General features: G+C 37.6%; 75 protein-coding genes, 1 tRNA gene and 1 pseudogene. 36 read left to right on the forward strand and 41 right to left on the reverse strand.

What is annotated here, in order from left to right:
• On the forward strand, window positions 1-165 hold a 165-nt coding region (locus tag AAV97_RS20840), incomplete at its 5' end, for an ATP-binding protein (protein ID WP_265597204.1).
• A 656-nt stretch (window positions 166-821) separates the two neighbouring features.
• Here the strand turns inward: AAV97_RS20840 and AAV97_RS07345 are convergent.
• From AAV97_RS07345 to rplU, 7 genes are all read right to left on the reverse strand, one after another.
• A complete protein-coding gene (locus tag AAV97_RS07345) occupies window positions 822-1,301 on the reverse strand; it encodes a tRNA (cytidine(34)-2'-O)-methyltransferase (protein ID WP_046760232.1) in 480 nt (159 codons plus the stop codon).
• A gap of 82 nt (window positions 1,302-1,383) precedes the next feature.
• A complete protein-coding gene (gene cysG / locus AAV97_RS07350; protein WP_046760233.1) occupies window positions 1,384-2,757 on the reverse strand; it encodes a siroheme synthase CysG in 1,374 nt (457 codons plus the stop codon).
• 81 nt (window positions 2,758-2,838) lie between these two features.
• The gene (gene serS / locus AAV97_RS07355; protein WP_004828219.1) at window positions 2,839-4,110 is read right to left on the reverse strand and encodes a serine--tRNA ligase; all 1,272 of its coding nucleotides are present in this window, start codon (window positions 4,108-4,110) and stop codon (window positions 2,839-2,841) included.
• Between the two features lie 109 nt (window positions 4,111-4,219).
• On the reverse strand, window positions 4,220-5,047 hold the full coding sequence (locus tag AAV97_RS07360; RefSeq protein ID WP_081409726.1) for an RsiV family protein: 828 nt from the start codon (window positions 5,045-5,047) through the stop codon (window positions 4,220-4,222).
• Window positions 5,048-5,291: 244 nt separating this feature from the next.
• Window positions 5,292-5,987 (reverse strand): outer membrane lipoprotein chaperone LolA, encoded by a 696-nt coding sequence (gene lolA, locus AAV97_RS07365; protein ID WP_004828215.1) that lies wholly within the window; start codon window positions 5,985-5,987, stop codon window positions 5,292-5,294.
• A 230-nt stretch (window positions 5,988-6,217) separates the two neighbouring features.
• Window positions 6,218-6,472, reverse strand: coding sequence for a 50S ribosomal protein L27 (gene rpmA / locus AAV97_RS07370; protein WP_004828213.1), 255 nt, complete (start codon window positions 6,470-6,472; stop codon window positions 6,218-6,220).
• A 19-nt stretch (window positions 6,473-6,491) separates the two neighbouring features.
• A complete protein-coding gene (gene rplU / locus AAV97_RS07375; RefSeq protein WP_004828211.1) occupies window positions 6,492-6,803 on the reverse strand; it encodes a 50S ribosomal protein L21 in 312 nt (103 codons plus the stop codon).
• 419 nt (window positions 6,804-7,222) lie between these two features.
• On the opposite strand from rplU, the gene sdsA reads away from it, so the two are divergent.
• The 9 genes from sdsA to AAV97_RS07420 all read left to right on the forward strand — a co-directional run bounded on the left by sdsA (window position 7,223) and on the right by AAV97_RS07420 (window position 19,090).
• Window positions 7,223-8,206: an All-trans-nonaprenyl-diphosphate synthase gene (gene sdsA, locus AAV97_RS07380; protein ID WP_004828209.1), complete on the forward strand. Its 984-nt coding sequence runs from the start codon at window positions 7,223-7,225 to the stop codon at window positions 8,204-8,206.
• A 15-nt stretch (window positions 8,207-8,221) separates the two neighbouring features.
• Window positions 8,222-10,276, forward strand: a complete 2,055-nt coding sequence (locus tag AAV97_RS07385) for a site-specific recombinase (RefSeq protein ID WP_026040307.1) — start codon at window positions 8,222-8,224, stop codon at window positions 10,274-10,276.
• Window positions 10,277-10,434: 158 nt separating this feature from the next.
• The gene (locus AAV97_RS07390) at window positions 10,435-11,073 is read left to right on the forward strand and encodes a phosphatase PAP2 family protein (protein ID WP_009585614.1); all 639 of its coding nucleotides are present in this window, start codon (window positions 10,435-10,437) and stop codon (window positions 11,071-11,073) included.
• Window positions 11,073-12,338 (forward strand): efflux RND transporter periplasmic adaptor subunit, encoded by a 1,266-nt coding sequence (locus AAV97_RS07395; RefSeq protein WP_046760235.1) that lies wholly within the window; start codon window positions 11,073-11,075, stop codon window positions 12,336-12,338. Before AAV97_RS07390 ends, AAV97_RS07395 begins: the two co-directional genes overlap by 1 nt.
• Window positions 12,339-12,350: 12 nt before the next feature.
• Complete coding sequence (adeJ, locus tag AAV97_RS07400; RefSeq protein ID WP_009585584.1) at window positions 12,351-15,530, forward strand: multidrug efflux RND transporter permease subunit AdeJ; 3,180 nt, start codon at window positions 12,351-12,353, stop codon at window positions 15,528-15,530.
• Window positions 15,530-16,984 (forward strand): multidrug efflux RND transporter AdeIJK outer membrane channel subunit AdeK, encoded by a 1,455-nt coding sequence (gene adeK, locus AAV97_RS07405; protein WP_004828201.1) that lies wholly within the window; start codon window positions 15,530-15,532, stop codon window positions 16,982-16,984. Before adeJ ends, adeK begins: the two co-directional genes overlap by 1 nt.
• 111 nt (window positions 16,985-17,095) lie before the next feature.
• On the forward strand, window positions 17,096-17,446 hold the full coding sequence (locus AAV97_RS07410) for a YbjQ family protein (RefSeq protein WP_004828198.1): 351 nt from the start codon (window positions 17,096-17,098) through the stop codon (window positions 17,444-17,446).
• Between the two features lie 9 nt (window positions 17,447-17,455).
• Window positions 17,456-17,884 carry a YbjQ family protein gene (locus AAV97_RS07415; protein WP_042089342.1) on the forward strand — a complete coding sequence of 143 codons (429 nt, stop codon included), beginning with the start codon at window positions 17,456-17,458 and terminating at the stop codon, window positions 17,882-17,884.
• Between the two features lie 174 nt (window positions 17,885-18,058).
• Entirely contained in the window at window positions 18,059-19,090 is a 1,032-nt protein-coding gene (locus AAV97_RS07420) for an agmatine deiminase family protein (RefSeq protein ID WP_042089413.1), read from the forward strand.
• A gap of 45 nt (window positions 19,091-19,135) precedes the next feature.
• On the opposite strand, the gene AAV97_RS07425 is transcribed toward AAV97_RS07420, so the two are convergent.
• The 3 genes from AAV97_RS07425 to AAV97_RS07435 form a co-directional block, all read right to left on the reverse strand.
• Window positions 19,136-19,900, reverse strand: a complete 765-nt coding sequence (locus AAV97_RS07425) for a hypothetical protein (protein ID WP_042089343.1) — start codon at window positions 19,898-19,900, stop codon at window positions 19,136-19,138.
• Window positions 19,901-19,986: 86 nt separating this feature from the next.
• Window positions 19,987-20,784 carry an SDR family NAD(P)-dependent oxidoreductase gene (locus tag AAV97_RS07430; protein ID WP_046760236.1) on the reverse strand — a complete coding sequence of 266 codons (798 nt, stop codon included), beginning with the start codon at window positions 20,782-20,784 and terminating at the stop codon, window positions 19,987-19,989.
• Window positions 20,785-20,863: 79 nt separating this feature from the next.
• A complete protein-coding gene (locus tag AAV97_RS07435; RefSeq protein ID WP_004828190.1) occupies window positions 20,864-21,559 on the reverse strand; it encodes a hypothetical protein in 696 nt (231 codons plus the stop codon).
• Between the two features lie 336 nt (window positions 21,560-21,895).
• Between AAV97_RS07435 and AAV97_RS07440 the strand changes: the two genes are divergently transcribed.
• Window positions 21,896-24,790, forward strand: coding sequence for a valine--tRNA ligase (locus AAV97_RS07440; RefSeq protein ID WP_046760237.1), 2,895 nt, complete (start codon window positions 21,896-21,898; stop codon window positions 24,788-24,790).
• Window positions 24,791-24,861: 71 nt separating this feature from the next.
• Complete coding sequence (locus tag AAV97_RS21190; RefSeq protein WP_171249357.1) at window positions 24,862-25,260, forward strand: SMI1/KNR4 family protein; 399 nt, start codon at window positions 24,862-24,864, stop codon at window positions 25,258-25,260.
• Window positions 25,261-25,358: 98 nt separating this feature from the next.
• Here AAV97_RS21190 and AAV97_RS07445 read toward each other — a convergent pair whose 3' ends face one another.
• Window positions 25,359-26,201, reverse strand: a complete 843-nt coding sequence (locus AAV97_RS07445; RefSeq protein ID WP_046760249.1) for an SDR family NAD(P)-dependent oxidoreductase — start codon at window positions 26,199-26,201, stop codon at window positions 25,359-25,361.
• 149 nt (window positions 26,202-26,350) lie between these two features.
• Here AAV97_RS07445 and AAV97_RS07450 point away from each other — a divergent pair, with 149 nt between their 5' ends.
• Window positions 26,351-26,974, forward strand: coding sequence for a hypothetical protein (locus AAV97_RS07450; protein ID WP_046760238.1), 624 nt, complete (start codon window positions 26,351-26,353; stop codon window positions 26,972-26,974).
• Between the two features lie 2 nt (window positions 26,975-26,976).
• On the opposite strand, the gene AAV97_RS07455 is transcribed toward AAV97_RS07450, so the two are convergent.
• Window positions 26,977-27,588, reverse strand: a complete 612-nt coding sequence (locus AAV97_RS07455) for a hypothetical protein (protein WP_046760250.1) — start codon at window positions 27,586-27,588, stop codon at window positions 26,977-26,979.
• Window positions 27,589-27,822: 234 nt separating this feature from the next.
• Between AAV97_RS07455 and AAV97_RS07460 the strand changes: the two genes are divergently transcribed.
• The 3 genes from AAV97_RS07460 (at window position 27,823) to AAV97_RS07470 (ending at window position 30,807) form a co-directional block, all read left to right on the forward strand.
• Complete coding sequence (locus tag AAV97_RS07460; protein WP_009585587.1) at window positions 27,823-28,308, forward strand: hypothetical protein; 486 nt, start codon at window positions 27,823-27,825, stop codon at window positions 28,306-28,308.
• A gap of 312 nt (window positions 28,309-28,620) precedes the next feature.
• Window positions 28,621-29,808 (forward strand): ammonium transporter, encoded by a 1,188-nt coding sequence (locus tag AAV97_RS07465; protein ID WP_005030789.1) that lies wholly within the window; start codon window positions 28,621-28,623, stop codon window positions 29,806-29,808.
• 315 nt (window positions 29,809-30,123) lie between these two features.
• Window positions 30,124-30,807, forward strand: a complete 684-nt coding sequence (locus AAV97_RS07470) for a phosphatase PAP2 family protein (RefSeq protein ID WP_005030790.1) — start codon at window positions 30,124-30,126, stop codon at window positions 30,805-30,807.
• A 181-nt stretch (window positions 30,808-30,988) separates the two neighbouring features.
• On the opposite strand, the gene AAV97_RS21540 is transcribed toward AAV97_RS07470, so the two are convergent.
• Window positions 30,989-31,123: a hypothetical protein gene (locus tag AAV97_RS21540; RefSeq protein WP_265597203.1), complete on the reverse strand. Its 135-nt coding sequence runs from the start codon at window positions 31,121-31,123 to the stop codon at window positions 30,989-30,991.
• A 269-nt stretch (window positions 31,124-31,392) separates the two neighbouring features.
• Between AAV97_RS21540 and AAV97_RS07475 the strand changes: the two genes are divergently transcribed.
• Window positions 31,393-32,190: a serine/threonine protein kinase gene (locus tag AAV97_RS07475; protein ID WP_034708197.1), complete on the forward strand. Its 798-nt coding sequence runs from the start codon at window positions 31,393-31,395 to the stop codon at window positions 32,188-32,190.
• 33 nt (window positions 32,191-32,223) lie between these two features.
• On the opposite strand, the gene AAV97_RS07480 is transcribed toward AAV97_RS07475, so the two are convergent.
• The 4 genes from AAV97_RS07480 to AAV97_RS07495 form a co-directional block, all read right to left on the reverse strand.
• Window positions 32,224-33,561, reverse strand: coding sequence for an ATP-binding protein (locus AAV97_RS07480; protein ID WP_046760239.1), 1,338 nt, complete (start codon window positions 33,559-33,561; stop codon window positions 32,224-32,226).
• Window position 33,562: 1 nt separating this feature from the next.
• Window positions 33,563-34,255: a DNA-binding response regulator PmrA gene (locus tag AAV97_RS07485; protein WP_009585623.1), complete on the reverse strand. Its 693-nt coding sequence runs from the start codon at window positions 34,253-34,255 to the stop codon at window positions 33,563-33,565.
• Between the two features lie 17 nt (window positions 34,256-34,272).
• Window positions 34,273-35,934, reverse strand: a complete 1,662-nt coding sequence (locus tag AAV97_RS07490) for a phosphoethanolamine transferase (protein ID WP_009585616.1) — start codon at window positions 35,932-35,934, stop codon at window positions 34,273-34,275.
• 465 nt (window positions 35,935-36,399) lie between these two features.
• Entirely contained in the window at window positions 36,400-37,650 is a 1,251-nt protein-coding gene (locus AAV97_RS07495; protein ID WP_009585644.1) for an MFS transporter, read from the reverse strand.
• A 186-nt stretch (window positions 37,651-37,836) separates the two neighbouring features.
• On the opposite strand from AAV97_RS07495, the gene AAV97_RS07500 reads away from it, so the two are divergent.
• The 5 genes from AAV97_RS07500 to putP all read left to right on the forward strand — a co-directional run bounded on the left by AAV97_RS07500 (window position 37,837) and on the right by putP (window position 42,598).
• Window positions 37,837-38,463: a 1-acyl-sn-glycerol-3-phosphate acyltransferase gene (locus tag AAV97_RS07500; RefSeq protein ID WP_042089355.1), complete on the forward strand. Its 627-nt coding sequence runs from the start codon at window positions 37,837-37,839 to the stop codon at window positions 38,461-38,463.
• 59 nt (window positions 38,464-38,522) lie between these two features.
• On the forward strand, window positions 38,523-39,440 hold the full coding sequence (locus tag AAV97_RS07505) for a patatin-like phospholipase family protein (RefSeq protein ID WP_046760251.1): 918 nt from the start codon (window positions 38,523-38,525) through the stop codon (window positions 39,438-39,440).
• 136 nt (window positions 39,441-39,576) lie between these two features.
• A complete protein-coding gene (locus tag AAV97_RS07510) occupies window positions 39,577-40,041 on the forward strand; it encodes an NfeD family protein (RefSeq protein WP_004828157.1) in 465 nt (154 codons plus the stop codon).
• Between the two features lie 23 nt (window positions 40,042-40,064).
• Window positions 40,065-40,919, forward strand: a complete 855-nt coding sequence (locus AAV97_RS07515) for an SPFH domain-containing protein (protein ID WP_004828156.1) — start codon at window positions 40,065-40,067, stop codon at window positions 40,917-40,919.
• Between the two features lie 182 nt (window positions 40,920-41,101).
• Window positions 41,102-42,598, forward strand: a complete 1,497-nt coding sequence (putP, locus tag AAV97_RS07520) for a sodium/proline symporter PutP (protein WP_046760240.1) — start codon at window positions 41,102-41,104, stop codon at window positions 42,596-42,598.
• Window positions 42,599-42,698: 100 nt separating this feature from the next.
• Here putP and AAV97_RS07525 read toward each other — a convergent pair whose 3' ends face one another.
• The 3 genes from AAV97_RS07525 to prpF form a co-directional block, all read right to left on the reverse strand.
• Window positions 42,699-43,610, reverse strand: a complete 912-nt coding sequence (locus tag AAV97_RS07525; protein ID WP_046760252.1) for a polyprenyl synthetase family protein — start codon at window positions 43,608-43,610, stop codon at window positions 42,699-42,701.
• A gap of 154 nt (window positions 43,611-43,764) precedes the next feature.
• On the reverse strand, window positions 43,765-44,727 hold the full coding sequence (locus AAV97_RS07530; protein ID WP_004828151.1) for a diguanylate cyclase domain-containing protein: 963 nt from the start codon (window positions 44,725-44,727) through the stop codon (window positions 43,765-43,767).
• Window positions 44,728-44,983: 256 nt separating this feature from the next.
• A complete protein-coding gene (prpF, locus tag AAV97_RS07535) occupies window positions 44,984-46,171 on the reverse strand; it encodes a 2-methylaconitate cis-trans isomerase PrpF (protein WP_046760241.1) in 1,188 nt (395 codons plus the stop codon).
• Between the two features lie 319 nt (window positions 46,172-46,490).
• Here prpF and AAV97_RS07540 point away from each other — a divergent pair, with 319 nt between their 5' ends.
• Together AAV97_RS07540 and AAV97_RS07545 are read left to right on the forward strand one after the other, a co-directional pair.
• Window positions 46,491-47,861 (forward strand): amino acid permease, encoded by a 1,371-nt coding sequence (locus tag AAV97_RS07540; RefSeq protein ID WP_046760242.1) that lies wholly within the window; start codon window positions 46,491-46,493, stop codon window positions 47,859-47,861.
• Window positions 47,862-47,933: 72 nt separating this feature from the next.
• A tRNA-Arg gene (locus AAV97_RS07545) sits at window positions 47,934-48,009 on the forward strand.
• A gap of 56 nt (window positions 48,010-48,065) precedes the next feature.
• Here the strand turns inward: AAV97_RS07545 and AAV97_RS21380 are convergent.
• A pseudogene (locus tag AAV97_RS21380) lies at window positions 48,066-48,257 on the reverse strand (IS3 family transposase); the annotation flags it as partial.
• Window positions 48,258-48,417: 160 nt separating this feature from the next.
• Between AAV97_RS21380 and AAV97_RS07550 the strand changes: the two are divergent.
• Entirely contained in the window at window positions 48,418-49,536 is a 1,119-nt protein-coding gene (locus AAV97_RS07550; protein ID WP_046760243.1) for a Fic family protein, read from the forward strand.
• A 532-nt stretch (window positions 49,537-50,068) separates the two neighbouring features.
• Window positions 50,069-51,424 carry an OmpP1/FadL family transporter gene (locus tag AAV97_RS07555; protein ID WP_004828141.1) on the forward strand — a complete coding sequence of 452 codons (1,356 nt, stop codon included), beginning with the start codon at window positions 50,069-50,071 and terminating at the stop codon, window positions 51,422-51,424.
• A 68-nt stretch (window positions 51,425-51,492) separates the two neighbouring features.
• Here AAV97_RS07555 and AAV97_RS07560 read toward each other — a convergent pair whose 3' ends face one another.
• Entirely contained in the window at window positions 51,493-52,107 is a 615-nt protein-coding gene (locus AAV97_RS07560; RefSeq protein WP_004828139.1) for a carbonic anhydrase, read from the reverse strand.
• Between the two features lie 323 nt (window positions 52,108-52,430).
• On the opposite strand from AAV97_RS07560, the gene AAV97_RS07565 reads away from it, so the two are divergent.
• Together AAV97_RS07565 and AAV97_RS07570 are read left to right on the forward strand one after the other, a co-directional pair.
• Window positions 52,431-53,480, forward strand: a complete 1,050-nt coding sequence (locus AAV97_RS07565) for an alpha/beta fold hydrolase (protein WP_009585807.1) — start codon at window positions 52,431-52,433, stop codon at window positions 53,478-53,480.
• Entirely contained in the window at window positions 53,477-54,487 is a 1,011-nt protein-coding gene (locus tag AAV97_RS07570; RefSeq protein ID WP_046760244.1) for a hypothetical protein, read from the forward strand. Before AAV97_RS07565 ends, AAV97_RS07570 begins: the two co-directional genes overlap by 4 nt.
• A 32-nt stretch (window positions 54,488-54,519) precedes the next feature.
• Here AAV97_RS07570 and AAV97_RS07575 read toward each other — a convergent pair whose 3' ends face one another.
• Entirely contained in the window at window positions 54,520-56,553 is a 2,034-nt protein-coding gene (locus AAV97_RS07575) for a ligand-gated channel protein (RefSeq protein WP_046760245.1), read from the reverse strand.
• Window positions 56,554-56,834: 281 nt separating this feature from the next.
• Entirely contained in the window at window positions 56,835-57,473 is a 639-nt protein-coding gene (nfuA, locus tag AAV97_RS07580) for a Fe-S biogenesis protein NfuA (RefSeq protein WP_004828129.1), read from the reverse strand.
• A 422-nt stretch (window positions 57,474-57,895) separates the two neighbouring features.
• On the opposite strand from nfuA, the gene AAV97_RS07585 reads away from it, so the two are divergent.
• The 5 genes from AAV97_RS07585 to AAV97_RS07605 all read left to right on the forward strand — a co-directional run bounded on the left by AAV97_RS07585 (window position 57,896) and on the right by AAV97_RS07605 (window position 62,493).
• Window positions 57,896-59,446, forward strand: a complete 1,551-nt coding sequence (locus tag AAV97_RS07585; protein WP_009585858.1) for a hypothetical protein — start codon at window positions 57,896-57,898, stop codon at window positions 59,444-59,446.
• 274 nt (window positions 59,447-59,720) lie between these two features.
• Window positions 59,721-60,509 carry a crotonase/enoyl-CoA hydratase family protein gene (locus AAV97_RS07590; protein ID WP_046760246.1) on the forward strand — a complete coding sequence of 263 codons (789 nt, stop codon included), beginning with the start codon at window positions 59,721-59,723 and terminating at the stop codon, window positions 60,507-60,509.
• Window positions 60,510-60,556: 47 nt separating this feature from the next.
• Window positions 60,557-61,474 carry an alpha/beta fold hydrolase gene (locus AAV97_RS07595; protein ID WP_046760253.1) on the forward strand — a complete coding sequence of 306 codons (918 nt, stop codon included), beginning with the start codon at window positions 60,557-60,559 and terminating at the stop codon, window positions 61,472-61,474.
• 40 nt (window positions 61,475-61,514) lie between these two features.
• Window positions 61,515-62,069 (forward strand): TetR/AcrR family transcriptional regulator, encoded by a 555-nt coding sequence (locus AAV97_RS07600; protein WP_009585844.1) that lies wholly within the window; start codon window positions 61,515-61,517, stop codon window positions 62,067-62,069.
• A gap of 49 nt (window positions 62,070-62,118) precedes the next feature.
• Window positions 62,119-62,493 carry a lysozyme inhibitor LprI family protein gene (locus AAV97_RS07605; protein ID WP_010591010.1) on the forward strand — a complete coding sequence of 125 codons (375 nt, stop codon included), beginning with the start codon at window positions 62,119-62,121 and terminating at the stop codon, window positions 62,491-62,493.
• Here AAV97_RS07605 and AAV97_RS07610 read toward each other — a convergent pair.
• The 12 genes from AAV97_RS07610 to AAV97_RS07665 form a co-directional block, all read right to left on the reverse strand.
• The gene (locus tag AAV97_RS07610; protein ID WP_009585806.1) at window positions 62,487-63,068 is read right to left on the reverse strand and encodes a hypothetical protein; all 582 of its coding nucleotides are present in this window, start codon (window positions 63,066-63,068) and stop codon (window positions 62,487-62,489) included. The genes AAV97_RS07605 and AAV97_RS07610 overlap by 7 nt on opposite strands.
• A 160-nt stretch (window positions 63,069-63,228) precedes the next feature.
• Window positions 63,229-63,864, reverse strand: coding sequence for a hypothetical protein (locus AAV97_RS07615; protein ID WP_009585834.1), 636 nt, complete (start codon window positions 63,862-63,864; stop codon window positions 63,229-63,231).
• 136 nt (window positions 63,865-64,000) lie between these two features.
• Window positions 64,001-64,918, reverse strand: a complete 918-nt coding sequence (locus tag AAV97_RS07620) for an HARLDQ motif MBL-fold protein (protein ID WP_009585815.1) — start codon at window positions 64,916-64,918, stop codon at window positions 64,001-64,003.
• A gap of 123 nt (window positions 64,919-65,041) precedes the next feature.
• Window positions 65,042-66,184, reverse strand: coding sequence for an acyltransferase family protein (locus tag AAV97_RS07625; protein WP_009585830.1), 1,143 nt, complete (start codon window positions 66,182-66,184; stop codon window positions 65,042-65,044).
• A gap of 58 nt (window positions 66,185-66,242) precedes the next feature.
• A complete protein-coding gene (pgaD, locus tag AAV97_RS07630; protein WP_004828110.1) occupies window positions 66,243-66,656 on the reverse strand; it encodes a poly-beta-1,6-N-acetyl-D-glucosamine biosynthesis protein PgaD in 414 nt (137 codons plus the stop codon).
• Between the two features lie 45 nt (window positions 66,657-66,701).
• Window positions 66,702-67,967 carry a poly-beta-1,6-N-acetyl-D-glucosamine synthase gene (gene pgaC / locus AAV97_RS07635; RefSeq protein ID WP_004828107.1) on the reverse strand — a complete coding sequence of 422 codons (1,266 nt, stop codon included), beginning with the start codon at window positions 67,965-67,967 and terminating at the stop codon, window positions 66,702-66,704.
• Between the two features lie 8 nt (window positions 67,968-67,975).
• Window positions 67,976-70,009, reverse strand: coding sequence for a poly-beta-1,6-N-acetyl-D-glucosamine N-deacetylase PgaB (pgaB, locus tag AAV97_RS07640; RefSeq protein ID WP_004828105.1), 2,034 nt, complete (start codon window positions 70,007-70,009; stop codon window positions 67,976-67,978).
• Window positions 70,010-70,489: 480 nt separating this feature from the next.
• Window positions 70,490-70,828 (reverse strand): FKBP-type peptidyl-prolyl cis-trans isomerase, encoded by a 339-nt coding sequence (locus AAV97_RS07645; RefSeq protein ID WP_004828104.1) that lies wholly within the window; start codon window positions 70,826-70,828, stop codon window positions 70,490-70,492.
• 27 nt (window positions 70,829-70,855) lie between these two features.
• Complete coding sequence (locus AAV97_RS07650) at window positions 70,856-72,094, reverse strand: DUF2252 domain-containing protein (RefSeq protein ID WP_046760247.1); 1,239 nt, start codon at window positions 72,092-72,094, stop codon at window positions 70,856-70,858.
• A gap of 100 nt (window positions 72,095-72,194) precedes the next feature.
• On the reverse strand, window positions 72,195-72,818 hold the full coding sequence (locus AAV97_RS07655; RefSeq protein ID WP_004828100.1) for an MgtC/SapB family protein: 624 nt from the start codon (window positions 72,816-72,818) through the stop codon (window positions 72,195-72,197).
• A 110-nt stretch (window positions 72,819-72,928) separates the two neighbouring features.
• Window positions 72,929-73,459: a YaeQ family protein gene (locus tag AAV97_RS07660; protein WP_009585855.1), complete on the reverse strand. Its 531-nt coding sequence runs from the start codon at window positions 73,457-73,459 to the stop codon at window positions 72,929-72,931.
• Window positions 73,460-73,514: 55 nt separating this feature from the next.
• Window positions 73,515-74,528, reverse strand: a complete 1,014-nt coding sequence (locus AAV97_RS07665) for a CobW family GTP-binding protein (protein ID WP_009585824.1) — start codon at window positions 74,526-74,528, stop codon at window positions 73,515-73,517.
• A gap of 446 nt (window positions 74,529-74,974) precedes the next feature.
• Here AAV97_RS07665 and AAV97_RS07670 point away from each other — a divergent pair, with 446 nt between their 5' ends.
• Entirely contained in the window at window positions 74,975-75,202 is a 228-nt protein-coding gene (locus AAV97_RS07670) for a hypothetical protein (RefSeq protein WP_005030824.1), read from the forward strand.
• Window positions 75,203-75,480: 278 nt separating this feature from the next.
• Here the strand turns inward: AAV97_RS07670 and AAV97_RS07675 are convergent, their stop codons facing one another.
• Window positions 75,481-76,119: a PoNe immunity protein domain-containing protein gene (locus AAV97_RS07675; RefSeq protein WP_227510893.1), complete on the reverse strand. Its 639-nt coding sequence runs from the start codon at window positions 76,117-76,119 to the stop codon at window positions 75,481-75,483.
• A gap of 456 nt (window positions 76,120-76,575) precedes the next feature.
• Here AAV97_RS07675 and AAV97_RS07680 point away from each other — a divergent pair, with 456 nt between their 5' ends.
• Window positions 76,576-76,917, forward strand: a complete 342-nt coding sequence (locus tag AAV97_RS07680) for a hypothetical protein (RefSeq protein ID WP_004828092.1) — start codon at window positions 76,576-76,578, stop codon at window positions 76,915-76,917.
• 103 nt (window positions 76,918-77,020) lie between these two features.
• Here the strand turns inward: AAV97_RS07680 and AAV97_RS07685 are convergent, their stop codons facing one another.
• Together AAV97_RS07685 and AAV97_RS07690 are read right to left on the reverse strand one after the other, a co-directional pair.
• The gene (locus AAV97_RS07685; protein WP_004828090.1) at window positions 77,021-77,542 is read right to left on the reverse strand and encodes an acyl-CoA thioesterase; all 522 of its coding nucleotides are present in this window, start codon (window positions 77,540-77,542) and stop codon (window positions 77,021-77,023) included.
• A gap of 387 nt (window positions 77,543-77,929) precedes the next feature.
• Window positions 77,930-78,916 carry a patatin-like phospholipase family protein gene (locus tag AAV97_RS07690; RefSeq protein ID WP_005030827.1) on the reverse strand — a complete coding sequence of 329 codons (987 nt, stop codon included), beginning with the start codon at window positions 78,914-78,916 and terminating at the stop codon, window positions 77,930-77,932.
• Between the two features lie 141 nt (window positions 78,917-79,057).
• Here AAV97_RS07690 and chrA point away from each other — a divergent pair, with 141 nt between their 5' ends.
• The gene (gene chrA / locus AAV97_RS07695) at window positions 79,058-80,266 is read left to right on the forward strand and encodes a chromate efflux transporter (protein ID WP_046760248.1); all 1,209 of its coding nucleotides are present in this window, start codon (window positions 79,058-79,060) and stop codon (window positions 80,264-80,266) included.
• Window positions 80,267-80,314: 48 nt separating this feature from the next.
• Here the strand turns inward: chrA and gltS are convergent, their stop codons facing one another.
• The gene (gene gltS, locus AAV97_RS07700; protein WP_004828084.1) at window positions 80,315-81,550 is read right to left on the reverse strand and encodes a sodium/glutamate symporter; all 1,236 of its coding nucleotides are present in this window, start codon (window positions 81,548-81,550) and stop codon (window positions 80,315-80,317) included.
• Window positions 81,551-82,069: 519 nt separating this feature from the next.
• Window positions 82,070-83,314 (reverse strand): DcaP family trimeric outer membrane transporter, encoded by a 1,245-nt coding sequence (locus AAV97_RS07705; RefSeq protein ID WP_042089380.1) that lies wholly within the window; start codon window positions 83,312-83,314, stop codon window positions 82,070-82,072.
• Between the last annotated feature and the right edge of the window lie 662 nt (window positions 83,315-83,976).

The raw sequence follows: 83,976 nt of genomic DNA on the forward strand, positions 1-83,976 counted from the left end.
GATCCATTTTTTAGATTAGAACAGTCGAGAAATAAAGAGTTTGGTGGAACTGGTTTAGGGCTGGCTGTGGTACACGCGATTGTGATTGCTCATCAGGGCACGATTAGATATCAAAATAAAGATTCGAATAGTGTTTTTACCATCCAAATTGAGCGCCATGAATAAGCGACGCTGAGCAAAAGTATTGCTAGAAATTGATTGATTTCTGGCAAGGATAAATTAACCTGAGTTAGATAAAAATCCTTGATGAAAGATGATACAGTCAAACCGCCTGACTATTCATACAAGTGATTTGGATGATTCATTTATTTTGTACTTTGTGAATCATAGATGGTCTTGCGATCGTGAGGCGACATGGATGTCGCCATGTTGAGCGGGGGTATGAGGATGTACCCCTCGCTCAACGAAAGATTTTTGTCACTTTTCATCTCTGAAAAGTGAGACATCGCCTACGCAAAACAATTTAAACTTTAGAAGTAAAGCGTGGCAGTGCAAGCTTTAGATCATCAAACAATCTATTGATCGCTTTCATTTTATTGATCAAGAGAAATGAAACGCTATTGATGGTTGCGCTTGCGGAGCTCCGCTCCTCATCCTAAAATTTGATGAAAACGCAGCAAGCCCCCATAAAGATTTATTATTTTTCAATGAGTTGAAGATTTAAATACATCAAGCTCAGGTTAAATATTCGAATTAGGGACTAAAAAGGCAAATCCCAATCGGATGAAATCGTTTATTCAAGTCAGATTTCCTTGATCTGACCAAAAAAGCAATCATAAATGAATATGAATAAAAACCCATCGGCTCGATGGGTAAAATATTTATTTCAGCTCTTTAAAATCTTGCTGACGCCATGCTTCATAAAGAATCACCGCAGTTGCATTAGATAAATTTAAACTGCGTGAATTCGGTGCCATAGGTAAACGAATCCAATGTTGCTGAGGAAACATCAATCTGACATCTTCAGGTAAACCACGTGTTTCTGGTCCCATTAGCAAAGCAACAGGACGATTTAAATCCGAGGTATGTGGTGTCTCAGTGCCTTTGGTCGTCAAAGGATAAATCGCATCAAGGTCAATCCCTTGATCCTTTAAATGTACCAAACATTCTGCAAAGTTTTCCCAAACTTTCATATGTGCCCATTCATGATAATCCAAACCAGCACGACGCAACTTCTTATCATCTAGCTCAAAACCCAAAGGTTTGACAAGATGTAATTGTGCACCAGTATTAGCACATAAACGAATGATATTCCCTGTATTTGCAGGAATTTCAGGTTCGTATAAAACAACATGAATCACGGGAGATCTCTACTTTTCAAAATCCAACCTAAATACTTAAAAAAGAGAATAACTCTTTCATCAACAAAAGATTAGAAAGATTTTATTGCCACTGTAACTGTTCACGCAAACTCACCACCTCACCAATAATGGTTAAGGTAGGTGCTTGTATATGATTTTCTTCAACTTTTGATGCAATGTCGGCCAAAGTTCCAACCACGACTTTTTGATCAGGTGTCGTACCTTTAGAAATTAAAGCCACTGGCATATTTGGACGTTGACCATGTGCAATCAAATTTTCACAAATTTTTTCCAATCCAACCAAGCCCATATATAAAACCAGTGTTTGATTTTCATAGACCAACTCACGCCATGGTAACTCAGGTGAACCTTCTTTGAGATGCCCTGTCAAAAACCGCACACTCTGTGCATAATCTCGGTGTGTCAGTGGAATTCCTGCATAAGCAGAACACCCCGATGCTGCTGTTACACCAGGTACGACCTGAAAGGCTATATTTGCAGCGAAAAGCTCTTGGATTTCTTCACCACCACGCCCAAAAATAAATGGATCACCACCTTTCAAACGGCATACACGCTTACCTTCAGCAGCATATTTGACCAGCAAAGCGTTGATTCCATCTTGAGGTACTGAATGATTTGATCGTGCTTTACCGACATATATCTTTTCAGCATCACGGCGACATAACTCTAATATGGGCGGTGAAACCAAGCGGTCGTAAATAATCACATCTGCTTGCTGCATGAGTCTCAATGCTTTTAATGTTAAAAGCTCAGGATCACCTGGTCCTGCTCCGACCAAATACACTTCACCTTTTGGCTTTTGCCATTTACCCAAGGCTTGCTCAATCAGGCGATCTGCCTCGATCAAGTTGTCATTAAACACCTGCTCTTTTAAAGGGCTGGCATATAAGTCTTCCCAAAAAATACGACGCTCATCTGGATTGATGATCTGTTCTTTCACTGCTTTACGCCATTTTCCAGAAAAATCAGCAAGCTTCCCCATCCCATGTGGAATAGCAGCTTCAAGTTGAGTGCGAATTTGTCTGGAAAGAACCGGAGAAGCACCATTAGTCGCAATTGAAATAACCAACGGTGAACGATCAATAATGGCAGGCACCATAAAACGACAATGCGGAGGATCATCTACACTATTGACCAATATATTGAGATCTTCACAACGCTCAAAAACAGCTTGGTTTACAGCTTTATCATTGGTTGCCGCAATCACCAAGCGATAATGACTTAGGCTGAGTTGTAGATTAAATTTTTCTGGATGATATTGCCCATGCGTAGAATGTACGAGCGCTAAAAGCTCTGCTTCTATGTCAGGGGCAATCACATAAATAACTGCACCCGATTTAGCCAATAATACCGCTTTGCGGTAGGCAATATGCCCACCACCAACAATCAGACAAGGTTGCCCTTGCAATTTTAATGAAATTGGGAAAATTTCCACAGTGTTCCTCAAAAGTTCAAATCTGATTGTACTAAGCAATATTTATGCACATAACTCACACATTGATCAGCAAATCATTGCTTAATCGATGAATGTTGCACCAGCCATGTACGGACGTAATACTTCTGGTACTTCGATAGAGCCATCCGCACGTTGATAATTTTCCATCACCGCCAACAAGGTACGCCCCACAGCCAAACCAGAACCATTCAAGGTATGCACCAGTTCAGTTTTCTTTTGGTCTGCACGATAACGAGCCATCATACGACGTGCTTGGAAGTCCCACATATTTGAACAAGAAGAGATCTCACGGTAAGTGTTTTGACTTGGTACCCAAACTTCTAAGTCATAAGTTTTACATGCGCCAAAGCCCATATCTCCGCCACATAAAACGATTTTACGATACGGTAAGCCCAATGCTTGTAAAATGCCTTCGGCATGTCCAGTCAACGCTTCCAAAGCATCCATTGAGTCTTCAGGCTTAACGATTTGAACCATTTCAACTTTGTCAAATTGGTGCTGACGAATCAAACCACGAGTATCACGACCATATGAACCTGCTTCACTGCGGAAACATGGTGTATGTGCTGCATACTTCAGAGGTAAACGATCAGCATCAATAATTTCATTACGAACAAAGTTGGTTACAGGAACCTCAGCCGTCGGAATCAAATAGTATTCTTTCTCACCTTGTAATTTGAATAAGTCTTCTTCAAATTTAGGTAATTGCCCTGTTCCACGCAATGAATCAGCATTAACAAGATAAGGGACATAAGCTTCGGTATAACCATTTTTAAGCGTATGAGTATCCAACATGAATTGGGTTAACGCACGTTGTAAACGCGCCAAAGGACCTTTGAGCACACTAAAACGTGTACCAGTCAGTTTTGTCGCAGTTTCAAACTCTAAGCCGCCCATCATTTCGCCAAGATCAGTATGATCTTTAATCTCGAAATCAAATTGACGTGGCGTTCCCCATTTCAGGATTTCGACATTATCACTTTCATCTTTACCTTCTGGTACAGACTCATGTGGTAAATTTGGAATAGACATCAATTTTGCTTCAAGCTCAGCCTGAAGTTCATTTAATTCTACTTCAGCTGCTTTGATTTCATCACCAATCGCACCCATACGTGCCATGATTTCAGAAGCATCCCCGCCGGATTTTTTGATTTGACCAACTTGTTTCGCACCCGAATTACGTTCCGCTTGTAAGTTTTCAGTTCTAGACTGAATTTCTTTACGGCGGGCTTCTAGTGATGCCCATTCTTCAACATTCAGTTGCACACCACGTTTTGCCAAGGCTAAATTAACTGCCTCGATATTATTTCGGATTAATTTTGGGTCGATCATAGTCAATCTAAAGTTAAGAAAAAAACTGGCTATAGTGTAAGCTCTTCACTGCAAAAAATACAGTGACAGAGCGTGTTAGCATTGTGAATTGTATGATTTGACAACATATTTATGATGTTGCTGGTTTATCTGTCTCTGCTTCAACCTGAGGTAAACTTGGTAAGTATTCGGGTTTAATCAAATCTTTCGCCGTTTGATATGGTAGTTTTAACTCTGGCATGCCTTCTGCATAAGAGGTTAATTCATACAATGGATAAACAAAGACAATTCCATTTACACCGTAATAATAATTATCGCTCAATTGCAACTTATCACGCGTAATATCCTTTTGAATCAACCAATTAGAGTTAGCATCATAAAGTTGCTCTGCAACTTTGGCTTCGACATTCGGTTTTAAAATATCGGTAAGCGCCAAGCGCTTTTGTGTGCTTAAATCAAAGGTCACATATTCATTATGATACATTCCATGCGCAGCTCCTGCTGCATAGGTATAGGTTTGAATCACAAAAGTGGCTAAATTATTTTGTTGAGAGATAAAACGCACATAAATTGAATTTTGATTGAGCCCTTTTGGAGATGTCTGCGCTTCGCTTTCGGCTGAAGCATGACCTTGGTCTTTCTCAAACGCGCCAGGTACATCTTTTTTAATTCGATTTAGAAAATAATCTTCAATCCAAGGTACATTGCTTTTTACGCTCTGCAAATCGTATTGAGTACAGCCCTCTTCATCACAGAACTGCTTTTTAATACCATCAACACGTTGAACTTTTGCTTGGATCAATGGAATTTGCGTCGATTTTGCAGTACTTGTCCCAGTTTGTTCTGCCTGAGGAGCAGGCTTTTCTTGACAACCTGTAGCGATCAGTAAGACTGAAAATAGTGCTGATACAACCAATCCTGTTTTTAAATTCACTTGCATTACCATGTCATAAAGCATAATTAGAGATTTCTTTTATCATAAAACTAGAAATTTCAAATTAATATTCATAATTGTTAATGACCAACATTTTACTCGAAAAATCGCTTTATTTTTTTGATCTCAATCCAACATAGATAAAGCTCATATATTTCTAAGGTCTCACTTTACAAGGGGCATCACAGCTTATTTATTTTGACTTTGTTCACGCATGAATAAATAAAAAAGCAACCCAAAGGTTGCTTCTTGTTGCAAAAAAAATTGCTTATTGATCAATAATATCTGTCCCCTTAGGAGGCACAAAATTAAAAGTTGAAGCAGGAATTGCAGCATTTACATTGACATTGTTAAAACGTACAGTAGTGGTTTGCCCCAATGAATCTTGCAAGATCATCAGTGTCGGTGCATTTTTAGCCCCAAAACTTATCGTTAAGCTTTGGAAAGCCCCATCTTTTTGCTTAGGATAAAGCGTGTAATAGGTTTTACCTGCATCTGGCTGAGTGATTCGATACGCTTTTTGAATCTGCTGGGTATTTCCACTTAATAACAATGCAGGCGTATTTGCCACTTGCTCATCTAAGCTCTGTCTAACGGCTTGTTGTAGATCAGGATCATAAATCCATACAGTACGTCCAGCAGTCACGATCGTCTGTTTTGCAGGCGTTGTCGTTTCCCAATAGAACTTTCCTGGGCGCTCGACTTTCATCGTCCCTTTAAAGGTCTGGTTCATATGCTGGGCGGTTAAGCCTTTTTTCTGTACAGCTTTACCCGCTTGTGTTGCTTTGGTGGTTTGTTCAAAATTAGCAGTAAAGCTTTTTACGCCACTGAGCTGTTTGACAAGGTTTGCTGTCGCTTGTTGCTCCGACGCAGCAGTCGCTGCAAAAACTGTTGTGCTCATGACTGGCGCAAGCAGAGCTGCACCTACGGCTACTGCACCCATCGTTTTACGAAGCATATTCATATGTTCACCTTTACTATGTCTGCATATCAAACTGCATGCAGGATGTTATTTAGATGACCTATCTTAAACTAAATCATGTCAGTAATAATTGAGAAAATAAGAAGTTTTGTATTGTTATTAGTGCAATATGTAGAAAACTATTCATCATGATGAAGAATAAATTTAATTTTAAGCAACAATTGAACATAAAAAAGCCCGCAATTAAGCGGGCTTTTTTGAACCATTAAAGCTTACACTTCAACAGATACATAGCGACGGCCAAATTGACCTTTCACTTCAAATTTGATTACGCCGTCAGCAGTAGCAAATAAAGTATGGTCACGACCCATACCTACGTTTGCACCAGCGTGGAATTCTGTACCACGTTGACGAACGATAATGTTACCAGCAGTCACAGCTTGACCACCGTACATTTTAACACCTAACATTTTAGGGTTCGAATCACGACCGTTTTTAGTCGAACCACCGGCTTTTTTAGTTGCCATGTCTCTATACTCCTAGTGATTAACCTGCGATCGCAGTAATTTTCAACTCGGTAAACCATTGACGGTGACCTTGTTGCTTACGGTAGTGCTTACGACGACGCATTTTAATAATACGGATTTTGTCATGACGACCGTGACCAACCACTTCTGCAGTTACTTTTGCGCCAGCTACAACTGGAGCACCGATTTGAATGCTTTCGCCATTCACAACCATTAATACATCATCAAATGTAATCGTTGCGCCTGTTTCAGCTTTCAACAATTCAACTTTAAGGGTTTCACCCTCAACAACACGGTGCTGTTTACCACCGCTTTGGATTACTGCGTACATAACGTACTCCAACTTGCCCGTGTCGTCGTGCCGATAAAGGAATATATCGATCTTAAAACGAACGCCACTGGGGGTTATACAAGGGCAAAGATTTTAAGTGATAATGAATTAAACAACAAGTCATTTTCATGAAATATTAACATTGCCTACAAATTAATCGCAATAATCACTTTTTTTTAAGGTTTAGCCCTTGAATATGTGAATTTTTTTATTAAATTGAAATAGATTTTTAAAACAAATCCGCTACTATGTAGCTCAAAACAACAACGTGCAGAATATTTAATGTTTTATGCTTTTTTGGACAATTAAAGAACAAATCATTAAGATTCAGGCACGATGTCTGCTTCCAAAAGCAACATTCAGACATATTCATTGTTACACTAACGACTTATAACGCATTTGCATGAGGCTCCCACCCGATGACCATCGACTTTAAGCAAGATATTCTCGCTCCTGTTGCAACAGACTTTGCTGCGATGGACAAGTTTATTAATGAAGGGATTACCTCAAAAGTTGCTTTGGTGATGGCGGTCAGTAAGCATGTGGTTGAAGCTGGCGGAAAACGTATGCGCCCCATTATGTGTTTACTTGCAGCAAAAGCTTGCGGTGCAACAGACACGCAAATGGAGCCCTACCGTAAACTGGCTGCCATTATTGAAATGTTGCACACGGCAACATTGGTTCACGATGATGTCGTTGATGAGTCAGGTTTGCGTCGTGGTCGTCCAACTGCAAACGCAACATGGAATAACCAAACAGCAGTTTTAGTAGGTGACTTCCTGATTTCACGTGCATTTGACTTGCTGGTTGATCTGGACAATATGGTGTTGTTAAAAGATTTTTCGACAGGAACCTGTGAAATTGCTGAAGGTGAAGTTTTACAACTTCAGGCACAACATCAACCTGAAACCACAGAACAAACATATTTAGATATTATTCACGGTAAAACTTCACGTTTATTTGAATTAGCAACAGAAGGCGCTGCTATTCTTGCTGGTCAACCTCAATATCGTGAGCCACTCCGTCTTTTTGCTGGACATTTTGGCAATGCCTTCCAAATCATCGATGATATTTTAGACTATACCTCTGACGCTGAAACATTAGGTAAAAATATTGGTGATGATTTGATGGAAGGAAAACCAACTTTACCTTTAATCTCTGCTTTAGCGAATACACAAGGCGAAGAACACGAAATTATTCGTAAGAGTATTGCAACTGGCGGGACAGCAGATTTAGAACGTGTGATTCAAATCGTTCAAACTTCTGGTGCTTTAGATTATTGTAGTCGCCGTGCAAATGAAGAAACACAAGCTGCGATCCAAGCACTGAGTCATTTACCTGAATCTAAATACCGTCAAGCATTGTATAACTTGGCGCAACTTGCCTTACATCGCATTCAATAGAATTTAACAAGGCCTATGCATATACATTTTAATGATCTTTTTCTCCTTATGCAGGAACAACTTGATGATCCCAAAGTTGTTCCAAATCCTGATATTTTAATCGAGCTAGTCAAACGGATCAGACCCAATGACACACGTAACCTAGAAGAAATTGAAAATAAATTCAATTCATTAATTCAATCTCTACTCATTACGCCTAATGCATCTTCAGCATTTCAAGGTTACTTACTCAAGCTAGTCAATCATTACAAACAAGCCGGGCTATATGCCGACAGTGGCATATTATCCTTAGATGGTTTCTGGAATCAGCTTGGGCAACGTATTGGTGCTCACTTTCTTCCTTTATTACCTGATGAAACAGAACTAAAAGATTTAGTCGGTAAGGTTTTTTATCAACGCAGTGATAAATATTGGCTTGAAAATATTGATTCAGCGCATTGGAAACAGTTATTTCAACTTCTCAATCAAGGGCATCGTTATAGCAATGATAAACTTGGTATTAAACGCGATATAATTAAAGCGATTACCGTACTCTCCTACCGTATTAGTGGTATTGGTTTATATCCAGAGTTTATCAATGCTTATCCTGAATTACAGGAATATGAATCTCCATTTTTAGTCCAAAACCGTGAAATCGTTGAATTTATAGAAGCTTATAAAAAACAACACCGCGATCAGGATCAATATGCTGTCACTGTTCCACCAGATGCAGATCAAGCCTTGGTGATGATTGAACAGTGTCGTGATGTGGTGTTCAAAGTTCGTCGAGCAATTAAGCGAATTGGTGTCAGTCTAAGTTTGACCTATTTATTGTCACTGCTTGAACAATGTTTGGATCGTATAGAACTATTATTGAATCTTTTGGTAGAAGATGATCAGATTCGTTATGCATTGTGTGGAGAACTACTGACTGACTTGGTTGATGCGCATTATAGTGAAACGAGTGTTCGTGATTTACTCAAAACCAATAGTGAATTGATTGCTCTACAAGTTACAGAAAATGCCAGCAAAACAGGCGAACATTACGTAAGTACTGATAAAAAAGGCTTCTTGGGTATGTATCAAGCAGCAGCAGGTGCTGGTGTGATCATTGCCACAATGGCAACCCTTAAAATCCTCTCTGCACGTTTAGTACTCGCGCCTTTTATGCATGCTTTTCTGTATAGCATGAATTATTCACTGGGTTTTATTCTAATTCATGTTTTACACTTTACGGTTGCCACCAAACAACCAGCAATGACTGCTGCAGCACTTGCCTCGACAGTACAGCATCAAAAAGGATCAAAAACGGCACAAATCGCAGAACTTGCAGGTCTGATTATTAATATTATTCGCACTCAGTTTATTGCGATTTTAGGCAATATTTCGATTGCAATACCAACAGCTGCACTCATCACCTATTTATGGCAATTGGCAATGGATGAACCTTTGCTCACACATGCCAAAGCCACGACTTTACTGCATAGCTTGAATCCGTTTACCTCCCTTGCCATTCCACATGCAGCAATTGCCGGTGTTTGTTTATTTTTATCGGGATTAATTGCTGGATATTTCGACAATATGTCGGTTTATCGCAAGGTCGGACCACGCCTGAAAGCTCACACCAAATGGAAGAAATTTTTAGGACAGGAACGACTCAATAAATTTGCGGATTATGTTGAACGCAATTTGGGTGCACTGGCAGGTAATTTCCTCTTTGGTATCATGCTTGGAAGCATGGGAACCATTGGTTTTATCTTGGGTTTACCTTTAGATATTCGCCATATTGCTTTTGCATCTGCAAACTTTATTCAAGGTTTAATGACGATTAATGGCTCTCCAGATATCGGTTTGATTATCGTTTCTTTTCTGGGTGTTTTATGTATCGGTTTAACCAACTTATTTGTAAGTTTTACTTTAACGATTATCGTTGCACTCCGAGCAAGGCAAGTGCGCTTTTCCCAATGGAAACCTTTGGCAAAACTTATATTTACCCATTTTTCAACGCGCCCAATTGATTTTTTCTGGCCACCAAAACAACCGTTACAGCTTGAAGACGAAGCAACACCACAAAACAAACTAAATCACTAAACTTTTTGTTATTTTTTGTGCAAAATGTCAAATATTTTACAAAAAGAAATTAGTATAAATTACCTAATTTTACTCACTTGAAAAAAAGTGTACTGGCGAGTACACTTCAGTGCATTAAATAAACTTAACGTACATGTTTTTATACTCTAGGTCATTTTATGCCTTATGTATTGCTCCTTATTGGCTGTATAAGTTTACTTATTGGGAGTATTGGTTTAACCATAAACCAAGTACAACTATTTGATTTATCAAGTGTTGTATGGATGAGTTCACACCGTTTAGATTTTTTAAATGGTATTGCGCTTAGCCTATCCTATCTAGGCGGCTTACCGTCAATGATCGTGATTGCAGGGCTATGTAATGTATATTTCATACGCCTAAAACAGTATGCAAACATACTGATGATCAGTATTGGGTTACTTGGTGCTTCAGCGATTGGTTGGATAATTAAATATCTAGTCAATCGCCCACGACCTGATGAAATCTACCAGATGGTGCAAACCTATGGTGCTTCATTTCCCAGTGCTCACAGTATTTATGCTGCTATTGTATGTTGTTCGATTATGTTTATATTTCAAAAGCATCACCACGTTAAATGGATTGGCTTGGCGGGCTTTTTATGGTTTCTAAGCATGGGGGTCTCTAGAATTTATCTGGGAGCACATTTCCCAACTGATGTACTCACTGGATGGGGTATAGGTTTCATATGGGCTGCTATTTTATGGTTCATATTGACACCAGAAACGTTAAGTCAGAACAAATTATTTTTAGATAAGAATCTAAACGAGGTGGAATAATGATGTCGGCAAAGCTTTGGGCTCCTGCCCTTACTGCTTGTGCTCTCGCAACAAGTATTGCACTTGTAGGTTGCAGCAAAGATCCTAAATCAGCACAAGAAGCTGGTGGTGCTGCCCAAAAAATGCCGCCGACTGAAGTTGGTGTCATTGTTGCTCAACCACAAAGCGTTGAACAAACTGTAGAACTTTCTGGTCGTACTTCAGCATATCAAATATCTGAAGTTCGTCCGCAAACAAATGGTGTGATTTTAAAACGTTTGTTTACGGAAGGTAGTTTTGTTCGTGAAGGTCAACCTCTTTACGAGATTGATTCGAGAGTTAACCGTGCAAACTTAGACAATGCAAAAGCAGCTTTAGTACGTCAGCAAGCGAATTTAAATTCATTACAAGTGAAAGCAAATCGTTATCGCCAACTTGTTGGCATTAACGCCGTGTCTAAACAAGAATATGATGACTTACTTGCTCAAATAAAACTTGCAGAAGCAGATATTGCTGCTTCAAATGCGACTGTTAAAAATGCACAAATTGACCTAGGCTATTCAACTGTTCGTTCGCCTATTTCTGGTCAATCAGGTCGTTCATCTGTTACTGCTGGTGCTTTAGTCACAGCCAATCAGGCAAATGCTTTAGTGACAATTCAACAACTTGATCCAATTTACGTAGACATCAGCCAATCAAGTGCTGAGTTGTTACGTCTACGTCAACAGTTGAGTCAAGGTAGCATTGATCGCAGTAACAACACAAAAGTACGCTTAAAACTTGAAGATGGTAGTTACTACCCTGTCGAAGGAAATCTGGCATTTTCTGACGCAAGTGTAAACCCAGAAACAGGTTCGGTGACCCTACGTGCTGTGTTCTCAAATCCAAATCACTTGTTATTGCCAGGTATGTTTGCCAACGCGCAAATCGTACAGGGTGTGATTCCAAATGCTTACTTGGTTCCGCAAGCTGCGATTACACGTACGCCAACAGGTCAAGCCATTGCAATGATTGTCAATGCAAAAGGTGCTGTTGAAAGTCGTCCAATCACAACTGCAGGTGTTCATGGCAAAGATTGGATCGTCACTCAAGGTTTAAATACAGGTGATAAAGTCATTGTTGATGGTATCGCGAAAGTTAAACCTGAACAGGAAGTGGTTGCTAAACCTTATCAACCAAAAGCTGAAGCTCAACCTGGACAAGCTGCGCCTAAACCAGCAACAGCTGCTCAACCTGCGGCTCAGCAAGAAAAAAACAGTGAACAAAAATCTACTTCACATGCTTAAGGGGTAGACTGAATGGCTCAATTCTTTATTCATCGTCCGATTTTTGCATGGGTAATTGCATTAGTCATTATGTTAGCGGGTGTACTCACGCTGACAAAAATGCCCATTGCACAATATCCGACGATTGCACCACCGACTGTCACCATTTCTGCGACATATCCAGGTGCATCTGCTGAAACTGTTGAGAATACAGTTACACAGATTATCGAACAACAAATGAATGGCTTGGATGGCTTACGTTACATCTCATCTAACAGTGCGGGTAACGGTCAGGCGTCAATCCAATTAAACTTTGAACAAGGTGTCGATCCAGATATCGCCCAAGTTCAAGTACAAAACAAATTACAGTCAGCAACTGCGCTTTTGCCTGAAGATGTACAACGTCAAGGTGTGAAAGTGACCAAGTCTGGCGCAAGTTTCTTACAGGTACTTGCATTCTATTCTACACAAGACAGCCTTTCTGCAAATGACATTAAGGACTATGTAAACTCAAACATTTCAGAACCATTAAGCCGTGTGGCGGGTGTGGGTGAAGTGCAAGTGTTTGGTGGTTCATATGCGATGCGTATTTGGCTTGATCCTGCAAAATTAACAAGTTTAGGGCTTACACCGAGTGATGTTGCAGCAGCAATTCGTGCACAAAACTCACAGGTTGCTGTAGGTCAATTAGGTGGCGCGCCATCTGTTGATGGGCAAGTGCTGAACGCAACGGTTAATGCGCAAAGCATGTTGACCACACCTGAACAGTTTAAAAACATCTTCTTGAAAAATACCAGTGATGGTGCTCAAGTACGTTTAGGTGATGTTGCTCGTGTTGAATTAGGTGCGGACAACTATCAGTTTGACTCGAAGTACAATGGTAAACCTGCTGGCGGTGTTGCAATTAAACTTGCGACGGGTGCCAATGCATTAGATACAGCGAAAGCAGTTGAAGCACGTTTGGTTGATTTACGTAAGAACTACCCTGCTGGCATGAAAGATGAATTGGCATTTGATACAACGCCGTTTATTCAACTGTCGATTGAAAGTGTGGTTCATACCTTAATCGAAGCGGTTATTCTTGTATTCTTTGTCATGTTCTTGTTCTTACAGAACTGGCGCGCAACGATTATTCCAACAATGGCTGTTCCAGTGGTTGTGTTGGGTACCTTTGCTATCATCAATCTATTTGGATTCTCAATCAATACACTGACCATGTTTGCGATGGTTCTGGCGATTGGTCTCTTGGTGGATGATGCCATCGTTGTGGTCGAAAACGTTGAACGGGTCATGCAGGAAGATCATCTAGATCCAGTCACTGCCACAGAACTTTCAATGAAACAGATTTCTGGTGCATTGGTAGGTATTACCTCAGTATTGACTGCTGTATTCGTTCCAATGGCATTCTTTGGGGGTACAACAGGTGTAATTTATCGACAATTCTCGATCACGCTCGTGACTGCGATGGTGCTTTCATTAATTGTTGCTTTAACATTTACGCCTGCACTGTGTGCGACTATTTTGAAACAGCATGATCCAAACAAAGAACAAAGCAATAACATCTTTGCACGTTTCTTCCGTTGGTTTAACAATGCTTTTGATCGTACTGCGGAAAAATACCAAAATGGTGTAAACCGCATGACTCACCATAAAATATTCTCAGGAATTATTTATGCTGTTGTCGTTGGTGTATTGGTCACTGTATTTATCAAAATGCCGTCTTCATTCTTACCTGAAGAAGATCAGGGTATTGTAATGACCTTGGTACAATTACCACCAAATGCAACCTTGGATCGTACTGGTAAAACCATTGATACCATGACCAACTATTTCTTAAATAAAGAAAAAGATTCGGTTAAATCTGTATTTAGTGTGGCTGGTTTCTCCTTCACTGGGGTCGGTCAAAATGCGGGGCTTGCTTTCATTCGTTTGAAAGATTGGGAAGAACGTACAACACCTGAACAACAGATTGGTGCAGTCATTCAACGTGGTATGGCACTCAACATGATCATCAAAGATGCATCATATGTTATGCCACTGCAATTGCCTGCAATGCCTGAATTAGGTGTAACTGCTGGTTTTAACTTGCAGTTAAAAGATCCAGGTGGTCAAGGTCATGACAAACTGATTGCTGCTCGTAATGCGATCTTGGGCATGGCGTCACAAGACAAACGTCTTGTCGGTGTACGACCAAATGGTCAAGAAGATACGCCTCAGTATCAAATCACAATCGACCAAGCGCAAGCAGGTGCGATGGGTGTAAGCATTGCTGATATCAACTCAACCATGAGCATGGCTTGGGGTGGTTCTTATATCAATGACTTCGTTGACCGTGGTCGTGTGAAGAAAGTTTATGTCCAAGGTGATGCGAATGCTCGTATGATGCCTGAGGACTTAAACAAATGGTATGTGCGTAATAGCAAAGGTGAAATGGTTCCATTCTCTGCTTTTGCAACAGGCAAATGGACTTATGGTTCACCTCGTCTAGAACGTTACAATGGTGTTGCCTCAGTCAACATTCAAGGTACGCCAGCCCCTGGTGTCAGCTCTGGTGATGCGATGGCAGCAATGGAAGAAATCATTGCCAAATTACCATCTATGGGCTTGTCAGGTTATGACTATGAATGGACAGGTTTATCATTAGAAGAACGTGAGTCTGGCGCTCAAGCACCATTCTTGTATGCGCTTTCATTATTGATTGTATTCTTGTGTCTTGCAGCACTCTATGAAAGCTGGTCGATTCCATTCTCAGTATTACTTGTGGTTCCATTAGGTGTATTGGGTGCGGTGTTATTGACATATTTCGGTATGATCATTAAAGGGGATCCAAATCTTTCCAATAACATTTACTTCCAAGTGGCACTCATTGCAGTCATCGGTTTGTCTGCGAAGAATGCGATTTTGATTGTAGAATTTGCGAAAGAGTTGCAAGAAAAAGGCGAAGAGCTATTTGAAGCTACATTGCATGCTGCAAAAATGCGTTTACGTCCAATCATTATGACAACTTTGGCGTTTGGTTTCGGTGTACTCCCTCTTGCTCTGTCAACAGGTGCAGGCGCTGGTAGCCAACACTCAGTCGGATATGGTGTATTGGGTGGTGTGATTAGTTCAACACTTTTAGGTATCTTCTTTATTCCTGTATTCTTCGTATGGATTCGTAGTATCTTTAAGTACAAACCTAAAAATCAAAATATTCAGGAGCATAAATCGTGATGCAAAACGTATGGTCTATTTCAGGTCGTAGCATTGCGGTATCTGCACTTGCGCTTGCTTTGACAGCTTGTCAAAGCATGCGTGGCCCAGAACCGGTAGCTCAAGCGAACATACCTACGAGTTATATTGATAATGGCACGGGTACGTCCATTGCTTCACAAGGCTATAAAGAGTTTTTTGCAGATCAACGCTTGCTTCAAGTGCTTGATCTTGCTTTAGCCAACAACCGTGATTTACGTACAGCAACATTGAATATTCAACGTGCACAACAAGCTTATCAAATCACTGAAAACAATCAGTTACCTACGATTGGTGCAAGTGGCGGTGTTTTACGTCAAGACCAAGGCATGGGTGCTCAGACACGTTATAACGTTGGTCTAGGTGTAACTTCTTATGAGTTGGACTTTTGGGGTCGTGTAAAAAGTTTAAAAGACAATGCACTAGATACTTATCTATCGACTGCAAGTGCACGTGATGCAACGCAAATCAGCTTAATAGGTCAAGTTGCACAGGCTTGGTTAAATTATTCTTTTGCGACAGCACAACTTAAACTGGCTGACCAAACACTCAAAGCTCAACTCGATTCTTATAACCTCAACAAAAAACGTTTTGATGTGGGTATTGACAGTGAAGTTCCTGTTCGTCAGGCACAGATCTCCGTTGAAACTGCTCGAAATGATGTTGCAAACTATAAGACTCAAATTGCTCAAGCTCAAAACCTGTTGAACCTGCTTGTGGGACAAACAGTTCCTGATAATTTGCTGCCTAAACAACGTGTAACACGTATTACCACAAATTCAGCATTTGCTGCTGGCTTGCCAAGTGACTTGTTGAACAACCGTCCTGATGTTAAAGCAGCAGAATATAAACTTTCAGCTGCGGGTGCGAATATTGGTGCTGCTAAAGCACGTTTATTCCCAACCATTAGCTTGACGGGTTCTGCGGGTTATGCGTCGACAGATTTAAGTGATTTGTTTAAATCTGGCTCATTCGTATGGTCTTTAGGTCCTAGCCTTGATATTCCACTATGGGATTGGGGTACTCGTAAAGCGAACATTAAAATTTCAGAAACAGATCAACAAATTGCGTTGTCTGATTATGAAAAATCTGTTCAATCTGCTTTCCGTGAAGTGAATGATGCTTTAGCGACACGTCAAAATATTGGTGATCGTCTATCTGCACAGAAACGTTTGGTTGATGCGACCAATACGACCTATAAACTTTCAAATGCCCGTTTCCGTGCAGGTATTGACAGTTTCTTATCGGTATTAGATGCGCAACGTACTTCATATTCTGCTGAACAAGGTTTGTTACTTTTAGAACAAGCCAATTTAAACAATCAAATTGAAGTGTATAAAACCTTAGGTGGTGGTCTGAAAGCCAATACTTCAGATCAAATTGCACAGCCTGCTTCTTCGTCTGAATTGAAATATCATCCAAACGATAAAAAGTAAGTAAAATCAAATTGATCATAAAAGCTCACTTCGGTGGGCTTTTTTTATTGCATTTTGGAGCAGAATTTTCTATGTTGGAAACAAATCATCATTATTGAATATTGAAAAACAATGAAATTAAGCAATTTGGAAACTGTTCCTGCCCACAATATTAAGCAACAACTTGATGTGGTTTACGGAAGTACTGTTCGAAGCAAGCATGTCGGTCGTGATTTGATGGCTGGTTTAAAGAATATTGTGGGCGGTGAACTGAAAGGCTATACCGAATTATTAGAAGAATCGCGCCAAGAAGCCATGAATCGAATGATTGAAAAAGCACAAGCTTTGGGTGCCAATGCTATTGTGGGGATTCGTTTTTCCACCTCAAATATTGCACAAGGCGCATCAGAACTTTTTGTTTATGGTACAGCAGTAATTGTTGAGCCAAAGCAAACACAACTTCCCGACCCATTTTCAAATTAGGCAACGTAAATGGATGGTTTAATTTTTAAAATCGGATTAACACTGGTTCTGTTTTTTATTGGATGGGGCTTCGGGCGATTCATTGAACAAAGGCATCTAAAGGAATTGGCGGAAAAAGAACAACGCCTTGCACATATTCGTATTGATACCAATAAGTTTCAGACTTCTGAACGTCAAGGGCAATTGATCAGTAGTAATGTGGTCATTTCTCATGATTACTTTAAATACATCATTGCACAAATTCAGAATTTTTTTGGCGGACGTTTAACCACTTATGAAACTGTAGTTGATCGTGCACGGCGCGAAGCAATTGTACGTTTAAAACAAGAAGCTGAGAAAGTAGGATCAACCCATATTATGGGCTTACGTTTAAGTACAACCGAACTCGGCATGCAAGGCGGCATGGTTGAAGTGTTTGCTTATGGTACGGCAACCTAATAATTGTATGTGTTTAAACATCGATCATTCGTTTTGTTCTGTACAAAAATGAATGATCTTGATTTACTTCAGCTAGCCAGATCACGGATAATCTCAGGATTGATTCAACTGTTATATCCTAGATTTGGTTGTAAAAAACTACAACTTTTTAATGATGCACATCGGCTTGGCTTAATGAAAAATTTAACACTGCAACTTAGCATAGGATTGATCACCATGCTTCCATTGAGCATAAAAGCAGAATTAATTGTACTTGCCTCACCACAAAGCCATGATAAATATTATTCAAAAGTCATCGATGACATTTTTGATTTTCATGTCGATTATGCGAAAAAAATTATTCAACATGGTGATAATGTTGTAATTTTAACCGATCAAAAGCTTTATCCAGATTATGTCAAAGCTTTGGGAAAACAGCATGTTGCTATAGCGCCAATGCAAGATATTTGGATGCGTGATTTTAGTAGTGCTAATCCCAATCAACCTATTCTTTTTCGTTATACAGCAGCAGGACAAGGTGGAGGCAAAAAAGCTCAAGCCATTTCCGATGATGTTCAAGCAGACTTTAAAGCATATAGTCAAAAAGCAGGACTGCAATTTATCCAAACTCCATTACTGAACGATGGTGGTAATTGGGTTGAAGATGGTTATGGGAATGTGGTGATCAGCACTAAATTTTTATCTGATAATCATTTATCTGAAACTGCTGCACGGCAAAAACTAATTCAACTGACGAGTGCAAAACATATTGCATTTATTGAAGCAGATGAACAAGGTGGCTTAGAACATGCAGATGGAGTAGTCAGCTTTATCGAAAAAGAAACAGTTGTCATCAACTCATATCCAGAAGATCTTGACTATTCGAAACAACTCAAAGCAGATTTGCAACGAGGTATTCCCAACATCAAGATTCATGAGATTGTGACGCCTTATGATGGCAGCCAAATTTATGATGAAAAATTTGGTTCCGCTTGTGGCTTATATACCAATATGCTGGTAACTCCTGAACGGATTTATTTTCCACAATTTGGGATCAAACAGGATGCTGTTGCACTGCAACAGATTCGCCGACTGACCAAACGAACCGTTATTCCTGTTCAATCCGCTCAAGTCTGCAAAATGGGTGGTGGTGTTCGGTGTATGTCATGGCAGTTGAGAGGGAAAAATGCGGAATTGATGTCTAAATTTTTAATCAAAGCACCTTAACGCTTAACCAAGACTACAGACCATAAACCAAGATCTACCTTGTTGTTAATATTGATATTCATCTTTATAACTTTGAGGAATTTGATATTGATTGCCATCAAATTTTAATGTGAAACGTTGCTGTTTGAATTGATGATTCACCTCTTGGCATTCCTCAGCGACTATTTGCATCTGATAACGTTTAATTTTGCTATTGACCAGAATATCGGTATATTTTTTGGTTTGATTTTTCTGCATCACTAGCGTAGAAGTACGCTCTTCTGCATCCGCATTACAATCCATATCTGTTTCTGCACGATCTCGGGTGACAATCAAACTGTCCAAAATTTGCTTTTTATTTTTCAGATCATATAAATTTAAAAGTTGCATGGAAAATGGATTGGGCTGTGAATGCCCTGAATAATTCAATCTCAATCCCAATGCACGATTTGATTCAGTGACTTTATAATTTGCTGTATCCAACTCAATTGAATCCAAACTAATTGCATCAGAAACCATAGGTTCAGTAACACGATAATGATCTATAACCTTTAAGTTTTCAGGCTTAAACTTGATTAAATCCAAATAATATTCACCTTCTTCTGGACGATCTTTAACAGAAATCCACTGAGCATAAGCCATGATCATCGATGAATCATCAACAGGGTCAGATTTACAGTGAATCAATGACTGTTCAGCCTTCGTAATTTTGGCTTGTTTCAAGACCTTGTTGACCACTTGATGATCATCACACAGACCAGCATAAGCAGCGCCACTTAAAACAAAAGATAAGCCACTTATTTTAAATATAATTTTTATAATTTTTTGCATGCGTATCTCATATAACATAAGTGTATGGACAGATATTTATAGATAGATCAATTGCTACTAGATGTATTTAAATAAAGTAGCTTCAATTACTTCACTTTCATCTTGCGGATCATCTTATACAAAGTTGTAGGAGACAAACGTGATACCCACACCCCCAACTTTTCTTTAGCTCCACCGACTACAATATACTCTTGACCATTTAAAAGCGCTGAAACAGTTTGCTTTGCAAAATCATCAGCTTCCAAGCCATTTTCAATTGCTTCATCTTGATGTGCTTGTGGCTTACCTGCCCCATTTAAAGCATTAAATGAAACGTTGGTTTTCACAAAACCAGGGAAAATCACCGAAACTTTTACCCCATCCTGCGCCACTTCAGCCCGTAGACTGTTTGCCCACATATGAATAGCCGCCTTTGCCGCTGAGTATGTTGCACGATATTGTGTTCCTAACAGCCCAGCAACACTTGAGACATAAGCAATTCGTCCTGATTTTTGAGCAATAAATGTAGGTAATACCAATTTAGTCAAAAAAACTTGTGAAAAATAATCAATTTCCATGATTGCACGTTCGGTCTGCATACTGGTTTCTGTAATCAATGCTCTTTGACTTAAACCGGCATTATTGATCAACAAATCTATACGCCCTTTTTGATCAAGGACCTGTTCATAAGCATGACGAACTTGTGCTTCATCAGTAATATCCATTGCTACGGAAAGATGATGATCAGGGTGAAGCAAACTTACACGAACTTTTTCCAGCTCTTCAAAACGTCTAGCACTTAAGATCACCTGCGCACCCTGCAATGCACATTCCGCAGCTAAAGCTTTACCAATACCTGATGATGCACCCGTAATCCAAACCACCTTTCCATCTAAACTTTCCATGTAACTATGCTCTTGAATAGGACAAATAAATATTAGACCACGAGGCAGGTCAAATCAATCAGGCATCTTTATTTAGACTTTAAGCCTCAACCAAAAACTTACTAAAATGTTTCGCATAATGTTGAGCTTTTTCAGGGTGACTTGGATTATATTCCTCACCCACTTTTTCTAAGCGCTTATACCCTGTACTGGTGATCATATTGATTACTCCATTTAAGGTCTTATCAACGACAAAATTAAATTTTAACAATGTCTTAGGATCACGGATAAACTCAGATACGCCCAGATCAATAATTTTAACTAAATTTTTTAAGGTTGCTGGTAAAGCATGCGTGTCACCAGCAATCACTTTTTGGATGTTACTGCTCGCTTCTTCTCCAAGATGGCGATCTAATTGGTAATACATTACCACCTCGCTTGCATCTGAATCCTCAAATTTTTTAAGAATATGATTTGCTACTGGTTTTAAACGATCATTACTAAAAAAGGAAATCGACCAAGGCATATATTTTTTAAAAGCCCCTTCGATTTGAGAAAAAATTTGTTCAGCCTCTTTCAGCTTTTTTTGACCAGTTGCATCTAATGTGGGGTTATTACGCTGTTCTTCGAGTAAAGCTCCAAAAACTTGATCTAATACTTGGCAAGACATATCCGTAAACACATTGCCCAATTGTTTTGCCAAATCCCGCTTTTCCCCATTATTTAAATTTTGAGTAATACTTTTCAACTCTTGATAAGTGTGTTGTTTGATTAATAAATCAATTTTATATTGCATTGCACTACACCCTGTTGTTGTTTTATCCGACTAGATTTGATCTTAACAAAACCATATAAATGTTGCATTGTCTTTAAATACTCTCACCGACATCGCAACTCAATAAAATAATGTCAATAAATCAATAACCTAAAAAAACTATTTGTAAATATGACCAAGTTAAAAACTTTTATTTTCCAACATTTGTCATATTTTTTAGCAAAAAATTCAATCAAAACTAAGATTATTCATATTTAATTTATTCAACGTAAATACTCCACAACAGGATTCAACATTCCTGAAGAATATTTGCTACAATGAATGCAATTTTTTACTTACTTTTGATCTGTTTTTACTATGACTGATTCAGCGCAAAACATTGCTACGACCTACGATCCTACCGAGATCGAGAAAAAATGGTACAAGACTTGGGAAGAGAAAGGTTATTTCCAACCTTCTCGTAAAGGCGACTCATTCTGCATCATGATTCCGCCACCGAACGTCACAGGTAGCTTGCACATGGGTCATGGTTTTAACAATGCCATCATGGATGCTTTGACACGTTATAACCGTATGTCTGGTAAAAATACCCTTTGGCAACCAGGTACCGACCATGCAGGTATTGCGACGCAGATGGTGGTTGAACGTCAATTGGCTGCCCAAGACATCAGCCGTCATGACCTTGGTCGTGAGAAATTCATTGATAAAATCTGGGAATGGAAAGAACAATCTGGCGGAACAATTACCCGTCAAATTCGCCGTCTTGGTTCATCTGTAGACTGGTCACGTGAACGCTTTACCATGGATGATGGTCTTTCAAATGCAGTTAAAGAAGTATTTGTAAAACTGCATGAGCAAGGCTTGATTTATCGTGGAAAACGCCTTGTTAACTGGGATCCAAAACTACAAACTGCGCTTTCTGATTTAGAAGTTGAATCTGATAAGGAAGAACAAGGTTCATTGTGGCACTTCAAATATTTCTTTGAAGATCAATCACTACGAACTCACGATGGTAAAAATTACATCGTCGTTGCAACAACACGTCCAGAAACTTTACTTGGTGATACTGCCGTTGCTGTTGCACCAGATGATGAACGTTATGCGCATCTTGTCGGTAAAAATATTATTTTACCTATCACAGGTCGTGCGGTTGCGATTGTTAAAGATGAATATGTGGACAAAGAATTCGGTACAGGCTGTGTAAAAATCACCCCTGCACACGACTTCAATGACTATGAAGTGGGTAAACGCTGTGAACTCGCAATCATCAATATTTTCAACAAAAATGCCGAAATTTTGGCTGAGTTTGAATATATTGCCAAAGCAGGTGAAGCGATTTCTAAAACGATTCCTGCACCAGCAGACTATGTTGGTTTAGAACGTTTTGCTGCGCGTAAAAAGTTAGTTGAGCAAGCTGAAGCGGAAGGTTGGTTAGAACAAATTCAGCCTTATACATTGAAGCCACCTCGTGGTGATCGTTCTGGCGTAATCATTGAACCTCTCTTAACTGACCAATGGTATGTAAAAATTGCACCTTTGGCTGAACCTGCAATCCAAGCAGTAAAAGATGGTGAAATCAAATTCGTTCCAGAGCAATACAGCAACATGTATATGGCTTGGATGAACAACATTCAAGACTGGTGTATTTCACGTCAACTCTGGTGGGGTCACCGTATTCCTGCTTGGTACGATGCTGAAGGCAACATCTATGTTGGTCGTTCTGAAGAAGAAGTTCGTACGAAAAACAATATTGCGGCTGATGTTGAATTAAACCAAGATGAAGATGTACTCGACACATGGTTCTCTTCAGGTCTTTGGACATTCTCAACATTGGGCTGGACCGGCGATGAAGCGAAAGATAAAGAAAACTATTTCTTAAATACGTTCCATCCTACAGATGTTTTGGTCACAGGTTTTGACATCATTTTCTTCTGGGTTGCCCGAATGATCATGATGACCATGCACTTCATGAAAAATGAAGATGGTACACCACAAGTTCCATTTAAAACTGTGTATGTTCACGGTTTGGTGCGTGATGGTGAAGGTCAAAAAATGTCTAAATCTAAGGGGAACGTACTTGATCCTTTAGATTTGATTGATGGTGTAGATCTTGAAACCTTAGTACAAAAACGTACAACAGGTTTAATGAATCCTAAACAAGCTGCCAAGATCGAAAAATCAACTCGTAAAGAATTCCCAGAAGGTATCCAAGCTTACGGTACAGATGCGGTTCGTTTCACATTCTGTGCACTTGCCAATACGGGTCGTGACATCAAGTTCGATATGAAACGTGTTGAGGGCTACCGTAACTTTGCCAACAAAATCTGGAACGCAACACGTTTCGTGATGATGAACTGTGAACAACAGCCGATTGGTCAGGAAGTCCGTCAAGATCTTTGGGAACTTCCTGAACAGTGGATTGTCAGCCGTTTACAAAAAGCAGAAGCTGCTGTTCAACAAGCGTTTGCGACCTATCGTTTAGATTTGGCTGCACAAGCGATTTATGAGTTCATCTGGAATGAATACTGTGACTGGTATGTAGAACTGACTAAGCCTGTACTCAATGATGAAAATGTATCGACTGAGCGTAAAGCTGAAGTTCGCCGTGTTCTTCTTTCAGTGATGGAAGCATCTTTGCGTCTTGCGCATCCAATCATGCCATTCTTGACTGAAGAAATCTGGCAAACACTTGCAGCAATGATTGGTCTCCAAGGCGAAACCATCATGTTGGCACAATATCCTGTACCAAATCCTGAACGTATCAACGAACAGGCTGAAGCAGATATGCTTGGATTACAAGGTTTGATTGGTGCGGTACGTAATATCCGTGGTGAGATGGGCTTAGGTAATGCCCGTTTATTGCCAGTATTGCTACAAAACACAACAGATGCCGAAAAAGCGCAGATTGCACGTATTGAACCATTGTTTAAAGCATTGGCTAAAGTTGAAAGTATTACTTTCCTAACAGATGCTGAACAACCGCCATTGTCATCGTCTTCTGTTGTGGGTCGTATATCTGTATTTGTTCCAATGAAAGGCTTGATTGATCCTAAAGCTGAACTTGGGCGTTTGCAAAAAGACTTAGATAAAGTGCAAAAGCAACATGATCAGATTGCATCTAAACTTGCCAATGAAGGTTTTGTGGCGAAAGCGCCTGCTGCGGTGGTTCAAGGTGAAAAAGCCAAGCTTACTGAGTTTGCTGATCAGTTGGTGAAAATCAAAGCCAATATGGAACAGATTGCGGCGCTTTAATTTAAGCTTGTAATTTTGTCTTAGAAGAAGGAAGCTTAATTAAGCTTCCTTCTTTTTTGAGTAGAATAATCATGGTTATTGAAAAATTAAAACAACATTTCATCAATCAAAATTTACGTATCAATCAGCCAACGACACTGTTAGAAATAATAAAATTCGAACAAAAATACGAGGTTAAACTTCCACAAATTTTTAAAGAATATTTTATTTTATTCAATGGTACAGGTGAAGCCAATTTTGGTGATGAGGGCTATTCGTTCTTTTCTTTAACTGAATTTAAACCGACAAAAGACTTAAAAGGTCTAGAAAACTTTCCTCATGCGAATTGTTTTGTATTTTCAGAATTCTTACTCTGGATAACTGCATATGCCGTCAAACTAGATGAATATGGTAATGAATTAGGCATTTATGAAATCTGTAACACGCACAATAAGGTTTGTAATCATGAGGATAATTTCATTGCTCATTAAATAATTATTCTATACACAATGGAGATCCCTCTCCTTTTAGGAGAGGGTGGAAGTATGCTCTTTCAATATCATTCCAAGAATGTATCACAGCAAAGTCACTACTCTTTCAGTTGATCCAAAGCTGTCCCCTGTACAGGATTTCTTTTCCAATAATAAGGTTGAAAAAAACGAAGCAACAAACGCCACGGTGTCATCCAGACGATACGCGCATTGCGCTTATTATTTTGGCTTATACGTTTTGCCAAATAACCACACACTTGCTCAGGTGGGTCGATCACAAACATAAATAGCCATTTCATTTTGTGCCAGTTTTTAACTTCACCTTGTTGCCAAGAAGAAATCAACAAATCTGTTGCCACCATTCCAGGGCTTAAGGTACCAATCAAAATATTGCTTTGTTTGGCTTCTTTATTTAATGCATGATTTAGATAGGCAACTGCCCGCTTACTGGTTGCATAAGGCGTCATTCCTGCGCTCCATTCGCCACGGCTGCCCCAACCTTCCATATTAAAAATTTGCCCAAAACCTTGTTGAGCCATACCTTTTAACGCCACTTGTGAACCCAGCATCGTACCAAGTATATTGGTTTTAATCACATTTTCTATGTCAGTATAAGTAATGTCTATAAAGGTTCTTGCCGCATTACACGTACCAGCATTATTGATCCAGACATTGACCTGACCAAATTTTAAAATTGTTTCATCCCATAATTTTTGGAGATCTTCATACTGAGCCACATCACAACAGACGCCACAAATTCGCTGAGCTGAATAACGTACCCCTAAATCAGCAACTACTTGATTGAGTTGAGTACTATTCCGTGCTGAAATCATGACTGACCAACCCAGCTTTAAAAAAGCTTCCGCTAAGCCTAAACCAATTCCACGAGTTCCACCGGTAATCACAACAGATACAATTTGATCAGAATTTGAAACAATCAAAATATTCTCCACTGACCTGTTCAACCAAGCTAAGTAAATGTGAATTAACAACCATACAATCTAAGCTCAATTTAGGACATTTGACCTCACAAAAGCAATTTTTAAGATAGAATCTGAGGTATCGAAAATAAATAAATTACTTAAATCACATGAATCATCATTTTTTTCTTGGAACTTTAATCATTTTTCTTGTTGGGTGTCATGAAAAGCCTGCCACGTCAATAGAAGATAAAGCAACTGACTTAACGGCAGTGCAAAAAAATCTACAGCAAGTTAAACCTGCTGTTACTCCAGCTCAAACATTACCGACCAAATCAGCAACAGAGCAACTGGTCAATAATCCTACACCACTGTCACAAGGCTATCACATAGATACGACTTATTTAAAACACCCCTTATTGGTTGACCTTAATGGAGATGGCAAACGAGATGCCTTTCGTGTATTGAAAAATCCAAATCAAAAAGGCATGAAATATCTTTTTGAATTTCGGATCTCCGACAGCGACAAGGTTTATTACTATAAAAGTGAAGAAGAAGGTGAAGATCTTGATATTTTTGGACGCTTTGAAGTTGCGCCAAAAACAGGTATCTATATTGATGAAAAATATCGCTTCGGTGAAAACGGAGACATCATCGCTGATGAGCAAATTGATCCTAAACACTATCTAAAATTTAAAGGAGATGGTGTTCAGGTGAATGTGATTGAAGAAACTTGTGGCGCATCTGTTTTCTTCTTAGACAACAATAGAATCAAACGAATTTATCTGTGTTAATCCTATTCTTCATCGGCAAAAATCGCATTTGCACTAATTACTTTAGAAATTTTAAGTTTATTTTGTTCTTGCAAAATATAGATTTTTTGTTTGATTGAATCACTGGTGAAGCTTCCATTCAGGTTTAATACAATAGGGGCTTCACTCAATGAACCTTTGCCACGATACTCTTGATTGATATTATTGGTCGTAGCTTGATTCACAATCACAAAATAACCTGTAATACCTTGTGCTTGACCACATGCCAAGCTCTGTGGTGCCCAATCACCAAATTGAATAACAGAGTTAAAATGATAACCTTTATGTTCTAAGAAGTTTTTCTGTTGTGGCGTGGTGATTGGGAAGTTCAAAACTTTCTGTTGTCCTTTCCAGTTGATCAGCAATTGACTGGATGAACAAGAGTCCCGTATCTGCCCCGCACTTCCTGATTCTGCTCCATCTATTGAATCATCACATTGTGAAATGACTTGAAATGTGGCATCACCACAGTTCAGTACTTTAGAACGATAAGTTTTATATTGGGTAGTTTGAGCAAAAAGTGAATGAGATAAAAAGCTGAGTACAAAGCAACAGGTTACGGTTTTAAAATAATAACTGCAAAAATGAGAAATCATGCTTTTTATATTGATCATTAACATTCTTTAATTCTATATCAAATATTTACTTACAACTCTGAAAAATATCACTAAACCCTCCTAAGCACATGAAATTATTAATGATAAAAATTAAACTGAGTGTTGAAATTATTTTCAGCCTATATTAATCCTGTCATTACACAACAAAAGCTTGATTAAAATACATATTTTAAAAATAATGATAACCAAATCACAAAACAATTAGGTAAAACGATGAAAGATATCATAATTTTTATTTCAAGCATGCTGTCCATATTGTTGGCTCAAATGAGTCACGCCACACTTCCCAAAATACCTGAAGAGATCCAAATAGAGATTTTTAAAAGTGCAAAATTTAAAAAAACCAATCTAGGTTGGGAAAGCCGTTGTAGTTTAGGCAATATTTCATATTATGGTGATTTGAATAAAGATGGTCGCCCTGATGCAATTGTGGTAGATGGTGGTATTGGATGCTATGCCGACACAGGGATTGGATTTTATATTGTCACTCAACAAACTGATCGGAAATGGGTTCGAATTTTTAATAGTCGCGGTCAACCTGAATTTCTTTCAACTTTAGGCAGACATGGTTGGCCAGATATTGCCATCAATGATGGATCAAAATGTTTTAACGTGTATAAATGGAACGGACAAAAATTTGAAAAGGATCGTTTGGAATACAAAAACAAAGCATGTTCAAGCCCTACAGTGCAAAAGTAAGACTTTTTTTGAATTTCATTGATACAACTGATCGGATTGTTTTTAAGTGCGAATTTTATTTTTAACACTCAACATTCAACCATAAAAATTAACTTAATAAATATCAATGTCTTAAAAATTAAGCTATGTTTTGTTATTGCATCAACTTAGTGCAATAATTCCAATTTAGTGCAGGCTTTTGCTTTATATCGAGTCTTAATAATATTTTGAATTTTTTGATCTATTTTTTCATACAGTCAGATACTTCACGAATAGATTTGCTTGGTTATACTTGAACCAATTTGTGACATATAGCACCAAAAAGAATCGTATATGCAAAACGTTGATCTTCTCTTTCTTTTGCTTGGCGCAGTGCTTGTACTCGCTATGCATGCAGGATTTGCTTTTTTAGAATTGGGAACAGTTCGTCATAAAAATCAAGTCAACGCACTCAGTAAAATCATTACTGACTTTTCAATCTCAGCAATCGCCTATTTTTTTATTGGCTATTATATTGCTTATGGGCAGCATTTTTTCCATACAGGCACCACGCTATCCGCTGAACACGGCTACAATTTGATGCGTTGTTTTTTCTTGCTAACCTTTGCTGCTGCTATTCCTGCAATTGTTTCAGGTGGTATTGCAGAGCGTGCAAAAATGCGCTCTCAAGCCATTGCTACGCTTTTTATTGTCGCTTTGGTTTATCCCTTCTTTGAAGGCATTGCTTGGAATGGCAACCTTGGATTGCAAAAATGGTTAGCAGATACATTTGGTGCAGGATTTCATGATTTTGCTGGTTCAGTGGTTGTTCATGCTATGGGTGGATGGATTGCATTGGCAGCAGTTTTACTCCTCGGTGCACGCAATGGGCGTTATAAAAAAGATGGACGTGTCAGTGCACACCCACCATCTTCAATTCCCTTCCTGGCATTAGGTTCTTGGATCTTAATTGTTGGTTGGTTTGGCTTTAACGTGATGAGTGCTCAACGTGTTGATGCCATTTCAGGTTTAGTTGCGATTAATTCACTGATGGCGATGGTCGGCGGTACACTTTCTGCAAATTTCTTTGGCAAAGAAGATCCTGGCTTTTTACATAATGGTCCATTGGCTGGCTTAGTTGCAATCTGTGCTGGTTCAGATGTCGTTCATCCAATTGGTGCGCTGCTCATTGGTATCTGTGCAGGTTTTATTTTTGTCAAATTGTTCACTTATACACAAAACAAACTTAAAGTTGATGATGTTTTAGGGGTATGGCCTTTGCATGGGGTATGCGGTGCTTTTGGTGGCATTGCTGTTGGGCTATTCGGACAACAATGGTTGGGAGGAATCGGAGGCGTATCCATGATCTCACAAATCATTGGTACACTGCTTGCCATTTTGCTTGCGCTTGCAGGTGGATTTGCTGTCTATGGTATACTCAAAGTCACTATGGGTATTCGCCTATCACAAGAAGATGAATTTCGTGGAGCAGATTTATCCATACATAAAATTTCAGCAAACTCTGAGGATGCGATGTTTTAATATTTAACATTTTATTCTATTTTTCTTTTTTAGCGGCTTTCGCAGCCGCTTTTTTATATTTTATTTAAATGACAATAAATTAATCTCCATGCCCATTATTTATCATCAATATTTCATTATGATGGATTGCTATTTTAAGAGACTTTTTACTGGAATAATAAGTAGAATGATAATCACTTAAAGCTGAATCATTTTTATTATGAACAGACATCAAACTCGTCAGTTCTTTTAATGAGTTGGTTAATTAAGTCTGATTTAAGTTTATTTTTTTCTAATAGCAAACGATTAAAATGATTCAACTGAGTGATCCTTTTCATGCCTTTTTTAGAGTCGCATAAATTCTTTTTAAAAAACAGTTTATTATTGGGAATACTATTTTTAATATTATTATTCATGTTCCCGGTTGGTGGTGCAATTGATATGCAGTTGATCCACCCTTGGATAGATTCTGCTGGAAATTTTCCATTAAAAAATAACTGGTTTTTAGTAGAAATCAATCATAAATTGATTAAACATTTGGTCATTGGTTTTTTTGTCATTATCCTACTCTCATGGATTGCTTCTTTTAAGTTTGATCAACTCAAAGCCTTTAAATGGCAACTTGGTTATTTATTTTGGGTCAGTGTTTTATCTACTGTTTTGATTGGATTATTAAAATCACACTCAGCACATGCATGTCCATGGTCGATGACCGAATCTACTGCATTTGGTTATGTTTGGGATTTTTCTGCAACCCAAGGTCATTGTTTTCCAGGTGGTCATGCAAGTACAGGTTTTTCACTGCTCACAGGATTTTTTGTTTTTAGAAAATCGAATCCTAAAATCGCCTATTTTTTCTTATGTTTAGGGCTTGTTCTTGGCTTTATTACAGGTTGGGGACAAATGATGCGTGGAGCACATTTCCTTAGCCATAATCTTTGGACAGGTTGGATTATTTATACGTTTAATTTATTGGTCTATCGTATTTTCTATAATAAATTTAGAACCGCAATCCAATAACAACTTTTCGTTATAGGGTCAAGGTCGCAGGATGACTCTTTGGCTGTTCTAAATCATCATAAATTTTAATATTTATACATTATAGTCAATCTGTTAAAACGCATTGAGTAAAATATAATTTTTCTTAATCAATAAAATCAATGTGATAAAAATATTATTGAAAGATTTTAAACTTTCATTTTCACACTTTACAGCTAAAGTTTAAATAAATTTGCGCAGGTGATGCTTCACTTTTCTCAACCATTTTTTGTTCAACGGCATTCTTGCGCTGCAAACAAAACAGTGCTTTGCTTTGTTCACGCTCCTTATTCAACATAGCAACATCCATATCACCATTATAGAAAGACCGTCTATAACTCAACAATATAAAATAGAGACTCACTAAGGTTTCTAGTAATTTGTATAAAAACCATAAAGTTCATTGGATACGATCATTTTTAATTAATGGAAGAGATCAAATGAATAATTCAAAAGGCTGAAATTTTACAAAATTTAAATATTAAATTATTAAACTAATCTTAATTTTTACAATTTAATATATTTTGATTATACTCAAAACAATTTAGTAATGTTATGCGTGTAAATATGAGTAATTTTTCTAAATTTCTCCGTAATACCCTTAAAGCTCAAGACTCAAATATCCAACCTTATCAATTGGATAACAGCAAAGTGTGGCTTAAAAAAGCTTCAGAACGACACTCTGCATGGATTTATATGCCATTAAAATGGGTTGCACGCATTCTTAATATTGAAGCTTTAACTCCAATTCCTAACTATGGTGGGAGTAAGTCAATTTATTGTGAAGTTCATCGTCTCACTGAATTACAGTCATTAGGTATTCCCACACCTCAGATTTTAGCGAATTGCTCTCAAGGTCTATTGATTGAAGACGCTGGTGATCAGGTCATGCAACTTGACCAAGCATTGATTAGAATGGAGGGGAATACAGCGAAAAAATTAGAATTCTTTCGTGAAGCAATTTCAGCAATTCAAGCAGTTCACCAGAAAGGAAGTTATCTCAGCGAAGCTTTTGCGCGCAATATTTTAGTCAATCGCCACAAAGAATTTACTTTTATCGACTTTGAAACAGACCCAGGCGAAATGCTAGATCTAGAAACTTGCCAAATTCGTGATTGGTTATGTTTTATTTTTTCAACAGCATTCCGTTTCAATGATGATGAAATTGCACAAGCGTGTGATATTTTTATTGCTGAAATCTACCCATGCAAATCGAAGTATAATGAAATCTGTCGAATTGGGAACAAACTGAATTGGGTTGCAAATTTTAGTTTAGAAAAATTAGGGAGTGATGGGCGAAGAATGCATAAATGCCTGACATTTTTCCAGTATATGAAAAAGAATGAACCACTTCCTTTGATTTAAAAGGACATGGTTCATTTATTGAGGAATTTGAGATTATTCGATAGGTTTAATATTGAGTTGAACAGGTACTTTAACCAAAACACTTAAACCGCCTAATTCCTCGCTGCGAGAAAGTAATAGCTCGCCACCCAAATGCTGTATGGCTTTATCCACGATCGACAAACCTAAACCACTTCCCACCTCTAAGTGATGATGCACACGATAAAAACGTTTTAACACTTTATCATACATCTCTGTGTCTATGCCTGGACCACTGTCTTCAATTAAAACATAAGCAAAATCATGGATATCGGCAAAGACTGAAATATTAATCATTCCTGAGACAGGTGTATATTTAATTGCATTATCAATTAAATTAAAAATAATTGAATGAAGGCTATGTTCTACGCTTTTTAACACAACAATTTCATTACGTATAAAACCCAAATCAATATCTTTTTCCATCGCTAGATTCATCAATTGCTCGACGCAATTGAGTGCAACATCATTCAGTTTAAATTGCGTGACTTGCACTTCATGATTCAGCGAAGCATCTTGTTTCGCCAAAGCAAGTAACTGCGTCACTAAATGCTGCATACGTGCTAAACCTTTACTGAGGTTTTTTAGATTTTCCTCTTCAGGAAATTGGCTCATTAAAATTTTAGTTTGTAAATTCAATGCTGTTATGGGGGTTCGGAGTTCATGCGCAGCATCCGCTACGAATTGCCGCTGCTCTTGTTGTGCTTCAGAAATCCGCTCAAATAAATGATTCATTTCCTGAATGGTAGGTAATAATTCTTCTGGATAATGCGCATTTTGAATCGCCACCAACGAGTTAGAATCACGCTTTGCCAATTCAGATTTAAAGTCTTCTAAAGGCTTTAAGCTGCGGCGAATAATATAGACCAAGCCCAATAAAGCAAATGGAATAATCAACAAATAAGGCAAAAACATGCTTCCTGCAAGTTCTAAAGCCAAATGCTCTCTGACTTTTTCCTGTTGACTAATTTGAATCTGAAAGTTCGCTGTCGGTAAAATATAGGTAATCCATGTCCCATTTGCGGTCTCTTGACTATAAAACCCAGCTTTCTGCTTAGGCTCAATAATCACATGATGAGGGGTGTTTGGAACCTGTTGAGGTTTTGCATAAGACCACACATCTATAAATAGATCCTCCTCATGATAGCGCTTATGCTCATCAAAATGGCTTTGAATAGGTCGAGGGTTAAGTTCAACCCGCTCCGCCAAATAAACCATTTGTGCATCAAGAATTTCATTAATTTCTTCTAAAGAAATTTTATAAGCTGAAAAAATTAATACGCAGCCCAATAAAATACTAAAGATAGAGGTATAACGAATTAAACGCTTTCTTAGAGAAAATGCAGTTCCCATATTATTCTGCTTTATGTGCTTGCCCCAAACGATAGCCTAAACCACGAATTGTACGAATAATATCTTTACCTAATTTTGAACGGATGTGATGAACATAAACTTCAATCGTATTGCTGTTGATTTCACTATCAAAAGCATACAATTTATCTTCTAAATTTGCTTTAGAAAATATTTTATTGGGATGCGTCATCAGTGGAATCAAAATTGCCCATTCTCGATTAGACAGCTCAACTGGCTCACCTTTCAATGTTGCGATATGTTGTTCAACATCTAAAACAATCTCACCATTCTTTAACAAGTTTGATGACTGCCCCATCACCTCTTTTGTAGCATCTCCAGAACGGCGTAATAATGCATGAATACGCGCTACCAGCTCATCAAATTCATAAGGTTTAATCAAGTAATCATCTGCACCTTGGTTTAAACCATCAACACGATTTTGTAATTGATCACGTGCTGAAATAATCAGTACAGGTAAACCTGAACGTTGACGAATTTGCTTTAAAACTTGCATTCCGTCCATCATTGGCAAGCCTAAATCGAGTAAAACCAAATCAAATTGTTTTTCTGAGATGAGTTTTAAACCATCTAAGCCATTATTGACCCATTCAACATCAAAGCCTTGGTATTTCAACAATGTTTTCGATGATTCTGCAATCATAAAATCATCTTCTATCATTAAAATTTTGGTCATGCTCTATGTCCTTTCAATCAACTGTTCACTGCACATTGGTGCAACATATTGTTCTTTTGATCAATCACCTGAGTTTGAATATTCAATAAACTCAAAAGACTTGGAAATAAATTATCTTGACTCAATTTTGCTGCTTTTTGTTGAGTTAAACAATTAATTTGTTTTGCAGATGCAGCTTTCCAGTTCTCTGAAAACCACATGAACATCGGGACATGAGTCTGTTGAGTAGGCGCAATTGCATAAGGTGCGCCATGCAAATACATGCCACGCTCACCTGTAGACTCACCATGATCAGACAAATACCAGAAACCAGTTCGATAGTTGTCTTGCTGCTTTAAGCTTTCAATCACTTGATTCAAAATATGGTCAGTATAGACAATCGAATTATCATAAGTGTTGATTAATTCAGTTGAAGAGCACCCTTGAATCGCATTGCTTTCACAGGTTGGTTTAAATTTCTTAAATTCATTCGGCGCACGCTTGTAATAAGCTGGTCCATGACTGCCCATTTGGTGTAAAACAATCAAATGAGGCTGTTTGTCATCTTTAGGTAATTGCTTGAGATATACATTTAAACTATCAACCAAAATACCATCTAGACACTCACCACCTTGACACCATTTCTTTTCTAATTCTTGAGGAATAACAAACTTCTCAACACGATCACAGGTACCTTTACAGCCTGAATTATTATCAATCCAAGTCACCTTATACCCTGCACGTTGTGCAATATCCAATAATCCTTCTCGGTGACTCGCAAGTTGCTCATCATAATTTACACGTGGCATACCTGAAAACATACAAGGTACTGATACAGCTGTTGCAGTACCACATGAACTAACTTGAGAAAAATTAATAATATTCGCCTGCTTAGATAGTTCGGGATTGGTATTTTTAGCATAACCGTTTAACGCGAAACTTTCTGCGCGTGCTGTTTCACCCACCACCAAAACCATCAATTTGGGTTTATGCTGTAAAGCAATATCCTCAACGATATGTGCATCTTCACCATAACGAATCAAAGGCAAATTCTTTTTAGGTGCTTTTTTATGGAAATATGAAAGCGTTGAAGCCACTGTGTTTTGAGGTGAAATCATACCTTTTAGATCACGATGCTCACGAAAAATAGCTGCATAATCGACATAGAATACAAATAATAATCCACCAATAACAGCTAAAGAACCCACAATATTAAGCCCTTTAAAAAGCACAATCTTGCTTATTTTTTCTGGTTTAATACGGATCCATAAAATCAAAAGAATAGGTAAAATAACAAAACTAACGGTCCATGCAAAAAATTGAAAAGAGAGCAAGTCTGCAACTTCACCAGAATCAGTTTGTGCCATGTTCTGAATTTGATCAGGTGAAATTATCACACCCAATGAATTGACAAAATAGGCACTAAAACCACCAATAAATACCAGAATGATTGCAAAGAATTTTGCGGTCCATTTCCAATCTAAGAGCTGTAGTAATAGATTGTATAAAGCAATCAATACTAAAGCTGTAGCAATCAAAAAGAGCTGGGCTTTTATACCTTGATAAGGAGTAAGCGCTTGAACTTTGCCCAGAAAACCAAAGTTCAGGCATAGCCCTAACCAGACTGCAACAATAAAATTAAAGGCAGTGAGGGAAATGGAGACTTCTCGTTGTTTGATACGTTGTATTAAATTAGACATTACTGTAGCAATACTCTCTTCAATGACCTTAAGTTAAAAAATGAAGCTTAAATTGAACTTAAAAGCATTCTTTGAGTACCTAACAGCATTAATCTCAAATTTTAATCCCTTAAAATTTCTCATTATTTGAGAAATTCAAACTAGAATAAATATTTATAATGGTTGTTACATATTATTTTATAACCTAATAGATAATCAATTCTGCCCATTCAATTTGGATTGGCTCATTCTTCGGTGTCAAAAGAATGAGCCAATAAAAAAATCATACAGGAATTAATTTCTATACTTTTAAAATTGACAAAAAAGTAATTTTTGTCTTATCTAAATGTAATGTAAAATAATGACCTCTAAATCATAAATAAAATGCTATTGTTTAAGTTGATATTTAAATTCATTTTAAAATAAGAAAATTTAAAACAATAATCAATATCTTAATCGAGAATAATACTGTTTATCTAAATAATATTACTTTTCATACATATTTCTCATCCAATATATAATTGGAATTAAACAAAACATACCTACAAGTAAAATTAAACTTAAGAATTTTAAATACCCCAGTTGATCTCCAATCATTCCACTTACTGTATATAGGACTCCACTGATGCTTGCCATGATTGAAACTTGAAAAGTAAAATCAGTTCCAGCATATTCGCTTCGGCTATACTGCATTACCAAGGTTAAAATCACCACCAATAACATTGCAGCAAACATGTCTTCTAAAGCATTAATCAGATAAATTATCCACGGCGCAACAGGAACGGCTTGTTCATATAAAACTGCCAACCAAACGAAACCTGCTAAACTGATTAATTTCAAGACAGAAAATAACAATAAGGCTTGATGACGTTTTATTTTCTTTAAAAACAATCCTGCCAACCCAGCGCCGCATAGTGCAGAAAATGCGCCCAGCATTGTAATGTAAATACCAATTTGAGAAAGGCTCAATTTCAAATCAACCAATAACGGTTTAGTGATTGGACCTGCAAATCCATCTGTAACTTTGATTGTGCAAAGTACAAAAAACCATGCTGTTAATTCTTTATTTTCAAAGAAATACCTTAAATAATCTCTAAACCATTCAAAGCGATCTATATTTGTTTGATGTGATGTCTTTTTGCTGGCAATACGTAGATGTTCAGGTTCTTGATAAAACCAAATTGGCAGTGTATTGCAAGCAACGATAGCGGCCAAAATAAGAAAAGTCATCTGCCAACTGAGCCAATCCATTGCCCATAAAATTGCTCCACCACCTACAATAAACCCTAGGCGAGAACCAATAACCTGAAACATATTACCAAAATGTTGCTGTTCTTCTTTTAATATTCTTACTGCCAAACCGTCAGTAGCAATATCTTGAGTTGCACCGATGCTATTCATACACAGCAATGCAATAAAAAACAGAAATAAAAACCGTGGTTCATTTAAAGATTGAATCGGTAAGAAAGATAAAATAACCAGAATGACAATGGTTAAAATCTGGGTGGGAATAATCCAACTACGATAATGCCCTGCTTGGTGATGTCCATAACGATCCACCAAAGGTGCCCATAAAATTTTAATTGCCCATGGTGCCATTAACAGTCCAAAACCGCCAATATGAGCCAATGAAACACCTTGAGCACGTAAGATCACTGGCAACGCATGGGTCATAAATCCCACAGGTAAACCTTGAGCCCAATATAAAGAGAATAACAATAAATAATGATATGGCATGCTAACTCGACTCAAGAATCATCAACATTGACTCACCTGCAATGATTGAACACTTTAAATTTGATATATTGCTTTAATTTGCAAATTTTGTAATATTTACATTTTGCGGATATCCAATGGATGGATGTCTATGTTGTATTAAGCAAAAAATGAATACCAATACAAGAGCAGTCACATAAAAATACGATGTCACAGAATTTTCCAAATATACCCGATCAAGTGCCCCAGCGTGGCAATACCACCAGTCGCAATATATTTAAAAACCTTTACTTGGTTCAAGGCTGGGGTTTTGAGGGTGAGTTTCCGAACTTACCTAAAGCCGTGGTGTTTATTGCTCCCCATACATCAAACTATGATGGTTTATATGCCTTTCTTGCGATGTTAGGGATTGGTGTTAAAGTCACCATTTTTGGCAAAGACAGCCTGTTTAAAACGCCATTGAAATCTCTTTTTGAGTGGATTGGTGTTATTCCCGTTCATCGCGACTCTCCACATGGGCTGACACAGCAAATTATCAAAGTGATTCAACAACAGGAAAAAATCTGGATTGCAATTGCACCTGAGGGCACCCGAAAAAGAGCAGAAAAGATTAAAAGCGGTTTTTATCATATCGCCATGGGTGCGGGTATTCCAATTGCTGTCTTTTCATTAGATTATGAGAAAAAACGTATTCATTGCTTAGGCACACTACAGCCTACAGGTGACTATGACAAAGATTTAGATGATATTTTAGCGCGTTTTAAAGGAAACTTTTCACCTAAACGTCCGCATTTATTATCACTTCCTTTACAAAAACTATGGAAAAATGGCTAGAAAAAAAAGATGCAATCTGTTCAGATGTGCAGCATATATTTTTGACAAAAGTAATTCCCATGCGTGTTAAACAACTTGGTTTTATAGGCTTATTGGGTCTAGCCCTCGTTGGCTGTGACAAGACAGCAAAAACTCCAACCCAAACCACAGCAATTAAGGCTCGTGAACCTGTTATTGCCATTGCACTTGGCGGCGGCGGTGCAAAAGGTTTTGCTCATATTGGTGTACTTAAGGTTTTAGAATCTCATGGGATAAAGCCAAAAATTGTAACAGGCACCAGTGCAGGGAGCTTTGTTGGTAGCATCTATGCCAGTGGTAAAACCCCTTATCAAATGCAACAAATTGCCCAACAATTAAAAGAATCTGATTTACGTGATTTAACTTTAAGTAGCCAAGGCATCGTGCTTGGTCAAAAACTACAAGATTATGTTAATCGCAATGTCGCCAATAAACCGATCGAACAGTTTCCGATTCGTTTTGCAGCTGTCGCAACTCGTTTAGACAACGGCAAGAAAGCAGAGTTTATTAAGGGCAATGCAGGTCAGGCTGTCCGTGCTTCTTGTAGTATTCCCAATGTATTTGTGCCAGCGACAATTGGAAACACCAAATATGTTGATGGGGGCTTAGTAAGTCCTATTCCAGTACAAACTGCGCGTGATATGGGCGCGGATATTGTCATCGCTGTTGATATTTCTGCTCGACCGAGTGGTAGTCAGCCAATGAATATGTGGGGATTATTAGATCAAACCATTAATATCATGGGGCAACAAAGTATCAATAATGAATTGGCTCAAGCCAATATTGTGATACAACCTAAAGTTGGGCATTTAGGAACACTTGACCTTAAATCAAGTAATCAGGCAATTTTAGAAGGTGAAAAAGCCGCACAGGGTAAAATTATTGCAATTCAGAATGCGATCTCAAACTTTAAAAAATCCCCTGCTGCTTTAAAACCTGCGCCACGAGCAAAGTTTTAACTGGATCATGAAATACTTCGCTTCATCCTAATTGAATATAAGAATAAATACGTTTTTATATGCAGTATTAAAATGATCTGCTACATTGGTAGAGATGATTCGTCATCTATACCAATGATAATCACCAGGGTAGATTATGGACTTTATTTTTGAACCGTGGCATTGGTTTGTACTTGGCATATTGCTGATCTTATCTGAACTTATTCTACCTGCATTTGCTGCCTTGTGGTTTGGTATCGCTGCAGTTGTGGTCAGTATTTTGTTTTGGCTGTTTCCAAGTATGAGCTTTGCCTTACAAGTCGTGTGTTGGATTATCTTATCCATCATCTGTACTGTCGCTTGGTTTAAATTCGTCAAACCACTTTCTATAGATAAAACCAAAGCTGGGCTTCCGCGTGAAGCAACGATTGGACAAACCGGTATGGTCATTCAAACTGGACTCAGTCATGATCAGATTCGCGTGCGCTTTCCGATGCCTGTTTTAGGTTCTGATGAATGGAACTGCCGTACCCTATCACCTGTACAAGTGGGTGACCGTGTACGTGTGACAGATATTTTAGGTAATGATTTAGTTGTACAGCTACATTCATCATCTCAATAATGAAGAATAAAGAGGAAAATTAAATGGGTTTTGGTTCTATTGTTGTTTTAGTCTTATTTGTATTCGTTGCTGTAACCATTTTTAAGGGGGTTCGTATTGTCCCTCAAGGTTACAAATGGATTGTACAACGTTTAGGTAAATATCATTCTACTTTAAGCCCTGGCTTAAACTTCGTCATCCCTTATGTCGATGAAGTTGCTTATAAAGTCACAACCAAAGATATCGTTTTAGATATCCCGTCACAAGAAGTTATTACTCGTGATAATGCTGTTTTGGTGATGAATGCTGTTGCATATATCAACCTGACGACACCTGAGAAAGCAGTCTATGGTATTGAAAACTATACATGGGCAATTCAAAATCTTGTACAAACTTCACTCCGTTCAATCGTTGGTGAAATGGATTTAGATGATGCTTTGTCTTCGCGTGATCACATCAAAGCAAAATTAAAAGCAGCGATTTCAGATGATATTTCAGATTGGGGAATTACCCTCAAAACTGTAGAAATTCAGGATATTCAACCCTCTCATACCATGCAAGCTGCCATGGAGGCTCAAGCTGCCGCTGAACGTCAACGTCGAGCAACAGTGACTAAAGCAGATGGTGAAAAACAAGCTGCTATTTTAGAAGCAGATGGTCGTTTAGAAGCATCTCGTCGTGATGCAGAAGCACAAGTTGTTCTTGCTGAATCATCTCAACGTGCGATTGAAATGGTCACCTCTGCCGTTGGTGACAAAGAAGTTCCTGTTGCCTATCTACTTGGTGAGCAATATGTAAAAGCGATGCAAGATATGGCGAAATCTAATAATGCTAAAACAGTTGTGTTGCCAGCCGACATTATGAATACCATTCGTGGTGTTATGGGCAGAAATAATTAACTCCCTCATCCCCAAAGTCAAAATAGGTAATCTTAAGGTTACCTATTTTTTTGCCTTCGAAATTTAGCACTCTGTTTTAACGTATAAGAAATGATCAGCATTTTTTTGTAATTTGTGGTTAAATTTCACGTTATTTTAGATTCCACCTTGAATCTGAATCTTTCCACGTATATGGATATCGTATGAGCTCCCTTAACCCCACGTTAATTACCTTTCTATTTTATATAGTTGCAATGGTCATCATTGGCTTAGTCGCTTATCGCGCCACAACCAGTTTTGATGATTATATTTTAGGTGGACGTCGTTTAGGCAGTTTTGTTACTGCATTGTCTGCAGGTGCATCTGATATGAGCGGTTGGTTGCTGATGGGTTTACCTGGTGCAATTTATTTATCAGGTCTATCTGAAATGTGGATCGCCATTGGTTTAATCATGGGCGCTTGGCTGAACTGGTTACTGGTTGCAGGTCGTTTGCGTGTCCACACTGAAATTCAAAATAACTCACTTACACTTCCCGATTATTTTTCAAATCGCTTTAATGATCATAAAAAGATTTTAAGGGTTGTGTCTGCTGTTGTGATTCTTATTTTCTTTGCCATCTATTGTGCTTCTGGCATGGTGGCAGGTGCGCGTTTATTCGAAAGCATGTTCAACATGTCTTACAGTACGGCACTTTGGATCAGTGCTATTGCGACAATCAGTTACGTATTTATTGGCGGATTTCTTGCTGTCAGTTGGACAGATACCATTCAAGCAGGATTGATGATTTTTGCATTATTACTGACCCCGATTGTCACCATACTCAGTTTAGGTGATATGACTACAGTAAATGCAGCATTAGACGCAGCACGCCCTCAAGCCTATAGTTTATTTACAGATTTGAGTGGTATTGCTGTCATCTCACTTTTAGCATGGGGCTTAGGCTATTTTGGGCAACCTCATATTCTGGTTCGCTTTATGGCAGCAGATTCGGTGAAATCAATCCCAAATGCACGTCGTATTGGTATGACTTGGATGACACTTTGTCTAGGCGGTGCAGTTGCTGCTGGTTTCTTTGGGATTGCCTACTTCCAAATGCATCCTGAATTAGCGGCAACGGTCAATGCCAATCCTGAAACGGTATTTATGGAATTAACTAAAATTCTATTTAACCCATGGATTGCAGGTATCGTTTTAGCGGCTATTCTTGCTGCTGTCATGAGTACCCTGAGTTGCCAGTTATTGGTGTGTTCAAGCACTTTGACAGAAGATTTTTACAAAGCATTTATTCGTAAGACTGCATCTCAAAAAGAACTGGTCTGGGTAGGTCGTTTAATGGTTTTACTGATTGCTGTTCTTGCTATTGTTCTTGCCAGTAATCCTGAGGCGAAGGTTTTAGGTTTAGTCGCTTATGCTTGGGCTGGTTTTGGTGCTGCATTTGGTCCATTGATTATTCTTTCTGTTTTCTGGAAACGGATGACTTTATCTGGCGCTCTTACAGGTATGATTGTGGGTGCGCTTGTAGTGATCCTTTGGAAAAATATTCCAGTATTTGCAACAACTGGTATTTATGAAATTATTCCAGGCTTTATTTGTTCTTTTATCACCATTATTTTATTTAGCTTGATCAGCAAAGCACCTTCAACAGATATGATTGAACGTTTTGAAAAAGCGGATGCAATTTACAAAGAATCTGTTTAAGCCTATCCCCCCTTTTCATAAAGGGGGAATTTTAATGCTTTATCTGCGCTGAATTATCACGACTATAGTATTGATGTATCTTGCTCTTTAAATATTTCCGTTAGCTTTTTCGAGCCAGCAAGAATTGTGAAATTTGGTTGAGCTCTTTAGCATCTTCTCCAAAATAAGCAAGTGCTTTAAATGCTTGATCATGTAATTGTTGCGCATAAATTTGAGCATTTTCCAAACCCATTAACGCAGGATAAGTTGATTTATCTACTTGCTCATCTTTGCCTGCCGTTTTTCCTAAAGATTCAGTATCCGAAATAACGTCTAAGATATCGTCTTGTACTTGAAAGGCTAAACCGATCGCTTGACCATACTGACGCAGTTGCGGAATCGCCTGATCCGTTCCTGAAAAAATGGTCACAGCAGCCATCATAATTGCTGCCTGAATGAGTGCACCTGTCTTATTACGATGAATATTTTCCAGATGTTCCTGATCAACATGTTTGCCTTCAGCCTGTAAATCTAAAACCTGCCCACACACCATTTTTGAACTGGCTGTTGCCAAAATCTGCATTTGCTTGAGAATAATGGCTTGATCTACTGTTTGTCCTTGATCGAAAAGCCGACTCCCTAAAACCTCAAATGCCATGGATTGCAATATATCACCTGCCAATAATGCAGTGTCCTCACCGAAAGCGACGTGACATGTCGGTTGTCCACGACGTAATAAATCATTGTCCATGCAAGGTAAGTCATCATGTGCCAATGAATAGCAATGTATAAATTCAATTGCCACTGCTGCTCGTCGCACCGCTGCAAAATTTGGATTATCAGCTTTTAATTGAGATGTTGCATAACTTAAAGCAGGTCTAACCCGTTTTCCCCCTAACATCACAGTATGATGCACAGCTGATTTTAATGGTTCAGGCAAAGAAAAAGCATCTAAAGCTGTTTGTAAATCTTGCTGAATTTGCACTTGTGCCTGTTGTAAAATTTCTGCATTTACATGGGGAATTGAAGTCACATCTGCCTCGTTTTGCACAATTTTTTAAAACTAGAAATCAAGTTTCAAAAAAATGGATATATTGGATGAGTCAGAGACATTCTACTATGAGTGATTATAATTCTCACCCATTTATTGGCATACATATATGCGAAATACAGAACTAAAGCTTTATTTAATCCAAACCTAAATTTTTAAATAAAAATAAGGAGTTTTTGCCTTTTTTCTTTGCGTAACGAACAGCGAAATCGAGTTCTTTTTTAACATCAACTTCTACATTTTGATGTTCTGGATCTAAATGCACAATCCCGATAGATGCCGTTAGATATTCATCGTTTTTTCCAAAAAATATTTTTTCTTCGGTAATGGCAAATCTAAATCTTTCAGCAAGTGTCATGACTGCCCACTCAGTCAACTGCGCTATCGCAACCACAAAACTTGCTGAATTTAAACGAAAAATCTGTGCTTCAGTTTGACTGATGGCTTCACTAAGTACAGCGCCCAACCGAATTAAAATATCGTCTCCAGCAGTATAACTGTTGAGTTGGTTAAAACGCTTAAAGTCATCTAAATCAATTTTAATGAACGAAATTGTTGTTTGCTGATTCTTTTTCCATTTTTCACTTAGGTAATGATCAAAAGCAAAAGCATTTTGTAAGCCTGTCACTAAATCCAAATAAAGGTGATTATGTAACTTTCGATTATTATTTAATAAAACATTTTCACGTCGTTTTAACCGCGTGATATCAGAGCAAACCACCACAACCCTTTCAATTTCATTATCTTGATTACGAATTGCTTTAAAATAAGAGAGATAGAATTTTCCTTTGACATAAAATTCCTGCTCAAAATCATTTTGATTTTTTGCAAAATGGCGCATTGCTTCATTAAAATGGGCAAAAACCACTGTGGAAAATGTATTTAGCAACTTATCAAACAAATACAGTGCATCACTTTCATAAATGTCCGCAAACTTTTGATTCACACCTAAAAAGCGTGCTTCTTGATCAAGCAAAGCGATCGGTAAAGGAATCTGCGAGATAAACGAAACCAAATGCAATTTATCTATATCTTGTAAATATTCAAAAACTTTCAAACTTTCAAGGCTAGCTTGTAGTTTTATAAGCTCTTGTTCCATACACCACCTCAAAGCTGATTTATTTTTGAATAAAGTGAAATCAGCGTTGAATTCACCTCTAAATACAAGATTGAATACGTAGAAAAAGCATTCAATAAAATAAGTTTCTATATAATATAATTAATATTATGCAATACACCACTCAAAAATAATACAATTGACGACAAACGTCACAAAATAACAAAACCTTGCATAAGCAAGGTTTTTTGTCGAAATGAATTAGACCAATCGATAAAGCTTTAAATCTTAAAAGAGATTAGAAACTATCCGCAGGAATACGCACCCAACCTTCCATAAGCACTCGTGCACTACGACTCATGATGGCTTTTTTTACAACCCATTGACCATTTTCATTTAAAGCTTGTGCGCCCACTCGAAGCGTTCCTGACGGATGACCAAAGCGTACTGCCTCGCGCTCACCACCTCCAGCAGCCAAATTCACCAAGGTTTGTGGAATAGCTGCCGCCGTACCAATTGCTACCGCTGCTGTTCCCATCATTGCGTGATGAAGTTTACCCATTGACAGTGCACGAACCAGTAAATCTGTATCTGATTGTGTCACTTGTTTACCACTTGAAGAAGTATAACTTTTAGGCTTAGACACAAATGCCACTTTCGGAGTATGTTGACGATTTGCAGCTTCACTAATGTGCTGAATTAAGCCCATTTTCAATGCACCATAAGCACGAATTTTTTCAAAACGCGCTAAAGCGGCACTATCAGCATTAATATCATCTTGTAGTTCTGTGCCTGTATAACCAATCTCTTCTGCATTTAAGAAAATTGTTGGAATTCCTGCATTGATTAAAGTGGCTTGGAATGTACCAATTTCTGGCACATCTAAAGTATCAACCACATTGCCTGTTGGAAACATTGCTCCGCCATCTTCGCCATCGTCCGCAGGATCTAAAAATTCAATTTGTACCTCTGCCGCAGGAAAGGTTACACCATCTAGCTCAAAGTCTCCGGTTTCTTGAACTTGACCATGACTTACAGGAACATGTGCAATAATCGTTTTTTGAATATTCGCCTGCCATATACGAACAGTACAAATACCATTTTCAGGAATTCGATCTGCTGCGACCAAACCATTACTTATTGCAAAGGAACCTACCGCAGCAGTGAGATTTCCGCAGTTACCGCTCCAATCCACAAATGCTTTATCAATTGAAACTTGTCCAAAAAGATAATCTACATCATGTTCAGGTTGTAAACTCTTTGACAAAATCACCGTTTTACTGGTACTTGATGTTGCACCACCCATGCCATCAATTTGCTTTCCATAAGTATCTGGACTACCGATCACTCGAAGTAACAATTGATCACGTGCTTGTCCAGCTGTTTGCGCGCGTTCCGGCAAGTCCTCCAACCTAAAGAACACGCCTTTACTGGTCCCCCCACGCATATAGGTTGCAGGGATTTTGATTTGCGGTGCAAAACTCATTTTATCGCATTCCTTTCAATTATCTTTGTTGTCTAAAATAATGAATCATTATTCAGTTTTATATTACCCTTTTTTTTTGAAAAAACACGGATTGATTGACTTAAGTATGAAATAAAAAAATGAAAATTGAATAAATATCCACCAGATTAAATATAAATTTAAAAAGCTAAAATAAAACTTATTGCATTGAAAATTAAACAAAAACTTGAAGATACTGTTTTTTGACTTTGCAGTTCTCCTTTATAAATCAATCCGATACTAGGCTAAAAGTAACCAATCTATTACAATATTTAAATTCGTATAAATAGAGCTATATACATTGAGCAACGAGTCTACACAGTTACAACGTGGACTTAAAAATCGTCATATTCAATTGATTGCCATGGGTGGCGCTATTGGAACAGGACTGTTTTTGGGTTCAGCACATGTCATCGAAAAAGCTGGGCCATCCATTATTTTGGGTTATGCAATAGGCGGTTTGATCGTTTTTTTAATTATGCGTCAACTGGGGGAAATGATTGTTCATGAACCTGTTGCGGGTTCTTTTAGTCATTTTGCCAATAAATACTGGGGGAAATTTCCAGGATTTTTGACGGGCTGGAATTACTGGATGCTTTATGTTCTGGTCGCAATGACAGAACTCACGGCTGTAGGTAAATATATCAACTATTGGTGGCCTGAAATCCCCAATTGGATTTCGGTACTGTTTTTCTTTGTGCTGATTACACTCATCAACTTAGGAAATGTTAAATTCTACGGTGAATCAGAGTTTTGGTTATCTATTGTTAAAGTCACTGCAATTATTGCCATGATTGTTTTCGGTATTTATCTGATACTTACCGCAGATGTTACATCCGGTATCGCTTTTTCAAATCTATGGTCGCATGGTGGCTTCTTCCCCAATGGATTTGAAGGGTTATTCTTCATGCTGGCTTTCCTCATGTTTGGATTTGGCGGAATCGAATTAGTTGGTATGGCTGCGGCTGAAGCAAAAGATCCTGAAAAAACCATTCCGAAAGCAATCAATCAAGTTGTGCCTCGTATTTTGATTTTTTATGTGGGTTCAATGATCATTCTTTTATCATTGGTGCCTTGGAATCAGTTAAATTTTGGTGGTTTAGACAAAAGTCCATTCGTCATGGTTTTCAGTATGATTGGGATCGCATGGGCAGCCCACTTGGTGAATTTCATTATCTTGACCGCAGCACTTTCTGTATATAACAGTGGTATGTATGCCAATAGCCGTATGCTTTATGGCTTAGCCAAGCAAGGAAATGCACCTAAAATCTTTACCAAAACCAATAAACACGGCGTACCTATTCCATCAGTCCTACTTTCTGCGTTCTTGATTTTAGGTTGTGTGCCGTTAAATTACTATTTGCCAGAAGACGCATTAAGTCATTTGATGTATGTGGTTGTAGGCGCCTTAGTACTCAACTGGTTAATGATCACTTTGACCCACTTAAAATTTAAACGTGCATTACGCTTAACCAATCAAACCAGTAAATACCCTGCTCTATGGGCTCCAATGAGTAACTTTGTGGTGATTATCTTTATTGGTGTGGTTTTATATATCATGTGGGATCAAGGTTTTAAAGAATCGGTATTGATGATTCCTGTATGGATCACGTTAATGCTAATTTTATTTGATATTTTGAATCCGAATGAAATAAAACCAGAAGAAAAATAGAACGAACATAAAGCTATTATCTCGATAATAGCTTTTTTTTCATAGGCATATACGGTAAATTATTGACTTATCGCGCCCTTAGCTTAATTGGATAGAGCAGTTGCCTCCTAAGCGACCGACGTGGGTTCGAGTCCCGCAGGGCGCACCAAATCATTAACTCCAAACACTCCCACATGTCACTGATACAATAATTAATTAAACACAATAAATTCGGTAAACACATTTGTGATGCCATAGGTAAACTTTGACATTACCTAGGTACAAGAAGTAAAGCTAAAAGCCTCAAGTTTTATTCTCGGTGGTGAGCACCAGCAACCAGGCTACAATCATCTTATTTTGCCCATCTAATTGAGCTTTATAACGATAACAGGTCTGATGAATTTGAAATATGAGACATCTAATTAAAGAAAGTTATTCAGCAATAATGTACCTCATAGTCAATAATAGAAGTACATGAGTATAAATGAACCAAATAAGCATCACATTCAGCTCATTTATTGAGCCAAATATATGTTATATTTAGCTCACCTTGGAAAGGTTCAAGGTGGAGATTAAAATGCAAGATTGGATTTGGCAAAGTGACAACTGGATAAACTTCACATGGGAAGATGAAACCATCTTACCCAAAACTAGACAAATTCATCAAAAAATTGGAATTTTACTTGGGCAAAGTCAGTATGATTTAGCCAAAGAACAATTTACCTTAGATATTCTACTTGCCAATCTTGTAGCATCGTCAGCGATTGAAGATGAGACCTTAAATGTGTATTCATTACGCTCCTCTCTTGCCCGACGTTTAGGTGTTACCCTTGAACAACCTTACCCAAGTTCAGACCGATCTGAAGGCTTAGCCAACATCATGCTGGATGCGCTTAACAACGTAAAACAACCACTTACTGTTAAACGTCTTATGCAATGGCACCAATGGCTTTTTAATGACCCTGATTGGACAATGCAGCGCTTACGTATTGGTCAACTCAGAGGTTCAGAACCAATGCAGGTTGTCTCCGGTCGATTGGATCACCCAACAGTTCACTTCGAAGCACCTCCGAGAGAGGGACTAGAAGAACGTTTAGAAGCCTTTATCAATTGGTTTAATCATAGTCTAAATAATGCTTTGCTTGACCCCCTACTCCGTGCGGGTATCACACACTTATGGTTTATCACACTCCACCCTTTTGATGATGGTAATGGTCGTATTACACGTACCCTCACAGACCTTGCATTAGCACAAATGGATGAACAGAGCATACGTTTGTATGCGATGTCCCCCGTGATATTAAATAAACGCAAAAGTTACTATGAAATTTTAGAACAAACCCAAAAAAGTGATTCCAATATCACAAATTGGCTTGTTTGGTTTTTAGACACCTTAAGTGACAGCCTTGAAACGACGTTAAAGCAAATTCATCGAACATTATTTAAAAGTAGGTTTTGGCATAAGTATTCAAACTTAGATCTCCATGAAGGACAACGTAAAGTATTAAATCGTCTATTAGATGGTGGTGAAAATGGCTTTGAACATGGTATCAGTGCCTCACAATATCAAAAGGTTGCTAAAGTGAGTAAAGCAACAGCTACACGGCACTTATCTGACTTGCTGGAAAAAGAGTGTATAATCAAATTGGAAGGTGGTGGGCGCAATACTTGCTATCAGATCAATACTCAATTATAAATAGAGTACTTTTATTTTTTACGGTATAGTTTGCGGTAAAATCAATTTAATTCATAAATTATAAAATTAAAATTCAATGAGATAACCTAACAGTTCGAGTCCCTCAGGGCGCATAAATAAATTTATTGATAAAAACATGACCTTATTGACAATAATGGATATTTCTTCAGGTCTTATTCTAATAATTGGTTTTCAATCAAACTAAAGTCTCATTTTTTCACCTGATCATATTTCACACAATTACGCGATCAATAATATAGGGAAAAACCAAAACTTTTAATGACAAAACTAAACATATCTATTTAAATAATAATGATTTTTAATTTAGCACAAAACTTTATGCTTATTAATTAAACTATATAGTTCATTTTTTTTTCGAGAATTAGTGTCCTAGAGTATTTACTCTTATTTTTTATATGTTATTTTGTAACTAGGAGTAACTTTGAGTTGTTATTTAGGTATCAAAATTATTTCTCACTCAAAACTTAAGTAATTCAAAGTATTCATTTTATTATATTAGGGAAAAATTAAAATGAAATTAAAAAATCTATCGGTAGCGTTAATTGTTGCAACTTTGCCAGCAACTGGCGTTTTTGCCGCAGCCTTAGATCGTTCAGGTCAATCCATTTCTGCTTTTTTACAGCCAGGCAATTATTTTGAAGCAGGAATTTCTGTTCTAGACCCAACTGTTGAAGGAAAAGAAACTGCAGCAATGGGTGGACGTAACATTAATGATATGGGCGATGATTATTATTTCCCATCTGCTGCATTAAAGCTTCAACTTACAGATAATTTTTCATTTGGTTTACTCTATGACCAACCATTTGGTGCAGATGCAGCCTACAATGGAACTAATGAATTTGTTGCGGCTCCAACTGATCCAGTATTGACTGGTTTGCCAATTACGACCACTCAACTTGGTGGCGTGACTGGAAACACTAAAGTAAAAGTTGATACGCAAAATATTTCAATGATTTTTGGTTTCCAACCAAATGAAAACTTTAATTTCTATGGTGGTGGTGTTTACCAAACAGTTAAAGGTAATGTAAGTCTTCGTGGTAAAGCATATAGCTTATATAATGGCTATGATGCAAAAATTAAAGAAACAAGTGGTGCAGGTTGGTTAGCGGGTGCGGCATTCCAGATTCCAGATATCGCTTTAAAAGCATCTGTAACTTATCGCTCTGAAATTGATCATGATGCAGATGCTACAGAAACTATTGCTATTGCCGATGCATTAGGTGCAATGCCTGCATCACAATTACAAGGCTTACTTGCAAGCTTAGGCAACACTGGTGCAGCAATGACACCAGCATTATTGAAAGCATTAGCTGCCAACAAAGAGTCTGGGAAAACTAAAATTACAACACCACAATCTGTAAATTTAGACTTCCAAACAGGGATCATGGAAAATACAGTTGCATTTGCAAACTTGCGCTGGGTAGATTGGTCTAGCTTCTCTATCCGCCCTTACAAGTTTGGTAATGTTTCAACTGCAGTTGGTCCCTTATTAGGTTTAGCAAATCCGAACAATGCACGTCCAAATGGCTTTAACCTCGTTGAATATTCTAAAGATCAATTCTCTGCAACTGTTGGTGTTGGTCGTAAACTGAATGAACAATGGGCTGGAAATGTATCTGTTGGTTGGGACTCAGGTGCGGGTAACCCTATTACAACTCTTGGTCCAACTGAAGGTTATTGGAACCTTGGTTTAGGTGTTCAGTATAGCCCTACTCCATCAACATTTATTGCTGGTGGTGTGAAATACTTCTGGTTAGGCGATGCTAAAGCACAAACTGGTGCTCAAGCTGGCGGTAATGATTATGTTGCTGAATTTAAAGACAACAATGCAATCGCATATGGTTTAAAAATGGGTTATAGATTCTAAGCAATCTATAGACATAAAAAATCCCACCTAGCGTGGGATTTTTTTATGTCTTCTATAAAATGATAGGACTAAAAATCATAAAACGAAACTTCACCAGTTTCTAAAGAATATTCAGCCCCGACAACTTTCAGTTTACCTTGCGCAATTAAACTCTCTAAAACGGCTGAACCATGACGTAATTGATTTACAGATGCAAAAACATTTGATTTCACAGCATGCATCGATAATTTTTCTAAATCATCTTTTAATTCTGTTTGCATCAGAATTTCAACGGACGGACGGACACGATTGACAATTGACATGAGATTTGCAGATGGCGGCGTATTTGGATTTTTGAGCGCCTCGATGGTGGAGTGTATTGCACCACAATGACTATGTCCCAAAACCACAACTAATGGGCAACCAAAACTATCTGCAGCAAACTCAACACTACCTACTTGTGAAGGCGCAACGATGTTCCCTGCCACACGAATCACAAATAAATCACCAAATCCTTGGTCAAATACCATTTCTGCTGGAACACGTGAATCTGAACAACCTAGAATGATGGCAAAAGGTTCCTGACTATCTACCATTTCAGATCGTTGCTGATGCGTCAAAAATTTAGTCAGATTGGTTTCACCATGAGCAAAACGTTCATTACCTTGTTTTAATCGTTCTAAAGCTTCTTGAGCAGTTAGCATATCCTATGTTCCATTGTGCGGAGATTTGGACTATTTTAATGCTGTAAAATTTGAATGTCACTGACTAAAAATAAACTCTGTTACAATTTTTGTTATTGATGAGACTCCCCTTAGAATCACAAAAATATATAGATATAATTCACAATTTTATTTAAATTATTTAACTACATTACAAAATAGTTATTTAATTTGCTCATTTCTTGTCTATTCTTTTGGCAAAAAAATGACAAATATTACTTTCCGAGCAAATGCTGAAAAAATTATGATCATGAATAATATTTTTACTTTATATAATGCCAAGTCTTTTGTTAGGAACTCTATGCATGTTTGATCTGCCCCTAAAGAAAATTCTTCGTTTTTTGAATAACATGTTATTAAGTTTGACCGCAGTCAGTAGCATTCTTTTGGCAAGCCAGACTTATGCAGCTTCCAATACACCAGAATATGTCGACTATTTAAAAATCGTGCAAGAAGAACGTGCTTGGGCAGGGCTAAGTTCTAAAACATTACGTGTGGGTGATGTAGTCTGGTCTTACAGCGAAGGTGGCTCAAAAGATAAACCCACGGTTTTATTGATTCATGGTCTCGCCAGTAGTCGGGATACGTGGAATGAGACTGCGCGATTATTAACCCCTTTCTATCACGTAATTATCCCTGATTTACCATCTGCAGGAAGTACCCAGGTTCCAGCAAATTTTGATTTATCTGTACCCAATGTCACGGAACAACTTCGGCGCTTTATTGAAGCAGCACATATCCAAGATAATTTAAACATAGCCGGACACTCTTTGGGTGGCACCATCGCCATGTTTTACGCATCTCAGTACCCATTTGACACCAAAAGTTTATTTTTGATGAGTACTGGAGGTATTTTTAAATCGACCAATACCAATTATTTAAAAAATCCAATCTACTTGAGGCAGTTGCTCATCACTCAGAAAGGTGATTTAGATTTTGTCATGAAAAAAGTTATGTTCAATCCTCCATTTACAGCCAGTGTAATTAAGGAAGAACAGGAAAAATTATTTATCGCTAAATCACAAGATACAGCAAAAATCATCAATCAAATTGACGCCCTCAATCGACTGTACACCCCTACAACATTCACCACCATGTTAAAAAACATTGAAGCCCCCACATTAATTTTATGGGGTCAACAAGATCAGATCATCAATGCTGATGTTGCCAATGAATTAAAATCCGTATTAAAACGACCTGAAACACCTGTGCTTTTACCTCGTGTTGGTCATATGCCATTATTAGAAGCACCAGAACGAGTTGCGGATTACTATTTAAGTTTTTTAAATAAAGTACAACCCCTGCAAAATCCACTGTCTGAGCCTAGGCATACACAAATCGAGTTCAAAAAATGAAACATCCTCTCATTGAACAATTAATCGACGCTCAATTGGTATTTTTAGATCAAACTTTTTCTCAGCCTGAGACTATTAAAGCTGAATTTACAGAGTTTTATCATTGGTTTAGAAAACAACCTTTAAAAGAAATCTGGTCATTTTCGCAAATTAATGACTTATTATATAAGCAGGTTTTAGCAACGCCTGCGAGTGATTTTCTGATTGAACAGATTGCTGAACATATTCGTTTTGCTTTAATTCATCCAAGCAATGATGAAACCCTAATTGAAGATATTATCCCTGTTACGACGATTGATAAAATCGCCCAATATGTTGCAAGCAAATCAGGACATCGCCAAGCTTTGATCAAACGTATTGTTAATAATCCTGCATTTTCGAGTATGTTGACTCAGCTGATTCACCATTCTATTCAAGATTATATCGATAATTCAGTCATGAATAAAAAAGTTCCTGGTGTTGGACGTTTCATGAAGATGGGAAAATCCGTCTTGGAATCTGTCACAGACACGAATTTGGATGATACTGTTAAGCATTATTTGCAAAAAAATATTATCAAAATCAGCCAACTTAGTGAACAAGTCATTAATCAACAATTTGATGACAACAAGCTGTATCATTTTCAAGCCAATCTATGGCACAAAATTAAAAAAATCCCGATTGGTGTACTTCGTCAGTATGTAGAAATTAATGACTTACCAAAAACAGTAGAGATGGGTCATGAGATTTGGGAACATATCCGTCAAACAGACTATTTAAAGAAACAAGTTCATGATGGCATACTTACTTGGTATGCACGAAACCAAGAGCGTCAGTTTGATTTGATTTTATCTGACATCAATATTGATGAAGCATTGATTCAACATGAATTACAGGCTTTGCTTGAACCTGTGATCCAAAGAATGATTTCATCTACACATTTAAAAAATCGTGCACGGGTCTATTTAGAGCAGTTCTATTATTCTGATGAAACTTTAAATATTTTAAAATTAGAAAAAGGCGCATAAAGCGCCTTTTCTTCCTCACTTTAATTTAGAAATTAAAACTTATAAATTAAACCTAGATTATAACGACGACCATCCAACACGTAATTATAAGTCGTAGTTTCTATGGTTTTATCAAATAAATTATAAATACCTGCATTGAACTGCAATACTTTTGAAGGTTTATAGTTTAATCCAATATCTACCATTGCATAGGCAGGTTTACCATTACTCATTGATGTACGGCTTAAATACTCAGATGTTTTACTTCTGACGTTTAAACGGCTCCACATTCCCACTTGATCATTGGTTTGCCAATCTAAAGTGGTATTGAACATATGTTTTGGCATTTCGTTTAATGGTTTCCCTTTGAATACCCCACTCTTCTGTTCAGTATCCGTAAAGGTATAGTTTGTAGCCCATCGAACATCGGGGGTAATTGCCCAACCAAAAGTTGCCTCAATACCTCGCATATTTGCTTTATCTACGTTGATACGTTGACTAACAAAGTCAAAATTTTGCCCCAACCAAGGACAATTCATACTTCCAGAGTCTCCTTGGCAAGTACGGATTTCTGTAATTTTATCTTTGAATTCACTATTGAATACCGTGAAGCCTGCATCTAAATCCTCATTATTGTCCCAATTGATTGATGCTTCATAGTTCACGCTGGTTTCTGGTTTTAAGTCAGGGTTACCCACAATCATACCACTTGACTGACCACCACCTGTGGCTTGTCCCCATCCTGCAACAGTGGCACGTAATGCTGGTGTTTTATAACCAGTTGACACACCACCTTTGATAATCCAGTTATCATTCAATGTCCATACACCATAGACTTTCGGACTGAAATGATCACCGAACTTTTCATCTTTGTCGTAGCGTAATGATGCAGTGATCGTGAATGGATCTACAATATTCCATGCATCTTCAGCGAATAGAGCCCAACTATAACGATCTAGGTTTGTTAATTTTGTTCCCCCAACACTCAATTGGTTTCCAAAATCTTCAAGCTCTTCTTTTAAATAACTTCCTCCAAAGCTTAAAGCATGGGAACCTAAATTGATTTGGTTCAAGGTATTAAAAGTTGTATTGATGGCTTCCATGCTACGTGAAGGATTATCATTTTCTTCACGTTGAACATAAGAATGGGTTTTTAAATCACCAATTTCACCACGGTGAGTCAAACTATACTCAGTGCGGTAGTAATCTGTATATGAATCGGTCGGAAGCTTGCCATTTCGTCCTGGCACATTAGCAATAGTTTTACCCACTGTTTGATCACGATTCTGAATCGATCGCTGATATTCTAAATCAATGGTATGTTCAGCATTTGGCGTCAAACTCAGTGTCGCACCGCCTGCTCGTATACGTTGCTTGTTGTAGCCGCCAATGATGTCATCTTCATTACGCTGTGAAAACGTTCCATTGGCTTTTAGACCTAATAAATTACGAATCAATGGACCAGAAACATATAGGTTTGCTTGATGTATATCTCCAGAATCCCTATTTTCTTGGAGTGTCGTGTCTAATTTAACCGAACTGGTCCAAGTATCTGAAACCTTTTTGGTAATAATATTAATAACACCACCCATAGCATCTGAACCATATAAGCCAGACATTGGACCACGAATGACTTCAATACGTTCAATACTTTCAATACTCGGCATCCACCCTTGCTCAATACCTGAGTTATCACTATTCGGACGAACTGAACGCGTATTTACTTTTTTACCATCAATCAGGATAACCGTATAAGCACTTCCCATACCGCGGATACTAATATCACTTGAACTTCCCCCACCAGTGACCACAACACCTGGCACATCTTTTAATGCATCGGTGATATCACGATATGCTTTTTTATTAATATCTTCTTGGCTTAATACTGAGATAGATGCAGCAGCTTGTTTAACTTCTTGTTCAAAACCACTTGCGGTCACAACTATTGTGTCTAGTTTTGTCGCTTCTGTTGACTGATTTTCTGCTTTATTTGAAGTTTCTTGTGAGTTAGCTGCATATGCAGTGCCCACCATAACGGTAACAATGGAGAGAGATAACGCAGATTGGATGATACGGCGAGTCAACATAAGGTATTCCAAAGAGGCTAAGAATGAATAGACAATGAAGATTGAGATACAATGTGTAATAAAAACACCACAGCATTATAAACAATATTAAGAATTATTCTCATTTTTATTATTTGTTTGATTATTTTTTATACGCTTTTGCGCTTATATTTAAGATTTTCCTATTTTTTTAAGTTTCATTTAAGGTTGCTAAAATTCAAAAAAATAAATTGTCAAAAAAAACCTCCGAATTTTCGAAGGCTTTTTTGAATCACTTTGAATCAGTATATTGATGAGACAAATTATTTGAAGTATGCACCTTCGGCTTGGCTATGATCAGTTTGATCTACCACACGACCTAACTCTGGAATGTGCTGTTTTAAGGTAGTTTCAACGCCTTGCTTCAATGTGACATCGATTGCTGAACAGCCCTGACAACCACCACCAAATTTCAATACAGCCGTTAAACCATGCTCTTCATCTTCAATAACTTCAACCAAAGCACAATTACCACCATGCCCTGCAAGTCCTGGATTAATTTCCGCTTGAAGAATATAGGTAATTCTTTCTTCCATTGACGCATCTGGACCAACACGTGGTACTTTCGAGTTTGGCGCACGAAATGTTAATTGACCACCAAAACGGTCTTTGTTGTAGTCAATTACCGCATCTTTTAGATATGGAATAGATGGTGTATCAATAAATGCTGGAAAATCAGGATAATCTTGCTTGTAATCTGTTGGAGCAACTTCATCAGGCGCACTGTACGCCATACAACATTCTGCACGTGGAGTCCCTGGATTTTCAACGAATACACGAACGCCAATTCCTGGAGTATTTTGCTTCTCCAAAAGATCTTTTAAATACTCCTGCGCATTTGGAGTAATCAATAAATTTGGAATTTCTTCTGCAACTGCAGTATTGGTGTTCTCAGTCGACATAACTCTATCCTCAAGCTGAAGTCGGTATTTTAACTGAAGATGAGGCTGAATGACCAAAAATCAACTAAAATTGTCGGAATTAAATTAAAAAGATGTAAAAACATAAGATATTCAAAATTCGAGACAAAAATTATCCTCATTCACATCAAAAAAAAGCTTTTCAATCGCTAAATTTTTACCAGTAAGATCAAGTGTAATACATCAATTCCAAAGCAATCCATGACTGAAATATGTGAAATACACTGACTCAGCTAAAATATTTTAACAACCCAATCTCATCTCAACATTTCGTTTGATGTGACATTACAATCGCACAACCAATTGAGCTGCATTTTGTCAGATTATGCCACTCGATTCCTGAATTTGGCATGGATAATGTATACATCTGTATATTAATGATGAAGTAAAACGAGATATTTTGCATGTCCAGTTCAAATGAAGGTTTACAATTCACGGTTCATCCTGAAACCCAAAAAAGCAGCAGCTCCCAAGTAGGCAAGGAAATTATTGCTGAGGCACTGTCATTGGTTGACAATATCAATGCTCAAAAGGTGTTGGATGAAAAAAACTGGCGTAAAAATTATCCCATTTATTTTAAAGCATTGGTAGAAAACGGCATTCAATCTACGCATAACGCGATCACGATTGCAAAACAAGGCTTACATAAAGCTCAACACAGCTTTGACTTTTTCAGAGATGGGCAGCGTTATTCCTTAAAAGACGTGATGTCAGTTCCCCTCTTAGACAAAATTCAAACCATCACGATTAAAGGACAATCGGATGCACAACCCGAATGGTTTGTTCCTTATCATGGACAAAAACTTTCAGGTGAAGCCTTACTCAAACAAATTCAGACATGGCAAGAAGCAGGCATCATTGAAACCAGCCATGCGGATGCCTTAAGAGAAGTGGTTGCCCATCCAGAATGGTTTGATTTATCTGACCGTACTTTGGTTTTATTCGGCGCAGCCTCAGAAGCAGGTCCTTTGACATGGTTAGCTCAATGGAAAGCCAATATTGTTGCAGTAGATTTACCCAATGAGCGTGTTTGGGGGAAAATTCTCGAGACTATTCAAAATGGTAATGCCACCCTCTATGCACCAAGCTTACAACAAATCAATGACAGCAATGATTTGAATGAACTAAAAACCAAACTTGGAGCAAATTTACTCACCCAAATTCCTGAAATTACGCAATGGTTATGCGAGAACCCACACAAACTAGACTTGGCATCTATTGCATATCTAGATGGTGAAAAGCATGTGCGTGTTTCAATCGCAATGGACAGTATCATGAGCAATGTCAGTGAACAAAAAACTGACTCATCATTGATGTATATGTGTACGCCAACGGATGTCTATGCAGTGCCAAAAGAAGTAATTGAAGGTGCTACAGAAAAGTTTAAACAACGATCAAAATTTGAAACAATACTCAGCAAAAGTATCTCAGCACTCTCTTTAAAACAATTTTTCAAGAATAACAATCAGCAGCTAATACACTCTGAAAATGGCAAAGCTTATGGCATTGCTGACTGTTTAGTGGTTGAGCAAGGTCCGAACTATGCTTTAGCAAAACGCATTCAACAATGGCGTGCGACTTTAGCAAGACATCAAGGACAACATGTCAGTATCAATATTGCCCCATCAACCACAACTCACTCTGTCACTAAAAATCCATTACTTAAAGCTGCGTTTAATGGTGCAAGTTTATTTGATGTTGAAGCATTTAGCCCTGAAACCACCAATTCGATCATGGCGGCATTGTGGATTCATGATCTCAAAAACCCAAACTCGGTTGCCAACCCAGCAACACAAATGGAACATCCATTAGAGTTGATGATGGAAGGTGCGAATCATGGTGGTTTATGGCGTGTTGCCTATCTTGCCCGTACAGCACTTCCTTTTGCAGCGATTTATGGCTTTGCAACGGATAAGCTTCCTATTCAGAAGATTTTAGGAAAAACCAAAAAATAATTGTTCAATTTTAAAAAGTTGATCAGGTAATGCCCATTTATTTATGATAAATGGGCATTTCTTTTAAATATAAAAATATTTCACTGTTCAAAGTGTTGATTACAGCATCATGTTATTTACCACTTAAACTCACTTAAGTTGAATAAATTTGATCAATTGAATGTTTAAAAAAATATGTTATACACAGTTAAACGATCGCGTCATTTTTATACAATTGACAGTTTTCTAACGATCGTTTAAAAATAGATAAAACAACTAAAGCGAGAACAACAATATGTTAAATTCACAAGGAAAAGTAAGCCGAGAAATCCGAGGTCATATTTTCTTAATCGGCTTGGATCGTGCAGATAAGCGGAATGCTTTTGATAGCCATATGATCCATGACCTATCACTTGCGCTCACGGAATATGAAAACAATCCTGAACTTCGCTGCGCAGTAGTTTTTGCGCATGGTGAACATTTTACTGCGGGTTTAGATTTGGTTGAGTTACAACCCAAATTAGCTGACGGCGTTTTTAGTTTTACTGATGATATGGTTAATCCTTGGGGGACTGTAGGGCGCCAAAGAACAAAACCATTGATTACAGCAGTCCAAGGCTATTGTTATACCGCAGGGATTGAACTGATGTTGAATTCAGATATTGTCATTGCCAATCAAAATACCCAGTTTACGCAGATCGAGGTACAACGTGGTATCTTGCCTTTCGGTGGCGCAACAGTACGTTTCGTACAAGCCGCAGGCTGGGCAAAAGCCATGAAATATGTACTCACAGGTGATTTGTTCAATGCACAAACAGCCTATGAAATGAATTTGGTTACCGAAGTCGTTGAAGGCAATAATCAGTTGATTCGTGCATTGGAATTAGCTGAACGTATTGCAAGTGCGGCACCACTTGCAGTTAAAGCAGCGCTGCATTCTGCCCATCAAGCATTTTTACACAGCCCTGAAGTTGCGTTTGGTAATTTGCAAAATTTATTGACGCCGTTGCTCAACTCTGAAGATGCACAGGAAGGTGTAAGAGCCATGATTGAACGTCGTGCTCCACAGTTCAAGGGTCAATAAATCATTATTTTAAGATTTAGCAATGCCAAAAAATTAGAGATAAGATGATGCCAAATATAAACCACCTCGCACAAATACAACCCTCGAAAGAAAATGGTTTTAAATGTGAATCGGTCACATTTCAAGCTTTGGATGGTTATACACTCGTTGGAACTCGATATACACCAACCACCCATCCATTTAAAGCCAATTTACTGGTTTCCAGTGCAACAGGTGTACCACAGGCATTCTATCGACGATTCTCTGAATATGCTTCGCAAATGGGCTATCAAGTGCTTTGCTTTGATTACCGTGGTGTAGACAAGTCTGAACCACGGCAACTAAAAGGCTTTAAAATGTCTTATCTGGACTGGGGCAAATTAGATCTTGCAGGTGCGATTGACTACTTTTTTGAAGATGACACTGCTTTATTTGTTGTGGGACATTCTTATGGTGGTCAGGCACTTGGACTAACCCCCAATCACGATAAAGTCACAGCAATGTATTGTTTCGGTACAGGTGCTGGATGGCACGGCTATATGCCTTTGAAAGAAAAACTTAAAGTCCAGGTGATTTGGAATATCGTGTTTCCCCCGATGGTCGCCATCACGGGTTATTTACCTTGGAGTAAACTCAATATGGGGGCTGATCTTCCAAAAGGCGTATATCAACAGTGGCGTAAATGGTGTAAAAATCCAACTTATTTTTTTGCTGATCCTGAACAACAGACATTGCATGACCAATATGCTCAAGTCAAAACGCCGATTTATGCTGTCGCAGCTTTGGATGATGATTGGGCTTTACCGAACTCTCGTTATGCATTTATGCAACATTATAAAAATGCGCCTATGCATTTTATCAATATTTCAGCAGAAGATTTCGGACTTCAACAGATTGGACATATGGGATATTTTCGAAAAGGTTCGGAACAGATTTGGGATAAAATGTTAGCTACTTTTGAGAGTTTAATACCATCTTGTTCATAAATACAGCGCAATATAAATTTGTAGATTTTCTAGGTAAGCTATGCGTCCACAAAAACTTTCTACTGAACAGATGCTCAATAGCTGTGCTTTACAATTTAAAGCACATGGTTATGCTGGGACAAGTATGGATATGTTGGCAAAAGCATGCGGACTGAGTAAAGCCTCTTTTTATTATTATTACCCAAATAAAGAAGCTTTATTGATGCAAGTTTTAGAACATACTCATCAATATCTAAATCGATCTTTGTTTAAGCTTGAAGACTTTACTGTCATTGATACATCTACCCAGTTTCAAACCATACATGAAAAAGCAGTACTTTTTTTTAGTTATGAAATAAAAGGCTGTCTCATGGGTATTCTTTCATTAGAAGCCAATGATATATCTTACACAGTGTTGCAAAAGATTCGCACCATTTTTCAGGATTGGCAGCATGTTTTATATCAACTCTTTAAACAAACACTCAACGAGCAAGATGCTCAAAATGCAGCCAAAATAACTGTAGCAGATTATGAAGGAGCAATTTTAATGTATCGACTTTATCAAGATATATTCTATTTGGATCAAGTCAAAAAACGTGTGCTGCAACTACTATAAAATAATTTTATTCAACTTTAACCCATACATAACTTCAGTGATTTAAATGATGAAATATTTAACAAATTTAATTTTTTATGCCTTCCTTTCAACCAGTATCTGTAGCATTGCATATGCCAAATGCAATCAGACAGATCAACTGCAGACCTATAGCTGTATGGAGCAGCAGCTCAAAACAGATAAGGTAAAAATGAATAAGATCTATCAACGAATCTACCAACAATATGATGCTAAAAATAAAGCATTGCTGGAAAAAGCACAAAAAGCTTGGCTGAGCTATCGTGATGCGCAATGTACAGAACTTACGGGAAGCTTATATTATGGTGCAATGGGCTTAGCTTCAGGCTTTGCACATTTAGACTGTGAAATGAATGCGACACAATTTCGACTCAAAGAATTAACCAGTTTACTGGAAGGTCAATAACAGTCTTTAAACTCAGCTTTATGTTCTACCCCCTGATGATCGACATGGGCGTAGAACACGCCATAACGCCCAACATAATATTCAAGCGATTGGTCATGATAATTCCAAAAAATAGACCATTCACCAAAGTCAAATGAGCCAACTTGACTTTGTGTATTCATTGGCATCTTACTCAACATATCATGCTGAATATGCCCCGCTTGAGAAAAATCTTTGGTTTGTAGCGCCTGCTGAAAAAACAATTGTGCTGCAGCATCAAATAAACGTTGATCTTCATCAGTGACCTGAAACTCATTGGCAGTTTCTGGTTCGGTCATAACTTGCTGTTCAACTTGATCTATAGGATCTTGTGTTGAGGATATTTCTATGGTGTTTTTTTGCCGTTCTTGATCAATCATCTGTTTAATCAGCTTGGTTTTTTCAGGCAATTCATGATCTTCGGGTGAATTTTTTATCCATTTGGAAAGGTCTTGCCTTTGCTGTTCAACGGCTGCATTAATTTTATGTTTAGCGAACAAACGCCATAACACATAGAGTGCAATCAAAATGAGTAAAACAATGATTAATTTCAACATAGACTCATCTCAAACATAAAATACAGCTTAGTTCAGACGTATTTGCCAAGTTTAAAGCTAGATATTTTGATTGTTTTTTTAGTGATATACTGATTGAATTGTATAACGATCAAAATCAACTGATCAGCTTTAAACGTAACAATTTCTTTCTTTACAATACCTAATCAGCAGTTGTTTGAAATAGCTTTAAATTCCCACCTGAAAATACAAGCCCTTTGTTTGGTATCTTCTTTAAAGTTATGGGTTTTCCTACATTTTTATAAATCGGCTTGTCACCATCAAGTTCTTTTAAATCAATTTTTTGAATGTAGATCTGATTATTCCGTGTATAGAGCTTTACACCTCCTTCATCTGATGCCATATAATGAACTTTTAGATGATGAATATGTTGTAAGTCTTCTACCCATACAATAATTAAATCACCACCTCGTTCATACATACCATCAAAATAAACAGTATCTGCATCGATTTTTTCTGCTTTTACTGCAACATAACCAATAGCATCAACACTATGATCAACAAAATAGACAGTTTTTTTGCCATTAAACTGCAATCCATATGCTGAATAATATTGTTCTTTATTTTGCTTCTTGGTTTGGCATGAATAGCTCTTTAACCCGACTTTTGTTGAACCTAACTGGTAAGTTTGTGCTGTAAATATGTCGCTATCATCTTGTGTGCATTCATTAGAAAGCTTCGTTTGAACAGTTAATTGTTCAAATGGTTTGGCATAGATTTGTGCTGTTGCCACTAAACCACAAATCAATAAAACGGATGGGAATGATCGTATTTTCATGTCGATTTTCTATATTTTTAGAATAAAGGATGATCACTTCAATACTTTAGCAAAGAAATGATCGATTCAAGCATCATTGTATCAATATTTAAATGATACAACACCCTATCCGTACGTATAGAACATTTAAAAATGATTATTGTAAGGTCTTTAACTGTGCCAAGCTTTGCTGTTGTTGTAATTGTTGCTCAAATTCTGCTTTACCTTTTGCCACATAATTTTGCAATCCATCTGGATCAATAAATGCATTTTGATCACCTGCTTTCAGTCTGACCAATTTCTGCTTCATATTGAAACGATCAGCTTTATTTGCCAAAAAGATATCAGCATGAATCGCATTTAACGTTTGAAATGTTTTTTGCATATCCGTCACGATATGAGGGTAATTTTTGTTATTTAATAAATGATAGCCCCCTGTAAACAAACTATCAGCATAAATAATTTGATAATGTTTAAAGTGATACTGTACTTCGGTTGTCCATGAAGTCGCACCCGGTAAATGCCCAGGCGTAGCATGAGCTGTAAAGACTTGTTGACCCAACTTTAACTGCTCGCCATCTTTAAAAATCAGATCCGCTTTTACAGGAGGAAATGGCAATTGATTTCCCAAAGCAAAGTCCGTGCTGGCGCCATTGGCGAGCATCTCAGCATTCTCTGCACTGGCAATCAGTTTTGCCCCACTCCATTGTTTTAATTTGGCAAAACCACCTGCTTGATCCAAACGTGCATGACTATTTAACAGATATTTAACATCGGTGATTTTAAAACCCAATTTCTCAATATTACTTTTGATCTGCACCGCAGATTGATCAATTCCACTATCAATGAGAACCAAACCTGCACCTGTATCAAATAAGACTGAAGAAAGATTTTCAGTACCGACATAATAAACATGGTTGAAAATTTTAAAAGGCTCAATCGGTGCATTCCACAGCTCAAACAGACTCATCGGTGGAGCTTCAGTCAATGCTTGTTGAGAGTTTAAGGCTGCAGCTTGTGAAAATTGAATACTCATTGCCATTAACGAAACAACGATAGATTTGATCAGGCGCATATAAGCGATCCATGCTGACAAAGAGCCGCTATATTTTCTCAAATCCTGATATTTTTCAAACTTTAACTGTCTAAAAAACAGCTAAATACAGCTGTAATTGTAAAAAACTTTTTCAACTATAACTTATGGCTTATTTCTGAGCTTAAGCACTTTGTTTGCAATACGATTACTGGTATCTATCGCAAATTGATCAACATATTGGCTATAAAAATTTGCAACGATTAAAGTCACAGCAATTGCACTTAGACCGGAAACAAGAACAGCCCACGAATATGCCCAATGCCAAGTTAAAAATAAATTAAACAGTGGAATACACACCAAATACAACATCAACAAATGCAGTAAGTAAATGGAAAAAGATAATTTACCGAGCCACACCAAAATAGGATGATCCAAATGTCGCGATAATAATGGGTTCATCAATACACTATAAACAATCAAGATTCCTGCAATAAAATTGCCATAATCATAGGTGTTTTCACCTAAGATATGGTAAAGACCCGCATATGATGTACTGGTATTGTGCGCTCCTGCAAAATACAAACCTGTGAACAACATGAGAATCGCAATCAAATTGGGCAATGTTTTCGCATAGAGATAAATATAGATTCCAATAATAAAACTCGAAATACCAAAGCTAAACCCTTGTCCGCGCCATATAAATGCAAGACAGGGAATCAGTAGTGATGCGAACCAAAATGCTATCTTTTTATAATGATAAAGATAAAGTAAGAAAAATAAGACAAATGAACCCATCAACTCAATGGTCATGGTCCACAAGACCCAATTGATATCACTTTCAGAAAATAGAAAAGCACCTATCGTGCCTTCATAAAGTGCATGACTAAAACTGTAATTTTGTACTGCAAATGCTTGTAACCAAGCCCCCACATGCTGGCTATCGATATGAATGATTTTAAAGACTGACCAGATCAGCAAACATGATGCGAGTGCAGGAATCATTAAGCGTGGATAACGCTTAATCATCATATTCTTGATTTTAGAATGAAATTGCTGCGGGCTTTTTAAGATGGCATAGCTCAGTACATAGCCACTCAATACAAAAAAAACAAAAACAGCTGCATCGCCTGAGTAAAAAAAACCAAACGGCGAATGATGTACGTGATACACCCATTTAAGATCCGTGGTTTCATGAGGATCAAAGTGATGTAAATATGGAAAAAAACTCATGGCAAGATGAGAAAATACGACAGCTAAACAGGCTAAGCCTCGGATACTTTCTGCCGAATTTATTTTTGCGGACATCTATTATTCCCTATGAAAACAAAAGCCCCAACCTGTGGGACTTTTATTGACTCAACCCTTAGTCAATGTAAGTAATACGACCATCTGCATCATGGTGTACTGTCGCCACTTTTTGCTGACGAGATTGCACCAATGCATCAGCATTCAGATTAAAATAATCAGCATATTCCTGAGTAGATTTTGCTTCTGCTTCTTTTTTAGTTTTAGCAGGCACAAAGTTACTCCACAACCACAACGAAATCGCACAAGCAATTAAAGCAAACAAACCACTTTCTAGAGCTTTTGCAAAAGCATTAAAAAAGTAGTGTACCAATTGTGGCTTTTCTAAAGACAGATAGCCAATCAAAATAACAATCGGTCTCCAAAGCAACAACCAAAATGCCCACAACATTGCAGTGATGGTTGTCGAAAAGTAACGACGATGCCAAGGTAACTGCTTGCGTACATCAATAATCAAAGACTCAGTTTTCATTTTCATATCTCAAAAGCACGATATTGGCTTAAGTTATTTAACCTTTTAGTCATCTTGTCGCATCCCACGGTCAGGACTTACCCAACGAGCTCGTTTACTGTCACCACGTAAAAGAACTTTAGGAAATGCCACAATACTTGCCGTTACGGTAATCAACCAAAATACAAAAGGATACCAAATCATCCAATAATAGTTTTTTGCCAAACTTGATTCATAACGACTGTCCATCCATTTGCTGATTGCAAACTGTAATAAACAAGTCGTACCGAGTAAGATTCCTGTTCCCATCGGTAATAATGGAGAACTCATTGCTGGGAATCCAGCATAAGGAAGAACCAAATGTAATATCCAGAAAATCACCATAATCAACATTAAATATGACCAGACCAGCGTTAGAATCAACTCAATAATCAAAGGCCATAAAAAATTCAGTTTCGGTTTGAATAATACATCTATATTCTTAATTAAAACTTGCGCACCACCCATTGCCCAACGTAAACGTTGTTTCCATAAACCATTAAAGGTTTCAGGCATCAAAATCCACACCAATGCATTAGGTTCAAATTTGACATCCCAACCTGCACGATGCAGCTTCCAAGTGACATCAATATCTTCAGTCAGCATATTGGGTGACCAATACCCTACTTCATGTACAGCACTTTTTCGAAAAGCCGTGATCACACCTGATACAGTAAATAGACGTCCAAAGGTTCTTTGCGCACGCTTAATCATTCCGACAATCGAAGAAAATTCACCGACTTGAATGCGCCCAAGCAAAGTTGAACGTGTACGAATACGAGGGTTACCTGTAACCGCTGCAACGGTTGGATTATTTAAGAAATGACGAATCATCCATTGTGCAGCATGTGGATCAAGCAAAGCATCACCATCAATCCCGATCAAGAACTCAGCCTCAGTAAGCAAACTCCCCGCTTGTAAAGCCATCGCTTTACCTTGGTTCTCTGCCAAATGTACAACACGCAGTTTGTCGTACTTCAATGCCAATTGATTGAGAATCTCGGCTGTATTGTCAGAGCTTCCATCATTGATTGCAATAACTTCGAAATTGGGATAATTCAACTTTAATGCATGGCTGATGGTTTCGTCAGCATTATCCTGCTCATTAAAACAAGGAACAAGCACTGCAACTAAAGGATATTCTTCTAAAGCTGCTGGCTGAGTATATGGAGGCTCTTTACGCTCTTTCCAATAGAAAATTAAAGCACCAATCATCCATAGATATGACATAAATAATGGATAATAGAAGATAAAATTTAATAAGGACTGCCACAGGTGCTGGATTGCGCTCATATCACACCTTAAGGAACCAATCGTTGTGGTTTAGAATCAAATACTTTACGCATCTCGGCAGTATTTGGATGATCTTCAATCGGATCATCTGGATAATAACCCACATGCATCACCCCTTGTTGGTACAAGGACTGAATTGTTTGAGTAATTTCAGAAGTCGGAATTTTCTGATTATTACGCCAGTTTACTGCCTGTAACTCAAAAATTGTCTTTTTGATCCCATTGGGCTGCTTCTTCACACGTTGCACTAAATCTTTATAGAATTTAGTTGCGTCAGGGGCTTGCTCCATATAAGGCATTGCCATGATTGCAGTGAAGTCATAATTTTTAAGTGACTGCTCTAAAGACTGCGCATACCAGTTTTCAGAATATGCAGACAGTGCCACCTGCGCATACAAGTTACGAGCTGTGAGTAAAAATGGTTGGTAATAACGTGCTTTCTGCGCCAAATCCATTGCAAAACTGTCGATTGTCTTGGTTTTAAAATCAGTCCATTTTTGCAGTTTCGCATCATCATTACGAATTTCTTCTAAATCCGCAGGTAAGCCAATTTTTTGATAGGCTTGGATCGCTTGAGGGCTTGCATCTTCATAATCGGATAAGGTTGCATCATCATGGAATAAAATTCCATCAAAAGTCGTCGACTTTGCTAAATCCTGATATATACCTTCGATCACTTTACGTGCTTCAGGAGAGTATGGGCTCAAACGGTGATAACCCATGTTGAGATGATCACTGTCTTTGGCTTGTTGAGTTACCACAACATCTTTAGAGGCTGGATTTGATGCAGGTAAATCCCAAGCCAACAACGGCATCCAGGCATATAAACGACTCACATGCGTCCGGGTTTGAATTTGCCAAGCAACACGGTTAAATAAATCTGCACGCATTGGAAGATAACGGTTCGGGAAATACACCATGTCAGCAGAACCGTTTGCATCTGGATCAGCAAAGGCTTGTAAGAATACTGTGGTCACATTCATTTCACGAATACGATCTAACAAATGTCCTAAATTCTTCTCTTGCTGTGCTTCGTCTGGATCATAAATATAATCAAGGTCGACATGCATCACTTTTTGCGGGCGATTATTGTCAGTAAAATTCATTTGACGACTTTGGATTTCTTGTGCCAAAGCGTCAGTGGTCATATTACCTTCGACCAAAATGCGGTTTAAATGACCTAATGACTTTTCAATATGATCAGGACCATCGTCCAAGCTAATTGTTATTGGCATGCCCACTTTTTTAGCCAATGCGACTGTTTCCATATTATAGCGACCATATGGCCACACCATGACGCGTGGTGCTTTTAAACCATGTGATTGCAATACTTTATTGTTCTTTTTCAAATCATTGAAAATACGATCTGCATAGACTTTATCCGATTCATAGGTTTTACTTTTTGGATAATATTCACGTGTTACCGCAGCAGGCTCAGAATTCCCTTGAGGATTGCCTAAAATACCCCGGTGTAAGTTATAGCTATGGCTACCAATTTCCACATATCCGCTCTTTTGCATGGTTTTCAGTTCATCCCAAGACAAAAGTTTTTTACGTGGTAATTTATCATCACCAAATTGAACCATTTCATTGGCTTTTGGTTCTAGCCAAGAACCCACAACAGCCAATACAACTGGAATCTTGCGTTGTTTAATTACTGGAAAGCCATATTGATAAAAAGACTGATAACCATCATCGACAGTCAATAAAACGGGTTTGGTCGGTAATTTAAACTTACCTTCATTGGCTTTAATAATTTGGTCAACATTGACAAAGTGATAGCCGTTTTTCTGTAACCAGTCTAAATGCAATTCAAACTGCTTTGTGGTAACCGCATAATCAGGAATGACGGCATCATGATTTGGCGTAATTTCATGATAACCAATAATTGTCAGCGTATTTAAATCAATCTTAGGTAGTTCATGCTCAATAGGAGTTTCAGTAGCAACTTGGTCTACTTCTGCCATAGCACTATTATAAAAGGATGAAAACAATAGTGTTACGCATATCATCGCTGAAGGAGAAAAGTAACGGCTTAGCATATATTTAAATACTCGATCATCATTGTTTTAAATCTGAACCCGCCTATAGCACTTCATTTCTGAAACACTAAAATCCTTTTTTAAGGCGAATTAAAACAGACGTTTTACAGCGATGATTTAAAAGAATAAAACTGAAACGAATCTTAAAAAATAACTCTGAGCAGAATTATTTATTTGCATCATTTAAACACTTTTAGGACAAAAGTATTGTAGAGGATTGTTAAACATTGATCAATTAATAAACAACAATGTCTTTAAATTGTGTTTAAAATCACACTATTACAAATCTATAAGCGATTAAAATAGCACTGACATTATATTTTTATAGCATTGAAATATGAAGAAAAAATGGAGCAATATTTAGCATTTAATCTCACTCTTTTTTCTGTCCATTCATTGTGTTTTTAAGATACAAAAATAGAGGTCTTTTGACCTCTATTGATTGTTTTAAAATCCTTGTATCAAGGAAATTTAATCTACTTAGTCACGTGTTTTTACATCAAACAACTCTATTTCAAAAATCAGATTAGAGTTCGCAGGAATAATTTTACCCATTTTACGTTCACCATATGCCAAGTGTGAAGGCACGATTAACTTACGCTTCCCGCCCACTTTCATTCCCATGATTCCTTGATCCCAACCTTTAATCACACGACCTGTTCCAATCACAGTTTCAAAATAATTGCCACGATCAATTGAAGAATCAAACTTGGTACCATCTTCCAACCAACCCGTATAGTGTGTGGTAATCAAAGCCCCTTTTACAGCTTCTTTACCTTCACCAACTTTTAGATCAATGATTTCTAATTCATTTGACATACATTATTCCTATTCACGATTAGATGATTATTGGGGAGCCTTGTCAGAGTCCGCCATTGCAGCAGCATAACTTTTACAAAAGCTTTGATAATCTTGTTCAACTTGTTGTGCATAATTATACGTGTATTTCAACAATTGCGTTTTCCAAAGTTCTGCATGTTGTGCAAAATTGATTAATTCATCTGCATTTGAAGAACCTTTACGTCCTGCTGAGCGTAATTGGGCATAGGCGAGTAAGCGTGCCATGTTATAACAGGCATCTGTAAACCTCTTGGGTTTATCTACACACTGTTTAAAATCAATTTTATCCTGTTCTGGTTGTAAAGCTTTGACAATATAAGCTTGACCATCAAAATCAAGCCTAGATAATTCAGCTGGTGTTTCATACTGCATGAGTGTTTGAATACACTGAATACGTTGTGCTTGATCTTCCCATTTGGGCTGTTCAATTTTTAAAAAAGGCGACAAACTCAATGATGATGCTTGAGCTTGCTTCACATCAAACAAGGCATATTTTTTATTTTCAATATCATAGACCAGAAACACATAACGATCTAAACCAATACTCCCCGTTCCAGCGACACGTATCGCAACATCTAATACTTGAAAATGGGAGGGAGACTGCAAATTATGCGTATTTAAATAGCCAGTAAACATCGCCACCAATTCAACATAGCGTTGTTTTGAATCAACCTTAAAATACTTCTTTTGGTCTATGTTTAAGTAACGTTGCTGAGTTTTTTTATCTAAAGATGAGTGCGTTTCAATAAACTCAAAGAAATCTCGTTCAGAAACTGTTTGAATATATTTCTTTAACATCCCATCTACGGTTTCTTTTTCGACGGCGTAGGCTTTTCCAAAAGCAAGCGCTTTTAAATATTCATCTAATAGCTGTTCAGCGATTATTTTTAAATCATCATCTTTGATATTCAGTGCTTTACCTGCCAAAAAGACACTACAAATAAATCGAGAAACATCCCAAGTTGGATGAGCCAATATGGCTTCATCAAAATCATTTAAATCAAAATAAACCACTTGATGACGACTGCGGTAACTCCCGAAATTTTCCACATGTAAATCACCGCAAATCCATGTGGTCATTTGATCGGTCCAAGTCTGTTGAGTTGCTAAATCTTCATAATATAAATGACATGAACCTCGGAAAAAACGAAATGCGCTGCTGGTCATCAATTTATATTTAATCGCAGTAAATTGTGCATCTCGTGGTTGGTTAAAACTGCAAACTCGTTCAAAAGGATCACGCATTTGTTAACTCCAATATTTTTATAAAAATTAAACTACGCTGTTAAGCTGAATTTTGGATGAATAAATACTGACGTTGTAACAACAATAGATTGTGTTTCTGTTAAAAGCTGAGCTCTTTAATGTTTGGATCTAACAATAAATAATGCGTTAATTTCTTATGATTTTGTGCAGAACCGATAACCACCCAACGACCAATAATCTGCTTTTCTGTCTTATTTTGTACTCCACGAAGAACTTTCATATTGTACTGTTTAAATAATTCTTCATATTTATCTAAAGTTTCTTGTTGGTAATCACATAAGATCCGATAATTACGAGATTGGTGAATGGCTTCAATTTTATCTTGAAAATACACCAGAAATATTAAGACAATCAGCACCAATATTGTTCCAATAAATGCTAAATATTCATAACCTGCTCCTGCCGCCATTCCCAGCGCTGCTACCATCCAGATGGTCGTTGCTGTGGTGATACCTGAAATCCGATTATCATCTTTAAAAATAACACCTGCACCTAAAAAGCCTAGTCCTGTCAAAATATTAGCAGCCAAACGATCTGGGTTTTCAACACCAATCTTAATGGAAAGAATAGTGAATAAGCAGGATGCTAGGCTGACCATGATCATCGTTCTCAATCCAGCCGACTTACTGCGATACTCACGCTCTGCACCAATAATTGCGCCAATTGCCAATGCCATTAGTAAATGGTAGATGTCGTTGTTCATGAGTCATTCAACATGTAGATGTTCGATCACTTTAGATATACGAAATTTAAGCAAAAAAAAGCAAGCGATTCGCCTGCTTTTTCTCAGTAAATTTTATTTCATCTTGAGCATTATTGAAGTTGAGTCCACTCAATCACAGCTTGAGCATCATCTCCAATTAAAGTCCATTCACCATCCATCACATTTAATTGCAACTGCATCGTACGTTGACATAAAGCTTGTACCGCAGTTGTACTGGCTTCAGACAATTTCCAAACCTGAACATTGGACAATGTTTTTAACTTGGAACTTCTTTTATACCATTCTGCAACAGATGTTCCATAAGCCACCACAGCAACTTCCTTACAACGTGCCGCAGCTTTTTTGACTTTATCTTCGTCAGGCAAACCTACCTCAATCCATTTGACCAATTGACCAGTCAAATCTTTTTCCCATAATGCAGGCTCATCTGTTTCAAACAAATCTTTGGTAAATTCCAGTTGTTCATCTGCAAAACGAGCAAATGCCAATACACGGACCATCAAACGCTCAATCGTTTCAGACGGGTGCAAAGCCATGGTCAATTGATAATCACCATATTGATGCACATCCATATTGGCAATATTGAGGTCAGCCTTATAAATTGTTGCTTTTAATGCCATGAAAATTCCAAAAGTTCTTCAATATGGCGCACAGTCTATAAGATTTTGCTTTGGATTACTGCGTTTTTTCCAATAGGTCTATCCTACAATTCAGTAAAGCATTTTCTAGGCTTTCCCAATCACGATCATGTTGTGTAATGAGCTCTATACGATTATCTATACTTTCCTCACCTGATTTATAGTTGATATGGTCTGGGTTAAAATTAAAAGTCATCCAACCTTGATCGGTATTAAAAATACCTTTAATTCTTAACCAATCTGTTTGCTCACACAAAACATCTAATAATTGGTAAAAATCGAATTGCCAACGTTTTGAAAATTTCCAACCAACCACCGTATAACCATTTGAAGTTTCTACATAGTGATAAGGTAACTGTTTTATCACGGGCAGTTCATCTTCAGCAGTTAATTTTTTTTGTGCTTGAATCAAAGGCACAACTTTACGTTGGATTCCCTGATGAGCAACATCTAACTGTTGAATATCCAAATGTCCTTGCTCTGCAAGCAACCAAGTTTGAATATAAGCAAAGTAGTCCTTTTTGAATTCATCTAAAGCCAAGAAATCGGATTCAGACATCAGATCTGTATGAGAAACTACCACCAATTGCGCAGCTTTTAATTGATCTTGATAGAGTTCTTGACTTATCCATTGTTGGTCATTTAATCGACTACCATCAATGACAGTAACCAATGCTCGCATATCAATTTGTGCTTGCCACTGGGGTTCTGTCAATTGTTCCAAAAGTTGTGCAGGATGCCCTAAACCTGTAGGTTCTATAAATAGCCGATCTGGACGCTTATCAAAAATTAAGCGAGATAATGCAATTTGCATGGGAAGTTGCCCAGCACAGCATAAGCACCCCCCCAACAACTCTTTGACTTCATAACCAGAGTCTTGAGGCAATAGTTGCTGGTCAACACCAATTTGCCCAAACTCATTCATTAAAATCGCCCAAGTTTCTCCCTCAGGCTTTTGTTGCAGCAAATGCTGTAATAAGGTTGTTTTTCCTGCACCCAAAAAGCCAGAAATAATATGAGTTTTAACTGCTTTTTCAGTAAAAATCTTCAAAATATCACCCAACCTAATAAAATAAACATATGAATGGCTATACTCGACTCTCTCCATTATTACGTAAAATTTGCCAATAGTTTCAAATTTTAAATCTATTTTTTAAATTAAAATTACAATAACAATCCAAAAGTCCAATATAGCATTCATTAAGATCATATAATCAATGTTATTTACAGTAACCAATCGGTATATTTTTTAATCATTTTTTCATATTTACATACATTTTAGCATTGCAAAAAAAGTAGAATAATCACAAAAAAGCAACACAATACAATGATTTGTTTTAAATATGTAATCCACCTTGTTATGCTTTGTTGCTGAGGTTGCCCAATTTTTCATCTGCACTTAGCATGACTCTACTCCCTGTGAACTGCAACGCATTTAACACACGACTGCTTTCACAGGTCGCTTTACGATTAATTTTATGAATTAAGGATGCCAATATGAAACTTGTTAAAACACTTTTAGCGACTACGCTTGCTTTCACTGCTTTCTCAACTTTTGCTGCAACAGATACAGCTGCAACAGAAGCAGAAAAAGTTGTCGTATCAACTCAAGAGCAACCAGCTGCTACTGAAGATGCTCAAGCTGCTGGACAACCAACTGCTCAACCAGCGACTGAAAGTGCTGCAGAAGCACCAGCGACTTCAGCTCCTCAAGCGGGTCAATAAGATTTAAACTCCTCCCGAGTTAGCAATTAAATTGTCTGTAAAGACAATTTGAATAAAAAGACTGGGTCATGCTGCGATTCAGTCTTTTTATTTTTTCTTATGATGCACAATGCTCAGCCAACATTCACGCCACTGATCATGATCTCCATCTGCTCACCTCTAAACAATTTTGCTTCTATTATTCCTGATAAAATATTGAGATCAATGAATATCATGCTCATCACAAAGAAAGCGTTAAAGATTCATGATTTAACTATTTGTGATTTAATTGGCGTGATTTAATGCTGATGAATCAAATCGAAAGGATAATATCGTTGCCGCTTGAGTATCGTATCATCCAATTTTAAAAGCTTAACAATTGCCGCACTTTCAAAACGCCAATAACCAAAGAAAACATCATTCTTATTTTTATCAAGATCAAACCAATATGTCTGTTTTATACTTGGATACCACTTGCGATCCAGATAATCTTTAAATCCCTCTATATTCTGTGTATCTATTAACTTTTTTATAAATTCAAATTTTTGTGGATAAAGTAATTGCTCAGATTTTTGTCTAGGCAATTGAGTGGAAATCAATACATCTAAAATCATATCTTGGCTGTTTTTACCCTCTAAAGTATTTACGATTCGTTGAAAATCACCCACGGCAACATCCAATAAAATTGCTAGAGAAACCATCCAGAGTGCCTGAATATAACCATCAAAGTAAATTTTATTATCATTGTTTTCAGTATTGCACCAACCTGCTTCAAATCGTGGAATAAGATCTAAAAATGAATCTTTCATTTGTTCAGAGCTAAAATCTGCTGAATACTGTGCAATCACCATATGCAAAGATATATTGAAGACTTGATGTTTGATAGCAGGTATACGTTGTTCTTTCTGATCAGCTGATTTTAAACACTGTTCATAAATGCAATATCATCCAAGTTTAGTTGAATATACGCATCAAAATAATGGCGATCTTTAAAATCTGTTCTCATAAGTGCTCCAAATAATTCTCAGTATGATTCAATCACTGTTTTTAAATAATTTTTATTAGGCATTCACTATAACCCAAATTCGCTTAGTTTATATGCATAAAAAACAGATCATGAGGATAGAGCACTTAGATTAAATTTAAACCGCCCACATTTCTGATTTTAAAAAAGCGCTGTAAGGGTGTCACTCATCAACACAACAAAAAAAATTATACTCGTTGAGACGCTAACGGTTATATTTTAGTCTCAATATTGCTCAATGCTACAGTTTGTTATTGTGGCGAGTATCCACTGATAATTCGGCTATAATACTTCGGTCTCAAATGACACGATTCAATTTGGGAAATTTATAAATAAAATCTGTGAAATAAAGATCAAAGAGGAAAACTCTATGTTAAAAAAATTTATAGGTCTTGGCTTATTAAGCATATTACTGACAGCATGTGGAAAACCATTGCCTGTAGACAAGCAAAATTATTCGGGTACTTGGCAAAGTGAGGATGGTCGTGTCAATTTGATGATTACTCCTGAAGGGCGCGTTGAATATAGCAATAAACAACCGAATTCAAGCTCATCTGTATCTGCTCCAATTTCTAAATTTGAAGGCAATAACTTTAGTGCTGGCGTTGGACCTCTCTCAACAGAATTTAAAGTTTCACAAGCACCTCAACAAACCGCTGAAGGATCTTGGACAATGACTGTAGATGGTCATGTACTCAACAAAGTGAATTAATCAACAGATTGATATGATCAGCAAATCTTGTACTGATGCTGTTTTAAATACATTGATAATCAAAAATAAACCTCTGTAATCAGAGGTTTTTTGTTGTAAGCAATTAATTGTGCGATGACTTTTTATAAATACTGCAAGAAGGATGATGGTTTTCTTGCAAACGTGCAACTTTACGATGCTCAGCAGCTTCAAAACGACAACGTTTCCAATCATTATCCAAATTCAATGCAGGAATTTGTTTTGGTTTACCATTTTCATCAACCGCAACCATGGTGAAATAACAACTGTTGGTATGACGAACCGTTCTTTTCTGAATATTTTGAGCTTCCACTCGGATACCAATTTCCATTGAAGTACGACCAACATGGTTGACACTTGCTAGAAAGGTGACCATCTCACCAACATGGATCGGTTCTTTAAAATTAACTTTATCTACAGAAAGCGTAACAACATAACTACCAGAATAACGGCTTGCACAGGCATAAGCGACTTGGTCAAGCAACTTGAGGATGGTTCCACCATGTACATTACCTGAAAAGTTTGCCATATCTGGGGTCATCAAAACGGACATGGTTAATTCTGACTGGTCATCTGTAGCTGGGATCAATTGATCTAATGGAGACATCGTATTCTAGACTCTATTTTAGGCAGGAGATTTGTGGCTATTATTATATATCTTTTCTACCAAAAAACATGCTTAATTCGGCAATTGACCATTCTCTCAACTTATGACTAAAAACATCTTCATTTATTTGGACTATAGCTTATTGGTTTATCAACTATTTTTGAGATTGATGACATCTTGTAAGCAATAGCCGTTTCAAACAGTATTGCCAAACTGACAAAAAATTTTGAATTTACTTAGGTGAATTGGGCAATTAAATGAAAACCTGATGTGACCTCATGCAACTGAGCATTCGATTGCTCCATTCAAAACACAATAATACGGCGCTATCCGATCTAATTGTATCTCTACACAATGTAAGTATGACGAAAAAGTATAAATTAAACTTTAATTCTGTACTTGATAGTGCTGCGAAATATTTTCAGGACTTTTCTTACTGGCAATAACAACCTCTAAATCATGAATACGTTGATTGGCAGCATCAATACCCGCTTGCATGGTATCTTGACGACCTTTCACATCAAAGATATGCGCTTTTTCTCTTAAATCAGGCTGAATCACAATATCTGCATTTTTTAACTCTTCAGCAGCCAATTTGTTTTGCATAATATTAATATTTTGATTAAACAAACCCCAAACATTGGTTGTTTCTGTATTGGCAGGCTGTGCCAAAATATCAACAGCAATGACCACATCCGCACCTAATTCTTTAGCAATATTGACAGGTACAGGACTGACTAAACCACCATCCACATACTCTTTGCCGTGTATCATGGTCGGAATAAACATACTTGGAATCGAAACAGAAGCTCTCACCGCTTGCCCTGTGTTGCCATAATTAAAAATGGTCTTTTCGCCATGTTGTAGTTCTGTTGCGACCACATACATCGGGATTTTCATTTTTTCTAAAGGCATTTGATTGATTTGTTTGTTGACATAATCTTCAACTTTTTGCCCATCAAAAAAGCCTTTCATGCCGATCTTAAAGTCACGTACATCCCCCACTTTCATATCTAAAGCGATTTGACGTAATTGTTCAGCTGATTTACCACTGGCATAAATTGAACCGACAATACTGCCCGCACTGGTTCCCACAATAAAGTCAGGTTTAATACCGTGCTGTTCCAATACCTCAATCACGCCAATATGTGCATAGCCACGAGCGCCACCACTCCCTAAAACGAGTGCAATCACAGGTTTTTTCTTTGAGGACTGTTGGTATTGATAAAAACTTTTGTCCAATCTAGAAGATGCTTCAGAAACTGGATGAATTGACGCCCCTGTAGCCTGAGAATTTCTTATAGGTGAGTGCGTACATGCAGCTAAAGAAAGACTACAAAACAAAGAAATTAAAACTTTATTTAACAATGACATATATTCTCAGATCAGGGCATAATCCAAAGGTGCATGTATCTAAGCATACTTTTTATGATATTGCTGTTGTATTTATTTAAACTGTCATCATTTCTGGCTATATTATAAAAATCTTTGAGCTTAAAATAATCCAATTTAAAAATGCCAAAACTAATTGAGATCTTTTGGATTTTCTTAAAATTAGGCTGTACAAGTTTTGGTGGTCCTGCAGCACATTTGATCTTTTTTAAGCATCATTTTGTTGAAAAGAAACATTGGCTGAATGAGCAACAATATGCCCAATTACTCGCACTCACCCAATTATTACCTGGTCCGAGCAGCAGTCAAATGGGCATGGCGATTGGATACTTACACCAACGCCACTTAGGTGCAATTGTCGCTTGGCTAGGATTTACCTTGCCTTCAACACTGCTTATGTTCTTTTTGGCATATTTTGTTCAACAACATTATAAGATTTCAGCAGCCTTATTTTCTGCAATACAGTCGATCATTCTTGCCATCATTATTTTTGCGTTTTGGCAAATGTTCAAAAGTTATTGTAGAACTAAATTACAATTTCTGTTGATGTCCCTGAGCGCCATATTACTTCTTATCTTTTCAAATGCTTGGATTCAATTTGCAATCATTTTTATCAGTGCAGTATTGGGTATCTTTATTCATAAAGTAATCTCTATTCAGCCTTCAAAATCCGTTGTTAAACACAAGACTGAACATATCTTCTTCCGATCTGTATTCGCTTTACATCATCACAGTATAAGCTGGCTGGTCATATTTATTTTAATTTTTTTCGGACTGTGGTTAGGCGCCCTTTTGTTTACAACTACAGGAGCAATGACTGCTTTTAACCTTTATAAAACGGGTGCTTTAGTTTTTGGTGGAGGGCATGTTGTACTTCCAATGTTGTATCAAGATTTTGTGCATACAGGAATGATTAGTCAGCAAAATTTTGAATTTGGCTATACCTTGGCTCAGTTTATGCCAGGTCCGTTATTTACTTTTGCCAGTTATATGGGTTCATTTTTACCACTCAGCCCATTTCCACTCTTCAATGCATTGATAGCAACCTTGTTAATTTTTCTACCCTCCTTCTTCTTCATTTTTACAGCATTGCCCTATTGGTCAAAACTCATCAGCAATGTTTACATTCAAAATTCAGTCACTTTAATCAATGCCGCTGTGGTTGGATTTCTCCTCTCGATCATTGTGCCAATGGCAGAAAAGAACTTGAATCATCTACAAGATATATTCAGTACTGTGTTGATGTTATGTAGTTTAAAACTGAACATTTCGATCTTTATCAGTGTGCCTATTATTTTATTACTGCGTTATATGTGGAATACGATGGCATAAAAAAGCCAGTGATACACTGGCTCAATACAACATTACAAGACAATCAGATTAAGCAATAAATTTAAGAATCAATTGAATCACTGTCGCATTAATTAAATCGACAAAAAAAGCACCGCATAAAGGAACGATTAAGAATGCTTTATGAGAAGGACCGTACATATTGGTAATTGCTTGCATATTGGCAACCGCTGTTGGTGTTGCGCCCATACCAAAACCACAATGACCTGCTGCTAATACGGCTGCATCGTAGTTTTTCCCCATGACTCGGAATGTCACAAATGCTGCATACAAAGCCATTGTTAATGTCTGAGCAGAGAGAATAACGACTAAAGGACCAGCTAAATCAGCCAACTGCCAAAGCTTTAACGATAACAAAGCCATTGCCAAATAAAGCGATAATGCGGCATTTCCAAAAACATCAATCGCGCGATCGAACATTTTAATGCGTAGAACACCTTCTAGTACATTACGAAGGATAACTCCCCCAGCAAGTGCCCATACAAATGTTGGTAATTCAAACCACTGCCCTTTACTATATCCTGTCATAAACTCAGCAAAAGCCAAACATGCAGCAAAAAGACCTAAAGTCGTAATTGCATTATCTGCTGTGATCAAACGAACTTGATGTGGATACTCGAATGGAACATATTCACCCAGTTCAGTCACTGCTTGCTGATTGGTTTCATCTACTTCTTTTTGTGTCTTTGGACTAGACAATTGGTAGCGGTTGATCAGCAATTTTGCCAATGGACCACCGATAATACCGCCAATAATCAAACCAAATGTCGCACTTGCCATACCCAATGCCAATGCACCTTGTATGCCATGCTGAGTTTCAAGGATTTCACCCCAAGCACCCGCAGTACCATGACCACCCGTAAGGGTAATTGATCCTGCAATCAAACCAACAAGCGGGTCTAAGCCGAGTGCAGTAGCTAAGCCCATTCCGACAAAGTCTTGAACCACGATAAATGAAGCAACACAGACAAGAAAAATGACTAAGCCCAAACCACCTTCTTTTAATTTAGCAAAATTGGCACTTAAACCAATTGATGCAAAAAATACCAACATAAAACTGGTTTGTAATTCACTGCTGGTGGTGATGCTATAACCCCATATATTGTGTACCAACAATGACAGAATTGCGGCAACCAAACCACCTGCGACAGGCTCAGGAATATTGTATTTACGCAAAAACTCAATTTTATTAACAAGGAAACGCCCCAATAACAATACAATGACTGCAGCAATCAAGGTATAAAAGGCATTAAAAGAAAATTCCATAATAATTATCCATGCTTAGGCTATATTTTTTGCTGTAAAGTGATGCCATTTCATCCTACTAAACTTTGTAATCACTTAAGATTAGCGGTTACTAAATCACCTGATAGACACAACAAAAAAATAAAATAAAAGGCAGATTTTCAATCTTGAAAACCTAAAGATTTTGAGAAAATAAACTAAAGATAGACTGAATTACAATGCTGCAAATATTTAGAAAAGAAAATGGTCATGATGTTACTCCTATTATTGATAAAAGATCATTTCATCAAACAATGAGAAATACAGTCCTGATAAGTCGTTCGCTCTACAGAACAGGCCAAAACATGTGATTTATCTATCCGACAGCATCAACATGTAAAAAAAAGAGCGTCAATTATGCATTTTTTTTGACAAATGTCTAACTAAACATTAAAAAAATTTTGTTATAAAAAACTATCTTTCTTAGGCAGACTTTATTGATGCCATTAAAATAGAAAAGCCGAGGAAAAATCCTCGGCTTTTCAATCACTAAAGTCTAATTTAGAAATTATATTTAGCCATTAAGCCCACACGGTTATCTTTATATGATTGACCTGCAAAAGTTTCACGCTTACCGTTGATATACTCGATACCCAAATCAATTGGTTTCGCTGGTGAGTAAATCACGTTTAACCATGCTTGTTGAACTTTCTCATTTGCAGATGGGTTCGCTTTTGCGAAATCAGTACCGTTGTCAGCAAACAATGCACCATATGCTAAAGTTGAACGCAGGTTAGGTAAAATTTTATAAGTACCACCCACTTGAACTGCAGTGAACTCATTCTGTTCAATATCACCATTTACCACAGAGTAAGCACTGTTACTACCGTATAAGTAGTTACTGTTACCTACAACATAAGAAGCATCAGCAAAAAGTTTTAAAGGATCTGCAACTTTAAAGTCTGTACCTACACCAATACCCCAGCCTGTTTTATCTTTACGGATATTGTTGTCTTTATAATTCTCCACCAAAACACGTGCAGAAGCGTTACCGTTACCACCCGCATATGATTGAGTTACTTTACCAGTTAACACAGGAAGACTGTATTTAATTGCAGTACCTGTTATGCCAGCACTATTACCTTCTTCAGCAGCAACCAATAATTTTGTAGTCGGTGCTAGGTTATATGCATAACGAACTTGCGGAATACGTGTCGTACCACCACCTAAGTTAGTTGCAAAGTCAATCATTTCTGGCGCATGGCTAGACAAGAAGTTAGACGTTGTTTGACCGAATAACCAATTGTTATAAGTTAAGTAAGCATGACGAATACGAAGGTTTTCATTCACACCATTACCCGCAAAGTCAACTTCAACTTTACCACCTACTTTTGCATCGCCTACAGGTGTATTAAAGTCTAAACCGATACGCGTAGTTTTCGCAGTAGCACGTAATTTATCTTTCGCTTCACCCGTCGTTGCATTCACTTTGTTGAAGTCATCGTCTGCACCCTCGATGATATAGTTCGCATCACCACGTACAAAACCGTAAATGTTAATGTCAGCGCCAGATTTTGATTTCAAACCTGAAGAAGCTGATGCAGGTGCAGATTCAACTTTAGACTCGACCAGACGAACTTGCTGTTGCTGTTGTTGAAGCAATGCTTTTAATTCTTGAACTTCATTGCGTAATTGTTGAATCTCTTGGCTGTCAGTAGCAGCTTGAGCTGTATTTACCATCAAAGCAGTGACTGTTAATGCTAAGCTTTTGATAATAAATGACTTGCGGTTTGTGAATAGACTCATGAAATACTCCTAGCCTTATTTATGATGTGCATCCGTACAATTTGACCTTTTAACCCCAGAACTTTGCTAAAAAATCAATTTTTCTTGTTTTCTTCAGTAGTCTCTCAAACACCACATTAAAAAAACATTGCACATATATGCTTGCTATTAAATTATGAAAGCGTTGAAACTAAGTTAAAACCCAAAAGTAACAATTTGTGTATAATTCTTACACTGTTGTAATCTAGCCTAACTCAACCCCTTAATTAAAATCAGTTTTACCGAATAAGACTTTGATTTCAATTCTTTTTTCAGATTAACATTTCTATAATTATTATATAATCGGGGGGTTAGCGAAATCTTGACAAACGTCAGTCGCTCAATATACGACTATCGTATATAGTCTAATTGATGGAAAACCAAGCTTTATAGGGAAAATTAATAGCGACAATGACGTTCAAATTGTGGATTCAATAATTACAGGTCTTGCTTGATTATTTGAAATGTGTCGTTAAATGAGGGCTCAACGATAACAAATTATTTCAAACACTCTTAGGGTCTGCGGACATTTTATAAATGGCTTGCGTTGTGGGTTAAAATTGAGCAGGCATGAGGAGTATACTCCGCAAGGAAATGAAGAGAATAGCGAGACTATTTTTAAATTTCATAACGTAGCCTGAGAT

Source organism: Acinetobacter sp. Ag2 (genome assembly GCF_001005515.1).
In the GTDB taxonomy this organism is placed as follows: Bacteria; Pseudomonadota; Gammaproteobacteria; order Pseudomonadales; family Moraxellaceae; genus Acinetobacter; species Acinetobacter bereziniae.

Excerpts from the sequence above, each read along its gene's own strand:
- lolA (WP_004828215.1), bottom strand. The coding sequence starts at position 5,987 with ATGAATATGCTTCGTAAAACGATGGGTGCAGTAGCCGTAGGTGCAGCT.
- AAV97_RS07430 (WP_046760236.1), bottom strand. The coding sequence starts at position 20,784 with ATGGAAAGTTTAGATGGAAAGGTGGTTTGGATTACGGGTGCATCATCA.
- AAV97_RS07515 (WP_004828156.1), top strand. The coding sequence starts at position 40,065 with ATGGGTTTTGGTTCTATTGTTGTTTTAGTCTTATTTGTATTCGTTGCT.
- AAV97_RS07510 (WP_004828157.1), top strand. The coding sequence starts at position 39,577 with ATGGACTTTATTTTTGAACCGTGGCATTGGTTTGTACTTGGCATATTG.
- gltS (WP_004828084.1), bottom strand. The coding sequence starts at position 81,550 with ATGGAATTTTCTTTTAATGCCTTTTATACCTTGATTGCTGCAGTCATT.
- AAV97_RS07410 (WP_004828198.1), top strand. The coding sequence starts at position 17,096 with ATGAAATTAAGCAATTTGGAAACTGTTCCTGCCCACAATATTAAGCAA.
- AAV97_RS07680 (WP_004828092.1), top strand. The coding sequence starts at position 76,576 with ATGTTAAAAAAATTTATAGGTCTTGGCTTATTAAGCATATTACTGACA.
- AAV97_RS21190 (WP_171249357.1), top strand. The coding sequence starts at position 24,862 with ATGGTTATTGAAAAATTAAAACAACATTTCATCAATCAAAATTTACGT.
- AAV97_RS07480 (WP_046760239.1), bottom strand. The coding sequence starts at position 33,561 with ATGGGAACTGCATTTTCTCTAAGAAAGCGTTTAATTCGTTATACCTCT.
- AAV97_RS21540 (WP_265597203.1), bottom strand. The coding sequence starts at position 31,123 with ATGTTGAATAAGGAGCGTGAACAAAGCAAAGCACTGTTTTGTTTGCAG.
- AAV97_RS07360 (WP_081409726.1), bottom strand. The coding sequence starts at position 5,047 with ATGCTTTATGACATGGTAATGCAAGTGAATTTAAAAACAGGATTGGTT.
- AAV97_RS07670 (WP_005030824.1), top strand. The coding sequence starts at position 74,975 with ATGAAACTTGTTAAAACACTTTTAGCGACTACGCTTGCTTTCACTGCT.
- putP (WP_046760240.1), top strand. The coding sequence starts at position 41,102 with ATGAGCTCCCTTAACCCCACGTTAATTACCTTTCTATTTTATATAGTT.
- AAV97_RS07395 (WP_046760235.1), top strand. The coding sequence starts at position 11,073 with ATGATGTCGGCAAAGCTTTGGGCTCCTGCCCTTACTGCTTGTGCTCTC.
- AAV97_RS07650 (WP_046760247.1), bottom strand. The coding sequence starts at position 72,094 with ATGCGTGATCCTTTTGAACGAGTTTGCAGTTTTAACCAACCACGAGAT.
- AAV97_RS07460 (WP_009585587.1), top strand. The coding sequence starts at position 27,823 with ATGAAAGATATCATAATTTTTATTTCAAGCATGCTGTCCATATTGTTG.
- AAV97_RS07585 (WP_009585858.1), top strand. The coding sequence starts at position 57,896 with ATGTCCAGTTCAAATGAAGGTTTACAATTCACGGTTCATCCTGAAACC.
- AAV97_RS07645 (WP_004828104.1), bottom strand. The coding sequence starts at position 70,828 with ATGTCAAATGAATTAGAAATCATTGATCTAAAAGTTGGTGAAGGTAAA.
- AAV97_RS07590 (WP_046760246.1), top strand. The coding sequence starts at position 59,721 with ATGTTAAATTCACAAGGAAAAGTAAGCCGAGAAATCCGAGGTCATATT.
- AAV97_RS07560 (WP_004828139.1), bottom strand. The coding sequence starts at position 52,107 with ATGCTAACTGCTCAAGAAGCTTTAGAACGATTAAAACAAGGTAATGAA.
- AAV97_RS07565 (WP_009585807.1), top strand. The coding sequence starts at position 52,431 with ATGTTTGATCTGCCCCTAAAGAAAATTCTTCGTTTTTTGAATAACATG.
- adeJ (WP_009585584.1), top strand. The coding sequence starts at position 12,351 with ATGGCTCAATTCTTTATTCATCGTCCGATTTTTGCATGGGTAATTGCA.
- AAV97_RS07435 (WP_004828190.1), bottom strand. The coding sequence starts at position 21,559 with ATGCAATATAAAATTGATTTATTAATCAAACAACACACTTATCAAGAG.
- AAV97_RS07705 (WP_042089380.1), bottom strand. The coding sequence starts at position 83,314 with ATGAGTCTATTCACAAACCGCAAGTCATTTATTATCAAAAGCTTAGCA.
- adeK (WP_004828201.1), top strand. The coding sequence starts at position 15,530 with ATGCAAAACGTATGGTCTATTTCAGGTCGTAGCATTGCGGTATCTGCA.
- pgaC (WP_004828107.1), bottom strand. The coding sequence starts at position 67,967 with ATGAGCGCAATCCAGCACCTGTGGCAGTCCTTATTAAATTTTATCTTC.
- AAV97_RS07660 (WP_009585855.1), bottom strand. The coding sequence starts at position 73,459 with ATGGCATTAAAAGCAACAATTTATAAGGCTGACCTCAATATTGCCAAT.
- AAV97_RS07455 (WP_046760250.1), bottom strand. The coding sequence starts at position 27,588 with ATGATTTCTCATTTTTGCAGTTATTATTTTAAAACCGTAACCTGTTGC.
- AAV97_RS07465 (WP_005030789.1), top strand. The coding sequence starts at position 28,621 with ATGCAAAACGTTGATCTTCTCTTTCTTTTGCTTGGCGCAGTGCTTGTA.
- nfuA (WP_004828129.1), bottom strand. The coding sequence starts at position 57,473 with ATGTCGACTGAGAACACCAATACTGCAGTTGCAGAAGAAATTCCAAAT.
- AAV97_RS07610 (WP_009585806.1), bottom strand. The coding sequence starts at position 63,068 with ATGTTGAAATTAATCATTGTTTTACTCATTTTGATTGCACTCTATGTG.
- AAV97_RS07550 (WP_046760243.1), top strand. The coding sequence starts at position 48,418 with ATGCAAGATTGGATTTGGCAAAGTGACAACTGGATAAACTTCACATGG.
- AAV97_RS07440 (WP_046760237.1), top strand. The coding sequence starts at position 21,896 with ATGACTGATTCAGCGCAAAACATTGCTACGACCTACGATCCTACCGAG.
- AAV97_RS07605 (WP_010591010.1), top strand. The coding sequence starts at position 62,119 with ATGAAATATTTAACAAATTTAATTTTTTATGCCTTCCTTTCAACCAGT.
- serS (WP_004828219.1), bottom strand. The coding sequence starts at position 4,110 with ATGATCGACCCAAAATTAATCCGAAATAATATCGAGGCAGTTAATTTA.
- AAV97_RS07575 (WP_046760245.1), bottom strand. The coding sequence starts at position 56,553 with ATGTTGACTCGCCGTATCATCCAATCTGCGTTATCTCTCTCCATTGTT.
- AAV97_RS07690 (WP_005030827.1), bottom strand. The coding sequence starts at position 78,916 with ATGTCATTGTTAAATAAAGTTTTAATTTCTTTGTTTTGTAGTCTTTCT.
- AAV97_RS07415 (WP_042089342.1), top strand. The coding sequence starts at position 17,456 with ATGGATGGTTTAATTTTTAAAATCGGATTAACACTGGTTCTGTTTTTT.
- prpF (WP_046760241.1), bottom strand. The coding sequence starts at position 46,171 with ATGAGTTTTGCACCGCAAATCAAAATCCCTGCAACCTATATGCGTGGG.
- AAV97_RS07475 (WP_034708197.1), top strand. The coding sequence starts at position 31,393 with ATGAGTAATTTTTCTAAATTTCTCCGTAATACCCTTAAAGCTCAAGAC.
- AAV97_RS07500 (WP_042089355.1), top strand. The coding sequence starts at position 37,837 with ATGTCACAGAATTTTCCAAATATACCCGATCAAGTGCCCCAGCGTGGC.
- AAV97_RS07390 (WP_009585614.1), top strand. The coding sequence starts at position 10,435 with ATGCCTTATGTATTGCTCCTTATTGGCTGTATAAGTTTACTTATTGGG.
- chrA (WP_046760248.1), top strand. The coding sequence starts at position 79,058 with ATGCCAAAACTAATTGAGATCTTTTGGATTTTCTTAAAATTAGGCTGT.
- AAV97_RS07655 (WP_004828100.1), bottom strand. The coding sequence starts at position 72,818 with ATGAACAACGACATCTACCATTTACTAATGGCATTGGCAATTGGCGCA.
- AAV97_RS07470 (WP_005030790.1), top strand. The coding sequence starts at position 30,124 with ATGCCTTTTTTAGAGTCGCATAAATTCTTTTTAAAAAACAGTTTATTA.
- AAV97_RS07620 (WP_009585815.1), bottom strand. The coding sequence starts at position 64,918 with ATGCGCCTGATCAAATCTATCGTTGTTTCGTTAATGGCAATGAGTATT.
- AAV97_RS07685 (WP_004828090.1), bottom strand. The coding sequence starts at position 77,542 with ATGTCTCCATTAGATCAATTGATCCCAGCTACAGATGACCAGTCAGAA.
- rpmA (WP_004828213.1), bottom strand. The coding sequence starts at position 6,472 with ATGGCAACTAAAAAAGCCGGTGGTTCGACTAAAAACGGTCGTGATTCG.
- AAV97_RS07485 (WP_009585623.1), bottom strand. The coding sequence starts at position 34,255 with ATGACCAAAATTTTAATGATAGAAGATGATTTTATGATTGCAGAATCA.
- AAV97_RS07595 (WP_046760253.1), top strand. The coding sequence starts at position 60,557 with ATGCCAAATATAAACCACCTCGCACAAATACAACCCTCGAAAGAAAAT.
- AAV97_RS07625 (WP_009585830.1), bottom strand. The coding sequence starts at position 66,184 with ATGTCCGCAAAAATAAATTCGGCAGAAAGTATCCGAGGCTTAGCCTGT.
- AAV97_RS07385 (WP_026040307.1), top strand. The coding sequence starts at position 8,222 with ATGCATATACATTTTAATGATCTTTTTCTCCTTATGCAGGAACAACTT.
- AAV97_RS07600 (WP_009585844.1), top strand. The coding sequence starts at position 61,515 with ATGCGTCCACAAAAACTTTCTACTGAACAGATGCTCAATAGCTGTGCT.
- AAV97_RS07425 (WP_042089343.1), bottom strand. The coding sequence starts at position 19,900 with ATGCAAAAAATTATAAAAATTATATTTAAAATAAGTGGCTTATCTTTT.
- AAV97_RS07530 (WP_004828151.1), bottom strand. The coding sequence starts at position 44,727 with ATGGAACAAGAGCTTATAAAACTACAAGCTAGCCTTGAAAGTTTGAAA.
- rplU (WP_004828211.1), bottom strand. The coding sequence starts at position 6,803 with ATGTACGCAGTAATCCAAAGCGGTGGTAAACAGCACCGTGTTGTTGAG.
- AAV97_RS07615 (WP_009585834.1), bottom strand. The coding sequence starts at position 63,864 with ATGAAAATACGATCATTCCCATCCGTTTTATTGATTTGTGGTTTAGTG.
- AAV97_RS07490 (WP_009585616.1), bottom strand. The coding sequence starts at position 35,934 with ATGTCTAATTTAATACAACGTATCAAACAACGAGAAGTCTCCATTTCC.
- sdsA (WP_004828209.1), top strand. The coding sequence starts at position 7,223 with ATGACCATCGACTTTAAGCAAGATATTCTCGCTCCTGTTGCAACAGAC.
- AAV97_RS07505 (WP_046760251.1), top strand. The coding sequence starts at position 38,523 with ATGCGTGTTAAACAACTTGGTTTTATAGGCTTATTGGGTCTAGCCCTC.
- pgaD (WP_004828110.1), bottom strand. The coding sequence starts at position 66,656 with ATGAAAACTGAGTCTTTGATTATTGATGTACGCAAGCAGTTACCTTGG.
- AAV97_RS07570 (WP_046760244.1), top strand. The coding sequence starts at position 53,477 with ATGAAACATCCTCTCATTGAACAATTAATCGACGCTCAATTGGTATTT.
- AAV97_RS07450 (WP_046760238.1), top strand. The coding sequence starts at position 26,351 with ATGAATCATCATTTTTTTCTTGGAACTTTAATCATTTTTCTTGTTGGG.
- pgaB (WP_004828105.1), bottom strand. The coding sequence starts at position 70,009 with ATGCTAAGCCGTTACTTTTCTCCTTCAGCGATGATATGCGTAACACTA.
- AAV97_RS07555 (WP_004828141.1), top strand. The coding sequence starts at position 50,069 with ATGAAATTAAAAAATCTATCGGTAGCGTTAATTGTTGCAACTTTGCCA.
- AAV97_RS07420 (WP_042089413.1), top strand. The coding sequence starts at position 18,059 with ATGAAAAATTTAACACTGCAACTTAGCATAGGATTGATCACCATGCTT.
- AAV97_RS07495 (WP_009585644.1), bottom strand. The coding sequence starts at position 37,650 with ATGCCATATCATTATTTATTGTTATTCTCTTTATATTGGGCTCAAGGT.